This is a genomic window from Erythrobacter colymbi, from assembly GCF_002155685.1.
In the GTDB taxonomy this organism is placed as follows: domain Bacteria; phylum Pseudomonadota; class Alphaproteobacteria; order Sphingomonadales; family Sphingomonadaceae; genus Erythrobacter; species Erythrobacter colymbi.
The window spans coordinates 1-95115 of record NZ_MUYK01000009.1; the positions used below are offsets into that span (position 1 = coordinate 1).

Consider the following 95115-nt stretch of genomic DNA (forward strand, 5'->3'; position numbering starts at 1 on the left):
GTTAGCGTCCGCGCTCGTGGTGTAATTTCTGGTGTAGATTGAGATGATCGCATGGGGTGGGGCATGCCCCACCCCATGCGATTTCGATCTCGGTGGCCACCGGGCTCATCGGTAAGGTGGAGTTACCACACTTCACACGCCCACCGAGGAGTTGATCCCGATGACCGACGACAGACTACCGCTTGCCGAGCTGATGGCGAAGACTGGAGATGGAGATTTCCTGCGCACGATCGCCGAGAGCGTATTACAGATCATCATGGAGGCCGACGTCGATGGCCTGGTCGGCGCTAGCCGACACGAGCGCTCCGGCGACCGGACGACCTGGCGGAACGGCTACCGCGACCGCAGCCTCGATACCCGGCTCGGCACGCTCAACCTGAGGATTCCCAAGCTACGGACCGGCGCCTACTTCCCTGGCTTCCTGGAACCCAGGAAGACCGTCGAGAAGGCGCTGGTCGCGGTGATCCAGGAGGCGTGGATCGCCGGCGTCAGCACCCGGCGTGTCGACGAGCTGGTGCAGGCCATGGGCATGACCGGCATCTCCAAATCCTCGGTGTCCAAGCTGTGCAAGGATATCGACGAACGTGTCCATGCCTTCCTTAAGCGGCCGCTCACCGGCGACTGGCCCTACCTCTGGCTCGATGCTACCTACCTCAAGGTGCGCGAGGGCGGGCGGATCGTCAGTGTCGCCGCGATAATAGCCGTTGCCGTCAACACCGAGGGCAAGCGCGAAATCGTTGGCCTTCACATTGGACCCTCCGAAGCCGAGCCATTCTGGTCGAGCTTCCTCAAGGACCTCGCACGCCGCGGACTGACCGGCGTGAAGCTGGTCATCTCCGATGCCCACGAGGGCCTCAAGGCAGCGATCACTCGCGTGCTCAGCGCCACCTGGCAGCGGTGCCGCGTCCACTTCATGCGCAATGCCCTGGCCTACGTGCCCAAGGGCCAGAACACCGTCGTCGCCGCTGCCATCCGCCAGGTCTTCCTCCAGCCCGACCATGCCGCCGCGACACAGGTCTGGCGCCAGGTCGCCGACCAGTTGCGTACCCGCTGGCCAAAGCTCGGCGCCTGCATGGACGATGCCGAGCACGACGTGCTGGCCTACATGACCTTCCCCGAGCAGCACCGCGTCAAATTACATTCCACCAATCCACTGGAACGCCTGAACAAGGAAGTGAAGCGCCGCGCCGATGTCGTCGGCATCTTCCCGAACGAGGATAGCATCATCCGCCTCGTCGGCGCCGTCCTGCTGGAGCAGAATGACGAATACCAGCTCCAGCACCGCTACATGCAGATCGAGGGCATGGCCGCCCTTGCTACACCAATGATCGAGGAGGCACAGCCGCTACAGATTACACCCAAGGCCGCCTGAAAATGCAGCCCGCTGGCCACACCCAATTCTACACCACATTGACGGACGCGACCTTTTGAAGTAAGCGATCTGTTATACGACAATTCAATACTTGTCGCTTTTGTACAAACTTCTTGACCCTTAATTTTATCCGCAGCGCCCCACCAAAAATCAGTGCCTTATCGGATCACCCCCGGATTATCACCTACCGATCCTGGCACATCGTCCATCATCCAACCCCTTGAAATTGCGACACCCCGCCCGCACCCGCCGAATTTACTAACCTGCATCAGTATTTTTCTGCAGGATTTTCATGTTGTTGCAATGGTATCGGTATCTTTGCCTTAATCAACGGTCATTTGTCTGCATTTATTTAGTCGTGTTACTATTCGTCATGACCATCTGCGACGATAGTTTCCGATCGAGCCGCCCGTTCGAGGGCGAGCCGGCCGCGTCGCTGGGCCCGCCCCTCACGGCGTCCGCCCGCCTCCCCTATGCCCGACCAACCCTGCGTATCCTCTCCATGGACGAGCTGAACGCCATCTCGCCCACCCATTTCCTCAGCGTGAAGTATCTCTTCACCAGCGACGTGAACTCGCTCGAGCGGGAGAGCTTCGTCGAGGAGCACCTGCCCGGCGCGACCTTCGCCAAGTACCGGCTGATCTCGGACATCCTGCCGCGCACCGATCAACACATGGACGTGGTCATTGTCAGCGGGAACGACAGCAACCGCCTCGCCTCGTTCATGAAGGTCAACCTGCCGATCCTGCGCCGCACCCCGGTGCTCGCAGTAGGCAGCACGCTGAGCCCGCGGCGCCGGGCCGAGCTGCTGCGGCTGGGCTATGACGACGTGGTCAATGTCGGCAACCTCTCCGGCGACGAGTTCGCCGCGCGCGTGATCGCGATCTGCCGGCGCCACCGCATGACCCGCCAGATCGAGCGCGACCTGTCCGAATTCCACCAGACCATCAACCGCGTGTGCGCCTATGACGCGCCCTCGGGCGCGCAGCGGCGCGTGATCGAGGTGCTGGTGCGGGCCAAGGGCGGGGTGTGCAGCTATGGCGTGCTCCGGAACACGCTGGCGGGCGATTACTACGACGCCTCGCTCTCGAACCTGCGGGTGGTGATCCACAACATCAAGCGCCACCTGCGCGGAGAGGCGCGGATCGAGAACGTGCGTTCCGAAGGCTACAAGCTGGTCGCGCCCCCCGCCCCTTTCGATGTCCCGCAGGCCGGGCACCCCGAGCCGCCTGCGTGACCTGCTTGCGGGCGGTTTCCAGTGACGCGACCCCCTGGAAACCGCCCAACCCCGCCAGCGCGCGACGCGCGGCTGCGGAAGACCGGAACCGAGGCCCGCCCGCGCGGCGGCCTTGCCAAGCTCGGAGGGAGGCTCAGCCCCTGATCGCCCCTCCGCCACCCCGGATCCGTCCGGGGTGGTCCTGTCCCCCGCCCCTCGCGCTTGTGCGAGGCGGCGGCGGCAGGCTCTCAATCGAGAACGGTGCGCTGCCGCCCGAACATCACCCGCTCATTGGCAAGGATCGCTTCGCGGCTTTCCTCCGACATAGCCGGATTCCCCCCGATACGCCCCGCCGCCACATGACCGAGCCACGCGGTGATGAACGCGCGCTCGCCCGGATCGAACATGGTCGAAGGCCCGAGGGGCAGCTTCTGCGTGTTGTCATAGGGCTGCGGATCGAAGGAGGGCTGGTTGATGCCGTTCATGGCGCTGCTCCTGTACGGGAGGGAGGAGCGCGGGAGGGTATGATGGCGGTGGGGGTGTAGGAAAGGGCGATCCTTATTCTATCTAAGTTTCTGGAGGACTTTCACAAAGTGAGGGTCGCGAACATACTGGAGAACACGATCAATAAATTCCGTCCTCTTAGCGGGTGCGAGATTGCGGGAGCTCGCCACCCGAAATGTGACAAGGAATCTTTGAATGGAATAGGGACTAACCTGATTACCGTTTGTACAATATAAAAGAATATATGCCGGAACTGATACAGTGTATGTTTGAAGATCTCTCAGGGAATTTACAACCGTAATTGCAGACTGAAATCCATGCTTAGCAATCTTGTTTGCTATCCAATTAAAATCATTGAGTTTACGAAATTTTGCAGCGCTTGCAGCCACTTGTCGTGATAAAAACTCCGATTTTGACCACAAATCCTCTGTGTCTTGAAGAACAGTCTTCAGTTGATTCTGCGTTCCATACTTTGCCAATAACCACAGTGATGCCACCAAATAAAAGTAACTTTTTCGCAAATATTTACTTTTTGAAATATCAATTCCAAGTTGAGATAGATCTTTAAAAGCACGAGTCCTAGAGGAAATCTCGAAAAGTGTCAGACACCGAGCGACTTGACAGATCGATGCATCATCTAAGACGTCATTAGACTTCAAAAATTTAGACAAAGATTCAATGATAGAAGGGTAGGGGCCGATCTGGTTGTAGTATCGGAGCGCTGTCTCTCGAAAACCGGGGTCATCAACGAACCTCGAAATGCAAAAGCCTAGTGCATGGGGATCCCTTAAGCGGCCAAAGGTCGAGACATACCTCTTCAAGACTTTATCAGAATGCCCGTAGGCTGGCCGCAAACGGAACGCATCGAAGCTCTTGCGCAATTGACGAGATATTGATCCAGTCGCGCTTCCGGCAGCCAATGCCTTGTCGACTCGAATTTTTACACGATCCAGAAATTCGTTTGAACGAGCATGAAAATAGCGTCTGGCCTGATCCTTCGAGAGTATGGCAGTCTTTCCAGAGTTTAGTCTTAAGCCACGAAGTTGAAGCAAGGCGTCGACATCTCTAAGCAGCCTCTTACCTTGCTGCTTGCTGCTAACCGCAAAGGTAATGTCGTCGACCCATCGTACAAAGCAACCACCCGTCTCAGCATCCAGAAACCCATCCACCTCAAACAGATATACGTGGGCAAGAAGGCGCGGTGCATCGAACTGGACCTGAGGCAATCCAGCCCACATTGACGGTAAGTAGTCAGGTCTCCATGAAATTCTGTCAATAACGTCAAAAAGAATGTCCAATAGAACTTCCGAGACACGACCTAAATCGGATAACAAATTTCGCAAATCTGAATATTTTATGTTGTCATAGAAATTTGATATATCTGTAGTCACGACGTATTCATGCGTTGATGACAATGCCGTTCTCTTTTTCGAGAATTCTGGCCAACGCTTGAACCAAATATAATCAGTTCCAAACGTGAATTCAGCCGCTGGACCCGAGTGACTCCGGCTGAAAAAAGCATTTTTGGATGGTTGCTTCTTCAATGCCCTTGGCAGAATTACCTCTGACAGACATTGTAATACGACAGCATCTTGAGGGGAAGGCAAGACGACTGTGCGACATACACCAAGTCGTTTCTCAAGGCGATGAGGGTGGGATGGCAAAGGCCTATATCTTCCATCGATCAATGCCTGTGCAAGATGTTCAAAATGCGCCGACTTGTTCCAATGAAAGTCGTTGTAATCGAAAAGATCGAGCACCTCCTGACTACGAAGACCTGGCCTTACGTAATCTTTCCAAACCTTCTCCATTGCCGCTGTGGAAAAAGCAACCTCGAGCTTCTTCCGCCGCTCAGCTAGTCGCGGAGTGTGCAAACTTGCAAACTGCGAAATCTTCAACGCCACAACCACCCCCATTTAGCCACAAAGGAGATACCATTCAGAGCTATAATGAACAGCAAAATTGTCTACGCGTCAGGAACTTGGCGACTAACGGGTTCCGAAAGGCAAGTTCGACAGGTTGAATCTTGAAGGCGTTCCGACGAGGAAGGATTACCGCCCCAACAACCCCGCTAGACACCGCCCGTGAAGCCCCGCGCCCCCTTCACCACCCGCTCGGCCGTCCCGACCGCGACGATCTCGCCGCTGTGCTCCCCACCCTCACCACGCGTAGGCGTCGGCCGTGTCGGCGTCGCGGCCTTCGGGGCGGGAGGGGGCTGGGTAGGTGCCGGCCGGGGCGGCGGGCCGGGCGGTGGCGGCGCGGCGTTGGCCTTCCTCGAGGCGGCGCACCAGCGCCGGGTCGGGCGCGGGGCGTGACTTCGGCGGGTCGGAGACGAAGACGCCGGCAGGGGGCGGGCCGCTGCGGCTGGCCTCCACCGCCTTGAGACAAGGCACGCCGAGGCTGCGGTGAACCGCGAGCGTGTATTCCGCCTCGGGGTTGTCCCGCTTCCACTGCACCGCCTTGTTCATCATGCAGTTGCACACCTCGACCGCATAGTGACGCGGCATGCCCTCGTCATCGAGGGTCTGGATGCACTCGCGCCGCGCGAGGGACTGGGCGCTCGGGGGAGCCTTGCGCCATGCGTCATAGCCGGCGTTGAGCCCGCCCAGAACGGCGGCCGGAACAAAGATCATCCACAATCGCATCGCTGCCTCCCCTGCGAAGCGGCGAGCCTAAGCGGTTGAATTTAAGCCTTGGTTAGCAGCGGCGCCAGATACTGCCCGGTGAAGCTCCGCGGCTCCTTCACCACCTGCTCGGGCGTGCCGACCGCAACAATCTCCCCGCCGCGCACCCCGCCCTCGGGGCCGAGGTCGATGATCCAGTCGGCGGTCTTGATGACGTCGAGGTTGTGCTCGATCACCACCACCGAGTTGCCCTGCTCCACCAGCCGGTGCAGCACTTCGAGGAGCTTGCGCACGTCCTCGAAATGCAGGCCCGTGGTCGGCTCGTCGAGGATGTAGAGCGTCTGCCCGGTCGAGCGGCGGGCGAGTTCCTTCGCCAGCTTCACCCGCTGCGCCTCGCCGCCCGACAGGGTGGTCGCCTGCTGGCCGACCTTGACGTAGCCGAGGCCGACCTCGTTCAGCATCCGCATCTTCTCGCGGATCGGGGGGACGGCCTTGAAGAATTCCTCCGCGTCCTCGATCGTCATGTCGAGCACGTCGGCGATCGAGTGGCCCTTGAACTTCACCTCGAGCGTCTCGCGGTTGTAGCGCTTGCCGCCGCATTCCTCGCAGGTGACGTAGACGTCGGGGAGGAAGTGCATCTCGATCTTGATGAGGCCGTCGCCCTGGCACTTCTCGCAGCGGCCGCCCTTGACGTTGAAGGAGAAGCGCCCGGGCTTGTAGCCGCGCGCGAGGCTTTCGGGGAGGCCGGCGAACCAGTCGCGGATCTGGGTGAAGGCGCCGGTGTAGGTGGCGGGGTTGGAGCGCGGGGTGCGGCCGATGGGGGACTGGTCGATCTCGATGACCTTGTCGCAGTGCTCGAGCCCGGTGATGGCGTCATGCGCCCCGGCGATCACCCGCGCGCCGTTGAGGACGCGGGAGGCGCCGGCCTGCAGGGTGTCGATGGTGAGCGAGGACTTGCCCGAGCCGCTGACCCCGGTGATGCAGGTAAAGGTGCCGAGCGGGATCTTGGCGGTCACGCCCTTGAGGTTGTTCGCCCGCGCGTTCTTCACCTCGATGTGCTTGCCATTGCCCTTGCGGCGGTTGGCCGGCACGTCGATCTTGCGCTTGCCGGTGAGGTAATCCGCAGTGAGGCTCCCCTTGGCCTTGAGGATCTGCTTGAGCGTACCTTCCGCGACCACCTGCCCGCCATGCACCCCCGCCCCGGGGCCGAGGTCGACGATATGGTCGGCGGCGCGGATCGCATCCTCGTCATGCTCGACCACGATCACCGTGTTGCCGAGATCGCGCAGGCGCTTCAGCGTCTCGAGCAGCCGGTCGTTGTCGCGCTGGTGGAGGCCGATGCTGGGCTCGTCGAGCACGTAGAGCACGCCGGAGAGGCCGGAGCCGATCTGGCTGGCGAGGCGGATACGCTGGCTCTCGCCCCCGGAGAGGGTGCCGCTGGTGCGGTCGAGGTTGAGGTAGTCGAGCCCGACATTGTCGAGGAAGCCCAGCCGCTCGTTGATCTCCTTGAGGATGGCCTTGGCGATCTGGCTCTGCTGCGGGGTCAGGTACTGGTCGAGATCGAGGAACCACGCCTTGGCATCGGCGACGCTCATCTGCACCGGCGTGGCGATGTCGGTCGGCCCGTCGGCGCCCGGGATCTTCACCGAGAGCGCCTTCTCGTTGAGCCGCTTGCCCCCGCAGGTCTCGCAGGCCTGGGCGGTCTGGTACTTCGACAGCTCCTCCTGCATCCACGCGCTTTCGGTCTGCATCATGCGGCGGTTGAGGTTGCCGATGACGCCCTCGAAGGGCTTGTGGACGGTGTATTCGCGGCGGCCGTCCTTGAAGGTCAGCGGCACCGGCATCCCGCCCGTGCCGTGGAGGATGATGAGCTTCTGCTCGGGCGCGAGGTCCTTCCACGGGGTCGTCAGATCGAAGCCATAGGCCTTCGCCAGCGAAGCCAGCACCTGCATGTAGTAGGGCGAAGGCGGGTTGGACTTCGCCCACGGCACTACCGCGCCCTGCTTGAGGGTCAGCGCCTCGTTGGGCACCACCAGCTGCGGGTCGAACAGCATTTTCTCGCCGATCCCGTCGCACGCCGGGCACGCACCCTGTGGCGCGTTGAACGAGAACAGCCGCGGCTCGATCTCCTCGATGGTGAAGCCGGAGACCGGGCAGGCGAATTTTTCGGAGAAGACGATGCGGTTGGCGGGCAAGCCAGCCCCCTTCATCGCGCCGCCCTTCCCCTCGTCCTCGCGGCCCGGCACCACGCCGTCGGCGAGGTCGACATAGGCGAGCCCCTCGGCCAGCTTCAGCGCCTGCTCGAAGGAGTCCGCCAGCCGAGTCTCGATGCCCTCGCGCACCGCGATGCGATCGACCACCACCTCGATGTCGTGCTTGAACTTCTTGTCGAGCGCAGGCGCCTCCTCGATCGGGTAGATCTCCCCGTCGATCCGCACGCGGGTGAAGCCCTGCCGCTGCCACTCGGCGATTTCCTTGCGGTATTCGCCCTTGCGCCCGCGCACCACGGGGGCGAGCAGATAGGCGCGTGTGCCTTCGGGGAGCGCCATCACGCGGTCGACCATCTGGCTGACGGTCTGGGCGCTGATCGGCTCGCCGGTCGCGGGCGAGTAAGGCGTCCCAACCCGCGCCCACAGCAGGCGCATGTAGTCGTAGATCTCGGTCACCGTCGCGACCGTGGAGCGCGGGTTGCGGCTGGTGGTCTTCTGCTCGATCGAGATCGCCGGCGAGAGCCCGTCGATATGCTCGACATCGGGCTTCTGCATCATCTCGAGGAACTGGCGCGCATAGGCAGAGAGCGATTCCACATAGCGGCGCTGCCCTTCGGCATAGATCGTGTCGAAGGCGAGGCTCGACTTGCCGCTGCCGGACAGGCCCGTGACCACGATCAGCGCATCGCGCGGCAGATCGATATCGATACCCTTGAGGTTATGTTCGCGCGCACCGCGCACGGAAATCGTCGTAAGGCTCATAGGGTGATTTGTTCCGGAAATGTTCGCAAACGTCAAGGCGCGGAGAGGAGCGTGGGCGCCGGTCATCCCCAGATGGCGACGCCCCGCCTGCGATGCAACGGGCAAACCGGCGAATGGTGCCCGCGCGGCACCGTCGCAAAGCACGGTTCGGCGCGGTGCCAAGGGGTGGCGGAGGCCCTGATCCGGCTTCTCTGAAGAGTTAGAACTGTATTATTTCAATGGCTTGAAGAAAAAACCCTGTACCCTACAGAATTTCTGAAGTCGCCAATGTGTGCAGTGTGCCGCAAGAAGAGGGCCTCTCCAGAGCGTGCTGGCCGGGTCCCTCGAGGGTCGCAACCTGGCCGCCGCCGCGGGGAGGCAAAGGGGGCGGATTATGGCGGGCGGAGCACACCCGAGGCTTCCCCGCCCACTGCCCCGGATCAAGTACCGAATACCAACCCCTGCCGCCCCGGCGCGCCCATCCATTGCGCGGTCACACCCCAGACCTGCGCGATGATCTCCGGTTGGAGTGCGTGCCGGGGCGGGCCTTCGGCGGCGAGGTGGCCGTCCTTCAGCACCAGCACGTGATCGGCGTGGTTCATCGCCACGGCCAGATCGTGGAGCACCACCACCACGCCCTGCCCTGCCGCCGCGCAGTCTTTGAGATGCGCGACCAGTGCCAGCTGGTGCGCGAGATCGAGCGCGGCGAGCGGTTCGTCGGCGAGAATCCAGCGAGGGCAACCGGCCAGCACGCGGGCGAGCAGCACCCGCGCGCGCTCGCCGCCGGATAGCCGGCTGACGGGGCGTTTGCGCAGGTCTTGGAGATCGAGCGCCGCCATCGCCGCCTCGATCGCCGCCGTCCCCTTGTCGCGCCACGGCAGGCGGCCGAGCGCCACCAGCGGCTCGACCGCGACATCCCAGGCGATGTCGGGGCTCTGCGGGAGGTAGCCTATCGTCTGCGCGCGGGTGCGGGGGTGGAGCTGCGCGAGGCTCTCGCCGTCGAGCGTGACGCTCCCGCAGGCAGGCTCCAGCAGCCCGGCCAGCCCCAGCAGCAGCGACGATTTGCCCGCGCCGTTCGGCCCGACGATCGCGGTGATCTGCCCCGGCGCGAGCGTGGCCGACAGCCCGTTCACCACGCTGCGCCCGCCGCGCCCGAGCGTCAGATTGTCGGCGACGAGGGTCACAGCGCCCCCTTCCGCATCCGCAGCAACAGCCAGCCGAAGAACGGCGCGCCGATCAGCGACAGCGCGATCCCGAGGCGCAGCTCGGTCACCAGCGGCAGCACCCGCACGATGCTGTCCGCCGCGAGCACGAGGCTGGCCCCGGCCAGCGCGCTCGGCAGGATCAGGCTCGACGGCAGGCGGTCGGTCAGCGGGCGCACCAGATGGGGGACGACGAGGCCGACAAAGCCGATGATCCCAGCCACCGCCACGCCCGCGCCTACGGTGAGGCCCACGCCCGCGACCAGCAGCACCAGCAGCCGCCGCGGCTCGACCCCGAGCGAGCGCGCCGCTTCTTCGCCCAGAGTCAACGCGTCGAGGCTGCGCGCGGCGAGCGCGAGCACGCCCACGCCTGCGAGGGTCAGGGGGGCGGCGATCCACACCTCGCGCCACGAGCGGTCGGTGAGCGCGCCGTTGAGCCACATGACGATTTCGGAGAGCGCAAAGGGATTGGGCGCGAGGGTAATCGCGAGCGCGGTCAGGGCGCCCGCGAGGCTCGCCAGCATCAACCCGGCGAGCGTGAAGAGCGCGATGCCGTCCCCTGCCCCGCCCGCCGCGTCGGACGCGGTGCGCCCCGCAATCAGCGCGAGCGCGGCCATGCCGAGGCCGGCTCCCGCGAGCGCCAGCACGGGGAGGCTCCATGCGGCCCATGCGGGGGGCAGCAGCGGGGTCAGCCAGAAGCTCGCCACCGCGCCCAACGCCGCCATCGGAGCGATGCCGAACAGGCCCGGGTCGGCGAGCGGGTTCCTGAGATAGCCCTGCATCGCCGCTCCCGCCGCGCCCAGCCCGCCGCCGATCACCACCGCGAGCACCGCGCGCGGCAGGCGCAGCTCGCCGAGGATCAGCAGGGTGTTGCCCGGGCCGAAATCGGCAGGCGCGATCCAGACCCTCCCGGCCAGCAGCGAGAGCGGAAACAGCAGCGCCAGCAGCGCGGCGAAGACGAGGCTCGCGCGGGTCATCGGCGTGCCTCCGCCTCGGCGCGGATCGCCTTCAAACGGTCACGCGCCTTGGGGATGGTCGGCCCGCCGCAATAGAGTAGCGAGGGATCGAAGTCGGCGACGATCATGCTCCTGTAGGTGTTCTGAACGAGCGGATGGCGCTGCCCCGCGGCGTCGCCTGCGACCAGCAACACCCCCGGCGGGTCGGCGAGCACATTCTCGAGGCTGACGCGGTCGGCCTGCCCCAGTCCGCGGCGGGCGGCGTCGCTCGAAAAGCCTGCCTCGCGCATCAGCTCGGCGATGAGGGTCTGCTCGCCGGCGACGATCTCGCCCTCCTGCCACAGCAGGGCGTTGATCGGGCGTCCCGGCACGGCGGCGGGGGCAGCGATGCGATCCGCGAGTACCTCGCCCTCGCCCGAGCGCCCGGCCAGCCGTGCCACTTCGCGCACCTGCGCGATGCTCTCGGCGACCGTCGCGGGGCTGCCGAAAGTCGCAACCCGCAATCCGGCCTTTTCGAGTGCGGTCTTCGTCGGCTGCGGCAGGTAGATCGAGGCGAGCACCAGATCGGGCCTTGCGGCGATCACCTCCTCGGCCGTCCCGCCCGTCACCCCGTAGCGCGCGGCGACCCCGACGGGGATCGAGGACGAGGACGCATCGCGGCTGTAGTGCGACAGTGCCAGCACCTGACCGGGCGGCGCGATCTCGACCAGAATGGCATCGAGGCAGGGGTTGAGGCTGACGATGGTCGGGTGCGCGGCGTCATGCGGGGGCGGGGCCGAAGCGGCCGGGGCACAGGCGGCGAGCGCGAGCGCCAGCACCGCCGCTAGCGGCCCGCCGCACCATGCCCCCGGCCCTGTCGTGATGCGATCCCGCGCCATATCCCGTAGGGCAAGGCGATAGGCTTGGCTGGCCTCGCAAGCAACGGGTTAAGACGCTGCCTGCAGGTGTCCGGAATCGGGACGCGCACCCCCTCGACGCTCGCCCGCACCTGCCCCCGCGCGTAAGCGGGCAGGCAATCATGGCCCGCCAGCGCATCCTTTTCGTCGACACCTCGGGCAATGTCGCCCCGGGTGCGCGGCGCGGCTGGAGCCTGCCCGGCGGGGTCTGGCGCAAGCGGCTCGGCGTGCTGCTCGCCGCGATCACCGTGCCTGCGATGGCGGCGACAGGCGGCGTCGGCACCCTGCCCGGCCCGGCGGTCGAGAGCACGGCGGCGCTCGCCACACGGCAGGCGGCCGAGGCGGCGCTGCCCTTCGAGCGGCCCGGCATGAGCTTCCCCGGCTCGGCCTATTACTACATGGCCGATCCCGCCGGCACGGCGCTGGTCGCGCTCCCCACCGACAACCCGCTAGCGCAAGGCGCCGAGAGCGGACGCGAGCTCGGCGCGCTGATCGATGTCGGCGCGGCGGCCAAGCCGTTTTACGGTGCGGGCACCGGCCTCACCCAGATGCGCGCACAGGAATGCCTGTCGCAGGCGATCTGGTACGAGGCCGCAAGCGAAAGCGAGGCCGGACAGCGCGCTGTGGCGCAGGTAGTGCTCAACCGCGTCGCCCATCCGGCCTGGCCCAATTCGGTGTGCGGCGTTGTCTATCAGGGCTCGGAACGCTCAACCGGCTGCCAGTTCACCTTCACCTGCGACGGCAGCCTTGCGCGGCGTCCGGGCGGGGCGAGCTGGGCGCAGGCCCAGCGCATCGCCGCCGAGGCGCTGGCGGGGAGCGTCTATGCCCCCGTTGGCCTTGCCACGCATTACCACACGCTCTGGGTGAACCCCTATTGGGCGAGCACGCTCGACCACATCGGCACGATCGGCGCGCACCGCTTCTACCGGCTGCGCGGGGGGAACGGGCAGGCGGCGGCCTTCAAGGGCGGCTATGCGGGCCTCGAGCCGACCGTCTTCGGACGCACCACCCCGCCGCCCGCTGGCGCGGTCGCCGCCATCCCCGGAGCGGTTCCGGACGCGGCAGGCCGTCCGGTCATCGCCTACGAGCTCGATCCCGTGCCCGCGAAGAAGCAGGCAGCGCGCCCTGCGTCAGACGCCGGAACCCCGTCAGCTGCGGCGAGCGAGCCGGTCACCGGCACCGGCGCGGTGCGGCCCGAATATGCCCGCGCGGGCCAGTGGAAGGCCCAGCCGGGCGCGGCGCCCGCTCCGGCCAACTAGGGCAAAAGAACAGGGTTAAGCCGCCGGAAACCCTGTTGCCACACCAAGCCTTCAGCCGGCTCCATCTATAGACCTGCCACCCCGCCGGGCACGCAAGGTGCCGGCCAAGAGCAGGAACACCCGCCCCATGTCCGTCCGTTTTGCCTCAGCCAATCACCCTGCCCGCCGCCTCGGCTGGCGCGCTGCGGGTCGCGGGCTGATCGCCCCTGCGTTGGCGCGGGCGGCGAACGACAACGGACATCCGGCGGGCGAGGCTATCGCTGCTCCGGGGCGCTTCGATCCCTTGCTGGTGGAGGCCCTGCACCACTTCGCCGTCCACGGCCTTGCCGCAGCCAGCGCCGCGCTCGACGAGGCGCAGGAGGCCTGCGCGCGCGGTGATGCCGATGCGAAAGACCGCTGGCTGTCGATCACCCAGATGTTCGACCGCCGCCTCGCCGCGCGGGTCGGGCGGGAGCTTGCTCCTGCCTGAACAGACGCTTGCCCTAGCGGCAGGCGGGATATGGTGTTTCCCTGATACGCCGAACCGCCCCCATTAATGCAATTGCGAACTGTTTGCAAAGATAGTTGGCAAATCCGACCTTTTGACGGTTGCAATCGCTTTTCCAGCGGCCTACCGCGGCTCTCGTAACGGGTGCCAGGCCGCTTGGGACGGGGGTTGGCACCAGCGCCTGTTCCGCATGAGCGCAGCCCACAACTTCGTCCCGACGGATCAGGGAAGGAAGTCCAGCACATGGCCCGCAAGAAGATCGCCCTCGTCGGCGCCGGCAATATCGGCGGCACGCTCGCTCACCTCGCGGCCCTCAAGGGCCTTGGCGACATCGTCCTGTTCGACGTGGCCGAGGGCATTCCGCAGGGCAAGGCGCTGGACCTTTCGCAGTGCGGCCCGGTCGAGGGCTTCGACGCGAGCATCACCGGCTCGAACGACTATGCCGACATCGCCGGCAGCGACGTCGTGATCGTTACCGCGGGCGTCGCGCGCAAGCCCGGCATGAGCCGCGACGATCTGCTCGGCATCAATCTGAAGGTGATGAAGGCGGTCGGCGAAGGCATTGCTGCCAACTGCCCCGACGCTTTCGTGATCTGCATCACCAACCCGCTCGATGCGATGGTGTGGGCGCTGCGCGAGTTCTCGGGCCTTCCGGCGAACAAGGTCGTCGGCATGGCCGGCGTCTTGGACTCGGCGCGCTTTGCCACCTTCCTCGCGTGGGAATTCGGCGTTTCGGTGAAGGACGTGAACGCCTTCGTCCTCGGCGGCCACGGCGACACGATGGTGCCGGTGCTCTCCTACTCGACGATCAACGGCATTCCGGTCGCGGACATGGCCAAGATCAAGGGCATCTCGGAAGACCGCCTTGGCGAAATCGTCCAGCGCACCCGCTCGGGCGGCGGCGAGATCGTCGCGCTGCTCAAGACCGGCTCGGCCTTCTACGCGCCTGCCACCAGCGCCATTGCGATGGCCGAAGCCTACCTCTACGACCAGAAGCGCATCCTCCCCTGCGCGGTGCAGGTTGACGGCAAGTACGGCGTCGACGGGCTCTATGTCGGCGTGCCGGTGGTAATCGGCGCGAACGGCGCGGAAGAGGTGATCGAGATCAACCTCACCGACGAGGAGAAGGCCAACCTTCAGGTCAGCGTCGACGCGGTCAAGGAACTGGTCGAGGCGTGCAAGGCGCTGGATGGCAGCCTTGCGTAACTGGTTCGGCATAGTCGCTTTGGGTTGCGTCGCATTGGCGCAACCTCTTGCGGTAACGCCTGTTGCGACTGCCAAAAGCCGCGTCGCCTTGGCGGAGCATTCTGCAGTCGCGGGTGCGGCAAGGCTGTGCCTTGAAGCGACCAGCTCTCTGCAGGTTGATACGTCCAAAATCCTCAACGCCGGCTGGGTGGAACAATCCCCGAAGCCGGAGGGCCGCAGCTTTCAGAACGCTGAAAGCAATATCGAGATCATCGTTGGTGAGGGCGCTTGCCTTGTGAGAGCAGCATTGAGCTCATCAAGTGAAGCACGGCTCATCATGCTCATTGATCTTAGCAATCTTTCCGGAAAAGCTTTTCGCGAGACCGGAAAAGGCTTTTTGCTTGAGCAAAGTGACAGGTCGCTGCTCTTCTATGTCGACAAGGACTATTACGAAAAACCGTCGAAAGTCAAAATAGACGTCAGATTTACCGGAGAAAAATAGTGTCCATCCTCGTAAACAAAGACACCAAGGTCATCACGCAAGGCATGACCGGCAACACCGGCACCTTCCACACCCAGGCCGCGCTCGATTACGGGACGCAGATGGTCGCGGGCGTGACGCCGGGCAAGGGCGGCACCACCCATATCGGCCTGCCGCAGTTCGACACCGTGCGCGAGGCCAAGGCCGCGACCGGCGCGACTGCCTCGTGCATCTACGTCCCGCCGCCGTTCGCCGCCGACGCGATCTGCGAGGCCATCGATGCCGAGATCGAGCTGATCATCTGCATCACCGAGGGCATTCCGGTGCTCGACATGGTCCGCGCCAAGCGCGCGCTCGCGGGCTCGAAGTCGCGGCTGATCGGCCCCAACTGCCCCGGCGTGCTGACCCCCAACGAGTGCAAAATCGGCATCATGCCGGCCAACATCTTCAAGAAGGGCTCGGTCGGCATCGTCAGCCGCTCGGGCACGCTCACCTATGAAGCCGTGCACCAGACCACCATGGCGGGCCTCGGCCAGACCACCGCGGTCGGCATCGGCGGCGATCCGGTCAATGGCACCAACTTCATCGACGTGCTCGACCTGTTCCTCGACGATCCCGAGACCGAGAGCATCATCATGATCGGCGAAATCGGCGGTTCGGCCGAGGAAGAAGCCGCCGCTTTCATCAAGGCCGAGGCCGCCAAGGGCCGTTCCAAGCCGATGGTCGGCTTCATCGCCGGGCGCACCGCCCCTCCGGGCCGCCGCATGGGCCACGCGGGCGCGATCGTCTCCGGCGGTCAGGGCGGCGCCGAAGACAAGATCGCGGCGATGGAAGATGCGGGCATCCGCGTCAGCCCCTCGCCCTCGCTGCTCGGCGAAACGCTGGCCGCGATGCTGAAAGAAAACGCCTGAGTTAACGACTACCGGCCCCCGGCGTCCTAACCGTCGGGGGCCATCCTTCCTCCTCCCCGGGAGTCCCATCATGGGCAACGAACAGCAGAACTTCATCCCCGCCTTCACCGATCAGGAAGGCCCGCAGCCCGGCCCCTCGTGGGCAAAGCGCGGCTGGCTCGACACGCTCGCGGACAGCGGCGCGGACCTCACCGCGGCGATGGACCCGACCGAGATGAAGCTCGCGGTCGCCAAGGCGGCCAAGGATGCGGGCAAGGCGAGCGACCCCGCCGCCGTGGAGAAAGCCGCCAAGCTCTCGATCGCAGCGATGACGCTGGTTCGCCTTTACCGCGTGCGCGGGCACATGGCCGCGGACCTCGATCCGCTCGGCCTCTCCAACCGCGAAGGGCCTGCTGACCTGACGCTCGAATGGCACGGCCTTGCGGGCAAGGAGAACGAGGACGTCTATGTCGGCGGCGTGCTCGGCATGGAATGGACCACGGTGGGCAAGCTCCACCAGCGCCTGCGCGAAGTGTATTGCGGCAAGGTCGGCCTCGAATACATGCACATCGCCGACACCGAGGAGCGCCGCTTCCTCCAGGAAAAGTTCGAAAAGCCCGGCGAGACGATCCAGTTCACCCCCGAGGGCAAGAAGGCGATCCTCGCGGCGGTGCTGCGCGGGGAAGGCTACGAGGAATTCCTCGCCAAGAAGTATGTCGGCACCAAGCGCTTTGGCCTTGATGGCGGCGAATCCATGATCCCGGCGCTCGAAGCCGTGATCAAGCACGGCGGCAGCGCGGGCGTGCGCGAGATCATCTACGGCATGGCTCACCGCGGCCGCCTCAACGTGCTCGCCAACGTGATGGCCAAGCCCTACCGCGTGATCTTCCACGAATTCTCGGGCGGCTCGGCCAACCCCGATGATGTCGGTGGCTCGGGCGACGTGAAGTACCACCTCGGCACCTCGACCGACCGCGAGTTCGACGGGATTTCGGTGCACATGAGCCTCGTGCCCAACCCCTCGCACCTCGAGACGGTGAACCCGGTCGTGCTCGGCAAGACCCGCGCGCAGCAGGCGATCCGCGACGACCTCAAGAAGAAGGACCAGGTGCTCCCTGTGCTGATCCACGGCGATGCGGCCTTTGCGGGTCAGGGCGTCGTGTGGGAAAGCCTCTCGCTTTCGGGTGTGCCGGGCTACGACACCGGCGGCTGCGTCCACTTCATCATCAACAACCAGATCGGCTTCACCACCAGCCCCAAGTTCGCGCGCTCCTCGCCCTATCCGTCCGATGTGGCCAAGGGCGTCATGGCACCGATCCTCCACGTCAACGGCGATGACCCGGAAGCGGTGACCTTCGCCTGCAAGCTCGCGGTCGAATACCGCCAGACCTTCCACCGCGACGTGGTGATCGACATGTGGTGCTACCGCCGCTTCGGCCACAACGAGGGCGACGAGCCCAAGTTCACCCAGCCGGTGATGTACGACAAGATCCGCGCCCACCCCAAGGTCTCGGTCTCCTACGAAGCGCGCCTGATCCGCGAGGGCGTGGTCGAACCCGGCACGCGCGACAAGATCGCGGCCGATTTCACTGCGCTGCTCGAGGCGGAATTCGAGGCCGGCAAGAGCTACAAGCCCAATGAAGCCGACTGGTTCGGCGGCCGCTGGGCCGGGCTCAACAAGCCCGCCGATCCGGAGACCGCGCGCCGCTCGGTCGAAACCGCGATCGAGCCCAAGACCTTCGATGCGCTCGGCCGCGTGCTGACCGAAGTCCCCGCCGACCTCGACATCCACAAGACCCTCGACCGCGTGCTCGCCGCCAAGCGCGAGATGTTCAGCTCGGGCGAAGGCTTCGACTGGGCCACCGCCGAGGCGCTCGCCTTCGGCAGTCTCGTGATGGAAGGCTACGGGGTGCGCCTCTCGGGGCAGGACTCCGGGCGCGGCACCTTCTCGCAGCGTCACGCGGTGTGGGTCGACCAGAAGAGCGAGCGCAAATACGTGCCGCTCACCACCCTGCCCCACGGCAAGTTCGAGGTGCACGATTCCACGCTGTCCGAATACGGCGTGCTCGGCTTCGAATACGGCTTCGCGATGGCGGACCCGAAGAGCCTCGTGTTGTGGGAAGCCCAGTTCGGCGACTTCGCCAACGGCGCGCAGATCATGATCGACCAGTACATCGCGAGCGGCGAGAGCAAGTGGCTGCGCGCCAACGGCCTCGTGATGCTGCTGCCGCACGGCTACGAAGGCCAGGGGCCGGAGCATTCCTCCGCGCGTCTCGAGCGCTTCCTGCAGCTCTGCGCCGACGACAATGTGTGCGTGTGCAACATCACGACGCCGGCGAACTATTTCCACGTGCTGCGCCGCCAGATGCTCCGGTCGTTCCGCAAGCCGCTGATCATCATGAGCCCCAAGTCGCTGCTGCGCCACCCGCTGGCCAAGAGCGCCAAGGCGGACTTCCTCGGCGAGAAGCAGTTCCGGCGCATCTTGTCCGACACGAAGGACATCGCCGACGACAAGGTGCGCCGTCTGGTGCTGTGCTCGGGCAAGGTCGCTTACGACCTCATGGAGGCGCGCGATGCGGCGGGGCTGGAGGACGTCTCGATCGTCCGGATCGAGCAGCTCTTCCCCTTCCCCGGCGACCCGCTGGCGATCCGGCTCCAGCGCATGACGGGCCTCAAGGAGGTCGTGTGGTGCCAGGAAGAGCCGCGCAACAACGGCGCATGGTTCTTCGTCAACGAGCGGATCGAGGAATCGCTGACCAAGGCGGGCCACGCGGGCATGCGTCCGACCTATGCCGGCCGCGACGCCGCCGCCTCGCCTGCGACAGGCCTCGCCAGCCGCCACAAGGCCCAGCAGGAAGCGCTGATCGCTGCCGCGCTGGGGGAGGTTGACAAGAACGATGGTTGAGCGGCCGAAAGCGATGAAGACCTTACTCCATTTCAAATCGGAACAGGTTTCGTCGCTTCCCGCACTTGATGATGACACGATGGATCCGGGCGCCGGCAGATTAGCCAAGTTGTTGGCCGATACCCTGAAAATGGAGGGGTACTGTGGCGACTATTACGATGAAGACTGGATGTGGCAAGTTGTCGTCTCACGAAAACCCTACATGATAACCTTGATCTGCAGAACCGACTTGAAGGAAGAAAACGCATACTCTGTCGCTGTTGAGCCATACAGTCGCATTGTTCGTCGCTGGTTTCGAAAATACGACAATTATGTTACTGTGAATCAATTGATGGAATTCATCGAGAAGATTCTAAAATCAAAGTTGGCTGCAAGCGATATAAGATTGTGGGACTTCAAAGAATGGGATCGAATGCAATATGACTACTGAAATCAAAGTCCCCGTCCTCGGCGAATCTGTCACCGAAGGCACGATTGCTGAATGGCTCAAGCAGCCGGGCGAAGCGGTCGCGGTCGACGAGCCCATTGCCAGTCTCGAGACCGACAAGGTCGCGGTCGACGTGCCCTCGCCGGTCGCGGGGATCATGTCGCAGCATATGGTCGCGGTCGGTGACACGGTCGAAGTCGGCGCGGTGATCGCGCTGATCGAGGCGGGCGCCACCGCCGCTGCGGCCCCGGCCGCTGCTGCCGCACCTGCCGCCGCCAAGGCCGACACGCCTGCTCCGGCAGCCTCGGAAGAGCTGCTCACCCCCGCCCAGACCATGTCGCCCGCGGTGCGCCGCGCGGTGCTGGAGCACGGGGTCGATCCCTCGACCATCAAGGGCACCGGCAAGGACGGCCGCCTGACCAAGGAAGACGTGCTCGCCGCCGCCGAAGCCAAGGCCAAGGGCCCGGCCACTCCGGCGCCTGCTCCGGCTGCTCCCGCTCCCGCGGCTCCGGTCGCAACCGGCGGCGCGCGCGGTGAAGAGCGGGTCAAGATGACCCGCATGCGCCAGACCATCGCCAAGCGGTTGAAGAGCGCGCAGGACACCGCCGCGCTTCTCACCACCTTCAACGATGTCGACATGAGCGCCGTCATCGAAGCGCGCGACAAGTACAAGGACCTGTTCGCCAAGAAGCATGACATTCGCCTCGGCTTCATGGGCTTCTTCGCCAAGGCCGCCTGCCTCGCGCTGAAGGACGTCCCCGCAGTCAACGCCTATATCGACGGCGACGAGATCATCTATCACGACTATGTCGACATCTCGGTGGCGGTCAGCGCGCCCAACGGCCTTGTTGTCCCCGTCATCCGCGATGCCGACAAGAAGGGCTTTGCCCGCATCGAGCAGGACATCGCCGATTTCGGCGCGCGCGCGAAGGCGGGCACGCTGACGATGGAAGACATGACCGGCGGCACCTTCACGATCTCGAACGGCGGCGTGTTCGGCTCGCTGATGTCGACCCCGATCATCAACCCGCCGCAGAGCGCGGTGCTGGGCCTCCACCGGATCGAGGATCGCCCCGTGGTCCGCAATGGCCAGATCGTGATCCGCCCGATGATGTACATCGCCATGTCCTACGACCACCGCCTGATCGACGGGCGCGAGGCCGTGACCGCGCTCAAGATCATCAAGGACGCGATCGAGGATCCCACCCGGATGCTGATTGACCTGTAAGCTTGCCCTCACCCTCCCGTCATCCCCGCGCAGGCGGGGATCCAGCTACGGGAAGGGTGCCAGCTGGATCCCCGCCTTCGCGGGGATGACGAGAGAAGAACCATGAGCCATTCCTACGATTACGACGTCCTTGTCATCGGTGCCGGCCCGGGCGGCTATGTGGCCGCGATCCGCGCCGCGCAGCTCGGGCTGAAGACCGCCTGCGTGGAATCGCGCGCGACGCTCGGGGGCACCTGCCTCAATGTCGGGTGCATCCCCTCCAAGGCGCTGCTCCACGGCTCGGAGCTGTTCGAGGAAGCCGCGGGCGGCCATTTCGCCACCTGGGGCATCACTGCGACGCCCACCTTGGACCTCGGCAAGATGATGGCCGAGAAGACCAAGGCCGTCGGCGAGCTCACCGGCGGGATCGAATTCCTGTTCAAGAAGAACAAGGTCACCTGGCTCCAGGGCCACGCCGCCTTCGAGGACGCGCACACCGTCGATGTCGCGGGCCAGAAGGTCACCGCCAAGGACATCGTGATCGCCACCGGTTCCAGCGTCACCCCCCTGCCCGGCGTGACCGTCGACAATGCCGGCAAGCGCATCGTCGACAGCACCGGCGCGCTCGACTTGGATGAAGTGCCCGAGCACCTCGTGGTTATCGGCGGCGGCGTCATCGGCCTCGAGCTGGGTTCCGTGTGGCGGCGTCTGGGTGCCAAGGTTACCGTGATCGAGTTCCTCGACCAGCTCCTCCCCGGCATGGACGGCGAGGTGCGCAAGGAAGCGGGCAAGATCTTCAAGAAGCAGGGCATGAGCCTGATGCTCGGCCAGAAGGTCACCGGCGCCGAGGTCAAGGGCAAGACCGTCACCCTGACCGTCGAACCTGCGGCGGGCGGCGACGCGCAGACCATAACGGCCAGCCACGTGCTGGTCGCCATCGGCCGCCGCGCCAACACCGAGGGCCTCGCGCTCGAGAAGGCGGGGCTCAGCACCAACAACCGCGGCCAGATCGAGATCGACCACGATTTCACCACCGCCGTCCCGAACATCTGGGCGATCGGCGACGTCGTCCCCGGCCCGATGCTCGCCCACAAGGCCGAGGATGAAGGCATTGCGGTCGCCGAGAACATCGCCGGTCTCACCGGCATCGTGAACCACGATGTGATCCCGAGCGTCGTCTACACCGCGCCGGAGATCGCGGGCGTGGGCATCTCGGAAGAGCAGGCCAAGGAGAAAGGCCTCGCGGTCAAGGTCGGCAAGTTCCCGATGATGGCCAACAGCCGCGCCAAGGCCAACCGCGACACCGATGGCTTCGTCAAGGTGATCGCCGACGCCGAGACCGACCGCGTGGTCGGCGTGTGGATGATCAACAGCCTCGCTGGCACGATGATCGCGCAGGCCGCGCAGGCGATGGAATTCGGCGCGACGTCCGAAGACATCGCCTATACCTGCCACGCGCACCCGACCCACGCCGAAGCCTTCAAGGAAGCGGCGATGGCGGTGACGGGCAAGCCGATCCACATGTGATCAAACCGGAGTGAGCGCGCCTCTCGCTGATCGCTGGCGGCGCGCTCTTCCGCTCGCCGTGCCCGCGCTGGGCGGGCTCGCCTACCTCGCCGCTTTCGGAGCGCCCGCGCGGCTGATCGCCGTCAACGCGGGCGCGCTGGTGCTTGCATCGCTGTGGGCGGTGTGGGGACGATTGCCAACCTCGCTTGGGGTGCGTTTCGGGATCGCTCTGCTCGCCGCAGCGCTGCTGTTTTTTCCCCTGCTGCTCGGCCCCGCAGTCGGCGGGGTAAGCCGCTGGCTGCCAGCCGGGCCGGTGCTGGTGCATTCCGGCGCGCTGCTGCTCCCGCTGGTGGTGGTGCTTGCGGCTCAGGCGACACGCTTCGGCCCCGCCTTGCTCGCGCTTGCGGCGACGGCACTGGCGTTGCAGCCCGATTCCGCGATGCTCGCCGGACTGGCAGCGGCGAGCGCCGTGCTGGCCGCCCTCCGCCGCTCGGCCGGTTTTGCGCTGGTTGCGGCGGCGAGTGCGGGACTGGCGGCGCTGACCTTCGGGCGCGGGACGCTCGAGGCGCAGATATTCACCGAGGGCGTCCTTGCGCAGGTCTGGGCTGCAGCCCCGCTCGCCGCACTGGCGCTTGGCGCGCTGCTGTTTGCCGCCGTGCCCGCCCTGCTGCTGCGAACTGCCCCCCGCGAAGAGACGCTTCCCCTCGCCGCGCTGCTGGTCACGCTCGGCGCGATGGCGGCAATCGCCCCCTTCCCCTTCCCCCTGATCGGCTACGGCGCATCGCCCATCCTCGGCCTCGGCCTCGCGCTCGGCGCTTCGGGGACAGCGCGCCAAGGGTGATTTGACCCCGATCGCGGCTTTGCTAGACCTTCTCTCCGAGGGGAGAATTTCACGCATGGCCTATCCGCAATTGACCGACAAAGCCGGTGCGCTGGCGACTGCGCTCGCGATCCGTACGCGCAAGCTCAGCGTCGCCGAAGCGGTCGATGCCGCGATCACCCGCGCCGGGCGGCTCGATGCCGAGATCTGCGCGCTCGCGGTGCCTGATTTCGAACGGGCCTGCGAGACGGCGCGGGCGATGGACAACGCCCCGCGGCGGCTCGACCAGCCGTTGTTCGGCGTACCGATGACGATCAAGGAAAGCTTCGACGTCGCGGGCCTGCCGACCACCTGGGGCCATCCGCAGTTCAAGGACAAGGTCGCACCGACCGATGCGCTGCTGGTCAGGCGGCTGAAGGCGGCCGGCGCGATCATCATCGGCAAGACCAACGTCCCGGTCGACCTCACCGACTGGCAGAGTTTCAACCCGGTCTATGGCCGCACCCGCAACCCGCACGACACTGCGCGCTCGCCCGGCGGATCCTCGGGCGGGAGCGCAGCGGCGGTGGCGAGCGGCATGGTGCCCTGCGACTACGGCACCGACATCGGCGGATCGGTGCGCGTGCCGGCGCATTTCTGCGGGGTGTGGGGCCACAAGACCACCTGGGGCCTCGTCCCCAAGCACGGCCACGACCACCCCGCCATGTCGCGCCGCGAGGGCTTTCTTGCCGCGGCCGACGGCCCCCTGAGCATCGCCGGACCGCTGGCGCGCAATGCTGCCGACCTCGCGGTGCTGGTCGAGGTCGGGGCCGACGTGCCGCTCCGCCGCCGCCCCAAGCCGATCCGCGAGTGCCGCCTGCTGGCGATCACCGGCCTGCCGGGCTCTCCCGTGGATGCCAGCGTGCTGGGGCCGACCGAGGCGGCGCTCGAAACTCTCGCCCGCGCCGGTGTCCGGATCGACCGGGCGAGCGACCTGTTGCCCGATCAGGCGCGGCACTATCGCAGCTATGTCAAGATGATGAACATCGCGCTGTCCGGCGGCGCTCCCGCCCCGGACGGCGCCCGCGCCACCGCCGCCGACTGGTTCGCGCTGATGAACGCGCAGGCCGCCTGCATGGCCGAATGGGAGGCGCTTTTCGCCGAATACGACTTCGTCCTCGCCCCGCCCGCCCCCGTCCTTGCCGTCCCGCACGCCGACCAGGCCGTCTTCCGCGCCGGCTTCGACATCGACGGCGCGATCGAACCTGCCGGGAGCGGGCTGGTATGGGCCGGCATGGCGACCTTCCCCGGCCTGCCAGCCACCGTGCTCCCGATCGGCAGCGGCACCTATCTCGGCAGCGAACTGCCCTGCGGGATGCAGGTCATCGGCCCGCGCTGGCGCGATCTCGATTGCATCGCGGCGGCCGAGGCGATCGGGAACATCTTGCACAGCTAACCGCGCTTCTGCATGGCGCGGGCATGGCAATCTCCATGCGCACTCTCGCCAAGTGGCACATCTGGCTCGGCTGGCTGGTCGGGGTGCCGATCGCCATGTGGCTCGCCACCGGCCTGTTCATGACCCTGCGTCCGATCGAGGAAGTGCGCGGCGAGACCCTGCGCCGCCCGGTCGAGCCCGCGCCACTCGTGCTGCCCGGCAGCACGCTCGCCTCGCCCGAGGCCGGGCTGAAGGAGATGCGCGTGGTCATGCAGCAGGGCCGCGCGGTGGCGATCCTGACGACATTGACGGGCGAGATCCGCCGGGTCGACTTCGCCACCGGCACCGCGCTGAAGCCGCTCGACGCCGTCGCCGCCCGCGCACTGGTGGCGCAGCGGATCGAGGGCGGCGCGAAGGTCGAACGCGTGACCCTCTTCCCTGCCGACAAGGCACCCTTCGATTTCCGTCGTCCGCTTGTCGCGTGGCAAGTCGCACTCGCCGACGGCACCAATGTCTATGTCGGGCGCGACACGGGCGAGATCGAGGCGGTGCGCACCCGCTGGTGGCGCGCCTTCGACTTTGCCTGGGGCCTCCACATCATGGACCTCTCGGAGCGCGAGGATACCAGCCACCCCGTGCTGATCCTGTTCGCGGCCCTGTCCCTGACCGGCGCCTTGATCGGCTGCGTGCTGATGTTCCGCAGGCGCAAGGCGCGGCCTTCCGTCAACTCATGACCCCAACCGTCCTCACCCCGATCCTCGACCTGCTCGATCTGGCGGGTATCGCGCTTTTCGCGCTGTCGGGCGCGGTGCTGGCGGCGCGGCTCAGGCAGACCTTCGTGACGATGGCCTTCTTCGCGCTGGTGACGGGGGTCGGCGGCGGCACGGTGCGCGATCTGCTGATCCGCGCACCGGTGTTCTGGATCGACGATCCCTGGGTCGCCGCCGTGTGCCTCGGCACCGCGCTGATCGCGTGGTTCACACCGATCCGCTGGTGGGAGGGCAAGGGCTTCGACTATGCCGACGGCGCGGGGCTCGCCGCTTATGCCGTGCTGGGGAGCGCGAAGGCCCTTGCCTACGGCATCCCGCCGGTGCCCGCGGCGCTGATGGGCGTCATTACCGGCTGCGTCGGCGGGATCATCCGCGACGTCGTGGCAGGCCGCCCCTCGATCATCATGAGCCCCGAGCTCTATGTCACCCCCGCGGCCCTCACCGCATCCTTGAGCGTGGCGGGGATGCTGGCTGCACCGCACGTCGGCCTGCCGGACGAAGCCGCATGGGGCGTCGCCTTCCTATGCGGCTTCGCGCTGCGCAGCGCGGCGATCCGGTGGGAATGGGGCCTGCCGAGCTACGGCGAAAGGCGCGAGGGGAGCTAGGCTCCCCTCCCGACAGCAGGCTCAGCCGCCGGTTGCCTCTTCGAGCGTTTCGGGAATGTCCTCGCCCGGGATCGGCGCGCCGGGATAGGCGAGCGCTACCGCAGTCGCCGCAGCGCTGCGGGCAGGCGGGGCCGTCACGAGCTCTGTCCCCTGCGCGCTCGCCTCGCTGACCGCGAGGTCCGGACGAACCGACCCGCCGACCCGCGCACGGGCGTCGGCGTAACTCTCGTCGCTCCACTGGCCATCGGCAGGCGCAGCCGCGCGCGAAGCGAAGCCATCGCCATAGTCGACCGCGTCGATCTGGCCATTGTTGCCGATCCGGCACTGGAAGCCCGAGCCGTTGAACAGCGATCCGCTGACCTGCCACCCGCTCGCGGTGCGCTCGACATTGTCGACGGTGTCGACCCGCACGTCGCGCTCGATCCGGTCGAGGCACATGTTCACTGCATTATCGAGGCCTGAGGAGCCCGTGCCGCGCGGCGCGGCGCGGCGATCGTCGCGGTAGCGCGGGTCCGGCTCGCGGTTCCAGTCACGGTCACGGTAACGCGGGTCGCGGTCGACGACGACCACTTCACGTTCGCGCTCGCGGCGATTGTTGGCGCTGGCGATGGCAACGATCCCGCCAATGATCGCAGCGCCGATCAGCACATCGCCCGCGTCCACACGGTCACGGCGCCAGCCGCGGTGACGACCCCAGCCCCGCCCGCGGCCCCAACCGCAGTTCCAGCGACAGCCCCATTCGGCCGTATCGGCAGCGGGGTTGTAGCGACTTGCGTCGAAAGTGGTGGAAGCCGCGCCGAGGTCCACGCCGGATGTCACAGACGCGGCGGAAGCAGGGGCGGCAAGAAGGGTGGTGGCGGCCAGCGCGCCCGCCAGCAGGCCGGCGCGGAAAGTCAGAGCCATGTTTGCTCTCTCCTGTTGCTATGCTCAGAAGCGCCCACCAACGCCCCCGATGCGCGCAAGACTAGCCGTGCCGAGCTTGCGCTGGGCTGAATGAAGCCGCCCCCGAACGAAACCGCCCCGCCATCCGGTGGAAGATGGCGAGGCGGCAAGGTTGCGCGCCGAGAAAAGGCAAAACGACGCGCGAAAGCTATTGGGTCAGGCCGGATCAGCGCAGATTGCGGATCCCGCTGTAGTCGACGAAGGGCTGGCCGCGGCCATCGAAGCGGCAGGTGAAGTTGCCGCGGTCACTGCCCCGGCGGTCCCAGCCGCCGCCGACATCGATGCGGCCACGGACGCGGAAGCCGTCACGAGTGCGGTCGATGTCGCGCACGTCGATCACGTCGGCATAGCGGTAGCCGCCAAAGCGCCGCGCCTGGTTCTCGGCAGCGCGCACGCAGCGGTCGACCGCAACGCGCGGGCTGACGCTGTAGCCCCACCCGCCGCGATCCCAGCGATCGCCGCGGTAGTCGCGGTAGTCATAGCGGTCGCGGTCGCGGTCACCGTCGAAGGCACCCGCAAGCGCCGCGATGCCGCCGATCACGACAGCGCCGGCAATGATCTCGCCCGCGCTGATGCCGTCGCGGTCGCGGTGATCGCGCGCCATGGCGGGGGTGACGGAGGCTGCGGTCAGGGCGGTGGCAGCCACCGCGCCGAGAGCGAGCCGGGCCATTTTGCCGGAGGCCAGCCGGGGGGTCGTGGTGGTCATCGGAGCATTCCTCGTATCCAGCGCCGCGGGCGGGATTGCCGCGGGCTCGAGGATGCTTTTGCGCGATTCGGCGTGAGGCCTCGCTGAATCACGGTGACAGGTGTTGTTAATTTTCGACGACGTTTCGATGAACGGCTCGTCGCAAGCAGACAAGTTCGCGCAGGCGGCACTCCGCATGCCCTACGTCAACTTAGTCGCCCGGCAGCGCCTTCAGCACATCGCGCGTGAAGGCGGCAATGTCGAAGCCGCTCCCCGCCGGATCCTCGCCCCGCCGCACGATCACGACCTTGCGCGAGGGCACGATCACCACATACTGCCCGCGGTTGCCATTGGCCGCGAAGGTATCGGGCGGCACGCCCTCCTCCCTGTTCAGCAGCCAGAACCCCGCGCCATAGCCGAAGGTCCCCGTGGCCGGCTGCGGGCCGCTGGGCGAGGAGACATACTTCACCCACCCCTCGGGCAGCACCCGCTCGCCTGACGGGAGCACGCCGTCGTTCAGGTAGAGCTGCCCGAAGCGCGCCAGATCGGGCGCGGTGGACCAGACCTGCGAGGACAGGACATAGTCGCCCTTCCAGTCCGTCTCGGCGACCGTGTTCGTCATCCCGAGCTTTGCGAAGAATTCGTGCGGCGGGTAGAAATCGAGCCAGTTCTTGATCGCCTTCAGCGCCAGCAGCGTATCGTTGTTGGCATAGCGGAACACCGTGCCCGGCTTGTAGATGAGCGGCCACTGCGTGACGGTCTCATTGATGGTCGAGCCGCCGTAATAGAGCGGATCGGTGCGGTTGCCCGGGGTATCGGAATAGCGCCCCGTCGCCATGCGCAGGGCATGGTCGAGGGTGATGGCATTGCGAGGATCGGTCGGGCCGCCCGCCGTCCAGTATTGCAGCGCTATGGGATCATCGGTGCTGACCTCGCCTGAAAGCACCGCCCCGCCGACCAGCGATGCCGCGATACTCTTGGCGACCGAGAAGGTGCGCTGCGGGGTCTTCGCGTCGAAGCCGGGAGCGTAGAACTCCGCCGTGCCGAGCGCCTGGTCGAACACCACCACCGCGGTCGTTCTGGCTCCCTTGCCATAGTCGGTGGCGGCCAGCGCTTTGTCCGCAACCGCCCCGACAGCCTGCCGCGCTTTGGACGGCATCGTTTTGGGCTGAGCCACCGCCTGCGCCGCAGGCGAGCGCGGTGCTGGCTGCGCAGGACTGGTCGAATCCTCGGGCGCGCCGATGGGGAGCACCGAGCACCCGGTCTGCGGCCCGTAATAGGCGGCGAGACGCGCGGGCATGTCCTCGGCCCAGCGGACCGCGACATGGGCGATCTGGCCGCTCGGGCGGCGGACGATCTCGAACGGCAGATCGGCGATGATGCCATCGAGCGGGGCCTGGATCCCCGTCAGCTCCCACTGCATCACGCTTTCAGGTGTGCGGACCGCGCCGTTGGCCTCGGCATTGGCGATGGCCCCGCACAGCATCAGCGCCTTGTATCCCGCCGCCAGCGCGCGGTCGTAGCGGGCGTCGAGCGCCTCCTGCTGGTTCTGTGCTGCGGCGGGAACGGCGAGGAGCAGCGTGGCGGCTGCAAGGGCGGTGCGGATCATGGCGCGCAGACTATCTGCCGCCACGCAAAAGGAAAGGGCCGGAAGCGTTTCCGCCCCGGCCCTTCACCTGTCCCGATAGAAAAGCGCGGTTTACGCGTCTTCGTATTCGTCTTCCGACTGCACCGGACCCGAATCCTGGCCCTTGGCAGCTTCGTCGCGGTCGACGAGTTCGATGATCGCCATCTGCACCGCGTCACCGGCGCGCACGCCAGCGCGCAGCACGCGGGTGTAGCCACCGTCACGGTCGCTGTAGCGTTCGGCGAGCACTTCGAAGAGCTTCTTCAGCTGGGTCTCGTCACCCAGACGGCTCATGGCCAGACGACGGTTCGAAAGACCGCCACGCTTCGCCAGCGTGATCAGCTTTTCGACGTAGGGACGCAGTTCCTTCGCCTTGGGGAGCGTGGTGGTGATCTGCTCGTGCTTGATCAGAGCCGCCGCGAGGTTGCGCAGCAGCGCGTGGCGGTGACCGGTCTTGCGGCCGAGCTTGCGGCCCGAAATACCATGACGCATTTTACTTCATCCTTCGTTCGAAAGGGGCCCGTGTGAGGTAGCCCGGTTCTGGTCGGAAAGGGTCCGACCTGCCCTTGGTTGTCATTCCCGCGAAAGCGGGAATCTAAAGCGTAACCGCACTGGGTCCCCGCTTTCGCGGGGATGACAGTGGTGATTAACCGAGAAGTTCCTGCTCGAGCTTCTTGGCCATTTCCTCGATGTTCTCGGGCGGCCAGCCCGGGATGTCCATGCCAAGGCGCAGGCCCATGCTCGAGAGCACTTCCTTGATCTCGTTGAGCGACTTGCGACCGAAGTTCGGCGTGCGCAGCATCTCGGCTTCGGTCTTCTGGACCAGATCGCCGATGTAGATGATGTTGTCGTTCTTGAGGCAGTTGGCCGAACGCACCGACAGTTCCAGCTCGTCCACCTTCTTGAGGAGGTAACGGTTGAGCTGGTTGGCGTCGCTCTCTTCCGGCTGCACGGCGTGGCCGATCATCTGGCCGACCGGCTGCGGGATGCCGTCTTCGAAGTGGACGAACAGCGTCAGCTGGTCCTGGAGGATGCGCGCGGCATAGGCCACGGCGTCTTCCGGGGTGACGGTGCCGTCGGTCTCGACGGTCAGCGAGAGCTTGTCGTAATCGAGCTCCTGCCCGACGCGGGCGTTCTCGACCTTGTAGCTCACCTGACGGACGGGCGAGTAGAGCGAGTCGACCGGGATCAGACCGATCGGCGCGTCGGCCGGACGGTTCTGCACGGCCGGGCTATAGCCCTTGCCGGTGTCCGCGGTCAGCTCCATGTTGAGCGTCGCGCCTTCGTCGAGGTGGCAGATCACGAGATCCTTGTTCATCACCTCGATATCGCCGGTCACGGCGATGTCGCCGGCGCGGACTTCGCCCGGGCCGGTGGCCGAAAGCTGGAGCCGCTTGGGGCCTTCGCCTTCCATCTTCAGCGCGATCTGCTTCACGTTGAGGACGATGTCGGTCACGTCTTCACGCACGCCCGCGAGCGAGGAGAATTCGTGGAGCACATTCTCGATCTTGATCGAGGTGATCGCGGCGCCCTGCAGGCTCGAAAGCAGCACCCGGCGCAGCGCGTTGCCGAGCGTCAGGCCAAAGCCCCGCTCGAGCGGTTCGGCCACGAAGGTCGCCTTGCGCTGACGATCGCCGCCATCCTTGATTTCCAGGGAGTTGGGTTTCTTGAGTTCCTGCCAGTTCTTGGTGTTGACGGACATGGATTTCCCCTAATTCGCCCTGACGGGCGGTTCAAACTTGGGCGGGCCGGATGCGCAGGCGCGAGGCGCCACATCAGACCCGTTCGGGCGGCGGAGGCGGCACGCGCCCCCGCCATCCCGGCGGATCAGACGCGGCGACGCTTGGACGGACGGACCCCGTTGTGCGGGATCGGGGTGACGTCGCGGATCGAGGTAATGTTGAAACCGACAGCCGCAAGACCCCGGAGCGCGCTTTCGCGGCCCGAACCGGGACCCTTCACTTCGACTTCGAGGGTGCGCACGCCGTGTTCGGCGGCCTTCTTGCCGGCGTCGTCCGCAGCCACCTGAGCGGCATAGGGGGTCGACTTACGGCTGCCCTTGAAACCCATCATGCCGGCGCTGGACCAGCTGATCGCATTGCCCTGCGCATCGGTGATGGTGATCATGGTGTTGTTGAAGCTGGCGTTGATGTGCGCAACGCCGCTGGTGATGTTCTTCTTGTCACGACGCCGGATACGGCCAGGTTCGCGTGCCATTGTTTGAATTCCTCTAGCTCGTCAGAAGGAAAAAGCCTGTGGGCCTGAGCCCCGGAAGCTTACTTCTTCTTGCCCGCGATGGGCTTGGCCTTGCCCTTGCGGGTGCGGGCGTTGGTGTGGGTGCGCTGGCCGCGAACGGGCAGACCGCTACGGTGACGCAGGCCGCGATAGGCGCGCAGGTCCATCAGTCGCTTGATGTTCATCGCGGTCTGGCGACGCAGGTCGCCTTCCACGGTGAAATCGGCGTCGATGGTTTCGCGGATGCGCAGGATTTCCTCGTCCGAGAGGTCCTGCACGCGCGCGGTGTGCGCGATGCCGAGCTTGTCAGCGATCTGGACGGCGGTCGTGCGACCGATCCCGTGAATGTAGGTGAGCGCGATGATCACGCGCTTGTTGGTGGGGATATTGACCCCGGCAATACGAGCCACTTATTTCTCCATGCTCCACAGGGGTTTCGCGGCTTATCCGGCCACCCCTATCTCAACGCTCATTCATCCTCGTGTCCGCTTGCCGGGATGACCGAGGCGCTGAGGCCGGATCACAAACGGCAAAAAGTCCGGTCGGCACGCGCAAGGGCGATGCCTGCCGAACTTGCTTCGAACATGTCGAATGAGCGGCGCGCATAGGCTGATTCGCGCGCGGCGTCAACTACAGTGCCCGCAAACGGGACAGCCCGAAAATCTGGCACGGCGTTCAAGCACATAGGAACGCAGATCGCGCGCCTGCTCCGTTGCCCTCAGGCCTTCGGCTTGTCGGCCAGATCGTCGAAGGCATCCTCGACCGAGGGGGTCTTCGGAGCCGGCTTGGGGGCAGGCTTGGTGGCCGGTGTGGCGGCAGGCGCGGGCTTGGGAGCGGTGGCGGGTGCCGCCGTGCCCTTCGCCGCCGGAGCAGGTGTCGGTGCGCCGGCTGGCTTGGCTGTCCCAGCGGGTACCGCAGCCGGCTTCGCCGCCCCGCCCTGCCCTGCCATTGCCGCAGGCTTATCGGCAGGCGCCGCGTCAGGTGCCGGCTCATCCGCAGGGGCCGGCTCCGGCGGTGGCGGCATCGGCACCACGCCGAGCGGCTTCGCCAGCGAGGCGATCTGCGCCGCCATCACGCCGTCGACGGCCTTGGAGATCACCGGGATCTCGTAACGCATCGGGCCGCCGACATTATACTCGAACACGATCCGCGTGCCCTTGGGGACGGTGCTGATCACGATGGTGAGCACCCCCGTCACCGGCTCGCTCTGGAGCGGACCGAGGCTGCCGATCATGCGCAGCGCCTGTTCGGGATAGGCCTGCACCACCCGCATGTGCTCGACGCTGCCCTGAAGCGTGAAGCGCCCCGGCTCGTCGACTTCCGGAATGGTCTCGCAGAAGCACCCGCCCGCCTGTGGCATCAGGGTGAGGTTCTTGGCATCGCCCGACCAGGTGTGCGCGGACTGCCACCAGCCCGAGGGGCTGATCAGCGCGAGCCACACCTCCTTGGGAGTGGCTTCGACCACCACTTCGTTGCGCGAGACAAAACTGTCGTCGGTCGTCCGCGTCACTTCGGCCGAGAGCGGCGCGGCGCTCGCCAAAGCGGCGGACGCGAGAACCGCCGCCAGCGCGGATTTCGTAAGCTTCATGGCAAGACCCTCCCTTGCGATCACCGGACTAGGCTGCGGCAAACGCGCACGCAGCGCAAGCGCGCGATCAGCTGGCGAGGATCGCGTCGATCTCGCCCGCGACCGTGTCGATCGCGGCCATCCCGTCGATCCGCGTAACGATCCCGCGCGCTTCATAGCCCGGCAGGATCGGCGCGGTCTTGGCGCGGTACTCGGCCATGCGCGTGCGCACGGTTTCCTCGTTGTCGTCAGGGCGACGCTTGAACTCGGTGCTGCCGCAGGTGTCGCATACGCCCGCTACCTTCGGCGGATTGGCCGTGTCGTGGTAGAGCGCGCCGCAATTGCCGCAGGAGAAACGCCCGGTGATCCGTTCGACCAGAGCGTCCTCGTTGACTTCGAGCTCGATCACGTGGTCGAGCACGCGGCCGTTCTTGGCGAGGATCGCGTCGAGCGAATCCGCCTGCGCGGCGGTGCGGGGATAGCCGTCGAAGATCGCGCCGGTTTCGGGCGCCATCGCGGCAAGCTCGGCATCGATCAGGTCGGAGACGATCTCGTCCGAGACCAGCTCGCCGCGCTCCATGACTTCCTTGGCGCGCAGGCCCACCGGCGTGCCCGCCTTCACTGCGGCGCGCAGCATGTCGCCGGTCGAAAGCTGGCGCATGCCATGCCGCTCGACCAGCCCTGCGCTCTGCGTTCCCTTGCCGGCGCCGGGAGGGCCAAGAAGAATGATGTTCACGAACCGTCCCCCATATCGCCCAGGATCAACGCCCGGTGCGCGTTTTCAGACAAGTGGGTTCAACCAAGCGAGGGTGCGCGTCAAGCCGACTTATGTCGGATATCAGCGCATCCGTCCCTTCAGCTTCGCTTTCTTGATGAGATCGCCGTACTGGAGCGCCAGCAGGTGCGACTGGATCTGGCTGATGGTGTCGACCGTGACGTTCACGACGATCAGCAGCGAGGTCCCGCCAAGGAACAGCGGCACACCGGTCTGGGCGATCATGTACTCCGGCACCACGCAGACCACCGCTAGGTAGATCGCGCCGATAACGGTGATGCGGGTCAGCACATATTCGAGGTAATCCGCCGTGCGCTTGCCAGGACGGATGCCGGGGATGGAGCCGCCGTTCTTCTTGAGGTTGTCCGCCGTCTCCTCGGGGTTGAAGACCACCGCGGTGTAGAAGAAGCAGAAGAACACGATGCCGATCGCATAGAGGATCGTGTAGAGCAGCTGCCCGTGCTGAAGATACTGGTTTAGCGTCTGAAGCACCGAATAGGTCGTGCTGTTCGAATCGATCGAACCACCCACCAGCTGTGTCACCGTCAGCGGCAGCAGCAGCAGCGAGCTGGCGAAGATCGGCGGGATCACGCCGGCGGTGTTGATCTTGAGCGGAAGATAGGAACGCTCGGCCTGCATCATCCCGCGCTCGGTCGCGCGCTTGGGATACTGGATCGTCAGGCGGCGCTGGGCGCGCTCCATGAAGGCAATCAGCAGGATCAGCACGACGACCATCACGATGAAGCCGATGATCACGGCCGGCGCGATCGCACCGGTCCGGCCGCCTTCGAACAGGTTGGTGATGAAGTTCGGGAACTGCGCGACGATGCCGGCCATGATGATCAGCGACACGCCGTTGCCGATGCCGCGGCTCGTGATCTGCTCGCCCAGCCACAGGAGGAACATGGTCCCGCCAGTGACGTTGATGATGGTCGAGACGTAGAACAGCCAGCTGGTGTCGACGGCGAACTGCTGCGCGACAGCATTGTGCGCGACGGCATAGCCCTGGATGATGCACAGCAGCACCGCGCCATAGCGGGTGTACTGGTTGAGCTTCTGGCGCCCGCTCGCGCCTTCCTTCTTCATCGCCGCCAGCGCCGGATGCAGGGCCGAGGCCATCTGCACCACGATCGAGGCCGTGATGTAGGGCATGATGCCGACCGCAATCAGGCTCATGCGCTCGAGCGCGCCGCCCGAGAAGGTGTTGAACAGGTCGAGGATCGTGCCCGATGCGCGGCTGTTGAACTCCGCCAGCGCGACCGGGTCGATCCCGGGCAGCGGCACGAAGCTCAGGAAGCGGAAGACAATCAGCGCACCGATGGTGAACCAGATGCGCTGCTTGAGCTCGGTCGCCTTGGCAAAATTGCCGAGGTTCAGGTTGCTCGCGATATTGTCGGCGCGTGATGCCATGTCGTTCTGTCGATCCTAGCTCGCGGTGCGGCAGGGAAAGACATCCCTCGCACCCTCGTCAACGCGCCCTGTTTACGACCGCTGGCCCTCGATCGGGAGAGCTGGTCCGGCGCGCGAGAGCGTAAATAGGGAGCGCGGGGGCTCTTGTCGAACCCCCGCGCGCCACCTTTTGTCGATTACTTCGCCTTGGCGGCCCCAGCAGCGGCACGATTGGCGTCGCGGCGGGCGAGCTTCTTCTCGTGCTCGGGGGTCTTGGCGGGAGCCACTTCGACGCTGCCGCCGGCCTTTTCGACCGCGGCGATCGCGCCCTTGGTCGCGCCGGTCACGGCGAAGGCGACCTTCGCGGTGATCTCACCCTTGCCGAGCAGACGCACGCCGTCCTTGCCGCCGCGCACCAGACCGGCAGCGCGCAGCGCTTCCTCGGTGACGGTCGCCTTGGCATCGAGCTTGCCGCTGTCGATGAACTTCTGGATCATGCCGATGTTCACTTCGGCGTAGTCCTTGGCGAAGGGGTTGTTGAAGCCGCGCTTCGGGAGGCGCATGTGAAGCGGCATCTGGCCGCCTTCGAAGCCCTTGATGGCAACGCCCGAACGGGCCTTCTGGCCCTTCTGGCCGCGTGCCGAGGTCTTGCCCTTGCCCGAGCCGATACCACGGCCGACGCGGATGCGGCCCTTGCGGGCACCGGCATTGTCGCGGATGTCATTCAGTTTCATGTGTGTGCACTCGCTTTCGCTTTTGTCGCGCTGAGAGATGGAAAGCCCCGCCGGAGCGGGGCTTGCCGGTTGATTAGTCGATCACCTGGACCAGATGCGGGATCTTGGCGATCGCGCCGCGCACCTCGGGGGTGTCCTGACGCTCGACGATCTTGTGCATCTTGTTCAGCCCCAGACCGATGAGGATCTGGCGCTGGCTGGCGGGACGACGGATCGGCGAACCGATCTGCTTGATCTTGATGGTAGCCATCGAGGGTTACTCCGCAATCGCGGCAGCTTCGGCTTCCGCCTCGGCTGCGCTGGCCCCGCCGCGACCCAGGAGGTCGGCAACCTTCTTGCCGCGACGCTGGGCCACCGACTTCGGCGAAGTCTGGTCAGCGAGCGCGTCGAAGGTGGCGCGGATCATGTTGTAGGGGTTCGAGGTGCCGACCGACTTGGTCACCACGTCGGCGACGCCGAGGCTCTCGAACACGGCGCGCATCGGACCGCCGGCGATGATGCCGGTACCCGGAGGCGCAGTGCGGACGGTCACCTTGCCCGCGCCGAAACGGCCGTTGCCGTCGTGGTGCAGGGTGCGGCCCTCCTTGAGCGGAACGCGGATCATCTTCTTGCGCGCCGAGGCGGTCGCCTTGGTGATCGCTTCGGGCACTTCGCGGGCCTTGCCGTGGCCGAAGCCGACGCGGCCCTGGCCGTCGCCGACCACAACCAGCGCCGCAAAGCCGAAGCGCTTGCCGCCCTTCACGGTCTTCGAGACGCGGTTGATGTGCACCAGCTTCTCGATGATGCCGTCATCTTCCTCGGGCTTGCCGCCGCGACGGTCGTCACGGTTGCCGCGACCGCGACCACGGCCATCGCCGCCTTCACGGTTGCCGCCACGGCCACGACCGCGACGGCCCTGGCTTTCGCCGGCGTCGCCGGCGATGTCGCCCGCCACGTCGACGGTATCGATGGTGTTTTCGTCAGCCATGATCAGAACTCCAGCCCGCCTTCACGGGCGGCATCGGCCAGCGCCTTGACGCGGCCATGGAACAGGAACCCGCCGCGATCGAACACGACAGTGGTCACGCCCGCCTTCTTGGCGGCCTCGGCGATCGCCTTGCCGACTTCGGCAGCGGCGTCGACATTCGCGCCGCTCGCCTTGGCGCCGAGCGTCGAGGCGGCAGCAACGGTCTTGCCGGCCGCATCGTCGATGATCTGGGCGTAGATGTGACGGCCGGTGCGGTGCACCGACAGACGGGGCTTGCCACCGGCACGCGCACGAAGCGCAGTGCGGACCCGGCGACGGCGACGTTCGAAAAGGGAAAGCTTTGCCATCTTATCTCTTCTTCCCTTCCTTGCGGAAGATAAACTCGCCCTTGTAGGCGATACCCTTGCCCTTGTAGGGCTCGGGCTTGCGCCAGCGGCGGATTTCGGCGGCAAACTGGCCGACGGCCTGCTTGTCGATGCCGGTGATCTCGATCGTGGTCTGGTCCGGGGTCTTCACTTCAAGCCCTTCGGGCACCGGCAGATCGACGTCGTGGCTGTAGCCGAGCTGAAGCTTCAGGGTGCGGCCCTGCGCATTGGCGCGGTAGCCGACGCCCTTGATCACGAGAACCTTGGTGAAGCCGTCGGTGACGCCTTCGACCAGGTTCGAGACCAGCGTGCGCTGCATGCCCCAGAACGCCCGCGCCTGACGCGTGTCGTTCGCCGGCTTGACCGAAATCGCGCCGTCCTCGAGCTTGTAGTCGATCAGATCCGACAGGCCGAGCGTCAGGGTGCCCTTGGGGCCCTTCACGCTGAGCGTGCCGTTCTCGATCGTTGCCGTGACCCCGCCGGGGATCGTGACCGGCTTTTTACCGATGCGGCTCATCAGAACACCTCCGCCAGCACTTCGCCGCCGACGTTCTGGCTGCGCGCTTCGGCATCCGAGAGCACACCCTTGGGGGTCGAGACGATGGTGATGCCGAGGCCGTTGCGGATCGTCGGGAGTTCCTTGGAACCCGAGTAGATCCGGCGGCCGGGCTTCGAGACGCGGGCCACGTGCTTGATCGCGGGCTCGCCTTCGAAATACTTCAGTTCGATCCGCAGCGCCTTGTGCTTGCCCGTGGTGTCTTCGCTGAAGCCACGGATGTAGCCTTCGCGCTGAAGCACTTCGAGAACGCTCGCACGCAGGTTGCTCGCCGGAGTCAGGACGGAGTCCTTCTTGGCGCGCTGGCCGTTGCGGATGCGGGTGAGCATGTCACCCAGAGGATCGGTCATTGCCATTGTTCAGTCCTCACCAGCTCGACTTGGTCAGACCGGGAATCATCCCGCTGTTGCCGAGTTCACGCAGTTCGATACGGTTGATGCCGAACTTGCGGTAATAGCCGCGGGGGCGGCCGGTGGTGGCGCAACGGTTGCGCACCCGGGTCGGGTTCGCGTTGCGCGGAAGCTCCGCCATCTTCAGACGGGCGACCAGGCGCTCCGTCTCGTCAAGCGATTCATCATTGGCGATCGCCTTCAGCTTCTCGTACTTCGCAGCGTACTGCTTGACGAGCTTCTTGCGACGCTCATTCTTGTTGATGGAACTCAGTTTCGCCATGGACTTAAGCTCTCTGCTTTCGTGTCTCTAACGGGGAAACGGCTTACGCCGCTTCCTTCTGTTCGGTCTTGGCTTCACCAGCGAAGGGGAAGCCGAACAGGCGCAGCAGCTCGCGCGCCTCTTCGTCGGTCTTGGCGGTGGTGGTGACGATGATGTCCATCCCACGCACCTTCTCGATCTTGTCGTAGCTGATTTCGGGGAACACGATCTGTTCCTTCAGCCCCATCGCGTAGTTGCCGCGGCCGTCGAACGACTTGGCGTTCAGCCCGCGGAAGTCGCGGATGCGCGGCATGGCGACGGTCACGAGACGGTCGAGGAATTCGTACATCCGCTCACGGCGCAAGGTGACCTTGCAACCGATCGGCATGCCTTCACGCAGCTTGAACTGCGCGATCGACTTCTTGGCCAGAGTGATGACCGGCTTCTGGCCAGCGATCAGCGCCATTTCCTCGGCGGCGGTCTGGACCTTCTTCTTGTCCTGGCTCGCCTCGCCCACGCCCATGTTGAGCGTGATCTTCTCGAGCTTGGGCACTTCCATCCGGTTCTTGTAACCGAACTTCTCGGTCATGGCCTTGACGATCTCGTTGTCGTACTTGGCCTTCAGACGGGCGGTGTAATCAGCCATCGATGGTCTCCCCACTCTTGACGGCGACGCGCACCTTCTTGCCGTCCTTCACTTCGAAGCGGACGCGGGTGGCCTTGCCGGTCTTGGGATCAGCGAGAGCAACCTTCGAGATGTGCATCGGAGCCGCGAAACGGTCGATGCCACCCTGGGGGTTGGTCTGGCTGGGCTTGCGGTGACGGGCGACGACATTCACGTCCTCGACAACGACCTTGCCGTCCTTCGGGAGAACCTGGGCGACCGTACCGGTGCGGCCCTTGTCCTTGCCCGACAGCACGACGACGCTGTCACCCTTCTTGATCTTCGCGGCAGCCATCACAGCACCTCCGGAGCAAGCGAGATGATCTTCATGAAGCCCTTGCCGCGCAGTTCGCGGACCACGGGGCCGAAGATACGGGTGCCGATCGGCTCCTCGTTCTTGTTCACGAGCACGGCCGCGTTGGTGTCGAAGCGGATGACGGTGCCATCCGGACGACGCACGTCCTTGCGGGTGCGCACGATCACGGCGCGATGGACGTCGCCCTTCTTGACCTTGGTGCGCGGCTGCGCCTCCTTGATGGAGACGACGATCACATCGCCAACGCCCGCGGTACGACGCTTCGAGCCACCCAGCACCTTGATGCACTGGACGCGCTTGGCGCCGCTGTTGTCCGCGACGTCGAGATTGGATTGCATCTGGATCATTGATCCGGTTCCTTCTCAATGGCTTTCCGGGACGCCCGATCCGACCGGGGCCCGGTAGTTCCGATTACGCCTAATTCAGTTACCCGCAGCAGCGACGTCGAGGTCGGCTTCCACCGCCTGCACGCCACCCGCCACGACCCGGTCCTTGACGATCCAGGTCTTGGTCTTCGACATCGGACGGGTCTCTTCGATCCGCACCACGTCGCCCACGGTGTATTCGTTGTTCTCGTCGTGCGCGTGATACTTCTTCGAACGACGGATGATCTTCCCGTAGAGCGGGTGACGCACCTTGCGTTCGACCTTCACGGTCACGGTCTTGTCGGTCTTGTCGGAGGTCACAGTCCCGACGAGGATACGCTTGGGCATTGTGCTTACTCCTTACGCCTTCGCGGCGGCGGCCTTGGCCGCACGCTCGCTCTGCAGCGTCTTGATCTGCGCGATGGTCCGGCGCACCTGACGGATGCGCGAGGGAGCCTCGAGCTGGTTGGTCGCAGCCTGGAACCGGAGGTTGTACTGCTCGCGCTTGAGCTCGGTGAGCTCGGCGGTCAGCTGGTCATCGGTCTTGGTGCGAAGGTCCGCGATATCGGCCATTATTCGCCTCCCAGGTGGCTGGTGTCGCCGAGACGGGCGACAACCTTGGTCTTGATCGGCAGCTTCATCGCTGCACGCTCGAACGCCTCGGCGGCCAGCGGGCCGGCCACGCCGTCGAGTTCGAACAGGATACGGCCCGGCTTCACGCGCGCCGCCCAGTATTCGACCGAACCCTTGCCCTTACCCTGACGGACTTCGGCAGGCTTCTTCGACACGGGAACATCGGGGAACACGCGGATCCAGAGACGACCCTGACGCTTGATGTGACGGGTGATGGCACGACGCGCCGCTTCGATCTGGCGAGCGGTGATACGCTCGGGCTCGAGGGCCTTGAGGCCGTACGAGCCGAAGTTGAGCGCAGTGCCGCCCTTGGCGTCGCCCTTGATCCGGCCCTTGAAGGCCTTGCGGAACTTGGTCTTTTTCGGTTGCAACATGGTCTGTTACCTCAACGAGCCGGGCGGACGCCGGAAGTCTGGGCTTCCATCATCAGGCGGTCCTGCGCGGTCGGATCGTGAGCGAGGATCTCGCCCTTGAAGATCCACACCTTGATCCCGATGATCCCGTAGGCGGTGAGCGCCTCGGTCTCGGCGTAATCGATGTTCGCACGCAGGGTGTGAAGCGGCACGCGGCCTTCGCGGTACCATTCGACGCGGGCGATTTCCGCCCCGCCGAGACGGCCGCCGCACACGATCTTGATGCCTTCGGCACCAAGACGAAGCGCCGACTGCACCGCACGCTTCATCGCACGACGGAAGGCCACGCGGCGAACCAGCTGGTCGGCGATGCCCTGTGCGACGAGCTTGGCGTCGATTTCCGGCTTGCGGATTTCGACGATGTTCAGCTTGACGTCGCTCGCGGTCATGGTCGCAAGCTTCGAGCGCAGCTTTTCGATGTCCGCGCCCTTCTTGCCGATGATCACACCGGGACGGGCCGCATAGATCGACACGCGGCACAGCTTGGCCGGACGCTCGATCACCACCTTCGAAACCGCCGCCTGGGGCAGGTTCTTCATGATGTACTTGCGGATCTCGATGTCTTCCTTGAGCAGGCCCGCATAGTCACGCCCTTCGGCGTACCAGCGGCTGTCCCAGGTGCGGTTGATCTGCAGGCGCAGACCGATCGGATTGCTCTTCTGGCCCATCTTACGCCTCTTCTGCTTCGCGGACCACGATCCGCAGCCGGCTGAACGGCTTGAGGATCCGGGTCGACTTGCCGCGACCGCGGGTGTGGAAACGCTTCATCGTCACCGACTTGCCGACCGAGGCTTCCGCCACGATGAGCGCATCGACGTCGAGGTTGTGGTTGTTCTCGGCGTTGGCGATCGCCGAGGCGAGCACCTTGCTCGCATCGCGTGCCATCGCCCGCTTCGAGAAGGCGAGGATGTTCATCGCCTCTTCGGCCTTCTTGCCACGGATCAGGGCCGCGACGAGGTTGAGCTTCTGCGCCGAACCACGGATCGTGGTGCCGACGGCCAGCGCCTCGTTATCGCCCACGCGGCGGGGTGCTTTTGCCTTGCCCATTAGCGCTTGCCCTTCTTGTCGGCAGCGTGGCCGGGGAAGGTGCGCGTGGGCGCAAATTCACCAAGCTTGTGGCCGACCATTTCTTCCGAAACCGAAACGGGAATGAACTTGTGCCCGTTGTAGACGTTGAAGGTGAGCCCGACGAACTGCGGCAGGATCGTCGAACGCCGCGACCAGGTCTTGATCGGCTTGGCGTTCGTGGCCTCCTGCGCTTCCTCTGCCTTCTTCAGCAGGCTCAGCTCGACAAACGGACCTTTCCAGACGGAACGTGCCATCGTCTCTTACCTCTTCTTCTTCGCGTGACGCGAACGGATGATCATCTTGTCCGTCTGCTTGTTGTGGCGCGTGCGGGCACCCTTGGTCGGCTTGCCCCACGGGGTAACCGGATGACGGCCACCCGAGGTGCGGCCTTCACCACCACCGTGCGGGTGGTCGACCGGGTTCTTCGCAACGCCGCGGGTCAGCGGACGCTTGCCCATCCAGCGCGAGCGGCCGGCCTTGGCAAAGTTCTGGTTGGCGTTGTCGGGGTTCGACACCGCACCCACCGTGCCCATGCAATCGGCGCGCAGGTAACGCTGCTCGCCCGAGTTGAGGCGGACGATGACGAAGGCGCGGTCACGACCGACGACCTGCACATAGGTGCCGGCCGAACGGGCGATCTGGCCGCCCTTGCCCGGCTTCATCTCGACGTTGTGGCAGATCGTGCCGACCGGCATCTGACCCAGCAGCATCGCGTTGCCCGGCTTGGTGTCGACCTTCTCGCCGGCCACGACCTGGTCACCGACAGCGAGACGCTGCGGCGCGAGGATGTAGGCCTGCTCGCCGTCTTCGTACTTCACCAGCGCGATGAAGGCGGTGCGGTTCGGGTCATACTCGAGCCGCTCGACGGTCGCCGGCATGTCCCACTTGCGACGCTTGAAGTCGATGAAGCGGTACTTCTGCTTGTGACCACCGGCGATGCCACGCGAGGTGACATGACCCTTGTTGTTGCGGCCACCGGTCTTGCGCTTGCCTTCGGTAAGCGCCTTGACCGGCTTGCCCTTGTACAGGGCCGACTTGTCGACCAGGATCAGACCGCGGCGGGCGGGACTGGTCGGCTTGTAGTTCTTGAGTGCCATTGTTCGTGTCCTGTCCCTTGGCCTCAGATACCGCTGGTGATGTCGATCATTTCACCCTCGGCGAGGGTGACAATGGCCTTCTTCACGTCGCTGCGCTGATAGGCCTTGCCCTTCCAGCGCTTGGTCTTGCCCTTCTGGATCAGGGTGTTCACGGCGACGACCTTCTTGTCGTAGATCGCCTCGATCGCTTCCTTGATCTGCGGCTTGGTCGCGTTGCCGGCGACCTTGAAGACCACAGCGTTCTGCTCCGACGCGAGGGTCGACTTTTCAGTGATGTGCGGCGCGATGATCACATCGTAGTGACGCGCGTCGACAGTCTGCTTCTTAGCCATTGAAGCGCGCCTCCAGCTTTTCGACAGCGGCCTTGGTCAGCACCAGCGTGTCGTGGTTGAGGATGTCGTAGACATTGGCACCGATCGCCGGGAGCACGTTGATGCCCGGAAGGTTGCCGGCGGCCTTCTTGAAGCCCGCGTCAACCTGCTCGCCATCGATCACCAGCACCTTGCCGGTCAGGCCGGCCTTGGTCAGGTGGCCCTTGAGCGCCTTGGTCTTGGCGTCCTTCAGTTCGAGGCTGTCGACGATGACTAGGCCGCTCTTGGCCTTGGTCGAAAGCGCCATCTTGAGGCCGAGCGCACGGACCTTCTTGTTGAGCGACTGCTCGAAGTCACGCTTGCGCGCACCGTGAGCCTTACCGCCGCCGATGAAGATCGGAGCCGCACGGTCGCCGTGACGGGCGGTACCACCACCCTTCTGGCGGCCGAACTTCTTGCCGGTGCGGGCCACGTCCGAACGCTCGCGCGTCGGGCGGGCGGTGCCGCGGCGGTTCTCGAGCTGCCAGGTCACCACGCGGTGCAGGATGTCGGCGCGCGGCTCGATGCCGAACACGTCATCCGACAGTTCGATATCGCCCGAGGCCTTCCCCTCGATGTTCTGAACCTTGATCTTCATGGCTCAGCCTTCCTTGTTTTCTTCGGTGGCCGGCGCGTCGGTTTCGACGGCTTCGGTCACGATGGCTTCTTCGGCCGCGGCTTCGACCACCGAGGGGGTCTCGTCAGCCACAGGGGCCTTCTTCTCGAGGATCGCGCCCGGGAACGGCAGGCCTTCGGGGGCCGGCAGCTTCACCGCGTCGCGAACGAGCAGCCAACCGTTCTTCGCGCCCGGGACCGAACCCTTGACGAAGAGAAGGCCGCGCTCGGCGTCGGTGCGGACGATTTCGAGGTTCTGCTGGGTGCGCTGACGGTCGCCCATGTGGCCGGCCATCTTCTTGCCCTTGAACACGCGGCCCGGATCCTGACGGTTACCGGTCGAACCATGAGCACGGTGCGAGATCGAGACGCCGTGGGTGGCGCGCATACCGCCGAAGCCCCAGCGCTTCATTGCGCCCGCAAAGCCCTTGCCCTGCGTGTGGCCGGTGATGTCGACCATCTGGCCGGCAATGAAATGCTCGGCACTGATGGTGGCACCGACGGGAACGAGCGCATCGGCGCTGTCCACGCGGAACTCGGCAACCTGCTTCTTCAGGCCGACGTCGGCCTTGGCGAATTGTTCACGCTGCGGCTTGGCAACGTTCTTGTGCTTGGCTTCGCCCGCGCCGAGCTGGACCGCGAAGTAGCCATCACGATCGGCAGTACGGTGCGAGACCACCTGGCAATCTTCCAGCGCGAGAACGGTCACAGGCACGTGCCGTCCGTCCTCCTGGAAGAGGCGGGTCATCCCGACTTTCTTTGCGATAACGCCGGTGCGCATCGTCAGTTCACTCCTCAACAGAGGCACCCTGCAGACCATCCGCAAGGTGCGTGTGAGACCGCAGACGCGAAATGCACCTGCGGCCCCGTTCAGCCCGAATTTTCATGCATCGCCCCGTCCGGGCTGAGTGCTCCTGCCGGCCGGGTGGCCTCGGGAGCGAGACGGGGGACGCAGCCCGGAGAGTATCTCCGGCGGTATCCACCCTATCGTCAGGCGGAGCGCTTATGGCTCCAACGATAGAGGCCCCCCGCGCAGGCAGGGGGCATTTCGGCTAGCCTCAGGCCAGCTTGATCTCGACGTTCACGCCGGCGGCCAGATCGAGCTTCATCAGAGCATCGACGGTCTGGGCGTTCGGCTGCACGATGTCGAGCAGCCGCTTGTAGGTGCGCACCTCGAACTGCTCGCGCGACTTCTTGTCGACGTGCGGGCCGCGGTTCACGGTGAACTTCTCGATACGCGTCGGCAGGGGAATGGGGCCACGAATAAGAGCGCCGGTGCGGCGGGCCGTATCAGCGATCTCACCAGTGGCCTGGTCGAGAACGCGGTGGTCGAACGCCTTGAGGCGAATACGGATATTCTGAGCTTCCATGTCCTACTACCGATGCGAAAGAGCCAAGGAGCTGCCGGTGACCCGGCATTTCCCAAAAACAAAGACCGCCCCGCTGACTTCCGGTTTCCCGAGAGCGGGCGGCCTTCCTCAAAACTCGTGCCGTCGGGAGACGAATCTCCGTCGGGGATGCGCGCCTATACGGGCCGAGTTGGATTCTGGCAAGGGCTCTCGGACCGAAAATTACATGACCGTGAAACGACTGCAATTTCGGGCCGGACTGGCGCCCTTCCCTCACACTAAAAGGCCCGGCAGCTCGTCAGAGCGCCGGGCCTCTCAGCGTTCAGTTACGCCCCTTAGCGGAGCAACACCTTACTTGGTGATCTTGGCGACGACGCCCGAACCCACGGTGCGGCCACCTTCGCGGATCGCGAAGCGCAGACCTTCGTCCATGGCGATCGGCGCGATCAGCTTCACACCGATGGTCACGTTGTCGCCCGGCATCACCATTTCGGTGCCTTCGGGAAGGATCACTTCGCCGGTCACGTCGGTGGTGCGGAAGTAGAACTGCGGGCGGTAGTTGGCGAAGAACGGCGTGTGACGGCCACCTTCGTCCTTCGACAGCACGTAGACCTCGGCCGAGAACTCGGTGTGCGGGGTCACGGTGCCCGGCTTGGCGAGAACCTGGCCGCGCTCGACTTCTTCACGGGCCACGCCGCGGATCAGGGCGCCGACGTTGTCGCCAGCTTCACCGCGATCGAGCAGCTTGCGGAACATTTCCACGCCGGTGACGGTGGTCTTGCGGGTGTCCTTGATGCCGACGATTTCGACTTCGTCGCCGACGTTCACGATGCCGGTTTCGATACGGCCGGTCACCACGGTGCCGCGGCCCGAGATCGAGAACACGTCTTCGATCGGCATCAGGAAGCTCTTGTCGACCGGACGGTCGGGCTGCGGGATGTAGCTGTCGACGGCTTCGATCAGGGCAATGACCGAGTCCTTGCCGATGTTGTCATCGCGGCCTTCGAGAGCGGCCAGAGCCGAACCCTTGACGATCGGAATGTTGTCGCCGTCGAAGTCGTACGACGACAGCAGTTCGCGGACTTCCAGTTCGACGAGCTCGAGGATTTCCTCGTCGTCAACCTGGTCGACCTTGTTCATGTACACGACCAGCGCCGGCACGCCGACCTGACGGGCGAGCAGGATGTGCTCGCGGGTCTGGGGCATCGGGCCGTCAGCGGCGTTCACGACGAGGATCGCGCCGTCCATCTGGGCGGCACCGGTGATCATGTTCTTCACGTAGTCGGCGTGACCCGGGCAGTCGACGTGCGCGTAGTGACGGGCAGCCGATTCATACTCGACGTGCGCGGTCGAGATGGTGATGCCGCGCTCGCGCTCTTCCGGGGCCTTGTCGATGTTGGCGAAGTCCACGGCGCTGCCGCCGTAGGTTTCAGCCATCACCTTGGTGATCGCCGCGGTCAGGGTGGTCTTGCCATGGTCGACGTGACCGATGGTGCCGATGTTGCAGTGCGGCTTATTCCGCTGGAACTTTTCCTTGGCCATTTCTCTGGTGTACCTTCTTGGATGAAAATCTGTGTTCGCGGGAAACTGGCGGCACCCGCAGAATCAGGCGCCGCCCCTAGACTGCCGAGGCAGCTTAGGCAAGTTTCTCCTTGACCTCGGCTGCGACGTTGGCCGGAACCTCGTCATAGTGCGAGAACTGCATGGTGTACTGCGCACGCCCTTGCGTGAACGAACGCAGTTCATTGACGTAGCCGAACATGTTGGCGAGCGGCACGAAGGCTTCGACCGCCTGGGCATTGCCGCGGGTGTCGGTGCCCTGGATCTGACCGCGCCGGCTGTTGAGGTCGCCGATGACGTCACCCAGGTAATCGTCCGGGGTGACCACTTCGACCTTCATGATCGGCTCGAGCAGCTTGATGCCCGACTTCTGGGCGACTTCGCGCATGGCGCCGCGGGCGGCGATTTCGAACGCGATCGCGCTCGAGTCGACGTCGTGGTAGGCACCATCGGTCAGCTTGATCGAGAAGTCGATGATCGGGAAGCCCACGAGATGGCCGCTCTCGGCCTGCTCGCGGAAGCCCTTTTCGATCGCCGGGATGTATTCGCGCGGAATGTTCCCGCCCTTGATCTGGTCTTCGAAGATCACGCCCTGGCCGCGCTCACCCGGGGTGACCGTGACCTTCACGCGGCCGAACTGGCCCGAGCCGCCCGACTGCTTCTTGTGGGTGTAATCGACTTCGACTTCGCGGGCGAGGTATTCGCGGTAAGCCACCTGCGGCGCGCCGACGTTGGCTTCGACCTTGAACTCGCGACGCATGCGGTCGACGATGATGTCGAGGTGCAGTTCGCCCATGCCCTTGATGATCGTCTGACCGCTTTCGTGGTCGGTCGACACGCGGAACGAGGGGTCTTCCTGCGCCAGACGATTGAGCGCGATGCCCATCTTTTCCTGGTCAGCCTTGGTCTTGGGTTCCACCGAAAGCTCGATCACGGGCTCGGGGAATTCCATGCGCTCGAGGATGATCGGCTTGGACGCGTCGCACAGGGTATCGCCCGTGGTGGTGTCCTTCATGCCGGCCAGCGCGACGATGTCGCCGGCGAACGCCTCATCGATGTCCTCGCGGTTGTTCGAGTGCATCAGCAGCATGCGGCCGATCTTTTCCTTCTTGTCCTTCACCGAGTTCAGGACCTGGCCCTTGGTGAGCTTGCCCGAGTAGATGCGGGTGAAGGTCAGCGAGCCGACGAAGGGATCGTTCATGATCTTGAACGCGAGAGCCGCGAAGGGCGCATCGTCGCTCGAGGGACGCTCGTCTTCCTGGTCGCTGTCGGGCAGCACGCCCTTGATCGGCGGAATGTCGAGCGGCGACGGCATATAGTCGACCACGGCGTCAAGCAGGGGCTGCACGCCCTTGTTCTTGAACGCCGAGCCGCAGGTCACCGGCACGAAGGCGCGCGCGATGGTGCCCTGACGGATCAGCTTCTTGATCGTCGGGACATCGGGCTCGTTGCCTTCGAGGTAGGCTTCCATGATCTCGTCGTCCTGCTCGACGACGAGCTCGATCAGGCGCTCGCGATATTCGGCCGCCTTGTCGGCGAGGTCAGCGGGGATTTCGATGAACTCGTACTTCGCGCCGAGGCTCTCGTCCTTCCAGACGATGCCGCGGTTGTTGACGAGGTCGACCACGCCCTGCAGCTGGCTCTCGGCACCGATCGGGAGATAGAGCACCAGCGGCTTGGCGCCGAGGCGGTCGATGATCGACTGGACGCAGTAGTAGAAGTCAGCGCCGGTGCGGTCGAGCTTGTTGATAAAGCACATCCGGGGGACGCCGTACTTGTCTGCCTGACGCCAAACAGTTTCCGACTGCGGTTCCACGCCGGCCACGCCGTCGAACACCGCCACGGCACCGTCAAGCACGCGCAGCGAGCGTTCGACTTCGATGGTGAAGTCGACGTGGCCGGGGGTGTCGATGATGTTGATGCGGTGCTTGGGCTGACCCTCGCGCAGCGCGTCGGGATCGCTCATCGGATCCATCGAGCTGTCCTCGGCGGTCCAGAAGGTCGTGGTCGCGGCCGAGGTGATCGTGATCCCGCGCTCCTGCTCCTGCTCCATCCAGTCCATCGTCGCGGCACCATCGTGCACTTCGCCGATCTTGTAGGACTTGCCGGTGTAGTAGAGAATGCGCTCGGTCGTGGTGGTCTTGCCGGCATCGATGTGCGCCATGATGCCGATATTGCGATAGCGCTCCAGCGGATACTCGCGGGCCATATCAGGTTCCTTAGGTGAGAGAGGGCCGCCGGGTCGCGGTCAGGGCCCCATATAGGGAAGATTGTGACAGCCGGAAGACCCCGTCCTCCGGCTGCCCACAATCCGAGCGGTTTACCAGCGGTAATGCGAGAAGGCGCGGTTCGCGTCCGCCATGCGGTGCGTGTCCTCGCGCTTCTTCACGGCGTTGCCGCGGTTGTTCGCCGCATCGAGCAGCTCGCCCGACAGCCGTGCGGCCATCGTGGTTTCCGGGCGACCGCGCGCGGCGGTGATCAGCCAGCGGATCGCGAGCGCTTGGGCACGCTCGGGGCGAACCTCGACCGGCACCTGATACGTGGCACCACCGACGCGGCGGCTGCGCACTTCGACCTGCGGCTTCACGTTGTTCAGCGCATCGTGGAACAGCTGGATCGGATCGGCCTTGGCCTTGGCCTCGACCGTGGCGAGCGCGCCATAGACGATCTTTTCGGCAACGGCCTTCTTACCGTCGAGCATGAGGTTGTTCATGAACTTCGACAGCACCTGATCCCCGAACTGCGGATCAGGCAGGATTTCCCGCTTCTCGGGACGACGACGACGTGACATGTTTTCAACTCCTTCGGAGTGCGGCCCCTGCCCTCCCCTTCCGTCATGCTGAACTTGTTTCAGCATCCATCGGGAGGCGGGCTCAGCCCTTTGATTTCCTAAACCTGCGCTGGAGGAGCCATGGATCCTGAACTACGCTCGCTTGTGGCGAGCTATTCAGGATGACCTGTCCCCCGGACAGATCACTTCGGACGCTTGGCGCCGTACTTCGAGCGGCTCTGCTTGCGGTCCTTCACGCCCTGCGTGTCGAGGACGCCGCGCAGCACGTGGTAGCGCACGCCGGGAAGGTCGCGCACACGGCCGCCGCGGATGAGCACAACGGAGTGCTCCTGCAGGTTGTGGCCTTCGCCCGGGATGTAGCTGATGACTTCGCGCTGGTTGGTCAGGCGGACCTTGGCCACCTTGCGCAGCGCCGAGTTCGGCTTCTTCGGGGTCGTCGTGTAGACGCGGGTGCAGACACCGCGCTTCTGCGGGTTCTGCTCCATCGCAGGGACCTTGCTCTTGGCCTTCTGCGGAACGCGGCCCTTGCGGACCAGCTGGTTGATCGTCGGCATTAAGTTCTCACTTCACCAGGTTGATGGTGAGCACGGGTGCCGGACGATGGAGAGAGAGAGGATTGCCTTGCGCGAGGCTGTCATCCCGGGCTTGACCCGGGACCCAGCGAACAAGAACGCCCGCGACGCGGCCATCCTCGCATGTCACACAAGCCGAAACGCTCCACCCACACAGTCAGGCCCTTCGGCCACCGGGTTACTTTGACGGCTACCTCCCCGAGGGAGACACACCGCCAATGTTCAGCTCGCTCCGAGGGGATACCCCGGAAAGATGCGCGCCCTTAGGCGGGTTTGAGTTGGGGGTCAAGGCGGGAGTTGGATGCATCCTACACCCCTGCCCGTCACCCCGGACTTGATTCCCGGGGTTTTGCTTTCTACTTGCCACTCTTGCGCCGATTATCCGGCTTGCAAAGCATTTGGCAGTTCGTGGCAATCGTCTTTCCACCCGCGTGCCATGGGTCGATATGGTCTGCCTCCATGTCCTCGATGGCAAACGGTTTGTTGCAGACTGTACAAAGGCCGCCTTGCCGCTCCCACGCTTCCCGCTTCATATTGTCTGTGAAAGCACGGATCGACAAAGCTCGTTCGTTGCCACTCAGTACATAGTCGAAAATGCCCGATTTCTTGGTGACATCCTCATCCCGCATAAGCCGCGAGACTTCGGCCTCCAGCTTAGCGGTGTCCTGCGGAACGTCCTTGAATCGGTTGTAGAGCGGCCCCCACGCCACGCCCTTCATTTCTTTGCGATAGTTTGGAAATGTCAGATTGACCCACTCGATGACCGCGCGAAAATAAGCCCATAGTTCGTTGGCGTTTTGATCGAATTGATGCGCCGCCATGTAGGCTTCGATCTTCCCGTCGCTGATCCAGTCGAGCGCGGTTTCAAGATAGTCCTGCCGGATCGGCGAGCCGTTCAGCAACTTGTTGCCTATGGCAGCAGCGGGAGCGCCGGACTTGGAGAACCAGGTCTTGGCGGCGGCGAGCCACGGGCCGGTGTAGATCGCGTTGCGCAGTTCCTGATCGTATAGCTTTTCGCCTGCGATGTTGATAACGCGAAACCAGTCCAGCTTCTGTTGGTCAGTGCCCTCGCAGACATAAATCGAGAGCTCGTAGTCCAAGATCTGCTGCTGCCGCTCTTTGGGCAGATTGGCAAAGCCGAACGGATTGCCGTCGATCATGACGGAATAATCGCCCTGCACATATTGGCAGATGCTAATGGTGCGCTGTTGCCCGTCCATCAGCTCGAAGCCACCATTATCCGTCACAGCCCAATACATCGTGTTGAGAGGGAAGCCCTTGCGCACCGTGTCGATCACGGCTTCGCGTTGCTTGCCGCTGTAGACAAATTCCCGCTGATACGCGGGACGGATGTTGAGCTTGCCGCCGTAACCGATGACGCCCGCTTCGCCCTTGTCGCTGAATCCGTCGACGAGGTCAGCAACGCGAATATTCTGCAACGTAATTTTCAATCCACGCCCCTTCGTCTCACAATGATCCTAGAATAGGGACACCGCGATCTGCCGTTTGTTGTAATCGAGATATCAGTACGCCCTCGAAAATTCTTCGTGACACCAAGCTCTTTGCCCATATTTCCAAAAGGAATTCCGATAACTTCAAATTGTTCTGGATTATAACGGTCAAAGAATGTGTCTGGTACGCCCATAAGTCCGTCGTAGTCGGCAGGTATATCAGCCACCTTACTGACTTCAATAGCATTGAAGTTGTCGTAGGTGGGAAAATCATCAGGGCTGTAATGACGAAAAAGAGGTATTTCTTCATGACGTCCCTCATGATCCATATTGGTAAACCAGCAAACGTTCCGGAACTTCACCAGGCCCGTGTTTGGATCATAAACGCCATCAGCAAAATCACGCTCAGCACCTTTTGGTATTGCAAAGAAAGCATTTCCCGATGCAAACCCGCGCCCGAGCCACAGTTGATTGTTGCGTATCAGCCTAAAGATTTCCTGATAGTGCAATGCATTTCTCGCACCAATGATCAAAAATTGTTTTTTGTATTCAATTAATTGTGAAACATAGTCCCGAAACAGCGAGAAGGGCGGGTTCGTCACAACCACATCGGCCTGTTTCAAGAACTCAATACATTCGACGCTACGGAAATCGCCCGCCCCATACTCACTATCGCCTTTCAGCGTATGACTCACGTTACCGTCGCTTTGCAGCAGCAATTTCACGTCGGTCAGGTCAATCGCACCGTCACCATTCACATCCGGCACCTTGGTGATCTCGACAGCGTAAGGCTGCCTGCAATCAGGCTTAAGCCCCTCTATCTCGAACAGCGGCAGGCGACCGCCAGCGATGCTCGACCCGTCATAACAGGTTGCAATCAGCTTCTTGAGGCCGAGCGCATTGAAGTTCAGCGCGAAATAACGGAAAAAATTGCTCTCGTAGGGATCATCGCAATTGCACAGCACTACCTTGCCGCGAAACTGGTCACGATAATGGCGCAGTTCATTCTCGATATCGGAGAGCTGGGTGTAGAACTCGTCCTGCTTGGCGCTCTTGGCCTTTGACAGCGCGCGATTGCCGGAAGCGGAAGCAGGGCTAGTGCTTGCCATTGCGATTTGCTCCAAGTCGATGTTCTTCTATTGTTCCGTTTACGCACCAAGGGCGCATGAGTCCAGTTGGAACGGCCGAAACGGACACAACAACTCTTGCGCCCGTACAACCACTTATCAGCAGGAAGCGGGCCCCCGGGTCAAGCCCGGGGTGGCGGAAAAGGCGGGACTAACGCCACCCTACCCCTCCTTCGTCATTGCGAGCGTAACGTGGCAATCCATGGTCTGCCCTCGTCGCCTGGCGCGTCGTTCGGCGATGGATGGCCGCGTCGCTGCGCGCCTCGCCATGACGACATTAGGGTTGGCGCCTTGCCATGAGGCGGTGAGGATGGCGGTGGGCGGCGGCCTCTCCGCGTCTCCTTTCCCTCTGCGGTCTCTGCGTGAAACCCCTTTCTTGATGCGGGCGCCGCCCTCATCGTGTCTTCGTGTGAACCCAAGGAAAGCGGGGCCCCGGATCGGGTCCGGGGAGACGGAGGGGGACGGACGCTAGCCCCTCCCCGAGTCATTTGTTGGCGCCCTCAGGCGCCGGGCGGCGGACGTCCGTCCGCCTTGGCTTTCCTCGCATAAGCTCGGGCGCGCGCTTTTTGTCGTCCTATCGCTTCGCTACTTGAGGACGGTCGGCCTTGCGGCGCTTCGCGCCGGTTCAGCGGCACGCTCGCCCTTGGTGGCTCCGCGCCCACCCCTAACCCCTCCCGCAAGCGGGAGGGGGATGGGTCGCGCTTCTCCCCTCCCGCCTGCGGGAGGGGCCGGGGGTGGACACTTTTCCTTTTCCTACTCCCGCCAAACCTGCAATCTCCCCCCGCGCCATGCCCCGCAAGCGCGCGCCCTCTCCGCCCCCGCCCCCGCCCCGCACGCCGCTGCTCGTCAACAAGCGCAAGCATGAGCGGCAGGCGACCTCGCGGGTGGCGTTCGAGGAGCTGGCGATCCCGGAGGATGATCCGCTGCTCGACTTCATCCCCTATCGCCACGCGCATCCGCGGGGGAACTCGATCACGCCGGAGGTGCAGCGCGCCTTCATCTTCCACCTCGCCGCCTCGGGGATCGTCAAGCAGGCCGCGCTCAAGGTCGGCAAGAGCATCGAGGCGCTCTACAAGTTGCGCGCCCGGCCCGAGGCGTGGGATTTCGCGCGGGCGTGGGATGCGGCGCTCGAATGGGGGCGGCAGCGGCTGATGGACTGCGCGATGGAGCGGGCGATCGCGCAAGGGGTGCATTATCCCAAGGCGAACGGGATGATCTGCTGGGTGCTCGAACACCGCTCGGATCACATGGTCGATGCGCGGGAGGTGAAGCGCGGGCACTGGCTGTGGGCGCGGATCCACCACGAGCTGCTCGGCCGGTGGCCGGAGGATGACGCAGAAGAGGAGGAGGAGGCCTAGCCCCCCGCCCGCCTCAGGCCGCCCAGTTGCGGCGCACCTCGCCGAAGTACCGCGCCAGCTTGTCGCGCGCCGGCTGGGTGAGCTTGAGGAAGGCGCGGCGCTTGTCCTTGGGGTCGGCCACCCGCGCGATCAGACCGCGCTGCTCGAGCACGCCGATGTAGCGCAGCGCGGTGGTCTCGGCGACACCGCTGCCGTAGCACACGGCCGAGACGCACAGCTGCTTGCCCTGGAGCTCGGCCTGGTAGAGGTCGATGAGGATCGACCAGGCGGGGTCGAAGAACAGGTCCTGGTCGAAATATTTGGTGCGCAGGCGGCGCGCGGCGATGAGCGCCTCGATGAGGCCGGGCGCGGACGGCGGGAGCGCGACGGGCGCGGGGCTCTCCGGCGCGGGCACGCCTCGCAGCTCGGCGCAAGGGTCCGTCGCGGTGTCGTTGGCACAGAGCACAGCCCCTCCCGAGATCGCCGCGAGGGCGGTTTCGAGCCGGGCCAGCCGTTCGGACATCATGTTCGTTTCATCGCACATGCTGCACGATTTACCCGCCCTCTACGTAATTTCATGTCCCCTAACTAAACTACGTTAGTGTCTGAAACCGATCTGATGGAGACAATGGAGACAGGGATAATAGTAAAATTACCGGCCAGATTAGCTAATTTCGGACCGGTCTACTGTGGGTGGCGATGTTGGATGTCAAAGTATTTGTCCGCCTGCTCGATGAAATATTTGCAGCGGACTCGGTAGACTCCGTACTCGCCATAATGTTTGAATCGTGCCGCAAAATTGGCGGTGACAAAATCAGCTAGCATCCCGAACTCATGTTCGACGGCGCTTCGCCGCTTCGCCCGGATGTATTCTACGCGGGCTATCCCCCTGAATGGGTGGAGATTTACACCAACTCCGACGATGACTTCACCGATCCCGTTCCCGATCTTGTGATGCGCGCGGGCAAGGCGATGACCTGGCAGGAGGCGGTTAGCTCCGCGCGGCTAACCAAGGGCCAGCAGGCCTATATCAAGGCCGCGCGCGAACACGGGGTGCGCGCCGGGATCGGTTTTCCGCTGTGGGGCCCGGGCGGTCAGGATGCTTACGTCGCGATGGGCTTTCCGGGGAGCGAGGCGAATCTGCCCCCCGATGTGCTGCGCACCGAACACCTGCTGCTGCTCGCCGGGCACCAGAAGATCTGTGAACTCGCCTCGCCCGATGTCACCGTGCCGGTGCTCTCGACCCGGGAGCGCGACGTGCTGCAATGGGTCGCCAAGGGCAAGAGCAACACCGACATCGCCACGATCATCGACATCTCGCCCGAGACCGTGGCGACCTATATGCGGCGGATCTATGCCAAGCTCGGCTGCCACGACCGCGTGGGGGCGGTGATCAAGGCGCTGCGCAGCCGCCTCATTCACCTGTAAGTCGCAAGCGCGCTCAGCCGGTGGCGGAATAGGCGCCGAGAAACTCGACCAGCGCGCGCACCTTCTTGCTGCGCCATTGCGGCGGAGGGGCGATCAGCCAGTAGGAACGGGTCGCCGCCTCGGGCTCGCCATGCGCCACCAGCTGCCCGCGCGCGATCGCGCCCTCGGCCAGCGCGAAGGGCAGGATCGTGCGCCCCATCCCCGCCAGCGCCGAGGCCAGCGCCTGCCCGGGGCTGCCCGCGCGGATGCAGGGGTTGCGGCCATCGGGCATGGTCATCCCCGGCCAGTCGATCCACGCATCGCGGTATTCGGGCGCGGCCACCGTCACCCGCATCGCCGGTGCCAGCTGCACCCCCTGCAATTCGCCCGGCCCGTCGGCGAGCCGGATCGCGAGATCGAGGTTCGCCTCGGTAAAATCGGCGTGTTCGTCAGGCGCAAGGATATATTGAACCCCCGGCGTCCCCGCCTGGAACCGCGCCAGCCGCGGCGCGAGCCATTCGGCATAGAATTCGCGCGGCACGGCGATGGTGTAGCGGTCGGAGGCCTGCCCCGCCTGCATCGCGGCGACGCTTTCCTCGAACCTCAGGAAGCCTTCCCGCAGGGGATCGAGCCCCGCCTCGCCCTCGGGCGTCAGCTCCAGCCCCTTGGAAGTGCGGCGGAACAGCACCACGCCGAGCACATCCTCGAGCGCGCGAATCTGCTGGCCGACTGCTGCGGGGGTCACCGCCAGCTCGTCGGCGGCACGGGTGAAAGACAGGTGCCGCGCGGCGGCATCGAACACGCGCAAGGCGTTGAGGGGCAAGTGGGTGCGCTTCACGGCGCGAGGATTAGGCGCGCAAGGGCTGCATCGCAAGCGGCTGAATCAGCGCGTCCCCGCGCGAGGGGCCGTCAGAGCGGCGAGCGGCCCTCGGCCGTTTCGGGCGCGGCGAGCGGGAAGAAGGGAATGCGCACCTCGGCCGGCGAGCCATCGGCACGCTCGAAGGTGTAGAAGCCTTCCATCGAACCGAAAGGCGTCGTCAGCGGGCAGCCCGAGACATAGTCGTGGCTCTGCCCCGGCTGGAGCAGGGGCTGTTCGCCCACCACGCCTTCGCCGTCGACATGATTGACCATCCCGCGCCCGTCGGTGATCCGCCAGTGGCGGGTGCGCAGGCGCAGCGCCTCGTGCGAGGCGTTCTCGATACGGATGTGATAGACCCAGAACCACTTGCCCGCTTCCGGATGCGACTGCTCCGGCAGGTAATTGACCGCGACGCGGACCGTGACCCCGTCGGTGGTGGCGGCGTGCTGGAAAAATTCTTTCATGTCGCCTCCAAGGTTAGCGATTCTTCGCTTCCTCACAAGAGGGGCAACGCGCTTAATCCCAGCTGTATCCCGCAGCCCGGCGTATTTCACGCAAGGCTGGCGGTCAGGCGGGTCAGCCGATCGCCCTGAGGCCGCCCTGCCAGCCGTGCGCAGGCGCGCGCGCGGCGGGAGCACGGACATCCTCGATCCGGAACTGCGCGACCAGCGCGGCGAGCTCGCCCGCTTCGTCGGCGAGGCTCTGGGCGGCGGCAGTCGCCTGTTCGACCATTGCGGCGTTCTGCTGGGTCATGCGGTCCATGTCGCCGATGGCGGTGTTGATCTGCGAGAGGCTGGCCGCCTGCGTGCCGGCCCCTTCGGCGATATGCGCGACCTCGCCGTTGACCTCGCCCACCCGCGCGACGATCCCGGAGAGCAGCGTGCCGGTCTCGTCGACCAGTGCAACGCCTTCGCTGACCTGGGCATTGCTGTTTGCGACCATTTGCTTGATGCCCTGCGCGGCCTCGGCGCTGCGCTGGGCGAGCGCGCGGACCTCGTTGGCGACCACCGCGAAGCCGGAGCCCGCCGCCCCTGCCCGCGCCGCCTCGACCCCGGCGTTCAAGGCGAGGAGGTTGGTCTGGAAGGCAATCCCGTCGATCACGTCGACCACCTGCCGGATCTGCTGCGACGAGGCCGCGATCGCCGACATGGCATCGACCGCGCGCCGCACCACCTCGCCGCCCCGGCTCGCCTGCACATGGGTTTCGGACATGGCCGCCTGCACGCGCGCGGCATTGGCCGCGGTGTCCTGCACCAGCGCGGTGATCTGGTTGAGCGTCGCGGCGGTTTCCTCGAGATTGGCGGCCTGGCGTTCGTTGCGGGTGGCCAGATCGCTCGAAGCCATGTGGATCTCGCGCGCGCCGGTGCCCACGCCCCCGGCGGTCTGGCGCAGGCTCGCCATCATCGCCGCGAGCCGCTCGACCGAGGCGTTGTAGCCCTGGCGCAGGGGCTCGTATTCGGGGGCGAGCGGCGCGGTGATGCGGTGGGTGAAATCCCCCTCGGCCAGCCGGGCAAGCGCGGTCTGGAGCGCTTCGACGACCTGCTGCTGGGCCAGCGCGTTCTCGCGTTCGCTGCGGGCCGAGGTGCGGAACACCTCGATTGCGCGGGTCATGGTGCCGATCTCGTCATTGCCGTGCGCGTCGCGCTCGCCTGCGGCCAGATCGCCGCCCGCCATGCGCTCCATCACATCGGCGGTGTCGTGGAGCGGCCAGATCACGCGGTTGCGCAGCAGGATCAGCCCCGCCCCGACCCCGCCGCCGACCATCAGCGCGGCAAGCAGCAGGATGACGGTGGTGAAGGTGAGCGTGGCGCTCGCCGCTTCGGCCAGCGTCATCTGGTGCGCGGCGGCATCGGCGACGAGCCGGTCGATCCGCTTGCGGTGCGCGGTGTAGACTGCGCCAATCTCGTCGGCAGCGCGGTCGATCGCGGCACGGTCTCCCGCGCGCGCAGCGGGGATCAGCTGGTTGTCGACCAGACTCCAGAAGGCCTTGCCGTCCTCGCGCACGGTGGTGGCAAAGCCGTCGCGCAGGGCCGGTTCGAGATCGGACGCGCTCCAGTGATCGAAGCGGGCGTTGAAGTCCTTTTCGAGCGCGGCGAGGCGCTTGGCGCGCGCGCCGACGCTGGCCGGATCGCGCGCGATCAGGGTCGCCTCGAGATAGGATTCGATCAGGTAGCCGGGCGGCGGCAGGATATCGGCGTTGAATTCGTGGAGCTGCTGGTTGGTGCGGTGCATCTCGCCGCCGAAGCGGATCTCGTTGATGGCATAGGCCGCCAGCAGGGCAGCGATGGCGATCACGGCAGCAAGGCCCGCGGCCCCCTGCCTGCTGACCTTGCGGATGGACATGCGCGAGGGCCCCGGCGTTCGAAACGATTGCAGAAGCCTGCTGGCCTAGCATTGCCGCGCTAACGCGCTGCGCGCGCCTGATAGGGGAAGCTACCTAAGCGCCGGTCGTCTGCGTCATTGCGCGGCGGCGGGGGCCTTGTCGGGCGGCGCTGCCGCGGTGGCAGGGGCGGGATCGGCGGGGTTGTGCTTGGCCAGGAACCCGTCGAGCGCCTCGTACCACGCCTGCGCGTTCTCGGGGCTGGAGAAGCTGTGGCCCTCGTCCTTGATCACCAGCGTCTGCGGCGGCACGGGCGCGATGCGCGCGGCCTTCTCGAAGATGTTGTACTGGCTGATCGGCACGCGCTTGTCCTTGGTGCCGTGGGCGAGCAGCACTGGGCGCGACAGCGTGCCGGCGGTGCGGTAGGGCGAGACCCCGTCGAGGTCCTGCGTCTTGTCGCCCCTGACGCGCGCCTGCCACCACTTGTTGACCCGCGCGGTGAGATAGCGCCGGTCGTAGCGCAGCAGCTTGTTCCAGTCGGTCACCCCCGCCCAGCTCGCCGCGCAGCGGTAGCGTTCGGGGTTGCGCAGCACCGCCCACAGCGCCGCGTAGCCGCCATAGGAGCCGCCGACGACGCAGACGCGCTTCGCATCGGCGATGCCCTGCTTCACGGCCCAGTCCATCGCGTCGTCGATATCGTCCTGCATCTTGCGGCCGATCTGGCCCGCGCCCGCCTCGAAGAACGCATCGCCATAGCCGCCCGAGCCGCGGTAATTGGGCTGGAGCACTGCATAGCCGCGGTTGGCGAGCAGCTGCACCTCGTCGTTGTATTCGAGCTTGTCGCGCACGCCGTAGGGCCCGCCGTGGGGCATCAGGATCAGCGGCAGGTTCTTCGCCTCGCGCCCGCGCGGGAGGGTGAGATAGCCGCGGATCACCGTGCCGTCGCGCGCGGTGTATTGCACCGGCTTGGGGCTGGCGAGCGCGCGGAAGTCGATCTCGGGGCGGAACTGCGAGATTTCCTGCAAGCGCTTGGCTGCGGGGTCATAAAGGTAGAGCACGCCGGGATCGCTCTCGTGCCCGGCATAGACCAGCATCCGCGTCTCGTCCTCGGCGCGGCTCGTCACCCACACCTCGCCATCGCCCAGCGCCTTGCGCAGCGAGCGGTACTGCTTGGCGATCGCGGGGTCGAACCAGTGCACCTCGTCACGCTCGGCGGTGTAGTAGGCGGCGAAGGGCTTGCCGTCCTTCAGGGTGACGCTGTCGATGTCCCATTCGGGGTGTTCGTAGACCGTCTCGATCACCTCGCGCGTCGAGAAGTTGACGCGCCTGAGGCCCACGCGGCCCGTGTCGCCTTCCGACAGGACATAGCCCTCGTCCGATCCGTTGACGATCGAGAGCGCGTCCCAGTAGCGGTCGACCGTGTCGCTCTCCTTCAGCCGCGCCACCAGCTTGAGGTTCTCGCCCGCGCCGGGGCGGTAGTAGACCTTGAAGCGGTCCTCGAACCAGCCGGTGCCCATGCGGACCACGCCCTGATCGTCGGCGACCCAGTTCCACACCCCGTCGCGCGGGTCCTGCACCACGCTGATCTTGCCGCCCGGCTTCAGCTCGTGGCGCAACACCGAGGGGTAGTCGTAGATCGTCTGCTGGATCGCGACGAGGACGTAGGAGCCGTCCTTGGCGACATGGATGACGTTGTCCCCCTCCACCACGTCGCTGCGCGCGAACAGGCGGGTCATCACGCCGCTCGAGACCTCGACGAGGATCAGGCGGGTGTAGCGCACCTCCTCGCGGAAGAACTCGCCCGGGGTCGAGACCGCAAGCAGCAGCTTGTCGTTGGTGACCCAGCGATACCAGTCGAGCTCGTCCTGCGGATCGGCCGCGAGCGCGCGGACGAGCTTGCCCGAGGTGGTGTCGGTGATGACGAACTGCACCTCGCCGTTCGAATGGCGCATGAAGGAGAACATCGCCCCGTTGGGCGAGAGTTTGGCGTCCCAGAAAGCGGGCCGCTTGGCGAAATGGCCGACTGCGATCGGCGGCGGCGGGGGCTCGGCCGGGCTGGCAGCAGCGGTTGCCGGAGTGGCAGCGGGCGCAGGCTCCTGCGCGTCTGCGGCAATGCTGGCGAACGGCAGGGCAGCGACCAGCGCCAGCCCGGCCCAGAACCGGTGAAATCGTACCATGCGCGCCTTGCGTCCCCTGCGTGCCCCTGATTCGCCAAGCCTATGATTTGGCGAGCGGAACGCAAGGGCCTTGCGGCGGAATACGGGTGCGGCCCGCAGAGGTCAGAGCGGAATGCGGAAGCTCACCGGCAGGATGAAGCGCTCGCCCGCGACGACCTCCTCGCTGATGATCATCCGCACCCGCGCCATCCCGGCGAGCACCGGCGCGACGAAGGCGGGGTGGTCGCAATCAGGCGAGACGTCCTGCGGCACGCCCTCGGCATCCACCGTGAAGCGGATGTTGCAGCGCCCCTCGATCCCCGCCTGCAGCGCGGCGACCGGATATTCGAACTTCGGCGGCACGGCGTAGTAGCGCGTGCCTTGCATCGGCAGTTCCTCAGCGGGGGGCAGCGAGGCGGGTGCGGCTTCGGACGCAGGCATATCCTGAGCGGTGGCCGACGCCGCAAGCGCCGCGAGAGCGAGAACAGGCAGCATCCGCATAAGCACCCTCCCCTGCCTCAGCCCTTGGCGAGCAGTTCCTCGATCTGGCCGAGGCGTTCCTTGCCGAAGAAGATCTCGCCCTCGCCCTTGGGCCCCACGAACATCGTCGGGATGCCGAAGGCACCGCGCGCGACCACCGCGTCGGTGTTGGCGACGAGGCCCTGCTTCACCTCGTCGGTCTGCGTCCGGGCAAAGAGATCGGCGGCGTCGAAGCCCGCCTCGGTAAGGACAGCGCCGATGGCTTCGGGCGAGGACACATCGAGACCGTCCTCCCAGATCGGGCGCAGCAGGGCTTCCACGAACTGCACGCCGCGCCCGTCCTGATCGGCGGCGAACAGCATGCGCTGGAGCAGGATCGAATTAAACGGGAACTGCGGGTGCAGGCGATACTTCGTCAGGCCGTGCTTGGTGATGAAGCGCTGCATCTCGAGCATCGCGTATTCGTTCTTCCCCTTTACGTCCTTGTCGCGGAGCATCGGAGGGGCGTTGCCGGTGAGCTTGTGCATCCCGCCGAGGAAGACGGGGATCACGTCAAGCTCGGCCTCGTAGCGATCGAGCAATTCGCGCAGCGGCCACCAGATCAGGTAGGCATTGGGCGAGACGAAATCGAAGACGAGTTCAACGCGTTTGGTCATTGGTTGCGCTCCCTAGATGCCGGCCGCCGCCAGCGCCTGGTCCATATCCTCGGTGAGGTCCTCGATATCCTCGAGGCCGACATTGATCCGCAGCAGGCCTTCGGTCACGCCCATTTCGGCCCGCGCTTCCTCGGTCAGGCCGGCGTGGGTGGTCGAGGCGGGGTGGCACATCAGGCTGCGCGCATCGCCGATGTTGTTCGAGATGTCGATCAGCTTGAGCGCATCGAGCAGCGCGAAGGCCCGCGCGCGGGTGCCGACGTCCAGCGCGAAGATCGGCCCCGTCGCGTCCATCTGCGCGAGCGCGAGGTTGTGGCGCGGGTGGCTCGGCAGGCCCGGATGGAGCAGGTGCCCGCCCGCCTTCGTCACGCGCGGTTCGAGGAATTCGCCGAGCGCCACCGCGCTCTTGCTCTGGGCAAAGGCGCGCAAGGGGAGCGTCTCCAGCCCCTTCATCACCACCCAGGCGTTGAAGGCCGAAAGCGTCGGGCCGGTGTTGCGCTGGAAGGGCATCAGCACCTCGTCGATCCACTGCTTGCTCGCGCAGATCGCGCCCGCCAGCACGCGGCCCTGCCCGTCCATCAGCTTGGTCGCACTGTACGCGACCACATCCGCGCCGAACTGCATCGGGCGCTGCAAGACGGGCGAGGCGAAGGCATTGTCGACCACCGTGGTGATCCCGTGCGCCTTGGCGAGGCCGCAGACATAGGCGAGATCGACGATATCGAGCGTCGGGTTCGCCGGGGTCTCGAAGAAGAACACCTTGGTGTTGGGCCGGATCGCGGCATCCCATGCGGCATTGTCGGCACTGTCGATCACGGTCGTCTCGATGCCGAACTTGGGCAGCAGGCTGTCGACCAGCCAGCGGCACGAGCCGAAGGCGGCGCGCGCGGCGACGACGTGGTCGCCCGCCGAAAGCTGGCACAGCATCGCCGCGGTCATCGCCGCCATCCCGCTCGCCTGCGTGCGGCAGGCCTCGGCCCCCTCCATCAGCGCGATGCGTTCTTCGAGCATGGCGACGGTCGGGTTCTGGAGGCGCGAATAGGTCATGCCCTGCGCGGTGCCCGCAAAGCGGTCGGCGACGGTCTGGGCGTCGTCGTAGGTATAGCCCGAGGAGAGGAACAGCGCCTCGCTGGTCTCGCCATGTTCGGAACGCCAGGTGCCGCCGCGCAGCGCCTTGGTTGCGGGTCGCCAGCCGCTGGTGGCGGCGCGGTCCATGCCGGTGGTCTTCTTCATGTGCCCGCCTCTAGGACGGCAGCAGCCCGCCCGCAAGCAGGCCTTCGCGCGCCGCATCGCCGTGCCCGACCGCGGCGAGCATCATCGTCCCCTCGATCACGGTGAGGAGATATCGCGCGCCGCCCGCCGGATCGGGATCGCCTGCCGGCATCTGCCCTTCGAGCCACACGACCAGCTCGTCCACCATCGCCCGGGCCGCCTCGCGGAAGCCGGGCAGGCCGCGCGCCGAGCCCGCGACGATTTCCCACCAAAGGTGCATGAAGGGCTGCATCGCCGGATCGCCGTTCTGGGCGAGGATGCGCTCCACCAGCGCCTCGCGCGTCGTGGGGCGGTCCTGCCCGGCGATCACCCCTTCGAGCATCGCCGCATAGACCTGCGCGATGTGCGACAGCAGATCGACGACCAGCTGTTCCTTGGTACCGAAGTGGTAGATCAGCATCCGGTCCGAGGTGCCCGCGCCCTTGGCGAGCGGCCGCAGGCTCGCCTGCCCCAGCCCATGCGCGAGCACGTGCGCCATCAGCAGCGGCAGCAGGCTGTCCTTGGACATCGGAGGCTTCTTCGAGCGCGGGCTCATGCGGGTGCTTGTAGCGGGGTGTAGGGCTTGCTACAAGCGCACGTAGCAATCGCTACATATGGGAGACTCGCGATGCCAGACACCCTTACCCCCTTCCTCGCGCTCGCCGGTGGCGGGCTGGTCTTTGCGACCGCCGCGATCCTGATGATCCTCGTGCGGCCCGGTGCGCCGGGCAATGCCGTGCTCGCGGGCGGGCTGTCGGCGGGCTTTGCCGCCTTCACCCTCGTCACCATCGCGACCGAGGGCTTCTTTCCGGTGATCCTCAACCACACCACCAACCTGTGGGGCGTGCAGGTGTGGTGGGACCTGCTGTTCTCGCTGACCGTGGCGTATTTCCTGATCCTGCCACGGGCGAAGGCGGCGGGGATGAACCTGCCATTGTGGACGGTGCTGATACTCGCCTCGGCGAGCATTGCGCTCCTCGCCATGTGTGCGCGGCTGTTCTGGCTGGAGCAGACGGACGGCAAGCCGGTGCGGGCATAATCTGTCTTGCGGCGATGGCTGGCCCTGCCTAAGCGCGGGGCCAGTCATGGCCGAGGCCCAAGCGTCCCCCTCCCCCGCCGCCGCGCTTCCGCCGGCCCGCCCGCGCGACCCGCTGGGCTGGGTGCTGGCGATGACGGGTATCTTCGCGCTGCTCGCCGGATGGCGTCTCGCGATCCCCTCGATCCTCTATTTCGACGAGGTCCACTACATCCCCGCAGCGCGCGAGTTCCTGTCGCTGATCCAGACCGGCGCGGGCGAGTATCGCAACCGCGAGCACCCGCTGCTGGCCAAGGAGCTGATCGCGCTGGGCATGCTGGTGTTCGGCGACAATCCACTGGGCTGGCGGATCGTGCCGTGGGCCAGCGGCGTGCTGGCATTCTTCGCCGCCCTGCGTGCGTTGTGGCATGCGAGCCATGACCGCTACGCCACCCTCGCCTTCGGGCTGCTGCTGGCAACCGGCTTCCCGCTGTTCATCCATTCGCGCATCGCGATGCTCGATATCGTCATGGCGAACGCGCTGGCGGTGGCTGCATGGCAATTCGCCGCGGCCTGTGCCCAGCCCGAACAGGGGCGCTGGCGCCTCGCGCTCACCGGCATTGCGATCGGCTGCGCGCTGGGGGCCAAGTGGAACGCCATTCCGCTCGCGATGGTGCCCGGCATCACCTTCTTCATCGCCCGCGCTCTCGCCGGTCGCCGCCGCCTGCTGCTGAGCCGCCGCGGCGCGCCGGTGCCGGGGATCACGCTGGTCGAGGCCTTCGTCTGGCTCGGGATCGTGCCGCTGGCGGTCTATGCGGCGACCTATGTGCCGGGCTACTGGTGGGCGGACGCCGCGCATCCCTCGCCGCTCGCAAGCCAAGGGCTGATCGGGCTCCACCGCGAGATGTTCGAGCTCCAGAGCCAGCTCAAGACCCCGCACCGCTACATGAGCCAGTGGTCGCAATGGGTGCTGAACACGCGCGGGATCTGGTATCTCTACGAAGAGGTCGACGGTGCGATGCGCGGGGTGCTGCTGGTGGGCAATCCGCTGACGATGTGGCTCGGGCTCCCGGCGCTGGCGTGGTGCCTGGTCGAGGGCGTGTGGCAAAGGAACTGGGCGCGGCTGGCGGCGGCGCTCGGCTATGCCGCGGCGCTCGGCCTGTGGGTGATCGCGCCCAAGCCGGTGCAGTTCTACTACCACTATCTTGTGCCGAGCTTCTTCCTGCTCGCCGCGCTCGCCTTGGCATGCAGCGACTTGCGCCGCCTGCCGAAGGGCGAGTGGCTCGCGGGCGGCGTGCTGGCAGGGGCGCTGCTGGTGGCGGCCTATTTCTTCCCGATCATCGCCGCCCTCCCGATCGCGGGGCCGGACGCCTACCTCGACTGGATGTGGCTGAAGGGGTGGATGTGATGGAAAGGTCCACGTCAATCTGCTAGCTATCCCTCGTCATTGCGAGCGAAGCGAAGCAATCCATGGACCAGAACAGGCAATTCCAGCCTGCCGTCTACATCATGGCCAACCACAAGAACGGGACGCTCTACGTTGGCGTCACGTCGGACCTTCCGCGACGCATATGGGAGCATCGAGAGGGGCATGTGGAGGGCTTCACGCGTCGATATGGCTGCAAGCGCCTCGTCTGGTTCGAGCTCCACGCGACCATGGAACACGCAATCGCCCGCGAAAAGCAGATCAAGGGCGGATCACGGGCGAAGAAGATCGCCCTGATCGAGGCGCTGAACCCCGAATGGCGGGACCTGTTCTTCGAATTGAACCCTTAGGCCATGGATTGCTTCGTCGCTGCGCTCCTCGCAATGACGAAGGTGAGGCTCAAAACCTTCCCCACACAAACCGGCTCGAAAGGGCGTAGTTCCAGACCGAGCCGACCACGATCCCCGCCAGCGCGGCGAGCACCCAGAACACGCCTTGCGCCTCGAGGAAGGTCGCAATCGCGACGTTGGCGAAGCCGCCGATCGCACAGGTGGCGATGAAGCCGATCCAGCCGCGCAGCAGCGCCGCCGCGCCGGTCAGGCGCTTGTCGCGGTAGGTCAGCCAGTTGTTGAGCCAGAAGTTGAAGCTCATCGCCACCAGCACCGCGCCACTCTGGGCGAAGGTGAAGTGGTGGCCGAACAGGAACAACAGGCTCGTCAGCACCACGAAGTGCACCACCACGCCCAACGCGCCGACGGTGCCGAACAGGGCGAAACGGGTCGGGATCACCTTGCCCAGGGTCTTGTCGTAGAGCCCGGCGAGGAAATCGAACAGGATGGCGCGGTCCAGCTTGCTTTCTCCTTCGCGGCGGGCCGCGAAATTGAGGGGGAATTCCTTGACCTTCATGGCCGTGTCCGACGTCGCTAGCAGGTCGAGCAGGATCTTGAACCCGATCCCCGTCAGCCGCGGCACAAGCGCGCGGGCGGTGGACGAGGGGAGCATGAAATAGCCGCTCATCGGGTCGGTCAGTTCGACGCCGGTGATCTTGCGGGCAATGGCATTGGCATAGGTCGAGAGCTTCTCGCGCTCGGGCGCGGCCCATTCGGCGGTGCTCGCGCCTTCGGCAAAGCGGCTGGCGACGCAGATCTCGGCCTCGCCGCTCTTGAGCGCGGCGAGCATGCCGGGGAGCAGCGCGGGATCGTGCTGGTGGTCGGCGTCCATCACCGCCACATAGGGCGCGGCGGTGGCACAGAAGCCTTCGATGGCGGCGCTCGCAAGACCCCGGCGGCCGATGCGCTGGATCACCCGCACCCGCGGATCGGTGAGCGCGATCGCGCGCGCCTCGTCGGCGGTGCCGTCCTTGCTGTCATCATCGACAATGATGACTTCCCACGCTGCCGCGTCACGAATCGCACGGTCGATCCGCTCCACCAGCGGGGCGAGATTGCCGCGCTCGTTGAGCGTCGGGAGAATGATCGCAAGGTCGAGGCTCATGGCGTTCAAAGCCGCTCGCGCACGCCCGCGCCGATGGCCGCCGTGCCGTGGCTGCCGCCGAGATCGCCGCCGAGGATGCCGTCGGCGAGCGCCCTGGCCACAGCGCCCTCGATCCGCGCGGCCTGATCCTCCAGACCGAAGGAATGGCGCAGCATCATCGCCGCCGACAGGATCGTCGCCATCGGGTTGGCCTTGCCCTGCCCGGCAATATCGGGCGCGGAGCCGTGGATCGGCTCGTAGAGGCCGAAAGTGCCGTGCCCGGTCTGCCGCTCGCCCAGCGAGGCGGAGGGCAGCAGCCCGATCGAGCCGACCGCCGCGCTCGCGAGGTCCGAAAGAATGTCGCCGAACAGGTTGCCCGTCAGCAACACGCCGAAGCGCTCGGGGTGGCTGACGGTCTGCATCGCGGCATTATCGACGTACATGTGATCGAGCGCGACCTGCGGATAATCCGCCGCGACCTCCAGCACCACATCGCGCCACAGCTGGCTGGTTTCCAGCACATTGGCCTTGTCGACGCTGGTGAGCGGCAGGCCCGCAGCTGCCGCCGCGCGGAAAGCGACATGGGCGATGCGGCGCACTTCGCTCTCCGAATAGGACATGGCGTCCCACCCCTCGCGCTCGCCGGCATCGGTGGTGCGCTGGCCCTTGGCGCCGAAATAGACGTCGCCCGTCAGCTCGCGCACGATCAGCATGTCGAGGCCCGCAGCGATATCGGCGCGCAGGGGCGAGAGGTGCTCAAGCCCCGCGAACACCTTGGCCGGGCGCAGGTTGGCGAACAGGCCGAGGTGCTTTCTGAGGCCGAGGATCGCCTGCTCGGGCCGCAGGTGGCGTTCGAGCGCGTCGCAGGTCGGATCGCCCACCGCGCCGAACAGGATCGCATCGGCCTCGCGCGCCATCGCCAGCGTCTCTTCGGGCAGCGGGTGGCCGTGGCGATGGTAGGCCGCGCCGCCCACATCGCCGGTGAACAGCGTGAGACCCGGGAGCGCCAGCGCTTCGAGCACCGCGACCGCCTCGGCGGTGACCTCGGGGCCGATCCCGTCGCCGGGCAGGACTGCAATCTTCACTTGGGGGTCCCCTTCACGCCATCCGCGCCAACCGCTCGGTCAGCCGCTTCCGCGCGCCCATAACATCGCGCCGGTCGCCTGCAAGCAGGTAGTGCGCAAGGCGGCGCTCGAGTATCCCCAGCATAGCGAGTGTCTGGGGCCAGTCGGCCGCGGGCGGCGGGGCCTCGCCGCCATAGCCGAGCTCCGACAGGAGCAGGGTCTCGTAGCCGATCAGCCCGCTCACCCACCCGCGCGCCGAGGGGGCGATGGCGATGGCCTCGAGCAGCGCGTCGAGCGCGGCGTGGAGCGCGGGGTACGGCTGGCGTTCGGGAAGCGTCGCGGCGGTGAGCGCGCAGGCCCACCCGATCGCGGCGGCGGGCAGCGGCTCGGTCATCAGCGCGGCGCGCGACTGTTCGAGCTCGAGCCGGGCAAAGGGTAGCTGGCCGCCGGGCCGGGTGGTGAATTCCGCCGCGACGCGGTTGCCGGGCACCATCACCGCGCGCATCTGCCGCCCGCGCCCACCCGCGACATAGGCCGCGACAAGGCCCTGCCCCGCGGTCAACAGCCGCACCATCGCCCCGGTCTCCCCCTGAGGGCGCGAGCCGAGCAGAATGGCGGGGGCGTGGGGGGTCAAGACTCAATCCCCCGTCGCCCCTGCGCAGGCAGGGGCCCAGCCAACGTCGATGTCGAAGGAGAGTTCTTGCAGCCCGATCTCCCACCGGCGATCAGTGCGAGCACTGCGTTCGGCACAAAGCCCAGATGGGCCCCGGCCTGCGCAGGGGCGACGGAGTATCGGCAATCAGCCATTGATCGTCTCGAACAGGTCAATCCAGGCGGGATTCGCAGCGCGGATCAGCCGAAGCTTCCACTGCCGCTTCCACTTCTTCATCGCCTTTTCGCGGGCAATGGCATCGATGATCGTGTCGTGGTGTTCGGCATAGACCAGCCGCGTGAGATTGTGCTTGCGACAGAACGCCGAGCCGCGCCCCTCGCGATGCGCAAACACCCGTGCGGCAAGATCGGCGGTCACGCCGATGTAGAGCGTGCCGTGCGGTCCGTTCGTCATGATATAGACCCAGCCGCCCATCGCCCCATGATATGGACTTTGCGGCCAGCCCGCCAGCGCGGATGGGCCCCTGCCTTCGCAGGGGCGACGAAGAGAATCAGTCCTTCGACTTCGCTTCCAGCGCGGCGAGGCGCGCTTCGAGGGCGTCGGCCTGTTCGCGGGCCTTCTGGGCCATCGCCTTGACGGTCTCGAATTCCTCTCTGGAGACGAAATCGATCCCGCCAAAGGCCTCGCGCATCCGCTCGCGCGCGCTTTCGCGGGCTTCGCGGGTCATGCCTGCCATGGTGCCGGCAGCGCTGTTGGCGAGTTTGACAAGGTCGGCGATGATCGGGTTCTGGCTTTGCATTTTTTCTTTTTGGGGATGCTTGCCCTGAAGTGCAAGCATCCTCCTCGCTCTCGCGGCGTCCTTGTTGGCCTACCGCTTCGCTACTTGAGGCCTCAGAGCTTCACCCGCACCGCTGCGCCGTTGCCGCTCGGGCCGCCGTCGGGGTTCTCGACGATGAACTGGTAGTTGAGCACGCTCGCAAAGCACAGCCACGCCAGATAGGGCAGCAGCAGCAGCGCCGCCGAGCGGCGGACGCGCAGCACCAGCGCGAGCGCGATCAGCAGGCTCGCGATGCCGAAGCCAAGCACCATCAGCCCGGCGAACATGTCCTGCATCCCGAAGAACACCAGCGTCCAGACCTGCGTGACGATGAAATGGATCGCGAAGACCACCAGCGCCACGCCCCGCCCCGGTGCGCCCCAGGCGCTCGCCACGCTCGCCATCGCGAGGCCGATCAGCACGAACAGCGCCGTCCACACGATCCCGAAGGTCACCGGCGGCGGGAAGATCGCGGGCTTGGTCAGCCCCGCGAACCACGCCGTGTCCGGGCTGCCGAGCTTGCCCGCGGCAAAGCCGACCAGCAGGACCAGCGGCACCATGAACAGCGCCCAGCGCAGGAAACTGGCGCGCAGCTGGGCGGGGGAAGCAAGGACGTTCATCGGCTCACGACTCTCCGGCATTCGGGCCGGCACCCGGGCCGGCGATCGGGAACGCGGCGATACCAGAGCCGCGCGGCATCGCCAAATCCTCGATCAGGATCCGGCCTGTAACTTTCCGCCCCGCGCCGGCGAAGCAGGGGGGCGGCAAGCACATGCCGGGCAGGACGCCGCGTGCCCGATCATCATCACCGGACCGCCGCATTGCGCGGGGCCGCTCAGGGGAATGTTACCATGAAGAAGACCTTTGCTCTCCTCGCCGTCGCCGGCCTCGCCCTTGCCACCGCCGCCTGCTCGAAGCCGGCCGAGGAAGCCGCAACCGGTGCCGACGCCATGTCGGTCGCCGACGAGCCGATGGCGGCAAGCACCGATGCGATGGCAGGCGGCGAGGATGCCATGGCAGCCGAGGGCGATGCGATGGCGCCGACCGGCGATGCCATGGCGCCCAAGGGCGACGCGATGGCTCCCGAAGGCGACGCGATGGCGCCCAAGGAAGACGCCATGGCTCCGGCTGCCAAGAAGTAAGCCCCCAACCTTCCGGCTCGCCGGACCGGACCGCCAGCAACCCCTTGGTTGCTGGCGGTTTTCCGGCGCCTGCACGGCGAGCACGGCAAAAATGTGGTGAAATTTGGGCAAAACGTCACGAAACGCTTTGGGGTTGCCGAAAACCTCTGCTAAACGCCGCCACATTCCTGCCGTGATTCGAAAGCGCGTTGGCGGCGGGAGTTCAAAATAACGCGCTTTTGCTCATTCCCGGCCTCGCCGGACCCATAGGGGAAATGACCATGAAGAAGATCGCTCTCGTCGCCGTCGCCGGCCTCGCTCTCGCCACCGCCGCTTGCTCGAAGCCGGCCGAAGAAGCCACCACCGAAGCCGACACCATGACCGTTGAAGAGCCGATGACTGCCGAAACCCCGGCTGCCGACGCGACCGACGCCATGACCGCCGAAACCCCGGCCGCGACCGAGACCCCGGCTGCCGAGTAATCCTTCGGGATTGCCGACTCTGGCCTAGTGCCAGGGACCAGGTTCAAGAAAGACCGGTAGCAACCACGGTTGCTGCCGGTCTTTTCTTTTGTGCCCCGCCGATGGTCAGCCGCGGCGGGCCGAGATCAGGAATTCGACATTGCCTTGCGGGCCGGTGATCGGGCTTGTCGCGATCCCCTCGACCGTCCAGCCGAGCCCCTCCACCCAGCCGCGCACCCCGTCGCACACGCGCTGGTGAAGCGCCGGATCGCGCACCACCCCGCCCTTGCCGACCTCCTCGCGCCCGACTTCGAACTGCGGCTTGATCAGCGCGACCAGCTGGCACTCGGGCGCTGCGAGCCGCAGCGGCACCTCCAGCACCTTCGCCAGAGAGATGAAGCTCGCATCGCACACCACCCAGTTGCACGGGCGGTCGATGTGTTCGGGGGTGAGCAGGCGCGCCGAGAGCTGTTCGAGCACCGTCACGCGCCGATCCTCGCGCAACTTCCACGCGAGCTGGTTGGTGCCCGAATCGACGCAGAACACGTGCGCCGCCCCGTGGGTCAGCAGCACATCGGTGAAGCCTCCGGTGGACGAGCCGATATCCATCGCCACCGCCCCTGCCGGATCGAGCCCGAAGTGCTCGATGGCATGGGCGAGCTTGATCCCGCCGCGGCTGACCCAGGGATGATCGCGCCCGCGCACGTCGAGCGCCGCATCCTCGGGCAGCTGGTGTCCGGGCTTGTCGATCTTGGTCTCGCCTGCAAACACCAGCCCCGCCATCACCAGCGCCTGCGCCCGCGCGCGGCTTTCGGCGAGCCCGCGCTCGACCAGCAGCTGGTCGACACGGCGCTTTTGCGCTTTCGGGGGACGAGGTGGATGGTCGGGCATGGACAAGAGGAGGCCCTAGCGCGCAAAGTGCGGGCATGAAAGCCGGACTTCCCCTCCTCGCCCTCGCCGCCGCGCTCACGGCCTGCGCGCCCGCTGCCAAAGCCCCGCCGGTCGCGACTGCGGGGACGCCAGCCCCGCGCCCCCCGGTCGTCGCCGCCCCTGCCCGCCCCGAGCCCCTGCCAGCTCCGGTCGACATGCACTGGATGGACGCGCCCCTGACGCCGGGCGCGTGGCGCTACCACAGCCACGATGAGGGCACGACCGCTCTCTTCCTCGCCACCGACCGCTCGGGCGGGTTCATGATGGTGTGCGAGCGCGCGAGCGGCCGGATGCTGCTCTGGCGCGAGGGGACGATCGCCGGCCCCCGCATCATGACGATCCGCACCGAGACCGCGACCCGCACCCTGCGCGCGGCACCCAAGATGGAGACCATGCCCTACGCCGCCGCCGACACCGCCGCGGGCGATCCCCTGCTCGATGCGATGGCACTCTCCAAGGGGCGCTTTGCCGTCGAGGTCGAAGGGCTCGCACCGCTGATCCTACCCAGCCATGCCGAGGTCAGCCGGGTGATCGAGGATTGCAGATAAGGCTCGTCATTGCGAGGCGCCCGAAGGGCAACGAAGCAATCCATGACCGACCCTCGCATCGAGGGGCGACGTCAGTCCATGGATCGCCGCGCCTTCGGCTCGCGATGACGATGCATTCTTCCGATTCCATACATTAATATCCACAGGCTTGCCCCCAGCCTGTCCACACCCGCGCCGGAAACGAAAAACGCCCGAGGTCTCCCTCAGGCGCGGCATGCTCCGGTGTTACGCGGCGAGGGGAGAGTATGACGCGGGAAAAGATTATTTCAAGTCTTGTGGATGCCTGCGCAATGACTCACATTGCACCCGAGGCCAGCGGCGAACGCGGCTCTCGGCCCCCGGTGAAACGCGGGGTCTGGCTCACAAGCGCGAAAGGAGGTGATCCGATGTCTCATGGTTCAGTAGCGAGGTCGGTGAAGATCCCTACGGAGCATACTCGGTAATCATCCTTCTGAGTAAGGCACCGTGAGCGGCACTTCCGGCCGCTGACCATGTCAAGGGCAGTTCCCCGACGGGCGGAACTGCCCTTTTCATTTGTGCTTTTGTTTTTCGAGCGGGCCTCCGCCCGCTCGTCCTCGGCGCTGTTTCCGTCGCTTCGCTACGGAGCGCCTGCGGCTCGCGCGCGTGCGCTCGCGGGCCTGCGACCCGATAATCCTCCCCTCTAGGGGAGGGGGACCATCCGCAGGATGGTGGAGGGGCAAGCGAGGATGATCCAATAGTCATCTTGCCCTCGCCCGCGCGCAGGATTAGGCGCATTCCATGCAACTCACGCGCCTGCCCCACCCCTCGCCCACGCCCGATGCCACCCGCGAGAGCCTGATCGCCGATCCGGGCTTCGGCACCGTGTTCACCGATCACATGGTCGTTATCGACTATGACGAGGCGCTGGGCGGCTGGCAGACTCCGGTGCTCGGCCCGCGCCAGCCCATCCCGCTCGATCCGGCGGCGAGCGTGCTGCACTACGCGCAGGAGATCTTCGAGGGCCTCAAGGCCTATCGCCATCCCGATGGCGCGCTCGGGCTGTTCCGGCCCGAGGCCAACGCCGCGCGCTTCAACGCCTCGGCCGAGCGGCTCGCCATGCCCGCGCTGCCGGAGGAGCTGTTCCTCGGCGCGATCCGGGCGCTGCTGGAAGTGGACGGCAACTGGTATCCGGCGGTCGAGGGCGGCTCGCTCTATCTGCGGCCCTTCATGATCGCGACCGAGGCCTTCCTCGGCGTGCGTCCGGCGAAGAAGTACAAGTTCATCGTCATCGCCAGCCCCGCGGGCAACTATTTCAAGTCGGGCGCCAAGGCCGTGAGCATCTGGATTTCCGACTACACCCGCGCCGCCCCCGGCGGGACGGGCGCGGCCAAGTGCGGCGGCAACTACGCCGCGAGCCTCGTGCCGACCGGACAGGCCTTCGCCAAGGGCCATGACCAGGTGCTGTTCCTCGACGCCGTGGAGCGCAAGTGGATCGAGGAGCTGGGCGGCATGAACCTGTTCTTCGTCTTCGCCGACGGCACCGTCATCACCCCGCCGCTGACCGGCACGATCCTGCCCGGCATCACCCGCAACTCGCTGGTGACGCTGCTGGAGGAGCAGGGGCTGACGGTCTCGGAAGCCCCCTACTCCATCGACCAGTGGCGCGAGGATGCCGCGAGCGGGCGCCTCGTCGAGGTGATGGCCTGCGGCACGGCGGCGGTGGTCACCGCAGTCGGCAAGGTCGCGGGGCATGACGGCGAGTTCACCATCGGCGCGGGCGGCATCGGCCAGACCACGGCGGCGCTGCGCGAGAAGCTGGTCGGCATCCAGACGGGCCGCATCGCCGACACCCACGGCTGGGTGACGCGGGTCTAGGCCCATGCCCGATCCCTTCCGCCCGCCTTTGTGGCGCGAGGCTATCGGGGTGGCCGCCATTCTCGCCCTGGGAATAGCGGGGCTGAGAGTGCTGTCCGACTATCGGGCGGCGGAAGTCCGAAATCAGAAGCCCGAAATCGTGCATGGCAGGCTTGTTAAAACTGTCACCGGCTCGGCCCGCCACCGCTCGCCTGAAGGACGCTCGCTTCTGGTCACGCTACCGGATGGGTCGGCGCGGTACCTTCCGCTTCGCGACAGAGATGATCGAGGCTGCGAGGTCGGAAGTCGGGTCGCGTTGGAGCAACGCGGGAGCAGCTTCATGCTGGCCCCGATCGTGTGCCCGGATGCACGAGCGGGTGACAGGTGACTACCGACCTCAACACCGCGTCCGGGATCGCCGTCGCCGCGCTCTACCAGTTCACGCGCTTCGACGATCCTCACGCGCTGCAAGGCCCGCTGCTTGCCGCATGCGACGCGGCGGGGGTGAAGGGCACCCTCCTGCTCGCGCGCGAGGGGATCAACGGGACGATCGCCGGCACGCCCGACGGCCTCGACGCCGTCCTCGCCCATATCCGCGCCCTGCCGGGGTGCGAGGCGCTGGAGGTGAAGTTCTCCGAAGCGCCCGCCATGCCCTTCGGCAAGCTCAAGGTCCGCGTGAAGCGCGAGATCGTCACGATGGGGCAGCCGGACATCGATCCCACCTTGAGCGTCGGCACCTATGTCGATGCGCAGGACTGGAACGCGCTGATCGCCGATCCCGATACGCTCGTGATCGACACCCGCAACGATTACGAGGTCGCCATCGGCACCTTCGCGGGCGCGGTCGATCCCGCCACCCCGTCCTTCCGCGATTTCCCCGCCTGGTTCCGCGACCACCGCGAGGAACTGCTCGAAGGGAAAAAGAAGGTCGCGATGTTCTGCACCGGGGGCATCCGCTGCGAGAAATCGACCGCCTTCCTGCGCGCCGAGGGCATCGCGGAGGTCTACCACCTCAAGGGCGGGATTCTGAAGTATCTCGAGCAAGTCCCTGAAAACGAAAGCCTGTGGCAGGGCGAATGCTTCGTCTTCGACGAGCGTGTGAGCCTCGGCCACGGGCTTGCGCAGGGCACTCACACCCGCTGCCAGCCTTGCGGGCGGCCCTACCCGGCGGGGGCAAGCTGCCCGGTGTGCGGCCCCGCATCCGAAGTCCCGTGAGCACCGCGCCCGTCCTCTATTCCTTCCGCCGCTGCCCCTATGCCATGCGGGCGCGGATGGCGCTGTGGGTCGCGGGGATGACGGTGACCTTGCGCGAGGTGAAGCTCGCCGCCAAGCCGCCCGCGCTGCTCGCCGCGAGCCCCAAGGGGACCGTGCCGGTGCTGGTGCTGGCAGGCGGCAGCGTGATCGACCAGAGCCTCGATATCATGCGCTGGGCGCTCGCGCAGAACGATCCGGAAGGCTGGCTGGCGCGGGATGACGCGCCCCTGATCGCCGCCAATGACGGTCCCTTCAAGCACCACCTCGACCGCGCGAAGTACCCCGGGCGCTACGAGGGGGATGATGGCGCGACCGACCACCGCGCCGCCGCACTCGCATTGCTGGCCCCGCTGGAGGCGCGGCTCGCGGATGCGCCTTTCCTCGGTGGAGAGGCGCGCGGCTTCACCGACATCGCCTTGCTCCCCTTCATCCGCCAGTTCGCCGCGATCGACCCCGCATGGTTCGCCGCGCAGCCCCTGCCGCGCTTGCAAGAGTGGCTGGACGGGTTGCTCGCCTCCGACCTCTTCGCCGGCATCATGCCCAAATTCGCACCGTGGCAGGAGGGTGACGCGCCGGTCTTTCTGGGACCAGCCCCGCCCCGGACGTGATCCGGGGCCCGGCGCGCTTTTGGCAGTTGCGCGGGGTCCCGGGTCAAGCCCGGGACGGGGAAAGGTCAGTGTGCCCCAAGCCGGTCGCGCAGAACATCCGGACATGCCGCCAGCCCGTCCCTGAAGGCATCGACCAGCCAGCTCGCCGCCGGGCCGAGCCGCGTGTCCCTCCGCCAAAGCGCCGAAAGTCGGTAATGCGCGCCCGGCTTTTCCGGCAGGTCAAGCTCCACCAGCGTGCCCGCCGCCAGATCGCCCGCCACCATCCCGCGCGGCATGTTGCCCCAGCCCAGCCCCTCCTTCAGCAGCGAGTGCTTGGCGCCCAGATCCCCCAGCCGCCATGTCAGCGGGGAGAGCACCGAGAACTCGCGGCCCTCGGTGAGCGGCGAGCGGTCGGTCAGCACCAGTTGCAGGTGGCGGCGGCTCTCGCCGGGCAACACGCCAGCACGCGCCAGGGGGTGCGAGGGCGCGGCGACCGGGACCAGATCGAGCTCGCCGATCGCCTGCCGCTCCATCCCCGGATGCTCGCCGATCACCGGGCCGCCGATCGCGAGGTCCGCCCCGCCCTCGATCAGGCAGGAGGCGACCGCGCCCAGCCCCTCGATCCTCAGCGTCAGCGCGCAGGTCGGGAACATCCGCCGGAACTCGCCGAGCACGTGGGCGGTGACATCGCCCGGCACCATCACGTCGATCACCAGCGTCAGTGATGGCTCCTGCCCCGCATGGAGCGAGCGCGCCTTGGCCAGCAGCGCATCGACCCCGTCGGCCACGCCGCGCGCCTCGGCCAGCAGGCCTTCGCCCGCGGGAGTGAGCACCGGACGGCGCGAGCCCTCGCGGTCGAACAGGGTCAGGGCCAGCTGCGCCTCCAATTGCGCGATGCCGTAGGACACCGCCGAGACCGCGCGGCCCAGCGTCTTGGCCGCACCGCCGAAGCTGCCGTGTTCGGCAACCGCGATGAAGAGCCGCAGCTGGTCGAGCGAGGGTTCACCGAGTTTCATCACGCAATCTCCGCCTGTCCGCAGGCCCGGCCCAAACCCGTTCGCGTCGAGCGAAGTCGAGACACCCTTCACCGGCCTCTCGACTTCGCTCGAGGCGAACGGGGACTTGATACCTATATGTTCAGATAATCCGAACATCTTGGCAAGTTTTATCGCACTTATCTGGAAGACCCCGCCGGCCTATCTCCGCCACAACGAAGCACAGGAGACACGCCATGATCGAACTCAGGCCCTTCAACACCCTCGGCGCCGCCAACCACGGCTGGCTCGATGCGCACCATCACTTCTCGTTTGCGAGCTACCACGATCCGGCCCGCGTCCACTGGGGCGCGCTCAGGGTCTGGAACGACGATGCCATCGCGCCCAAGTCGGGCTTTCCGACCCACCCGCACTCCGACATGGAGATCATCACCTATGTCCGCACCGGCGCGATCACGCACCGCGACAGCATGGGCAACGAAGGCCGCACCGAAGCGGGCGATGTGCAGGTGATGAGCGCCGGTACGGGAGTCGCGCATTCCGAGTTCAACCTCGAGGACGAGACCACCACGCTGTTCCAGATCTGGATCATCCCCGATCAGCGCGGCGGCCAGCCCAGCTGGGGCGCGCGCCAGTTCCCCAAGGACGACCGCGCCGGAAGCTTCGTCCCGCTCGCAAGCGGCGTGGCGAATGACAATGACGCGCTCAAGATCCGCGCCGATGCCCGCGTGCTGGGCGCGACGATCAAGGCGGGCGAGAGCGTGACCTACACGCCCCGCAGCGCCGACCGCCACCTCTACCTCGTCCCCGCGACGGGCAAGGTGCGGATCGGCGACGTCGAAGCGGTTGCCCGCGACGGCGTGGCGATCACGCAACTCGCGGAAGTGACCATCACCGCGCTGGAAGACAGCGAAGTCGTGCTGGTCGACGCGGCGTAAACACCCCCCCGGAGCCGGCCGGCTCTCCCCCCCTCTCCCCCTGCCGGCCGGCTCCACCCCCTCTTCAGAACCGAAGGACCAAAGCCATGAGCAACATCCTCTACATCACCGCCAGCATCCGTTCCGAGGCCGAGAGCGTCTCGCGCAGCATCGGGCAGAGCATCGTCGACGGCCTCGCCGCGGGCGGCGCGAGCGTCACCACCCGTGATCTCGCCGCCAACGACCTGCCCTATGTCAGCGCCGAGCGTTTTGCCGCCAACCTCACCCCCGCCGCCGATCGCACCCCCGAGCAGGCCGAACTCGCCGCCATCGCCGACACGCTCATCGCCGAGCTTCAGGCCGCCGATGCCATCGTGATCGCGAGCCCGGTCTACAATTTCGGCCCGCCCGCCACGCTCAAGGCCTGGGCCGATCTGGTGGCGCGCGCCGGCACGACCTTCCAGTACACCGCCAACGGCCCCGAAGGCCTGCTGAAGGGCAAGACAGCCTATCTCGCCATCGCCAGCGGCGGCACCCCGATGGGCGCGGATTATGACTACATGAGCCGCTGGCTGACCTTCTTCCTCGGCTTCCTCGGCATCACCGATGTCACCCTGATCGCGGCCGACGGGATCATGGGTGTGGACGGCGAAGAGAAGATCGCCGCCGCCAAGGACGCCGCGCAAAAAATCGCCGCCTGAGCGCGGATTGCATGGGCGGGGGGCGGCTGACCAAGGGTCGCACCGTCCCTCGCCCACCCTTCCCTTCCTCCCCGGGAGAACCACCATGACTGACCTTGCCGCCTCGCTTTCCGACACCCGCACCGACACTTCTTCCGCGCAGGATGCCGGCGCGCTCCTCGCCCGCGTGCTGCTCGCCGCGATTTTCCTGATCATGGGCCTCGGCAAGCTCGCCGCGGCCGAAGGCACCATCGGCTATATCGCCAGCGTCGGCCTGCCCTTTGCCGAAGGGGTCTATTACGGCACCATCGCGCTCGAAGTAGTGGGCGCAGGCCTGCTGATCGCCGGCTACCACACCCGCGCCGCGGCGATCGTGCTGGGGGTGTTCAGCATCCTGGCCGCCGCGATCTTCCACGCCGACTTCGCCGACCAGATGCAGTTCACGAGCTTCCTCAAGAACCTCGCGATTGCAGGCGGGATGTTCCAGCTCGCCGCCTTCGGCCCGGGCCGCCTGTCGCTCGACCGCGGCTGAGAACCAGCGGGAGTTCATCGTGTGCCAGACCCCCGCCAGAGCCTCCCAGCCCCCCTCTAGACCCCACCTAGACCCCCTCCAGCCCCGTGCTCGGAGGGGGTTTCACGTGAAACATCCTTTTTTGCGGTTTCGCTGACGCGAAACACAGACCGCCCGCCCCGCCTCCCCACCCGGCCACCATACCGTAATGGTATTCTTGGTGGCCGGTTGGGGAGGCGGGGTGGCCAAAGGGAAGGAAGACCTGCGCCACCGAAGGTGGCATGAAATCACGTTTCAGGCTTGGGGATCTGCTCTTTGGGCAAGGTGCGGCTCGGGCGGATCACGATGATCGCCACCCCGGCCAGCGCCATCGTGCCCCCGACGATCAGCGGCCAGTGGATCGTGTCCCCCGTCAGCCACGTTCCGAAGCTGATGGTGAGCAGAGGGGTCAGCAGGGTGAGGGGCACGATGAGGTTCGCGTCATAGGTCTGGAACAGGCGGAAATAGGCCGAATGCGCGCCGACCGAGACGATCACCCCGGCAAACAGCACACACAGGGCCACAGCGAGCGGGGCGGCTCTAACCACCTCAATTTGCCCGCTTTCCAGCAGCAAGGTGGCAGGCAGCATGACCGCGAGCGAGGCCACCCCTGCCCAGGCCTGCAGCGTCGCTGCGCCGATCTCCAGCCGCTTGACGAAGACCGAGGCGAAGGCCCCGATGAACACGCCCGCAAAGGCGAAGCCGAGCCCGCGCGGGTCTCCCGCCTCCGATGGCGCGCCGATCGCGAGGCCCACTCCGCCCAGCGCCAGCGCCATGCCGAGCCCGCGCCGCCAGCGCACTTCCTCGCCGAGGAACAGGATCGCGAACAGCACGGTCAGCGGCGCGCCCGATAGGTTCACGATCCCCACCGCCGAGGGGCTGGCGGTCTGCAATCCTACGAATTGCAGACCGAAGCTCCCCCCCGTGATGGCAAAGCCGATCAGCAGGACGAGCGGCAAGCGGGCGGGCCTCTGGCGCAGCAGCAGCGGCATCAGCACCGCCACCACCGTCGCCGAGCGCAGCACGGTGTAGAACAACGGCGGGACGCCCAAAGTCGCCACCGCGATCTTGCTCACGACGATGTTCATCGCCCAGGCGACATTGCAGAACAGCATGATCCCGAGCGCGGAGAGGGGGAGGTTTTTCGGCATCGGATCAGGGTGTTGCGGGCAACCCTTGCGATATGTCCTCAGGCAATCCCTCGCGCAGTTCCTCGCGCCAGACGGTCGCCACCGCGTCCGAAGGCGCGCGCCAGTCGCCGCGGGGGGAGAGCGCCCCGGCCGAGGAGACCTTGGGCCCGTTGGGCAGCGCCGAGCGCTTGAACTGCGAGAAGCCGAAGAAGCGCGCGCAGAACCGGTCGAGCCAGTCGGCGATGGTCGCAAGCTCGTAGGCATTCTTGCGCGCGTCGGGGAAGCCTGCGGGCCACATGCCTACAGCGGCGTCCTTCCAAGCGTGCCACGCGAGAAAGGCGACCTTGGAGGGGCGCTGGCCGAAGCGGATGATGTGGTGGAGGAAGAAGTCGTTGAGTTCATAGGGCCCGACCAGGCTCTCGGTCGACTGCACCTGCCCGTCCGCACCCGGGGGCACGAGCTCGGGGCTGATCTCGGTATCGAGCACGCCGTCCAGCACCGCCGCGCATTCCTCGCAGAACTGGCCCGTGCGGATCACCCAGCGAATAAGATATTGAATCAAGGTCTTGGGCACGCCCGCATTGACCCCGTAGTGGCTCATGTGGTCGCCCACGCCATAGGTGCACCAACCCAATGCCAGCTCGCTGAGGTCGCCGGTGCCGACCACGAAGCCCTTGTGCTGGCCCGCGAGGCGGAAGAGGTAGTCAGTCCTGAGGCCCGCCTGCACGTTCTCGAAGGTCACGTCATGCACCGGCTCGCCGGCGGCGAAGGGATGGCCGATATCCTCGAGCATCTTGCTCGCCGCCGGGCGGATGTCGATCTCGCCCGCGGTGATCTCGAGCGCCTGCATCAACCGGTGGGCGTTGCTCTTCGTGCCGTCGGAAGTGCCGAAGCCGGGCATGGTGTAGCCGCGGATCGTGGTGCGCGGCAGGCCCAGCCGGTCGCAGGCCTTGGCCGCGACGATCAGGGCGTGGGTGCTGTCGAGCCCGCCGGAAATGCCGATAATCAGCGACTTGGCCCCGGTCGACTGGATGCGCCGCATCAGCGCGTCGACCTGGATGTTGAAGGCCTCGTAGCAGTCCTCGTCGAGCTTTTCGGGCCGGTCGGGGACGAAGGGGAAGCGCGCGACGGGGCGCACAAGGCCGATGTCGCCCGCGGCATAGGCGTGCTCGAACACGACCTTGCGATAGGAGTCCTCGGGCCGCCCCGCCCACTCGGCAGCATCGGCGAAGGTCTGGTTGCGCAGGCGCTCGGCGGCGAGCTTTTCGGTGTCGATGTCGACGATGGTGAGCTCGCCCGTCCGGTCGAACCGCTCCGACTGGGCGAGGAGCGTGCCCATCTCGTAGATCACGCCTTGCCCGTCCCATGCGAGATCGGTGGTGCTCTCCCCGTGCCCGCTCGCCGAATAGACATAGGCCGCAATGGCACGCGAAGCCGAGGAGCGGCAGTGGAGGTGCCGGTCGTCCGCGCGCCCGATGGTGACGGGCGAGGCCGAGAGGTTGCACAGGATCAGCGCGCCCGCGAGCGCGGCCTGCATCCCGGGCGGGATCGGTGCCCAGAAATCCTCGCAGATTTCGACGCCGAAGCGGAAGCCCGGAAGGTTGGCGGCGGCAAAGACGAGGTCGGTGCCGAAAGGCACTTCCTCGCCCGCCACGCCGATCCACAGATCGGTGCACCCGCGCCCGTGGGCGAAATGGCGCTTCTCGTAGAACTCGCGATAATTGGGCAGGAAGCTCTTGGGCACCACGCCGAGGATCTGCCCGTGGGCGATCACCACCGCGCAATTGTAGAGCTTGTCCGCGCGGCGGAGCGGCGCGCCGAGGATCAGCACGGGGTGAAGATCGGCGGAGGCGGCCACCACCTCGGCCAGCGCCTGCTCGACCCGTTCGAGGATCGCGTTCTGGAGCAGCAGATCGTCGATCGCGTAGGAGGACAAGGTCAGCTCGGGAAAGACCACCAGATCGACGTTCGCCTCATGCGCCTTCCTCGCCTCGGCCAGCACGCCCGCGGTGTTGAAAGCGACATCGGCCGTGCGGCTGCACGGGGTCGCCGTCGCCACGCGCACGAAGCCGTGCTCGTGCATGTCGTAGAAGGGGTGGGCCTCGGTCATTGCTGCGGCATCTCCTGCTGGGCCAGCGCTGTAACGCGGCAGCGCGCCGCTGCCTAGCTTTGGTCGGTGCCGAGATAGTCGCCCGCGCTGCCGCATTCTTCCAGAAAGGCAATCAGGCCGCGCTCGGCGCGGCTCAGCCAGCGGGTCTGGCGGGGCAGTTTCAGGCCTTCGCGCCACGCCGCCTGCCCCTCGATCCGCGCGATCACCGCCGGGTGGATATAGGAACTGCGCGCGATCGCGGGGGTGTTGCCGAGCCGTTCGCTCACGTGTTCGAGCATTGCCTTCAGCCGAATTTCGCCCAGCCCCTCGGCCAGCTTCTCGAAGGCGAGGCTGCTCGCGTGGAAGGTGCGGAAGTGCTTGGCGGAGAAATCGCCGCCCATCGTCTCGCGCAGATAGGCGTTGACGTCGGCGGAGGTGACGGGACGCACCTCTCCGCCATCGTCCTCGTAGCGGAACAGATGGTCGTCATCGCCCTCGCCCAGATCCGCCATCCGCCGCACCGCCGCCGCGAGGCCAGCGTCCTCGACCTCCAGATCGTGTTCCTTGCCGCCTTTGCCGGTGAAGTGGAGCGCCAGCTTGCGCCGCCCGACCTCGGCATGATCGGCGCGCAGGGTGGTCGCGCCGTAGCTCTCGTTCGACTTCGCATATTGCGCGTTGCCGATGCGGATCGCCGACAGGTCGAGCAGCCGCACCACCGCGGCGAGCGCCGCCTCGCGGGTGACGCCGCCGGCGATGTCCTCCTCGACGCGCTTCCTCACCAGCGGGAGCTTTCTGCCGAAGCTGGCGCAGGCATCGTACTTCGCGCTCTCGCGGGTGGCGCGGAAATCGGGGTGGTAACGGTACTGCTTGCGCCCGGCATCGTCATAGCCGGTGGCGAGGATGTGGCCGTTGGGTGCGGGGCAGAACCACGCGTCGGTATCGGCCGGCGGGAGCGCGATGGCGTTCAGCCGCTTCTTCTCCTTCGCGTCGCGGATCAGCGCGCCGTCGGGGTCGTAATAGGCCCAGTCCTTCCCCGCCCGCCGCCGCGTGATGCCGGGCAGCGTGTCGTCAACATAGACCAAGTTTTCCATCGGCAAGAGAAAGCCGCGCAAGGCGCCGAATGTTCCATCTTGCACCCCGCCCTCCCGCGCTCCAGCTAGAGGGCATAACGGCGCGCGCTGCTGCTGCGCCGAAAGGAGAATTCGCGATGGCCGACGCCACCTATACCCCGCCCGCCGTCTGGAGCGCCGACACCGTTTCGGGCGGCCGCTTCGCCTCGATCAACCGTCCGACTGCGGGCGCGCGCGAGGAGAAGGCCCTGCCCGAGGGCGACAACCCCTTCCAGCTCTACTCGCTCGCCACGCCCAACGGGGTGAAGGCGACGATCATGCTCGAGGAGCTGATCGAGGCCGGGCACACCGGCGCGGAGTATGACGCCTGGACGATTAACATCGGCGAAGGCGAGCAGTTCACCAGCGGCTTTGTCGGCGTGAACCCCAATTCCAAGATCCCTGCCCTCCTCGACAAGAGCGATCCGGCCAAGCCCTTCCGCGTGTTCGAGAGCGGCGCGATACTGGTGCATCTGGCCGAGAAGTTCGGCCTGTTCCTCCCGACCGACCCCGCCGCGCGGGCCGAGGTGCTGAGCTGGGTGTTCTGGCAGGTGGCAAGCGGCCCCTTCATCGGCGGCGGCTTCGGCCACTTCTACGCCTATGCGCCCGAGAAATACGAATACCCGATCAACCGCTATGCAATGGAAACCAAGCGCATCTTCGACGTCGCCGACAAGCGCCTCGCCGAAAGCCGCTTCCTTGCCGGGGATGAATACACCCTCGCCGATATCGCCAACTTCCCCTGGCTCGCACCCTTCACCACCGGCACGATCTACAACGATGCCAAGACCTTCCTCAGCATCGACGAATACACAAACGTCGCGCGCTGGGTGAAGGAGATCGCCGCACGCCCGGCGGTGAAGCGCGGGCGGATCGTCAACAAGGTCTGGGGTGACGAGGATACCCAGCTACGCGAGCGCCACTCGGCGGCCGATTTCGCGGGCAAGCGCCTCGACTAGGCCTGCGAAAAAGGGGGCGAACAGGTGTTTTCGCCCCCTTCACATCCTGTTTCGAGCCGCTATAGGACGCCGCTCTTGCTGGGGCGTAGCCAAGCGGTAAGGCAGCGGTTTTTGGTACCGCCATGCGAAGGTTCGAATCCTTCCGCCCCAGCCAATTCCCTCAAAGCACTGAAATTGAACAGGATTTTGAGGGTAATCCCCGCAGAATCGCAGCTATCCTCAGCAACTGTCCCAACCAGCTGTCCCACGGAAGGTAAGGACAGCAAGCCTCGACAAGGGGTTTGCTCCATGCCGCGTTCTGCCTTCTCCAATCTCAAGCGCCGCGGTGCCGTTTATTGGTGGCGCCGAAAAATTTTTCTCAAAGCTTTGGGTTTTTCGGAAAAATTTTCGATAAGCTCAGAGTTCAGCCTTCTCACCAAGGAGCTGGACCACGCTCGCGGGCGGTCCGCGGCGATGACCGCTTACAGTGAGAGGCTTCGGATGAATTTGCGAACACAGGTTGCCGCCAACGGGCTGGATCAGGAAACGGCCGCCGCGATCTTCGTCGAGGAGATGCGCGCCTATCGTAACGAACTCGTGCATCTGGAGGCGGCGTGGAAAGCCAGCCCCGTCTACAGCAAGCTGTCGAACTCTGACGACGATCTCGCCGTGTTTCAGTGCCTCTGGCAGGGCATTGCCAACGACGGACTTGGCGTGCCACGTGACTGGTCTTTCGTGGAACGCCACTTCCCTTGGTTCCCCGAACCCATGAAAGTCCGCATCCGTGGCCTATTGCGTGATCACCCCGGTCTTTCCGACACGGTGCGCGAGGCCGCGATCGCGCGGCTGAACGCGCAAGGCCTTGAAGCAAACGCTTTCAACACGTCGGTGGCAGCTGATCTTGTGGTTCAGGCGCGTGCAGCGGCAGCAGAGGCCGTGCGCAAGGGCAACCAACTCATTGACACTACAACGCTCGCACAAATGGCATTGGAAAGAGCGAAGCCGACATTTGCGCCAATAGCGGCGCCTGCGCCCTTGCCCAGCACGGTCATCATTCCTGCGCAGCAACCAGTGCAGATTTCAGAGCCGCAGCCGATTGCCAGAGCGCCGAGAAAGGTCAGCCAAGGCAAGTTGACCGAGGAAGAGGCTCGCTTTGCAGCCATGACGCCCACGGAATTTGTCGCTGTCTTCGTTGGCGAACGCTATGGCGGGCTCGAGCATCGGGTCGGGACCAAACGCCCCACGAAAATGGTCGGTGATTCCACGATCCGTGACCTTCATTGGGCCGCGCTTCTCCTCGAAAAGACGATTCCTGCGGGCCTTCCCTTCTCGAAAGTGACCTACCAGCACTACGTGGAGCTGGACGGATGGTTCGACCGCCTGCCCGTCACCATCGGCAAGTCGCCCTCTGATAAGGACCCCGCGACCACCCTCCAGATGATCGCCGACAAAGCGATCGACAGGATCGTTGCTGGCGAGATGGAGGCTGACCAAATTGGCCTGACAACCAACACCACCAACAAACATTGGCACAACATCAAGCGGATGCAGAAGCAGCTGTGTGCACTGGTTCCGGGGCTTACCGAGATCGATGCAAGCAAATTCATCACGCCCGACGATCGCGATAGCCGGGAAGCGCGTGATAAGCTGAGCAACGAACAGGCAAAAGCGATCTTCTCGCTACCACCGTGGACGGGGTGTCACAGCGTCAACGAGCGCCTCGATGAAGGCAGCCAGCTTTACCACGATGGCTTGTTCTTCGTTCTTCTGCTGGTCTGGTATACCGGCGCAAGGCGGGAAGAGATCTGCAAGCTCAAGATCGACGACATCTTCTGCGATGCCCCATTGCCCTACATCTACTTCCGACCGACGTCGACAGGCGGTCTGAAGACGACGAATTCCAAACGGAAGCTTCCCGTTCACAGGGAACTGCTCCGGCTTGGGTTTCTTGAATACGTCCGTGCGATGCAGGATGCTGGCGAAACGCTGCTATTTCCCGAATTATATCCGTCGGGCGGCACCAAGCGTGCCGTTGGCGATGTGTTTTACAAGATCTGGTGGATTTACATTCGCCCATTTGTGCCGGACCTAAAGCGTGGTCAGGCGATGCATGCGGCCAGACACTCCGTATCCGATGCCCTCAAACAGGCTGGAATTGATCTCGAATCACGCAACGATCTTCTTGGCCACAGCCAGCAAAAGCTCGGCGATGGGGCTGCGACCTACTCTGAGCCGGTCGCGCTGGCGCGGATGATGGACATGCTCCAAGAAATTCCGGTTGTGACCGATCACCTACCTGATTGCGTGGGGACTAACCTTCTTCCAGATTCCATGCGGATCGCTAGACCAGCTCGGGCGGTAAAACCACGTTGAGCTGTCCGGGTGGACAGTGGTTCATCTGACAGGGGACGGGTTCGCCCAACGATCGTGATGGCTGCCGGTGGGACTTTACTGCCATTTCCAATCTAGAGGAGATGCGTCAGCTTTTGTCAGATGCTGACAGTCAGCATTTGTTCGTCCGGAGTGGCGTTATCTCTGAAGCGGGGCGGGTAGCCACCAGCTACCTATCAGAAATTGAGCCCTAGGAAGCGGACTTTCAGGTTCCCGATCAAGGTTGCAGGCAGTCCGCTACTCCTGGTAAGTCCCAGCATTCATGGAGATTTTCATTGGATAAGTGGGGCAAGCCACTTGACGCCGCAGCGACCCCGTAGGAACGCTATTCTCAGGCGAGGGAGAATTCTCCTGAAATGTGGTCAGACAACGAAACAGTCCGCGATCTAGTCAATTTCTCGCAAGTTGCGGAAATCGCTGCCGAGCGAATAGTGGGCGCACGCGGTGAACCGCTATCGATGGGGATCTCCGGCGACTGGGGCGTCGGAAAGTCCTCTATGATGAAATTGCTACGAAATTCGCTCGAGGGCCGCGACGAGATTGACGTCCGGTTCGTTGAATTCAATGCGTGGCTTTACCAGAACTATGATGACGCGCGCGCCGCGCTCATGGAATCTATCACGGCAGCGGTGGTCGAGCAGGCCATTGAGAAGAAGGACACCCTGGCTAAGCCTGCACTGGAGAAGGCCAAGGGACTGCTCAAGCGAGTGAACAAGCTGCGGCTTCTAGGTCTCGCAGGCTCGGCGGCGGTGGACTACTTTACCATGGGTGCAATGACCCCTTTCGTGGCGGGCGGCATGGCTGCGTTTAGTGGGCTGACAGACGGCAATGTGACTGGCGAGGACATCAAGGAGGCTAAGGATGTCGTCGCACAGGGCCTCACTGACGGTAAATCCCTCCTCGATGACGCCGAGAGCGACGAGAAAGCGGAGCCCACGGAGGAAACACCGCGGAAGGTCATACAGGCATTTCGTGATGACCTCGAGGAGACATTGAATAAACTGGATATAACTTTGGTTGTGCTGATCGACGATCTCGATCGCTGCCTGCCCAAGACCGCGATTGCCACGTTGGAGGCCATGCGGCTGTTCCTGTTCCTAAAACATACCGCTTTTGTCATCGCGGCCGACGAGGGCATGATCCGCCAAGCAGTGCGCTCCCACTTCGACGGTGTCGAACTTGATGCAGACCTGGTCACCAACTATTTCGACAAACTGATCCAGTTGCCCATCCGTGTTCCTCCCCTTGGGACGCAGGAAGTGCGGGCTTATCTGATGATGCTGTTCGTCGAGAACGAGGAAGGCTTGGGCGAGGACAGCAAGGATCGACTACGAGCGGCCGTCTGCAATCGATTGGGGCAGTCATGGGAGGGTAAGCGCGTCGACAAGTCATTCATGCTAGAGCAGATCGGTGAATGCCCGTCGGCCCTCCTCAACAGACTAGCGCTCGCTGAGCGTATTGCACCGATCCTGACGACGTCGCCCAAGATCAAGGGCAATCCACGGCTGATCAAGCGATTCCTCAACACGCTCTCGATGCGGATGTCGATGGCGCGCATCCAGGAAGTGAGCGTCGACGAAGAGGTCCTAGTCAAGCTGCTCTTGTTCGAGCGGTGCGGTGACAAAGACGCTTACGCCGAGGTGCTGCGGGCCGTGAACGAAGCGGACGACGGCCATCCATTGATGCTTGCCGACAAGGAAATGCGGGTTCGGGGCGACAGCGACCTCCCTCCTCTGGAGAAGCCGTGGAACGACTCCTTCCACTTAAACTGGCTCGCTCTCGATCCGCCGCTTGCCGATCGTGATCTCCGCGGTGCCCTCTACGTGAGCAGAGAAACTCACCCAATGATATCCCGCGCAGACGAGCTCTCATCAGACGCCAAGAGCGTTCTTGATATGCTCCTTAAAATGACTTCGGCCAGCACGACCGTTAAGGAGGAAGTAGACAAGCTCTCCACGCTGGAAATTGCCCAGGTCACCGATGCGGTCCTCCTCAAGGCTCGTCAAGAAACTACATGGGGAACGCCGAACATTCTCAATGCCATGCAAGTTCTTGCCAACGCATCCTCGGCATCCGCTTCTCTCGTGATTGCGTTTTTCGACGCGGTGCCCACCACCCAAATCAAGGCTCCGCTCGTCCCACGCCTGGCGAACACCGAATGGGGGAAACAGATTTTAGCCTCACTCAACGCTCGTGAAGACATGAAGGGCTCTGCGCACAGGGCTATTCAGACTGCGATGAAGGGGAAAGGCTGATGGGAACCTCCGCCTCAAGCAAGGGACCGGGTTCAGGACCCGACATCCCCATCGTTCCGCCATGGGTCGATGACCCGCCGAAACCAGTGCCACAGCAGACACCCCCGAATGTGCAGCCCAATCCCCAGTCTCCACGGGGCGGACCGGGCGCCCCAACCCGGCCGGGGAAATTGAAACCTCCTCAGATCCAACAGCAACAGCCGCCCCTACAAGAGCCATCGCCACCTGGGCGTTGGCGCGGGACTCGAACTTCGCTCGGCAAGTTTGCCGGCGGAGGATCAGACAGGGAACGCCATCTGAAGCGCGCCCTAGGGAATTATTCCAGAAGCGGGATGGGTGGAAGCCAGAACGCGGCACGGCGCCTTAGTGGGTCTTCACGGGTGGCCAGCAGCCTCCATTACGCACTAACCTCGCTATCGTCCGGCGCGCCGCTACCGCAAGATCTTGGCGTTGACGCACAAACTCTGGCCGGCCTCCCACCGGATCAGGTGGTCGATGCGCTGGTAGATGCGATCAGGCCAATCGACGGGACTCAAGACGCAGAGGTCACACGTGATTCTGCGGCGCGTGCCCTATCGGAAATCCTGGCGCAGAATCCGGACCTCACGAGCCTCACACCTGAGCAAATAGACCACGTGACGGCTTCTCTCCTTGGCCACGACGTCGCACACAGGATCGAACTAGATGTCGGCAAGGCGGTTATCGACAAGGCACCAACCAAGGGGGAGGGGCTGGAACGCCTACAGGAGATGAAGGATTACGTGCGCGAAGTCGTTGCAGCCGAATATGCGACCGAGCGCGCCAAGGCGGGAGCGGTAGGCAGGGCAACCATCGAGCGCATTTCGAACAATGCCATCCAGCAGACCTTCGAAGTATTTGAGGACGAGGCCGACCTATGACAGCCATCTCGTGCCTTCCCGAAGACATGGCCGACCTGCCCGGATCAGATGTCCGGTTCGACCTTTATTCCAATTCCCGCATCGGCTCGAGGGGCCGTGTAGGAGACCTGGTGCCCGGCCGTCTGCGACGACATGGCTTGCGTCCCTCGACGCTGGCATGGGATTTCACCTCTTTCGCGCTCGCTGCGGTAGCTGCCGACGAAGCAGTATCGCGCGAACGCAGCCCAGACGGCTGGACGCGTGAGATCGAACTCACGCTAGCGGTAACGAATCCAGACCTGTGGAATTCGCAGCGCGGGCGCCTGACCGAAGCACTGCGGTTCCTGTCGGGCGACATCTGGTCGCTCGAATTCGTTGGGCACGGCATCGTTCCGTCCGGCCGCGGTAAGGAGCGAGTCCGCTCTGAAGACCTAGTCTGCCTTCTGTCCGGTGGCATGGACAGCTTGGTTGGCGCGATCGATGTTGTAAACGAAGGGCAGGTGCCACTGTTCGTCAGCCAGATCGCCAAAGGTGACTCCGACACTCAGAAATGGTTCGCGCGGTCGATATCTCCTAAGAGCCTTCATCTCCAAGTAAACCACTATGCCCGGCCTCCCTGTCGGTCGGAGCGATCGCAGCGTGCGCGTTCGCTGGCATTCCTCGGCTTCGGAGTTCTGGCCGGTAGCTGTCTCGCGAAGCACCGCGATGGGAGCCCTGTGGAACTGCGGATCCCTGAGAACGGCTTCATCAGCCAAAACGTGCCTCTGACACCCATGCGCACCGGATCCCTCAGCACGAGGACGACTCATCCGTATTTCCTGCGTCTGATCCAGGAAACAATTGATGACGTCGGGCTGCGCATCAATCTCCACAACCCCTACGAGACCGCCACGAAAGGCGAAATGCTTGTCGGTTGCGCTGACCAACGTCTTCTTTCTGGCTTGGCGGGAGCCTCCACGAGTTGCGGACGCTATTCGAGAACCGGGTTCCGGCATTGCGGACGTTGCGTGCCATGTCAGGTGAGGCGAGGCGCCTACTTGGCCTGGGGCAATGCTGACGATACGGTCAGGGGATATAAGTATGACGACTTGAGCCAGAACGACAGCAAGCACGCACGGTTCGACGACGTGCGTTCAGTGGCGATCGCGATCGAGACGGTGCGAGCCAGCGGTATCGAGGATCTCATAGGAGGCGCGCTGAACGGGCAACAGCTCGGTAATGTCCGGCCCTATCGCGACGTCGTCGAACGTGGCATCGCTGAGCTAGCAGCTTTGCACGCAAATCTCCGTGTTCCATGATCGATTTCCATTGCCATATCGACCTTTATCCCGACCCCCTCGCGGTGCTGAATGGCATCGATACCAGAGGCACTTACGTGCTTGCGGTCACGACCACTCCCAAAGCATGGCGTGGCACCATGAAGCTGGTGGGTGATCGCAAGCGGGTGCGGGTCGCGCTAGGGCTTCACCCCGAAGTTGTCGCTCAACGCCATCAGGAAGTCGCGCTCCTGTGCGGCCTGCTCCCAGAAGCGCGGTATGTGGGCGAGATCGGGCTCGACGGAAGCCCTGCGCATCGGCAATCGCTAGATCTGCAGGTAACTGTGTTCGAAAGGATCCTCTCCGAGTGCTCTCGCGTCGGTGGCCGCGTGATGAGTATCCATTCTCGAGGGGCCGTTTCAAGGGTGCTAGACTCGCTAGAGAGGCACCCAAGAGCCGGAACCGCCATATTGCACTGGTTCAGCGGAACGATGAGGGAATTGGAGCGTGCCATTAGCTTTGGATGCTGGTTCTCCATCGGTCCGGCTATGCTCCGATCCAATCGTGGACGCGAGCTCGCTTCTGCGATGCCTCTAGACCGAGTCCTTACCGAAACCGATGCACCCTTCACGCGCTATGGCGATGATCCGCTCATGCCTTGGCAGGCTTTCGATTGCCTCGCCGGACTGGAAGGTGCTCGAGGTATAGATCGGATTGAGCTTGGCAAAATTGTCGAGGACAATCTCCGCAGAGTAGTCCAAGCCCAATCTGGGCGATGACAGTCACCCTTGAGATCAGGGCGCTAATGGCCGCTTTGCCCCGCTTTCGAAAAATTGCTGCCATTCAGAAATCGACCCCGAAGCGGTCGTCAGGGGCCACCCTCCTTCCGAAAATCGCCGTGCCGAAGTGTGGCTGGCAGGCTAAAGTCCTTCAGACCGTGCCCGGGCTTTAAGCTCGGTTCAGGATACACGCTCAACCACCGTAACCGCGCTTCAATCCCGGTGGTCACAGGATCACCGGTGAGCTCGACGGTAACGCGCTTCAGTTTCACCCCCTCACCAAACGTCGCCGCAAGATCATCAGGATCGACCTTGGTCACGCTAGTCGGATCGGTCAGATCACCGAAAACCACCATCATCGGGTAAGCAGAACGCTCGGGTATCCACGCGATGCGCGGAAAAGTGCGGGGCACGACTGCGGATTCCGAGGTGATCTCGCGCGGTGTTCCGATTTGATCGCGCGCGGGATTCCGAGGTGATGGCGCGCGGTGTTCCGAGAATTGCGCGCGCAGCATTCCGATATGATCGCGCGCAGTTTGAGGTGAGGCTCACCTGATCGTTGGGGCATTCTTTCGACCGGATAACGGTTGGAGGAATGCATGCCGACGAGGAGAGTTACGATGCGCCATGTGCGCGAGATTTTGCGTCTGAGTCTGGACTGCGGGCTTTCGACGCGGGTGGTTGGCGAGCGGGTCGGGGTCGGACCGACGACGGTCCGGGATACGCTTCGGCGGTTCGATCGGTCGGGTCTGACTTGGCCAGTGCAGCCTGAAATGACGGACAGCGACCTGGAGTCCCGGCTCTACGGCGTGCCAGGGGTGAAGCCCGGGCGCCGCAAGTTGCCTGAGCCCGACTGGGCGGTGGTGGCGCGCGAGTTGAAGCGCAAGCACGTGACGCTGCAGATCCTGTGGGAGGAATACCACGCGGCGAACCCCGACGGCTATCGCTACAGCCGGTGGTGCGACCTGTTCCGGCGCTGGGAAGGCCGGCTGCCGCTGGTGATGCGCCAGAGCCATGCCGGCGGTGAGAAGCTGTTCGTTGATTATGCGGGCGACACGGTGCCGGTGGTGGTAGACCGCAGAACCGGCGAGATCCGCGATGCGCATCTGTTCGTCGCGGTGCTGGGCGGCTCGAGCCTGTCGTTTGCGTGTGCGACCTGGACCGAGCAGTTTGCTGACTGGGCCGAGGCTCACAATGCTGCCTTCGCATTCTTCGGCGGAGCGCCGCAGCTGCTGGTGCCCGACAATGCCAAGGTCGCGGTGATCAAGGCTTGCCACTTCGATCCGATGCTCAACCGCAGCTACACGGACATGGCTCGGCATTACGGGACGGCAGTGCTGCCGGCACGGCCGAGGAGGCCCAAGGACAAGGCGAAGGTTGAGGCCTGTGTCAGGATCGTCGAGCGCTGGGTGCTGGGCCGTCTGCGCAATCGCATCTTCTACAGCCTGGCCGAGCTCAACGCTGCCATTGCCGAGTGCCTTGCTGATCTGAATGAGCGCCGTGTGCTTCGCCAGTTCGGCCGCACGCGCCGCCAGCTGTTCGAGGAGGTCGATGCGCCGAACCTGAAGCCGCTGCCACCGGAGCCATGGGTTCATGCGCAATGGAAGCGCTGCCGGGTTGGGCTCGATTACCATATCGCGCTCGAGCAGCATCATTACTCGGTGCCGCACCGCTACGCGCGGCGCGAGGTTGAGGTGCGTTACACGGCCCGCAGCGTCGAGATCTTCCTCGGCGGCGAGCGGATCGCGGTGCACATGCGCGGCAGTGGCAATGGTCGGCACACGACCGTGCCCGAGCACATGCCATCGAGCCACCGGCGCTATCTCGACTGGACACCGGCAAAGATCCAGGAGGAGGCGGGCCGGATCGGCCCGATGCTGTCGCTGTTGATGGCGCGCATCATCGAGGACCGGCCGCATCCCGAGCAAGGCTACCGTTCGTGCCTGGGGATCATCGGCTTGTCCAAGCGGTTCGGCGCTGAGCGCCTTGAAGCGGCTGCGCTTCGCGCGCTGGAGATCGGCGCGCGCAATTATCCGTCTGTAAAATCGATCCTCGAAAAGGGGCTCGACAAGGTGCCCGTGTCCAAAGCCCCGGAGCGCGAGCCGATCCTGCACGACAATATCCGGGGCTCTCAATACTACCACTGAAAGGAGCAAGGATGCTCAAACACCCCACACTTGATCAGTTGAACCAGCTTGGCCTTATCGGCATGGCCCAAGCCTTTGCGGATCTGGATGGCAATGGCGATGCCGCCAGCCTGAACCACGCGGAATGGCTGGCGCTGCTGCTCGATCATGAAGCGACATGGCGCAATGACAAGCGCCTCGCCCTGCGCCTGCGTCAGGCAAAGCTGCGGCACCAAGCCGTGCCTGAGGACGTTGATTATCGCAGCGCCCGCGGGCTCGATCGGCGGTTGTTCGAAATGCTGCTGAAGGGCAGCTGGATCGCTGCCCATGAGAACTGTGCGATTATCGGACCAGCAGGGGTCGGCAAGAGCTGGCTGGCCTGCGCCGTCGGGCATCAGGCCTGCCGTGACAATCGCTCGGTTCTCTACACCCGCCTGCCGCGGTTGATCGACGAGCTGTCGCTTGCCAAGGGCGATGGCCGCATTGCTGCGCGCATGAAGAGCCTGGCCCGCGTGGACCTGCTCATCCTCGATGACTGGGGGCTTGAGCCGCTCGATGGCAATGCCCGCCATCATCTGCTGGAGATCCTCGAGGATCGCTATGGGCGCCGTTCAACGCTCGTAACAAGCCAGCTACCCATCGCGCGCTGGTTCGATCTCATCGGCGATCCGACCTACGCCGATGCCATCCTCGATCGGCTTGTCCACAACGCCCACAGGCTCGAGCTATCCGGGGAATCCATGCGGCGAAGCATCGCCGCTCAAGCCGCTTGACCCGCGGCAAAGCATAGTGCCACAACATACCAACGATCAGGTGCTTCACCTGCGCGCGATCAAAGCGGAACGCTGCGCGGCATCAGATCGGAATACATGCGCGCGATCGTCGGAATCCGCA

General features: G+C 65.2%; 102 protein-coding genes and 1 tRNA gene. 38 read left to right on the forward strand and 65 right to left on the reverse strand.

Annotation, left to right across the window (positions count from 1 at the left end):
- Window positions 1-160 precede the first annotated feature (160 nt).
- Together BZF57_RS14840 and BZF57_RS14845 are read left to right on the forward strand one after the other, a co-directional pair.
- Window positions 161-1372, forward strand: a complete 1212-nt coding sequence (locus BZF57_RS14840) for an IS256 family transposase (RefSeq protein ID WP_011950834.1) — start codon at window positions 161-163, stop codon at window positions 1370-1372.
- A gap of 373 nt (window positions 1373-1745) precedes the next feature.
- The gene (locus BZF57_RS14845) at window positions 1746-2609 is read left to right on the forward strand and encodes a winged helix-turn-helix domain-containing protein (protein WP_162291023.1); all 864 of its coding nucleotides are present in this window, start codon (window positions 1746-1748) and stop codon (window positions 2607-2609) included.
- A gap of 227 nt (window positions 2610-2836) precedes the next feature.
- On the opposite strand, the gene BZF57_RS14850 is transcribed toward BZF57_RS14845, so the two are convergent.
- The 7 genes from BZF57_RS14850 to BZF57_RS14880 all read right to left on the reverse strand — a co-directional run bounded on the left by BZF57_RS14850 (window position 2837) and on the right by BZF57_RS14880 (window position 11703).
- Window positions 2837-3073: a hypothetical protein gene (locus BZF57_RS14850; RefSeq protein ID WP_086739381.1), complete on the reverse strand. Its 237-nt coding sequence runs from the start codon at window positions 3071-3073 to the stop codon at window positions 2837-2839.
- A 78-nt stretch (window positions 3074-3151) separates the two neighbouring features.
- A complete protein-coding gene (locus BZF57_RS14855; RefSeq protein WP_162291024.1) occupies window positions 3152-4996 on the reverse strand; it encodes an RNA-directed DNA polymerase in 1845 nt (614 codons plus the stop codon).
- A gap of 255 nt (window positions 4997-5251) precedes the next feature.
- Complete coding sequence (locus tag BZF57_RS14860; RefSeq protein ID WP_086739385.1) at window positions 5252-5725, reverse strand: hypothetical protein; 474 nt, start codon at window positions 5723-5725, stop codon at window positions 5252-5254.
- Between the two features lie 53 nt (window positions 5726-5778).
- Window positions 5779-8688: an excinuclease ABC subunit UvrA gene (uvrA, locus tag BZF57_RS14865; protein WP_086739387.1), complete on the reverse strand. Its 2910-nt coding sequence runs from the start codon at window positions 8686-8688 to the stop codon at window positions 5779-5781.
- Window positions 8689-9107: 419 nt separating this feature from the next.
- Complete coding sequence (locus BZF57_RS14870; protein WP_086739389.1) at window positions 9108-9851, reverse strand: ABC transporter ATP-binding protein; 744 nt, start codon at window positions 9849-9851, stop codon at window positions 9108-9110.
- Window positions 9848-10846, reverse strand: a complete 999-nt coding sequence (locus tag BZF57_RS14875; RefSeq protein ID WP_086739391.1) for a FecCD family ABC transporter permease — start codon at window positions 10844-10846, stop codon at window positions 9848-9850. The genes BZF57_RS14870 and BZF57_RS14875 overlap by 4 nt, the downstream gene beginning before the upstream one ends.
- Complete coding sequence (locus tag BZF57_RS14880; protein ID WP_086739392.1) at window positions 10843-11703, reverse strand: ABC transporter substrate-binding protein; 861 nt, start codon at window positions 11701-11703, stop codon at window positions 10843-10845. The genes BZF57_RS14875 and BZF57_RS14880 overlap by 4 nt, the downstream gene beginning before the upstream one ends.
- 140 nt (window positions 11704-11843) lie before the next feature.
- Between BZF57_RS14880 and BZF57_RS14885 the strand changes: the two genes are divergently transcribed.
- The 13 genes from BZF57_RS14885 (at window position 11844) to BZF57_RS14945 (ending at window position 25677) form a co-directional block, all read left to right on the forward strand.
- Window positions 11844-12980, forward strand: a complete 1137-nt coding sequence (locus BZF57_RS14885; RefSeq protein WP_240506008.1) for a cell wall hydrolase — start codon at window positions 11844-11846, stop codon at window positions 12978-12980.
- 127 nt (window positions 12981-13107) lie between these two features.
- A complete protein-coding gene (locus tag BZF57_RS14890; protein WP_086739394.1) occupies window positions 13108-13449 on the forward strand; it encodes a hypothetical protein in 342 nt (113 codons plus the stop codon).
- A 261-nt stretch (window positions 13450-13710) separates the two neighbouring features.
- Entirely contained in the window at window positions 13711-14673 is a 963-nt protein-coding gene (gene mdh / locus BZF57_RS14895) for a malate dehydrogenase (RefSeq protein ID WP_086739396.1), read from the forward strand.
- On the forward strand, window positions 14657-15154 hold the full coding sequence (locus BZF57_RS14900) for a hypothetical protein (RefSeq protein WP_086739398.1): 498 nt from the start codon (window positions 14657-14659) through the stop codon (window positions 15152-15154). Before mdh ends, BZF57_RS14900 begins: the two co-directional genes overlap by 17 nt.
- Window positions 15154-16044, forward strand: a complete 891-nt coding sequence (sucD, locus tag BZF57_RS14905; protein WP_086739400.1) for a succinate--CoA ligase subunit alpha — start codon at window positions 15154-15156, stop codon at window positions 16042-16044. The genes BZF57_RS14900 and sucD overlap by 1 nt, the downstream gene beginning before the upstream one ends.
- A gap of 70 nt (window positions 16045-16114) precedes the next feature.
- The gene (locus tag BZF57_RS14910; RefSeq protein WP_086739402.1) at window positions 16115-18928 is read left to right on the forward strand and encodes a 2-oxoglutarate dehydrogenase E1 component; all 2814 of its coding nucleotides are present in this window, start codon (window positions 16115-16117) and stop codon (window positions 18926-18928) included.
- 13 nt (window positions 18929-18941) lie between these two features.
- Complete coding sequence (locus BZF57_RS14915) at window positions 18942-19358, forward strand: hypothetical protein (protein WP_143738513.1); 417 nt, start codon at window positions 18942-18944, stop codon at window positions 19356-19358.
- Window positions 19348-20583 (forward strand): 2-oxoglutarate dehydrogenase complex dihydrolipoyllysine-residue succinyltransferase, encoded by a 1236-nt coding sequence (gene odhB / locus BZF57_RS14920; RefSeq protein ID WP_086739406.1) that lies wholly within the window; start codon window positions 19348-19350, stop codon window positions 20581-20583. The genes BZF57_RS14915 and odhB overlap by 11 nt, the downstream gene beginning before the upstream one ends.
- Before the next feature lie 102 nt (window positions 20584-20685).
- Window positions 20686-22089, forward strand: coding sequence for a dihydrolipoyl dehydrogenase (lpdA, locus tag BZF57_RS14925; protein WP_086739408.1), 1404 nt, complete (start codon window positions 20686-20688; stop codon window positions 22087-22089).
- Between the two features lie 10 nt (window positions 22090-22099).
- Window positions 22100-22909 (forward strand): hypothetical protein, encoded by an 810-nt coding sequence (locus BZF57_RS14930; RefSeq protein ID WP_086739410.1) that lies wholly within the window; start codon window positions 22100-22102, stop codon window positions 22907-22909.
- A 55-nt stretch (window positions 22910-22964) separates the two neighbouring features.
- On the forward strand, window positions 22965-24323 hold the full coding sequence (locus tag BZF57_RS14935) for an amidase family protein (protein WP_086739412.1): 1359 nt from the start codon (window positions 22965-22967) through the stop codon (window positions 24321-24323).
- A 23-nt stretch (window positions 24324-24346) separates the two neighbouring features.
- Window positions 24347-25036, forward strand: coding sequence for a PepSY domain-containing protein (locus BZF57_RS14940; RefSeq protein WP_086739414.1), 690 nt, complete (start codon window positions 24347-24349; stop codon window positions 25034-25036).
- Entirely contained in the window at window positions 25033-25677 is a 645-nt protein-coding gene (locus BZF57_RS14945) for a trimeric intracellular cation channel family protein (protein WP_086739416.1), read from the forward strand. Before BZF57_RS14940 ends, BZF57_RS14945 begins: the two co-directional genes overlap by 4 nt.
- A 21-nt stretch (window positions 25678-25698) precedes the next feature.
- On the opposite strand, the gene BZF57_RS14950 is transcribed toward BZF57_RS14945, so the two are convergent.
- The 37 genes from BZF57_RS14950 to BZF57_RS15130 form a co-directional block, all read right to left on the reverse strand.
- Window positions 25699-26580, reverse strand: a complete 882-nt coding sequence (locus BZF57_RS14950) for a hypothetical protein (protein WP_086739418.1) — start codon at window positions 26578-26580, stop codon at window positions 25699-25701.
- Window positions 26581-26785: 205 nt separating this feature from the next.
- Window positions 26786-27325 carry a hypothetical protein gene (locus BZF57_RS14955; protein ID WP_240506009.1) on the reverse strand — a complete coding sequence of 180 codons (540 nt, stop codon included), beginning with the start codon at window positions 27323-27325 and terminating at the stop codon, window positions 26786-26788.
- A 190-nt stretch (window positions 27326-27515) separates the two neighbouring features.
- Window positions 27516-28913 carry a serine hydrolase domain-containing protein gene (locus BZF57_RS14960; protein WP_086739420.1) on the reverse strand — a complete coding sequence of 466 codons (1398 nt, stop codon included), beginning with the start codon at window positions 28911-28913 and terminating at the stop codon, window positions 27516-27518.
- Between the two features lie 90 nt (window positions 28914-29003).
- Entirely contained in the window at window positions 29004-29423 is a 420-nt protein-coding gene (gene rplQ / locus BZF57_RS14965; RefSeq protein WP_086739422.1) for a 50S ribosomal protein L17, read from the reverse strand.
- Between the two features lie 154 nt (window positions 29424-29577).
- Window positions 29578-30633 carry a DNA-directed RNA polymerase subunit alpha gene (locus tag BZF57_RS14970; RefSeq protein WP_086739424.1) on the reverse strand — a complete coding sequence of 352 codons (1056 nt, stop codon included), beginning with the start codon at window positions 30631-30633 and terminating at the stop codon, window positions 29578-29580.
- A gap of 125 nt (window positions 30634-30758) precedes the next feature.
- Entirely contained in the window at window positions 30759-31148 is a 390-nt protein-coding gene (gene rpsK / locus BZF57_RS14975) for a 30S ribosomal protein S11 (RefSeq protein ID WP_017666383.1), read from the reverse strand.
- Window positions 31149-31207: 59 nt separating this feature from the next.
- Window positions 31208-31576 (reverse strand): 30S ribosomal protein S13, encoded by a 369-nt coding sequence (gene rpsM / locus BZF57_RS14980; protein WP_017666382.1) that lies wholly within the window; start codon window positions 31574-31576, stop codon window positions 31208-31210.
- Between the two features lie 308 nt (window positions 31577-31884).
- Entirely contained in the window at window positions 31885-32754 is an 870-nt protein-coding gene (locus BZF57_RS21545; protein WP_206073280.1) for an SRPBCC family protein, read from the reverse strand.
- A gap of 67 nt (window positions 32755-32821) precedes the next feature.
- Window positions 32822-33469 carry an adenylate kinase gene (locus BZF57_RS14990; RefSeq protein WP_086739426.1) on the reverse strand — a complete coding sequence of 216 codons (648 nt, stop codon included), beginning with the start codon at window positions 33467-33469 and terminating at the stop codon, window positions 32822-32824.
- A gap of 102 nt (window positions 33470-33571) precedes the next feature.
- Window positions 33572-34918, reverse strand: coding sequence for a preprotein translocase subunit SecY (gene secY / locus BZF57_RS14995; RefSeq protein WP_086739428.1), 1347 nt, complete (start codon window positions 34916-34918; stop codon window positions 33572-33574).
- Window positions 34919-35094: 176 nt separating this feature from the next.
- Window positions 35095-35631 (reverse strand): 50S ribosomal protein L15, encoded by a 537-nt coding sequence (gene rplO / locus BZF57_RS15000; protein ID WP_086739430.1) that lies wholly within the window; start codon window positions 35629-35631, stop codon window positions 35095-35097.
- Window positions 35632-35704: 73 nt separating this feature from the next.
- Window positions 35705-35881 carry a 50S ribosomal protein L30 gene (gene rpmD, locus BZF57_RS15005; RefSeq protein ID WP_017665127.1) on the reverse strand — a complete coding sequence of 59 codons (177 nt, stop codon included), beginning with the start codon at window positions 35879-35881 and terminating at the stop codon, window positions 35705-35707.
- Window positions 35882-35887: 6 nt separating this feature from the next.
- Window positions 35888-36598, reverse strand: a complete 711-nt coding sequence (gene rpsE, locus BZF57_RS15010; protein ID WP_086739432.1) for a 30S ribosomal protein S5 — start codon at window positions 36596-36598, stop codon at window positions 35888-35890.
- Window positions 36599-36600: 2 nt separating this feature from the next.
- Window positions 36601-36945, reverse strand: coding sequence for a 50S ribosomal protein L18 (gene rplR / locus BZF57_RS15015; RefSeq protein WP_017665129.1), 345 nt, complete (start codon window positions 36943-36945; stop codon window positions 36601-36603).
- A gap of 1 nt (window position 36946) precedes the next feature.
- A complete protein-coding gene (rplF, locus tag BZF57_RS15020) occupies window positions 36947-37480 on the reverse strand; it encodes a 50S ribosomal protein L6 (RefSeq protein WP_086739434.1) in 534 nt (177 codons plus the stop codon).
- Window positions 37480-37875 carry a 30S ribosomal protein S8 gene (rpsH, locus tag BZF57_RS15025; protein WP_086739436.1) on the reverse strand — a complete coding sequence of 132 codons (396 nt, stop codon included), beginning with the start codon at window positions 37873-37875 and terminating at the stop codon, window positions 37480-37482. Before rpsH ends, rplF begins: the two co-directional genes overlap by 1 nt.
- Window positions 37876-37885: 10 nt before the next feature.
- Window positions 37886-38191: a 30S ribosomal protein S14 gene (rpsN, locus tag BZF57_RS15030; protein WP_086739439.1), complete on the reverse strand. Its 306-nt coding sequence runs from the start codon at window positions 38189-38191 to the stop codon at window positions 37886-37888.
- Between the two features lie 43 nt (window positions 38192-38234).
- Complete coding sequence (gene rplE, locus BZF57_RS15035) at window positions 38235-38816, reverse strand: 50S ribosomal protein L5 (protein ID WP_086739441.1); 582 nt, start codon at window positions 38814-38816, stop codon at window positions 38235-38237.
- Entirely contained in the window at window positions 38809-39129 is a 321-nt protein-coding gene (gene rplX / locus BZF57_RS15040; RefSeq protein WP_086739444.1) for a 50S ribosomal protein L24, read from the reverse strand. Before rplX ends, rplE begins: the two co-directional genes overlap by 8 nt.
- On the reverse strand, window positions 39129-39497 hold the full coding sequence (gene rplN / locus BZF57_RS15045; protein WP_017665135.1) for a 50S ribosomal protein L14: 369 nt from the start codon (window positions 39495-39497) through the stop codon (window positions 39129-39131). Before rplN ends, rplX begins: the two co-directional genes overlap by 1 nt.
- 75 nt (window positions 39498-39572) lie before the next feature.
- Window positions 39573-39863 carry a 30S ribosomal protein S17 gene (rpsQ, locus tag BZF57_RS15050; RefSeq protein ID WP_069310546.1) on the reverse strand — a complete coding sequence of 97 codons (291 nt, stop codon included), beginning with the start codon at window positions 39861-39863 and terminating at the stop codon, window positions 39573-39575.
- Between the two features lie 12 nt (window positions 39864-39875).
- Entirely contained in the window at window positions 39876-40088 is a 213-nt protein-coding gene (gene rpmC, locus BZF57_RS15055) for a 50S ribosomal protein L29 (protein ID WP_066529807.1), read from the reverse strand.
- On the reverse strand, window positions 40088-40522 hold the full coding sequence (gene rplP / locus BZF57_RS15060) for a 50S ribosomal protein L16 (protein ID WP_086739446.1): 435 nt from the start codon (window positions 40520-40522) through the stop codon (window positions 40088-40090). The genes rpmC and rplP overlap by 1 nt, the downstream gene beginning before the upstream one ends.
- A gap of 11 nt (window positions 40523-40533) precedes the next feature.
- The gene (gene rpsC / locus BZF57_RS15065; RefSeq protein WP_086739449.1) at window positions 40534-41229 is read right to left on the reverse strand and encodes a 30S ribosomal protein S3; all 696 of its coding nucleotides are present in this window, start codon (window positions 41227-41229) and stop codon (window positions 40534-40536) included.
- 1 nt (window position 41230) lies between these two features.
- Window positions 41231-41608 carry a 50S ribosomal protein L22 gene (gene rplV / locus BZF57_RS15070; RefSeq protein ID WP_069310550.1) on the reverse strand — a complete coding sequence of 126 codons (378 nt, stop codon included), beginning with the start codon at window positions 41606-41608 and terminating at the stop codon, window positions 41231-41233.
- The gene (rpsS, locus tag BZF57_RS15075; RefSeq protein WP_086739452.1) at window positions 41608-41883 is read right to left on the reverse strand and encodes a 30S ribosomal protein S19; all 276 of its coding nucleotides are present in this window, start codon (window positions 41881-41883) and stop codon (window positions 41608-41610) included. The genes rplV and rpsS overlap by 1 nt, the downstream gene beginning before the upstream one ends.
- Window positions 41884-41889: 6 nt before the next feature.
- Window positions 41890-42726 carry a 50S ribosomal protein L2 gene (gene rplB / locus BZF57_RS15080; RefSeq protein ID WP_086739454.1) on the reverse strand — a complete coding sequence of 279 codons (837 nt, stop codon included), beginning with the start codon at window positions 42724-42726 and terminating at the stop codon, window positions 41890-41892.
- A gap of 23 nt (window positions 42727-42749) precedes the next feature.
- Window positions 42750-43058, reverse strand: a complete 309-nt coding sequence (locus tag BZF57_RS15085; protein ID WP_086739456.1) for a 50S ribosomal protein L23 — start codon at window positions 43056-43058, stop codon at window positions 42750-42752.
- Window positions 43051-43674, reverse strand: coding sequence for a 50S ribosomal protein L4 (gene rplD / locus BZF57_RS15090; protein ID WP_086739458.1), 624 nt, complete (start codon window positions 43672-43674; stop codon window positions 43051-43053). Before rplD ends, BZF57_RS15085 begins: the two co-directional genes overlap by 8 nt.
- 3 nt (window positions 43675-43677) lie before the next feature.
- Window positions 43678-44472, reverse strand: coding sequence for a 50S ribosomal protein L3 (rplC, locus tag BZF57_RS15095; protein WP_086739460.1), 795 nt, complete (start codon window positions 44470-44472; stop codon window positions 43678-43680).
- Between the two features lie 277 nt (window positions 44473-44749).
- A complete protein-coding gene (gene rpsJ / locus BZF57_RS15100) occupies window positions 44750-45061 on the reverse strand; it encodes a 30S ribosomal protein S10 (RefSeq protein WP_017665146.1) in 312 nt (103 codons plus the stop codon).
- A 330-nt stretch (window positions 45062-45391) separates the two neighbouring features.
- Window positions 45392-46582 (reverse strand): elongation factor Tu, encoded by a 1191-nt coding sequence (tuf, locus tag BZF57_RS15105; RefSeq protein WP_017665147.1) that lies wholly within the window; start codon window positions 46580-46582, stop codon window positions 45392-45394.
- Between the two features lie 94 nt (window positions 46583-46676).
- A complete protein-coding gene (gene fusA, locus BZF57_RS15110) occupies window positions 46677-48809 on the reverse strand; it encodes an elongation factor G (protein ID WP_086739463.1) in 2133 nt (710 codons plus the stop codon).
- 111 nt (window positions 48810-48920) lie between these two features.
- On the reverse strand, window positions 48921-49391 hold the full coding sequence (gene rpsG / locus BZF57_RS15115) for a 30S ribosomal protein S7 (RefSeq protein ID WP_086739466.1): 471 nt from the start codon (window positions 49389-49391) through the stop codon (window positions 48921-48923).
- 182 nt (window positions 49392-49573) lie between these two features.
- A complete protein-coding gene (gene rpsL / locus BZF57_RS15120) occupies window positions 49574-49945 on the reverse strand; it encodes a 30S ribosomal protein S12 (RefSeq protein WP_006831873.1) in 372 nt (123 codons plus the stop codon).
- A gap of 374 nt (window positions 49946-50319) precedes the next feature.
- Window positions 50320-51414, reverse strand: coding sequence for an HNH endonuclease family protein (locus BZF57_RS15125; protein WP_086739469.1), 1095 nt, complete (start codon window positions 51412-51414; stop codon window positions 50320-50322).
- Window positions 51411-52538 (reverse strand): adenine-specific methyltransferase EcoRI family protein, encoded by a 1128-nt coding sequence (locus BZF57_RS15130; RefSeq protein WP_206073281.1) that lies wholly within the window; start codon window positions 52536-52538, stop codon window positions 51411-51413. Before BZF57_RS15130 ends, BZF57_RS15125 begins: the two co-directional genes overlap by 4 nt.
- 791 nt (window positions 52539-53329) lie before the next feature.
- On the opposite strand from BZF57_RS15130, the gene BZF57_RS15135 reads away from it, so the two are divergent.
- Entirely contained in the window at window positions 53330-53899 is a 570-nt protein-coding gene (locus tag BZF57_RS15135; protein ID WP_086739474.1) for a hypothetical protein, read from the forward strand.
- Window positions 53900-53912: 13 nt separating this feature from the next.
- Here the strand turns inward: BZF57_RS15135 and BZF57_RS15140 are convergent, their stop codons facing one another.
- Window positions 53913-54422 carry a helix-turn-helix domain-containing protein gene (locus BZF57_RS15140; protein ID WP_086739477.1) on the reverse strand — a complete coding sequence of 170 codons (510 nt, stop codon included), beginning with the start codon at window positions 54420-54422 and terminating at the stop codon, window positions 53913-53915.
- Window positions 54423-54712: 290 nt separating this feature from the next.
- On the opposite strand from BZF57_RS15140, the gene BZF57_RS15145 reads away from it, so the two are divergent.
- Window positions 54713-55306: a helix-turn-helix transcriptional regulator gene (locus BZF57_RS15145; RefSeq protein ID WP_086739479.1), complete on the forward strand. Its 594-nt coding sequence runs from the start codon at window positions 54713-54715 to the stop codon at window positions 55304-55306.
- A 13-nt stretch (window positions 55307-55319) separates the two neighbouring features.
- Here the strand turns inward: BZF57_RS15145 and BZF57_RS15150 are convergent, their stop codons facing one another.
- The 8 genes from BZF57_RS15150 to BZF57_RS15185 form a co-directional block, all read right to left on the reverse strand.
- Window positions 55320-56123, reverse strand: a complete 804-nt coding sequence (locus BZF57_RS15150; protein ID WP_086739481.1) for a LysR family transcriptional regulator — start codon at window positions 56121-56123, stop codon at window positions 55320-55322.
- Window positions 56124-56194: 71 nt separating this feature from the next.
- Window positions 56195-56608: a Co2+/Mg2+ efflux protein ApaG gene (apaG, locus tag BZF57_RS15155; protein ID WP_086739484.1), complete on the reverse strand. Its 414-nt coding sequence runs from the start codon at window positions 56606-56608 to the stop codon at window positions 56195-56197.
- A 112-nt stretch (window positions 56609-56720) separates the two neighbouring features.
- On the reverse strand, window positions 56721-58487 hold the full coding sequence (locus BZF57_RS15160; RefSeq protein WP_086739487.1) for a methyl-accepting chemotaxis protein: 1767 nt from the start codon (window positions 58485-58487) through the stop codon (window positions 56721-56723).
- A 114-nt stretch (window positions 58488-58601) separates the two neighbouring features.
- Window positions 58602-60641 (reverse strand): alpha/beta fold hydrolase, encoded by a 2040-nt coding sequence (locus BZF57_RS15165; RefSeq protein WP_086739490.1) that lies wholly within the window; start codon window positions 60639-60641, stop codon window positions 58602-58604.
- Between the two features lie 102 nt (window positions 60642-60743).
- Window positions 60744-61115 carry an energy transducer TonB family protein gene (locus tag BZF57_RS15170; RefSeq protein ID WP_162291025.1) on the reverse strand — a complete coding sequence of 124 codons (372 nt, stop codon included), beginning with the start codon at window positions 61113-61115 and terminating at the stop codon, window positions 60744-60746.
- A gap of 23 nt (window positions 61116-61138) precedes the next feature.
- Window positions 61139-61756 (reverse strand): 2-hydroxychromene-2-carboxylate isomerase, encoded by a 618-nt coding sequence (locus BZF57_RS15175; protein ID WP_086739495.1) that lies wholly within the window; start codon window positions 61754-61756, stop codon window positions 61139-61141.
- Window positions 61757-61768: 12 nt separating this feature from the next.
- Window positions 61769-62986 carry a trans-sulfuration enzyme family protein gene (locus BZF57_RS15180; protein ID WP_086739497.1) on the reverse strand — a complete coding sequence of 406 codons (1218 nt, stop codon included), beginning with the start codon at window positions 62984-62986 and terminating at the stop codon, window positions 61769-61771.
- Window positions 62987-62996: 10 nt separating this feature from the next.
- Entirely contained in the window at window positions 62997-63560 is a 564-nt protein-coding gene (locus BZF57_RS15185; RefSeq protein WP_240506010.1) for a TetR/AcrR family transcriptional regulator, read from the reverse strand.
- A gap of 72 nt (window positions 63561-63632) precedes the next feature.
- Here BZF57_RS15185 and BZF57_RS15190 point away from each other — a divergent pair, with 72 nt between their 5' ends.
- From BZF57_RS15190 to BZF57_RS15200, 3 genes are all read left to right on the forward strand, one after another.
- A complete protein-coding gene (locus BZF57_RS15190) occupies window positions 63633-64043 on the forward strand; it encodes a hypothetical protein (RefSeq protein ID WP_086739499.1) in 411 nt (136 codons plus the stop codon).
- Window positions 64044-64089: 46 nt separating this feature from the next.
- Entirely contained in the window at window positions 64090-65427 is a 1338-nt protein-coding gene (locus tag BZF57_RS15195) for a phospholipid carrier-dependent glycosyltransferase (protein WP_086739501.1), read from the forward strand.
- Window positions 65428-65489: 62 nt separating this feature from the next.
- The gene (locus tag BZF57_RS15200) at window positions 65490-65795 is read left to right on the forward strand and encodes a GIY-YIG nuclease family protein (protein ID WP_086739503.1); all 306 of its coding nucleotides are present in this window, start codon (window positions 65490-65492) and stop codon (window positions 65793-65795) included.
- Between the two features lie 49 nt (window positions 65796-65844).
- Here BZF57_RS15200 and BZF57_RS15205 read toward each other — a convergent pair whose 3' ends face one another.
- From BZF57_RS15205 to BZF57_RS15230, 6 genes are all read right to left on the reverse strand, one after another.
- A complete protein-coding gene (locus tag BZF57_RS15205) occupies window positions 65845-66939 on the reverse strand; it encodes a glycosyltransferase (protein ID WP_086739505.1) in 1095 nt (364 codons plus the stop codon).
- A gap of 5 nt (window positions 66940-66944) precedes the next feature.
- A complete protein-coding gene (gene leuB / locus BZF57_RS15210) occupies window positions 66945-68003 on the reverse strand; it encodes a 3-isopropylmalate dehydrogenase (RefSeq protein ID WP_086739508.1) in 1059 nt (352 codons plus the stop codon).
- A 13-nt stretch (window positions 68004-68016) separates the two neighbouring features.
- A complete protein-coding gene (gene recO / locus BZF57_RS15215) occupies window positions 68017-68616 on the reverse strand; it encodes a DNA repair protein RecO (protein ID WP_086739510.1) in 600 nt (199 codons plus the stop codon).
- A gap of 165 nt (window positions 68617-68781) precedes the next feature.
- Complete coding sequence (locus BZF57_RS15220) at window positions 68782-69069, reverse strand: GIY-YIG nuclease family protein (protein WP_086739513.1); 288 nt, start codon at window positions 69067-69069, stop codon at window positions 68782-68784.
- Window positions 69070-69145: 76 nt separating this feature from the next.
- Entirely contained in the window at window positions 69146-69394 is a 249-nt protein-coding gene (locus tag BZF57_RS15225; protein WP_086739515.1) for an accessory factor UbiK family protein, read from the reverse strand.
- Window positions 69395-69486: 92 nt separating this feature from the next.
- Complete coding sequence (locus tag BZF57_RS15230; RefSeq protein ID WP_086739518.1) at window positions 69487-70032, reverse strand: TspO/MBR family protein; 546 nt, start codon at window positions 70030-70032, stop codon at window positions 69487-69489.
- 231 nt (window positions 70033-70263) lie between these two features.
- Between BZF57_RS15230 and BZF57_RS15235 the strand changes: the two genes are divergently transcribed.
- Both BZF57_RS15235 and BZF57_RS15240 read left to right on the forward strand, forming a co-directional pair.
- Complete coding sequence (locus BZF57_RS15235) at window positions 70264-70554, forward strand: hypothetical protein (protein WP_086739520.1); 291 nt, start codon at window positions 70264-70266, stop codon at window positions 70552-70554.
- 260 nt (window positions 70555-70814) lie between these two features.
- Complete coding sequence (locus BZF57_RS15240; protein ID WP_086739522.1) at window positions 70815-71015, forward strand: hypothetical protein; 201 nt, start codon at window positions 70815-70817, stop codon at window positions 71013-71015.
- A gap of 105 nt (window positions 71016-71120) precedes the next feature.
- Here the strand turns inward: BZF57_RS15240 and BZF57_RS15245 are convergent, their stop codons facing one another.
- Entirely contained in the window at window positions 71121-71885 is a 765-nt protein-coding gene (locus BZF57_RS15245) for a TlyA family RNA methyltransferase (protein WP_086739524.1), read from the reverse strand.
- Window positions 71886-71920: 35 nt separating this feature from the next.
- On the opposite strand from BZF57_RS15245, the gene BZF57_RS15250 reads away from it, so the two are divergent.
- From BZF57_RS15250 to BZF57_RS15265, 4 genes are all read left to right on the forward strand, one after another.
- A complete protein-coding gene (locus tag BZF57_RS15250; protein WP_086739526.1) occupies window positions 71921-72472 on the forward strand; it encodes a hypothetical protein in 552 nt (183 codons plus the stop codon).
- A gap of 759 nt (window positions 72473-73231) precedes the next feature.
- Window positions 73232-74308, forward strand: coding sequence for a branched-chain amino acid aminotransferase (locus BZF57_RS15255; protein ID WP_086739529.1), 1077 nt, complete (start codon window positions 73232-73234; stop codon window positions 74306-74308).
- 363 nt (window positions 74309-74671) lie between these two features.
- Window positions 74672-75502 carry an oxygen-dependent tRNA uridine(34) hydroxylase TrhO gene (gene trhO / locus BZF57_RS15260; RefSeq protein WP_086739532.1) on the forward strand — a complete coding sequence of 277 codons (831 nt, stop codon included), beginning with the start codon at window positions 74672-74674 and terminating at the stop codon, window positions 75500-75502.
- On the forward strand, window positions 75499-76149 hold the full coding sequence (locus BZF57_RS15265) for a glutathione S-transferase N-terminal domain-containing protein (RefSeq protein WP_086739534.1): 651 nt from the start codon (window positions 75499-75501) through the stop codon (window positions 76147-76149). Before trhO ends, BZF57_RS15265 begins: the two co-directional genes overlap by 4 nt.
- A 65-nt stretch (window positions 76150-76214) precedes the next feature.
- Here BZF57_RS15265 and BZF57_RS15270 read toward each other — a convergent pair whose 3' ends face one another.
- Window positions 76215-77144, reverse strand: coding sequence for a LysR family transcriptional regulator (locus tag BZF57_RS15270; protein WP_086739537.1), 930 nt, complete (start codon window positions 77142-77144; stop codon window positions 76215-76217).
- 215 nt (window positions 77145-77359) lie between these two features.
- On the opposite strand from BZF57_RS15270, the gene BZF57_RS15275 reads away from it, so the two are divergent.
- The 3 genes from BZF57_RS15275 (at window position 77360) to BZF57_RS15285 (ending at window position 79252) form a co-directional block, all read left to right on the forward strand.
- A complete protein-coding gene (locus tag BZF57_RS15275; RefSeq protein WP_086739539.1) occupies window positions 77360-78061 on the forward strand; it encodes a pirin family protein in 702 nt (233 codons plus the stop codon).
- 86 nt (window positions 78062-78147) lie between these two features.
- Window positions 78148-78741 (forward strand): FMN-dependent NADH-azoreductase, encoded by a 594-nt coding sequence (locus BZF57_RS15280; RefSeq protein WP_086739542.1) that lies wholly within the window; start codon window positions 78148-78150, stop codon window positions 78739-78741.
- Window positions 78742-78826: 85 nt separating this feature from the next.
- Window positions 78827-79252, forward strand: a complete 426-nt coding sequence (locus BZF57_RS15285) for a DoxX family protein (RefSeq protein WP_086739544.1) — start codon at window positions 78827-78829, stop codon at window positions 79250-79252.
- A gap of 266 nt (window positions 79253-79518) precedes the next feature.
- Here the strand turns inward: BZF57_RS15285 and BZF57_RS15290 are convergent, their stop codons facing one another.
- Genes BZF57_RS15290 through BZF57_RS15300 form a run of 3 tightly spaced genes read right to left on the reverse strand, consistent with a single transcriptional unit; the run spans window position 79519 to window position 83580 of the window.
- Window positions 79519-80421 carry a DMT family transporter gene (locus BZF57_RS15290; protein WP_086739547.1) on the reverse strand — a complete coding sequence of 301 codons (903 nt, stop codon included), beginning with the start codon at window positions 80419-80421 and terminating at the stop codon, window positions 79519-79521.
- Between the two features lie 4 nt (window positions 80422-80425).
- The gene (locus BZF57_RS15295) at window positions 80426-82510 is read right to left on the reverse strand and encodes an NAD(+) synthase (RefSeq protein WP_086739549.1); all 2085 of its coding nucleotides are present in this window, start codon (window positions 82508-82510) and stop codon (window positions 80426-80428) included.
- Window positions 82511-82563: 53 nt separating this feature from the next.
- On the reverse strand, window positions 82564-83580 hold the full coding sequence (locus tag BZF57_RS15300) for a DNA topoisomerase IB (protein WP_086739551.1): 1017 nt from the start codon (window positions 83578-83580) through the stop codon (window positions 82564-82566).
- Between the two features lie 116 nt (window positions 83581-83696).
- Here BZF57_RS15300 and yghU point away from each other — a divergent pair, with 116 nt between their 5' ends.
- The 7 genes from yghU (at window position 83697) to qatD (ending at window position 92095) form a co-directional block, all read left to right on the forward strand.
- A complete protein-coding gene (gene yghU, locus BZF57_RS15305; RefSeq protein WP_086739553.1) occupies window positions 83697-84557 on the forward strand; it encodes a glutathione-dependent disulfide-bond oxidoreductase in 861 nt (286 codons plus the stop codon).
- Between the two features lie 79 nt (window positions 84558-84636).
- Window positions 84637-84711: transfer RNA gene (locus tag BZF57_RS15310), tRNA-Gln, on the forward strand.
- A gap of 134 nt (window positions 84712-84845) precedes the next feature.
- A complete protein-coding gene (locus tag BZF57_RS15315; protein WP_086739556.1) occupies window positions 84846-86909 on the forward strand; it encodes a site-specific integrase in 2064 nt (687 codons plus the stop codon).
- Window positions 86910-87283: 374 nt separating this feature from the next.
- A complete protein-coding gene (locus BZF57_RS15320) occupies window positions 87284-89182 on the forward strand; it encodes a KAP family P-loop NTPase fold protein (protein ID WP_086739558.1) in 1899 nt (632 codons plus the stop codon).
- A 332-nt stretch (window positions 89183-89514) separates the two neighbouring features.
- Window positions 89515-90081, forward strand: a complete 567-nt coding sequence (gene qatB, locus BZF57_RS15325; RefSeq protein WP_338029944.1) for a Qat anti-phage system associated protein QatB — start codon at window positions 89515-89517, stop codon at window positions 90079-90081.
- A gap of 26 nt (window positions 90082-90107) precedes the next feature.
- A complete protein-coding gene (gene qatC, locus BZF57_RS15330) occupies window positions 90108-91358 on the forward strand; it encodes a Qat anti-phage system QueC-like protein QatC (RefSeq protein WP_162291026.1) in 1251 nt (416 codons plus the stop codon).
- Entirely contained in the window at window positions 91355-92095 is a 741-nt protein-coding gene (gene qatD, locus BZF57_RS21790) for a Qat anti-phage system TatD family nuclease QatD (RefSeq protein WP_086739564.1), read from the forward strand. Before qatC ends, qatD begins: the two co-directional genes overlap by 4 nt.
- A gap of 89 nt (window positions 92096-92184) precedes the next feature.
- Here the strand turns inward: qatD and BZF57_RS20855 are convergent, their stop codons facing one another.
- Window positions 92185-92610 carry a hypothetical protein gene (locus tag BZF57_RS20855; RefSeq protein ID WP_143738516.1) on the reverse strand — a complete coding sequence of 142 codons (426 nt, stop codon included), beginning with the start codon at window positions 92608-92610 and terminating at the stop codon, window positions 92185-92187.
- 105 nt (window positions 92611-92715) lie between these two features.
- Here BZF57_RS20855 and istA point away from each other — a divergent pair, with 105 nt between their 5' ends.
- On the forward strand, window positions 92716-94242 hold the full coding sequence (gene istA, locus BZF57_RS15345) for an IS21 family transposase (protein WP_162290999.1): 1527 nt from the start codon (window positions 92716-92718) through the stop codon (window positions 94240-94242).
- Window positions 94243-94253: 11 nt separating this feature from the next.
- Window positions 94254-94994: an IS21-like element helper ATPase IstB gene (istB, locus tag BZF57_RS15350; RefSeq protein WP_086738086.1), complete on the forward strand. Its 741-nt coding sequence runs from the start codon at window positions 94254-94256 to the stop codon at window positions 94992-94994.
- The last annotated feature ends 121 nt before the right edge of the window (window positions 94995-95115 follow it).

Excerpts from the sequence above, each read along its gene's own strand:
- BZF57_RS14840 (WP_011950834.1), top strand. The coding sequence starts at position 161 with ATGACCGACGACAGACTACCGCTTGCCGAGCTGATGGCGAAGACTGGA.
- BZF57_RS14845 (WP_162291023.1), top strand. The coding sequence starts at position 1,746 with ATGACCATCTGCGACGATAGTTTCCGATCGAGCCGCCCGTTCGAGGGC.
- BZF57_RS14850 (WP_086739381.1), bottom strand. The coding sequence starts at position 3,073 with ATGAACGGCATCAACCAGCCCTCCTTCGATCCGCAGCCCTATGACAAC.
- BZF57_RS14860 (WP_086739385.1), bottom strand. The coding sequence starts at position 5,725 with ATGATCTTTGTTCCGGCCGCCGTTCTGGGCGGGCTCAACGCCGGCTAT.
- uvrA (WP_086739387.1), bottom strand. The coding sequence starts at position 8,688 with ATGAGCCTTACGACGATTTCCGTGCGCGGTGCGCGCGAACATAACCTC.
- BZF57_RS14875 (WP_086739391.1), bottom strand. The coding sequence starts at position 10,846 with ATGACCCGCGCGAGCCTCGTCTTCGCCGCGCTGCTGGCGCTGCTGTTT.
- BZF57_RS14880 (WP_086739392.1), bottom strand. The coding sequence starts at position 11,703 with ATGGCGCGGGATCGCATCACGACAGGGCCGGGGGCATGGTGCGGCGGG.
- BZF57_RS14885 (WP_240506008.1), top strand. The coding sequence starts at position 11,844 with ATGGCCCGCCAGCGCATCCTTTTCGTCGACACCTCGGGCAATGTCGCC.
- BZF57_RS14890 (WP_086739394.1), top strand. The coding sequence starts at position 13,108 with ATGTCCGTCCGTTTTGCCTCAGCCAATCACCCTGCCCGCCGCCTCGGC.
- mdh (WP_086739396.1), top strand. The coding sequence starts at position 13,711 with ATGGCCCGCAAGAAGATCGCCCTCGTCGGCGCCGGCAATATCGGCGGC.
- BZF57_RS14900 (WP_086739398.1), top strand. The coding sequence starts at position 14,657 with ATGGCAGCCTTGCGTAACTGGTTCGGCATAGTCGCTTTGGGTTGCGTC.
- BZF57_RS14910 (WP_086739402.1), top strand. The coding sequence starts at position 16,115 with ATGGGCAACGAACAGCAGAACTTCATCCCCGCCTTCACCGATCAGGAA.
- BZF57_RS14915 (WP_143738513.1), top strand. The coding sequence starts at position 18,942 with ATGAAGACCTTACTCCATTTCAAATCGGAACAGGTTTCGTCGCTTCCC.
- odhB (WP_086739406.1), top strand. The coding sequence starts at position 19,348 with ATGACTACTGAAATCAAAGTCCCCGTCCTCGGCGAATCTGTCACCGAA.
- lpdA (WP_086739408.1), top strand. The coding sequence starts at position 20,686 with ATGAGCCATTCCTACGATTACGACGTCCTTGTCATCGGTGCCGGCCCG.
- BZF57_RS14935 (WP_086739412.1), top strand. The coding sequence starts at position 22,965 with ATGGCCTATCCGCAATTGACCGACAAAGCCGGTGCGCTGGCGACTGCG.
- BZF57_RS14940 (WP_086739414.1), top strand. The coding sequence starts at position 24,347 with ATGGCAATCTCCATGCGCACTCTCGCCAAGTGGCACATCTGGCTCGGC.
- BZF57_RS14945 (WP_086739416.1), top strand. The coding sequence starts at position 25,033 with ATGACCCCAACCGTCCTCACCCCGATCCTCGACCTGCTCGATCTGGCG.
- BZF57_RS14950 (WP_086739418.1), bottom strand. The coding sequence starts at position 26,580 with ATGGCTCTGACTTTCCGCGCCGGCCTGCTGGCGGGCGCGCTGGCCGCC.
- BZF57_RS14955 (WP_240506009.1), bottom strand. The coding sequence starts at position 27,325 with ATGACCACCACGACCCCCCGGCTGGCCTCCGGCAAAATGGCCCGGCTC.
- BZF57_RS14960 (WP_086739420.1), bottom strand. The coding sequence starts at position 28,913 with ATGATCCGCACCGCCCTTGCAGCCGCCACGCTGCTCCTCGCCGTTCCC.
- rplQ (WP_086739422.1), bottom strand. The coding sequence starts at position 29,423 with ATGCGTCATGGTATTTCGGGCCGCAAGCTCGGCCGCAAGACCGGTCAC.
- BZF57_RS14970 (WP_086739424.1), bottom strand. The coding sequence starts at position 30,633 with ATGTCCGTCAACACCAAGAACTGGCAGGAACTCAAGAAACCCAACTCC.
- rpsK (WP_017666383.1), bottom strand. The coding sequence starts at position 31,148 with ATGGCACGCGAACCTGGCCGTATCCGGCGTCGTGACAAGAAGAACATC.
- BZF57_RS21545 (WP_206073280.1), bottom strand. The coding sequence starts at position 32,754 with ATGAAGCTTACGAAATCCGCGCTGGCGGCGGTTCTCGCGTCCGCCGCT.
- secY (WP_086739428.1), bottom strand. The coding sequence starts at position 34,918 with ATGGCATCACGCGCCGACAATATCGCGAGCAACCTGAACCTCGGCAAT.
- rplO (WP_086739430.1), bottom strand. The coding sequence starts at position 35,631 with ATGAAACTGAATGACATCCGCGACAATGCCGGTGCCCGCAAGGGCCGC.
- rpmD (WP_017665127.1), bottom strand. The coding sequence starts at position 35,881 with ATGGCTACCATCAAGATCAAGCAGATCGGTTCGCCGATCCGTCGTCCC.
- rpsE (WP_086739432.1), bottom strand. The coding sequence starts at position 36,598 with ATGGCTGACGAAAACACCATCGATACCGTCGACGTGGCGGGCGACATC.
- rplR (WP_017665129.1), bottom strand. The coding sequence starts at position 36,945 with ATGGCAAAGCTTTCCCTTTTCGAACGTCGCCGTCGCCGGGTCCGCACT.
- rplF (WP_086739434.1), bottom strand. The coding sequence starts at position 37,480 with ATGAGCCGCATCGGTAAAAAGCCGGTCACGATCCCCGGCGGGGTCACG.
- rpsH (WP_086739436.1), bottom strand. The coding sequence starts at position 37,875 with ATGGCAATGACCGATCCTCTGGGTGACATGCTCACCCGCATCCGCAAC.
- rpsN (WP_086739439.1), bottom strand. The coding sequence starts at position 38,191 with ATGGCGAAACTGAGTTCCATCAACAAGAATGAGCGTCGCAAGAAGCTC.
- rplE (WP_086739441.1), bottom strand. The coding sequence starts at position 38,816 with ATGGCTGATTACACCGCCCGTCTGAAGGCCAAGTACGACAACGAGATC.
- rplX (WP_086739444.1), bottom strand. The coding sequence starts at position 39,129 with ATGGCTGCCGCGAAGATCAAGAAGGGTGACAGCGTCGTCGTGCTGTCG.
- rplN (WP_017665135.1), bottom strand. The coding sequence starts at position 39,497 with ATGATCCAGATGCAATCCAATCTCGACGTCGCGGACAACAGCGGCGCC.
- rpsQ (WP_069310546.1), bottom strand. The coding sequence starts at position 39,863 with ATGCCCAAGCGTATCCTCGTCGGGACTGTGACCTCCGACAAGACCGAC.
- rpmC (WP_066529807.1), bottom strand. The coding sequence starts at position 40,088 with ATGGCCGATATCGCGGACCTTCGCACCAAGACCGATGACCAGCTGACC.
- rplP (WP_086739446.1), bottom strand. The coding sequence starts at position 40,522 with ATGTTGCAACCGAAAAAGACCAAGTTCCGCAAGGCCTTCAAGGGCCGG.
- rpsC (WP_086739449.1), bottom strand. The coding sequence starts at position 41,229 with ATGGGCCAGAAGAGCAATCCGATCGGTCTGCGCCTGCAGATCAACCGC.
- rplV (WP_069310550.1), bottom strand. The coding sequence starts at position 41,608 with ATGGGCAAGGCAAAAGCACCCCGCCGCGTGGGCGATAACGAGGCGCTG.
- rpsS (WP_086739452.1), bottom strand. The coding sequence starts at position 41,883 with ATGGCACGTTCCGTCTGGAAAGGTCCGTTTGTCGAGCTGAGCCTGCTG.
- rplB (WP_086739454.1), bottom strand. The coding sequence starts at position 42,726 with ATGGCACTCAAGAACTACAAGCCGACCAGTCCCGCCCGCCGCGGTCTG.
- BZF57_RS15085 (WP_086739456.1), bottom strand. The coding sequence starts at position 43,058 with ATGGCTAAGAAGCAGACTGTCGACGCGCGTCACTACGATGTGATCATC.
- rplD (WP_086739458.1), bottom strand. The coding sequence starts at position 43,674 with ATGAAGATCAAGGTTCAGAACATCGAGGGGAAGGCCTCGGGCGATATC.
- rplC (WP_086739460.1), bottom strand. The coding sequence starts at position 44,472 with ATGCGCACCGGCGTTATCGCAAAGAAAGTCGGGATGACCCGCCTCTTC.
- rpsJ (WP_017665146.1), bottom strand. The coding sequence starts at position 45,061 with ATGGAAGCTCAGAATATCCGTATTCGCCTCAAGGCGTTCGACCACCGC.
- tuf (WP_017665147.1), bottom strand. The coding sequence starts at position 46,582 with ATGGCCAAGGAAAAGTTCCAGCGGAATAAGCCGCACTGCAACATCGGC.
- fusA (WP_086739463.1), bottom strand. The coding sequence starts at position 48,809 with ATGGCCCGCGAGTATCCGCTGGAGCGCTATCGCAATATCGGCATCATG.
- rpsG (WP_086739466.1), bottom strand. The coding sequence starts at position 49,391 with ATGTCACGTCGTCGTCGTCCCGAGAAGCGGGAAATCCTGCCTGATCCG.
- rpsL (WP_006831873.1), bottom strand. The coding sequence starts at position 49,945 with ATGCCGACGATCAACCAGCTGGTCCGCAAGGGCCGCGTTCCGCAGAAG.
- BZF57_RS15135 (WP_086739474.1), top strand. The coding sequence starts at position 53,330 with ATGCCCCGCAAGCGCGCGCCCTCTCCGCCCCCGCCCCCGCCCCGCACG.
- BZF57_RS15140 (WP_086739477.1), bottom strand. The coding sequence starts at position 54,422 with ATGTGCGATGAAACGAACATGATGTCCGAACGGCTGGCCCGGCTCGAA.
- BZF57_RS15145 (WP_086739479.1), top strand. The coding sequence starts at position 54,713 with ATGTTCGACGGCGCTTCGCCGCTTCGCCCGGATGTATTCTACGCGGGC.
- apaG (WP_086739484.1), bottom strand. The coding sequence starts at position 56,608 with ATGAAAGAATTTTTCCAGCACGCCGCCACCACCGACGGGGTCACGGTC.
- BZF57_RS15160 (WP_086739487.1), bottom strand. The coding sequence starts at position 58,487 with ATGTCCATCCGCAAGGTCAGCAGGCAGGGGGCCGCGGGCCTTGCTGCC.
- BZF57_RS15165 (WP_086739490.1), bottom strand. The coding sequence starts at position 60,641 with ATGGTACGATTTCACCGGTTCTGGGCCGGGCTGGCGCTGGTCGCTGCC.
- BZF57_RS15170 (WP_162291025.1), bottom strand. The coding sequence starts at position 61,115 with ATGCTGCCTGTTCTCGCTCTCGCGGCGCTTGCGGCGTCGGCCACCGCT.
- BZF57_RS15175 (WP_086739495.1), bottom strand. The coding sequence starts at position 61,756 with ATGACCAAACGCGTTGAACTCGTCTTCGATTTCGTCTCGCCCAATGCC.
- BZF57_RS15180 (WP_086739497.1), bottom strand. The coding sequence starts at position 62,986 with ATGAAGAAGACCACCGGCATGGACCGCGCCGCCACCAGCGGCTGGCGA.
- BZF57_RS15185 (WP_240506010.1), bottom strand. The coding sequence starts at position 63,560 with ATGAGCCCGCGCTCGAAGAAGCCTCCGATGTCCAAGGACAGCCTGCTG.
- BZF57_RS15190 (WP_086739499.1), top strand. The coding sequence starts at position 63,633 with ATGCCAGACACCCTTACCCCCTTCCTCGCGCTCGCCGGTGGCGGGCTG.
- BZF57_RS15195 (WP_086739501.1), top strand. The coding sequence starts at position 64,090 with ATGGCCGAGGCCCAAGCGTCCCCCTCCCCCGCCGCCGCGCTTCCGCCG.
- BZF57_RS15200 (WP_086739503.1), top strand. The coding sequence starts at position 65,490 with ATGGACCAGAACAGGCAATTCCAGCCTGCCGTCTACATCATGGCCAAC.
- BZF57_RS15205 (WP_086739505.1), bottom strand. The coding sequence starts at position 66,939 with ATGAGCCTCGACCTTGCGATCATTCTCCCGACGCTCAACGAGCGCGGC.
- BZF57_RS15220 (WP_086739513.1), bottom strand. The coding sequence starts at position 69,069 with ATGGGCGGCTGGGTCTATATCATGACGAACGGACCGCACGGCACGCTC.
- BZF57_RS15225 (WP_086739515.1), bottom strand. The coding sequence starts at position 69,394 with ATGCAAAGCCAGAACCCGATCATCGCCGACCTTGTCAAACTCGCCAAC.
- BZF57_RS15230 (WP_086739518.1), bottom strand. The coding sequence starts at position 70,032 with ATGAACGTCCTTGCTTCCCCCGCCCAGCTGCGCGCCAGTTTCCTGCGC.
- BZF57_RS15235 (WP_086739520.1), top strand. The coding sequence starts at position 70,264 with ATGAAGAAGACCTTTGCTCTCCTCGCCGTCGCCGGCCTCGCCCTTGCC.
- BZF57_RS15240 (WP_086739522.1), top strand. The coding sequence starts at position 70,815 with ATGAAGAAGATCGCTCTCGTCGCCGTCGCCGGCCTCGCTCTCGCCACC.
- BZF57_RS15245 (WP_086739524.1), bottom strand. The coding sequence starts at position 71,885 with ATGCCCGACCATCCACCTCGTCCCCCGAAAGCGCAAAAGCGCCGTGTC.
- BZF57_RS15250 (WP_086739526.1), top strand. The coding sequence starts at position 71,921 with ATGAAAGCCGGACTTCCCCTCCTCGCCCTCGCCGCCGCGCTCACGGCC.
- BZF57_RS15255 (WP_086739529.1), top strand. The coding sequence starts at position 73,232 with ATGCAACTCACGCGCCTGCCCCACCCCTCGCCCACGCCCGATGCCACC.
- BZF57_RS15270 (WP_086739537.1), bottom strand. The coding sequence starts at position 77,144 with ATGAAACTCGGTGAACCCTCGCTCGACCAGCTGCGGCTCTTCATCGCG.
- BZF57_RS15275 (WP_086739539.1), top strand. The coding sequence starts at position 77,360 with ATGATCGAACTCAGGCCCTTCAACACCCTCGGCGCCGCCAACCACGGC.
- BZF57_RS15280 (WP_086739542.1), top strand. The coding sequence starts at position 78,148 with ATGAGCAACATCCTCTACATCACCGCCAGCATCCGTTCCGAGGCCGAG.
- BZF57_RS15285 (WP_086739544.1), top strand. The coding sequence starts at position 78,827 with ATGACTGACCTTGCCGCCTCGCTTTCCGACACCCGCACCGACACTTCT.
- BZF57_RS15290 (WP_086739547.1), bottom strand. The coding sequence starts at position 80,421 with ATGCCGAAAAACCTCCCCCTCTCCGCGCTCGGGATCATGCTGTTCTGC.
- BZF57_RS15295 (WP_086739549.1), bottom strand. The coding sequence starts at position 82,510 with ATGACCGAGGCCCACCCCTTCTACGACATGCACGAGCACGGCTTCGTG.
- BZF57_RS15300 (WP_086739551.1), bottom strand. The coding sequence starts at position 83,580 with ATGGAAAACTTGGTCTATGTTGACGACACGCTGCCCGGCATCACGCGG.
- yghU (WP_086739553.1), top strand. The coding sequence starts at position 83,697 with ATGGCCGACGCCACCTATACCCCGCCCGCCGTCTGGAGCGCCGACACC.
- BZF57_RS15315 (WP_086739556.1), top strand. The coding sequence starts at position 84,846 with ATGCCGCGTTCTGCCTTCTCCAATCTCAAGCGCCGCGGTGCCGTTTAT.
- BZF57_RS15320 (WP_086739558.1), top strand. The coding sequence starts at position 87,284 with ATGTGGTCAGACAACGAAACAGTCCGCGATCTAGTCAATTTCTCGCAA.
- qatB (WP_338029944.1), top strand. The coding sequence starts at position 89,515 with ATGGGTGGAAGCCAGAACGCGGCACGGCGCCTTAGTGGGTCTTCACGG.
- qatC (WP_162291026.1), top strand. The coding sequence starts at position 90,108 with ATGGCCGACCTGCCCGGATCAGATGTCCGGTTCGACCTTTATTCCAAT.
- qatD (WP_086739564.1), top strand. The coding sequence starts at position 91,355 with ATGATCGATTTCCATTGCCATATCGACCTTTATCCCGACCCCCTCGCG.
- BZF57_RS20855 (WP_143738516.1), bottom strand. The coding sequence starts at position 92,610 with ATGCTGCGCGCGCAATTCTCGGAACACCGCGCGCCATCACCTCGGAAT.
- istA (WP_162290999.1), top strand. The coding sequence starts at position 92,716 with ATGCGCCATGTGCGCGAGATTTTGCGTCTGAGTCTGGACTGCGGGCTT.
- istB (WP_086738086.1), top strand. The coding sequence starts at position 94,254 with ATGCTCAAACACCCCACACTTGATCAGTTGAACCAGCTTGGCCTTATC.